The organism is Actinomycetospora sp. NBRC 106375 (assembly GCF_030269665.1).
In the GTDB taxonomy this organism is placed as follows: Bacteria; Actinomycetota; Actinomycetes; order Mycobacteriales; family Pseudonocardiaceae; genus Actinomycetospora.
Genome location: NZ_BSTS01000017.1, coordinates 1 through 114043, shown reverse-complemented (window position 1 = coordinate 114043; position 114043 = coordinate 1). Strand labels below are relative to the sequence as shown.

The 114043-nt window shown below is 74.7% G+C and carries 106 protein-coding genes and 3 pseudogenes (1 of these 109 cut by a window edge); 49 read left to right on the top strand and 60 right to left on the bottom strand.

Annotated features, from left to right (window positions below; genetic code table 11):
• On the bottom strand, positions 1-1078 hold the 5' portion of the coding sequence (locus tag QSK03_RS24950; protein ID WP_285657784.1) for an L-serine ammonia-lyase. 323 nt of this gene lie to the left of the window's left edge; the window shows 1078 of its 1401 coding nt (coding positions 1-1078); it begins with the start codon at positions 1076-1078; its stop codon lies off the left edge, out of view.
• A gap of 111 nt (positions 1079-1189) precedes the next feature.
• Here QSK03_RS24950 and QSK03_RS24945 point away from each other — a divergent pair, with 111 nt between their 5' ends.
• On the top strand, positions 1190-1858 hold the full coding sequence (locus QSK03_RS24945; protein ID WP_285657782.1) for a GntR family transcriptional regulator: 669 nt from the start codon (positions 1190-1192) through the stop codon (positions 1856-1858).
• 45 nt (positions 1859-1903) lie between these two features.
• Here the strand turns inward: QSK03_RS24945 and QSK03_RS24940 are convergent, their stop codons facing one another.
• The 7 genes from QSK03_RS24940 to glyA are packed head-to-tail and all read right to left on the bottom strand — an operon-like array spanning position 1904 to position 10979.
• Positions 1904-2353, bottom strand: a complete 450-nt coding sequence (locus QSK03_RS24940; RefSeq protein ID WP_285657780.1) for a hypothetical protein — start codon at positions 2351-2353, stop codon at positions 1904-1906.
• Positions 2354-2358: 5 nt separating this feature from the next.
• Positions 2359-4818, bottom strand: a complete 2460-nt coding sequence (locus QSK03_RS24935) for a GcvT family protein (RefSeq protein WP_285657778.1) — start codon at positions 4816-4818, stop codon at positions 2359-2361.
• 32 nt (positions 4819-4850) lie between these two features.
• A complete protein-coding gene (locus tag QSK03_RS24930; protein ID WP_285657775.1) occupies positions 4851-5432 on the bottom strand; it encodes a sarcosine oxidase subunit gamma in 582 nt (193 codons plus the stop codon).
• Positions 5425-8190 carry a 2Fe-2S iron-sulfur cluster-binding protein gene (locus QSK03_RS24925; protein ID WP_285657773.1) on the bottom strand — a complete coding sequence of 922 codons (2766 nt, stop codon included), beginning with the start codon at positions 8188-8190 and terminating at the stop codon, positions 5425-5427. The genes QSK03_RS24930 and QSK03_RS24925 overlap by 8 nt, the downstream gene beginning before the upstream one ends.
• The gene (locus QSK03_RS24920; protein WP_285657770.1) at positions 8187-8447 is read right to left on the bottom strand and encodes a sarcosine oxidase subunit delta; all 261 of its coding nucleotides are present in this window, start codon (positions 8445-8447) and stop codon (positions 8187-8189) included. Before QSK03_RS24920 ends, QSK03_RS24925 begins: the two co-directional genes overlap by 4 nt.
• A 10-nt stretch (positions 8448-8457) precedes the next feature.
• A complete protein-coding gene (locus tag QSK03_RS24915) occupies positions 8458-9693 on the bottom strand; it encodes a sarcosine oxidase subunit beta family protein (RefSeq protein WP_285657768.1) in 1236 nt (411 codons plus the stop codon).
• Entirely contained in the window at positions 9690-10979 is a 1290-nt protein-coding gene (gene glyA / locus QSK03_RS24910; protein ID WP_285657766.1) for a serine hydroxymethyltransferase, read from the bottom strand. Before glyA ends, QSK03_RS24915 begins: the two co-directional genes overlap by 4 nt.
• Positions 10980-11097: 118 nt before the next feature.
• On the opposite strand from glyA, the gene QSK03_RS24905 reads away from it, so the two are divergent.
• The 5 genes from QSK03_RS24905 (at position 11098) to QSK03_RS24885 (ending at position 15819) form a co-directional block, all read left to right on the top strand.
• Positions 11098-11316 carry a hypothetical protein gene (locus QSK03_RS24905; RefSeq protein ID WP_285657764.1) on the top strand — a complete coding sequence of 73 codons (219 nt, stop codon included), beginning with the start codon at positions 11098-11100 and terminating at the stop codon, positions 11314-11316.
• A gap of 134 nt (positions 11317-11450) precedes the next feature.
• Complete coding sequence (locus tag QSK03_RS24900) at positions 11451-12356, top strand: endonuclease domain-containing protein (protein WP_285657762.1); 906 nt, start codon at positions 11451-11453, stop codon at positions 12354-12356.
• Between the two features lie 180 nt (positions 12357-12536).
• Positions 12537-12971: a helix-turn-helix transcriptional regulator gene (locus tag QSK03_RS24895; RefSeq protein ID WP_285657760.1), complete on the top strand. Its 435-nt coding sequence runs from the start codon at positions 12537-12539 to the stop codon at positions 12969-12971.
• Between the two features lie 5 nt (positions 12972-12976).
• On the top strand, positions 12977-13396 hold the full coding sequence (locus tag QSK03_RS24890; RefSeq protein WP_285657758.1) for a VOC family protein: 420 nt from the start codon (positions 12977-12979) through the stop codon (positions 13394-13396).
• 44 nt (positions 13397-13440) lie between these two features.
• Complete coding sequence (locus tag QSK03_RS24885) at positions 13441-15819, top strand: ATP-binding cassette domain-containing protein (protein ID WP_285657756.1); 2379 nt, start codon at positions 13441-13443, stop codon at positions 15817-15819.
• Here QSK03_RS24885 and QSK03_RS24880 read toward each other — a convergent pair.
• Positions 15816-16982, bottom strand: a complete 1167-nt coding sequence (locus tag QSK03_RS24880; RefSeq protein ID WP_285657755.1) for an alkaline phosphatase family protein — start codon at positions 16980-16982, stop codon at positions 15816-15818. The genes QSK03_RS24885 and QSK03_RS24880 overlap by 4 nt on opposite strands.
• Positions 16983-17123: 141 nt before the next feature.
• On the opposite strand from QSK03_RS24880, the gene QSK03_RS24875 reads away from it, so the two are divergent.
• Positions 17124-17270: a hypothetical protein gene (locus QSK03_RS24875; RefSeq protein ID WP_285657754.1), complete on the top strand. Its 147-nt coding sequence runs from the start codon at positions 17124-17126 to the stop codon at positions 17268-17270.
• Positions 17271-17296: 26 nt separating this feature from the next.
• Here QSK03_RS24875 and QSK03_RS24870 read toward each other — a convergent pair whose 3' ends face one another.
• Positions 17297-17848 (bottom strand): HdeD family acid-resistance protein, encoded by a 552-nt coding sequence (locus QSK03_RS24870; RefSeq protein WP_285657753.1) that lies wholly within the window; start codon positions 17846-17848, stop codon positions 17297-17299.
• Between the two features lie 103 nt (positions 17849-17951).
• On the opposite strand from QSK03_RS24870, the gene QSK03_RS24865 reads away from it, so the two are divergent.
• Genes QSK03_RS24865 through QSK03_RS24855 form a run of 3 tightly spaced genes read left to right on the top strand, consistent with a single transcriptional unit; the run spans position 17952 to position 19768 of the window.
• Entirely contained in the window at positions 17952-18422 is a 471-nt protein-coding gene (locus tag QSK03_RS24865; RefSeq protein WP_285657751.1) for a pyridoxamine 5'-phosphate oxidase family protein, read from the top strand.
• Positions 18419-19309 (top strand): class A beta-lactamase, encoded by an 891-nt coding sequence (gene bla, locus QSK03_RS24860; protein ID WP_285657750.1) that lies wholly within the window; start codon positions 18419-18421, stop codon positions 19307-19309. Before QSK03_RS24865 ends, bla begins: the two co-directional genes overlap by 4 nt.
• A gap of 42 nt (positions 19310-19351) precedes the next feature.
• Positions 19352-19768 (top strand): SRPBCC family protein, encoded by a 417-nt coding sequence (locus QSK03_RS24855; protein WP_285657748.1) that lies wholly within the window; start codon positions 19352-19354, stop codon positions 19766-19768.
• On the opposite strand, the gene QSK03_RS24850 is transcribed toward QSK03_RS24855, so the two are convergent.
• From QSK03_RS24850 to QSK03_RS24835, 4 genes are read right to left on the bottom strand one after another with little or no spacing between them, the layout of a single operon-like run.
• Positions 19765-20220, bottom strand: coding sequence for a GNAT family N-acetyltransferase (locus QSK03_RS24850; protein ID WP_285657747.1), 456 nt, complete (start codon positions 20218-20220; stop codon positions 19765-19767). The two genes, QSK03_RS24855 and QSK03_RS24850, sit on opposite strands and share 4 nt — an antisense overlap.
• A gap of 10 nt (positions 20221-20230) precedes the next feature.
• On the bottom strand, positions 20231-21037 hold the full coding sequence (locus tag QSK03_RS24845) for an SGNH/GDSL hydrolase family protein (protein WP_285657851.1): 807 nt from the start codon (positions 21035-21037) through the stop codon (positions 20231-20233).
• A gap of 57 nt (positions 21038-21094) precedes the next feature.
• On the bottom strand, positions 21095-21847 hold the full coding sequence (locus QSK03_RS24840) for an SDR family oxidoreductase (RefSeq protein ID WP_285657745.1): 753 nt from the start codon (positions 21845-21847) through the stop codon (positions 21095-21097).
• On the bottom strand, positions 21844-22512 hold the full coding sequence (locus QSK03_RS24835; protein ID WP_285657744.1) for an RraA family protein: 669 nt from the start codon (positions 22510-22512) through the stop codon (positions 21844-21846). The genes QSK03_RS24840 and QSK03_RS24835 overlap by 4 nt, the downstream gene beginning before the upstream one ends.
• A gap of 51 nt (positions 22513-22563) precedes the next feature.
• Between QSK03_RS24835 and QSK03_RS24830 the strand changes: the two genes are divergently transcribed.
• Both QSK03_RS24830 and QSK03_RS24825 read left to right on the top strand, forming a co-directional pair.
• Positions 22564-23445 carry a beta-keto acid cleavage family enzyme gene (locus QSK03_RS24830; RefSeq protein WP_285657743.1) on the top strand — a complete coding sequence of 294 codons (882 nt, stop codon included), beginning with the start codon at positions 22564-22566 and terminating at the stop codon, positions 23443-23445.
• Positions 23442-24215 carry a putative protein N(5)-glutamine methyltransferase gene (locus QSK03_RS24825; protein WP_285657742.1) on the top strand — a complete coding sequence of 258 codons (774 nt, stop codon included), beginning with the start codon at positions 23442-23444 and terminating at the stop codon, positions 24213-24215. The genes QSK03_RS24830 and QSK03_RS24825 overlap by 4 nt, the downstream gene beginning before the upstream one ends.
• 84 nt (positions 24216-24299) lie before the next feature.
• Here QSK03_RS24825 and ligD read toward each other — a convergent pair whose 3' ends face one another.
• Complete coding sequence (ligD, locus tag QSK03_RS24820; RefSeq protein WP_285657741.1) at positions 24300-25277, bottom strand: non-homologous end-joining DNA ligase; 978 nt, start codon at positions 25275-25277, stop codon at positions 24300-24302.
• A 242-nt stretch (positions 25278-25519) separates the two neighbouring features.
• On the opposite strand from ligD, the gene QSK03_RS24815 reads away from it, so the two are divergent.
• Positions 25520-26023 (top strand): L,D-transpeptidase, encoded by a 504-nt coding sequence (locus QSK03_RS24815; protein ID WP_285657740.1) that lies wholly within the window; start codon positions 25520-25522, stop codon positions 26021-26023.
• A gap of 40 nt (positions 26024-26063) precedes the next feature.
• Here QSK03_RS24815 and QSK03_RS24810 read toward each other — a convergent pair whose 3' ends face one another.
• A complete protein-coding gene (locus tag QSK03_RS24810; protein WP_285657738.1) occupies positions 26064-27719 on the bottom strand; it encodes an ABC-ATPase domain-containing protein in 1656 nt (551 codons plus the stop codon).
• A gap of 202 nt (positions 27720-27921) precedes the next feature.
• On the opposite strand from QSK03_RS24810, the gene QSK03_RS24805 reads away from it, so the two are divergent.
• From QSK03_RS24805 to QSK03_RS24775, 7 genes are read left to right on the top strand one after another with little or no spacing between them, the layout of a single operon-like run.
• A complete protein-coding gene (locus QSK03_RS24805; protein ID WP_285657736.1) occupies positions 27922-29673 on the top strand; it encodes a carbamoyltransferase family protein in 1752 nt (583 codons plus the stop codon).
• Entirely contained in the window at positions 29670-30683 is a 1014-nt protein-coding gene (locus QSK03_RS24800; RefSeq protein WP_285657735.1) for an LLM class flavin-dependent oxidoreductase, read from the top strand. Before QSK03_RS24805 ends, QSK03_RS24800 begins: the two co-directional genes overlap by 4 nt.
• Positions 30680-32272 (top strand): amino acid adenylation domain-containing protein, encoded by a 1593-nt coding sequence (locus tag QSK03_RS24795; protein WP_285657733.1) that lies wholly within the window; start codon positions 30680-30682, stop codon positions 32270-32272. Before QSK03_RS24800 ends, QSK03_RS24795 begins: the two co-directional genes overlap by 4 nt.
• A gap of 2 nt (positions 32273-32274) precedes the next feature.
• Entirely contained in the window at positions 32275-32532 is a 258-nt protein-coding gene (locus QSK03_RS24790; protein WP_285657731.1) for an acyl carrier protein, read from the top strand.
• Entirely contained in the window at positions 32529-32783 is a 255-nt protein-coding gene (locus QSK03_RS24785; RefSeq protein ID WP_285657729.1) for a hypothetical protein, read from the top strand. Before QSK03_RS24790 ends, QSK03_RS24785 begins: the two co-directional genes overlap by 4 nt.
• 31 nt (positions 32784-32814) lie before the next feature.
• Positions 32815-33186, top strand: coding sequence for a hypothetical protein (locus QSK03_RS24780; RefSeq protein WP_285657727.1), 372 nt, complete (start codon positions 32815-32817; stop codon positions 33184-33186).
• Positions 33179-33565, top strand: coding sequence for a hypothetical protein (locus QSK03_RS24775; protein WP_285657725.1), 387 nt, complete (start codon positions 33179-33181; stop codon positions 33563-33565). The genes QSK03_RS24780 and QSK03_RS24775 overlap by 8 nt, the downstream gene beginning before the upstream one ends.
• Here QSK03_RS24775 and QSK03_RS24770 read toward each other — a convergent pair.
• Complete coding sequence (locus tag QSK03_RS24770; protein WP_285657723.1) at positions 33496-34353, bottom strand: alpha/beta fold hydrolase; 858 nt, start codon at positions 34351-34353, stop codon at positions 33496-33498. The genes QSK03_RS24775 and QSK03_RS24770 overlap by 70 nt on opposite strands.
• A gap of 46 nt (positions 34354-34399) precedes the next feature.
• Here QSK03_RS24770 and QSK03_RS24765 point away from each other — a divergent pair, with 46 nt between their 5' ends.
• Complete coding sequence (locus tag QSK03_RS24765) at positions 34400-34834, top strand: MarR family winged helix-turn-helix transcriptional regulator (RefSeq protein WP_285657719.1); 435 nt, start codon at positions 34400-34402, stop codon at positions 34832-34834.
• Positions 34835-34879: 45 nt separating this feature from the next.
• Here the strand turns inward: QSK03_RS24765 and QSK03_RS24760 are convergent, their stop codons facing one another.
• Positions 34880-35680, bottom strand: coding sequence for a siderophore-interacting protein (locus QSK03_RS24760; protein WP_285657718.1), 801 nt, complete (start codon positions 35678-35680; stop codon positions 34880-34882).
• A gap of 93 nt (positions 35681-35773) precedes the next feature.
• On the bottom strand, positions 35774-36913 hold the full coding sequence (locus QSK03_RS24755) for an FAD-dependent oxidoreductase (RefSeq protein WP_285657716.1): 1140 nt from the start codon (positions 36911-36913) through the stop codon (positions 35774-35776).
• Between the two features lie 73 nt (positions 36914-36986).
• On the opposite strand from QSK03_RS24755, the gene QSK03_RS24750 reads away from it, so the two are divergent.
• Entirely contained in the window at positions 36987-37646 is a 660-nt protein-coding gene (locus tag QSK03_RS24750; RefSeq protein ID WP_285657714.1) for a TetR/AcrR family transcriptional regulator, read from the top strand.
• Here the strand turns inward: QSK03_RS24750 and QSK03_RS24745 are convergent.
• Positions 37643-38200, bottom strand: coding sequence for a dihydrofolate reductase family protein (locus QSK03_RS24745; RefSeq protein WP_285657712.1), 558 nt, complete (start codon positions 38198-38200; stop codon positions 37643-37645). The genes QSK03_RS24750 and QSK03_RS24745 overlap by 4 nt on opposite strands.
• A 70-nt stretch (positions 38201-38270) precedes the next feature.
• On the opposite strand from QSK03_RS24745, the gene QSK03_RS24740 reads away from it, so the two are divergent.
• From QSK03_RS24740 to QSK03_RS24730, 3 genes are read left to right on the top strand one after another with little or no spacing between them, the layout of a single operon-like run.
• The gene (locus QSK03_RS24740) at positions 38271-39635 is read left to right on the top strand and encodes an FAD-binding oxidoreductase (protein WP_285657710.1); all 1365 of its coding nucleotides are present in this window, start codon (positions 38271-38273) and stop codon (positions 39633-39635) included.
• A 10-nt stretch (positions 39636-39645) separates the two neighbouring features.
• Positions 39646-40644 carry an ERCC4 domain-containing protein gene (locus QSK03_RS24735; RefSeq protein WP_285657707.1) on the top strand — a complete coding sequence of 333 codons (999 nt, stop codon included), beginning with the start codon at positions 39646-39648 and terminating at the stop codon, positions 40642-40644.
• 2 nt (positions 40645-40646) lie between these two features.
• The gene (locus tag QSK03_RS24730; protein ID WP_285657705.1) at positions 40647-42257 is read left to right on the top strand and encodes a flavin-containing monooxygenase; all 1611 of its coding nucleotides are present in this window, start codon (positions 40647-40649) and stop codon (positions 42255-42257) included.
• 525 nt (positions 42258-42782) lie between these two features.
• Here the strand turns inward: QSK03_RS24730 and QSK03_RS24725 are convergent.
• From QSK03_RS24725 to QSK03_RS24700, 6 genes are all read right to left on the bottom strand, one after another.
• Positions 42783-43406, bottom strand: a complete 624-nt coding sequence (locus QSK03_RS24725) for a nucleoside/nucleotide kinase family protein (protein WP_285657703.1) — start codon at positions 43404-43406, stop codon at positions 42783-42785.
• Positions 43407-43422: 16 nt separating this feature from the next.
• On the bottom strand, positions 43423-44763 hold the full coding sequence (locus tag QSK03_RS24720; protein ID WP_285657702.1) for an MFS transporter: 1341 nt from the start codon (positions 44761-44763) through the stop codon (positions 43423-43425).
• Between the two features lie 72 nt (positions 44764-44835).
• Complete coding sequence (locus QSK03_RS24715; RefSeq protein ID WP_285657701.1) at positions 44836-45339, bottom strand: hypothetical protein; 504 nt, start codon at positions 45337-45339, stop codon at positions 44836-44838.
• A 62-nt stretch (positions 45340-45401) separates the two neighbouring features.
• Positions 45402-45953, bottom strand: a complete 552-nt coding sequence (locus QSK03_RS24710) for a hypothetical protein (protein ID WP_285657699.1) — start codon at positions 45951-45953, stop codon at positions 45402-45404.
• A 189-nt stretch (positions 45954-46142) separates the two neighbouring features.
• Complete coding sequence (locus tag QSK03_RS24705; RefSeq protein WP_285657697.1) at positions 46143-47798, bottom strand: acyl--CoA ligase family protein; 1656 nt, start codon at positions 47796-47798, stop codon at positions 46143-46145.
• A 19-nt stretch (positions 47799-47817) separates the two neighbouring features.
• Entirely contained in the window at positions 47818-48432 is a 615-nt protein-coding gene (locus QSK03_RS24700) for a TetR/AcrR family transcriptional regulator (protein WP_285657695.1), read from the bottom strand.
• 59 nt (positions 48433-48491) lie between these two features.
• Between QSK03_RS24700 and QSK03_RS33210 the strand changes: the two are divergent.
• Together QSK03_RS33210 and QSK03_RS24690 are read left to right on the top strand one after the other, a co-directional pair.
• Positions 48492-48746, top strand: a pseudogene (locus QSK03_RS33210) (FAD-dependent oxidoreductase); the annotation flags it as partial.
• Between the two features lie 106 nt (positions 48747-48852).
• The gene (locus tag QSK03_RS24690) at positions 48853-50013 is read left to right on the top strand and encodes an FAD-dependent monooxygenase (protein WP_285657691.1); all 1161 of its coding nucleotides are present in this window, start codon (positions 48853-48855) and stop codon (positions 50011-50013) included.
• On the opposite strand, the gene QSK03_RS24685 is transcribed toward QSK03_RS24690, so the two are convergent.
• Both QSK03_RS24685 and QSK03_RS24680 read right to left on the bottom strand, forming a co-directional pair.
• Positions 49986-50408 carry a rhodanese-like domain-containing protein gene (locus QSK03_RS24685; RefSeq protein WP_285657690.1) on the bottom strand — a complete coding sequence of 141 codons (423 nt, stop codon included), beginning with the start codon at positions 50406-50408 and terminating at the stop codon, positions 49986-49988. The two genes, QSK03_RS24690 and QSK03_RS24685, sit on opposite strands and share 28 nt — an antisense overlap.
• 12 nt (positions 50409-50420) lie before the next feature.
• The gene (locus QSK03_RS24680) at positions 50421-51068 is read right to left on the bottom strand and encodes a cysteine dioxygenase (protein WP_285657688.1); all 648 of its coding nucleotides are present in this window, start codon (positions 51066-51068) and stop codon (positions 50421-50423) included.
• 426 nt (positions 51069-51494) lie between these two features.
• Between QSK03_RS24680 and QSK03_RS24675 the strand changes: the two genes are divergently transcribed.
• The 3 genes from QSK03_RS24675 (at position 51495) to QSK03_RS24665 (ending at position 59730) form a co-directional block, all read left to right on the top strand.
• A complete protein-coding gene (locus tag QSK03_RS24675) occupies positions 51495-55265 on the top strand; it encodes an ABC transporter ATP-binding protein (RefSeq protein ID WP_285657687.1) in 3771 nt (1256 codons plus the stop codon).
• A gap of 485 nt (positions 55266-55750) precedes the next feature.
• Positions 55751-59551: a multifunctional oxoglutarate decarboxylase/oxoglutarate dehydrogenase thiamine pyrophosphate-binding subunit/dihydrolipoyllysine-residue succinyltransferase subunit gene (locus QSK03_RS24670; protein ID WP_502872215.1), complete on the top strand. Its 3801-nt coding sequence runs from the start codon at positions 55751-55753 to the stop codon at positions 59549-59551.
• 2 nt (positions 59552-59553) lie between these two features.
• Positions 59554-59730: a DUF6104 family protein gene (locus QSK03_RS24665; RefSeq protein WP_285657684.1), complete on the top strand. Its 177-nt coding sequence runs from the start codon at positions 59554-59556 to the stop codon at positions 59728-59730.
• A gap of 249 nt (positions 59731-59979) precedes the next feature.
• On the opposite strand, the gene QSK03_RS24660 is transcribed toward QSK03_RS24665, so the two are convergent.
• A complete protein-coding gene (locus QSK03_RS24660; protein WP_285657682.1) occupies positions 59980-61740 on the bottom strand; it encodes a sigma-54-dependent Fis family transcriptional regulator in 1761 nt (586 codons plus the stop codon).
• Between the two features lie 184 nt (positions 61741-61924).
• On the opposite strand from QSK03_RS24660, the gene QSK03_RS24655 reads away from it, so the two are divergent.
• Complete coding sequence (locus QSK03_RS24655) at positions 61925-62860, top strand: alpha/beta hydrolase (protein ID WP_285657679.1); 936 nt, start codon at positions 61925-61927, stop codon at positions 62858-62860.
• Positions 62861-62880: 20 nt separating this feature from the next.
• Complete coding sequence (locus tag QSK03_RS24650) at positions 62881-64506, top strand: flavin-containing monooxygenase (RefSeq protein WP_285657677.1); 1626 nt, start codon at positions 62881-62883, stop codon at positions 64504-64506.
• A 10-nt stretch (positions 64507-64516) separates the two neighbouring features.
• Here the strand turns inward: QSK03_RS24650 and QSK03_RS24645 are convergent, their stop codons facing one another.
• From QSK03_RS24645 to QSK03_RS24615, 7 genes are all read right to left on the bottom strand, one after another.
• Positions 64517-65512 carry a CobW family GTP-binding protein gene (locus QSK03_RS24645; protein ID WP_285657675.1) on the bottom strand — a complete coding sequence of 332 codons (996 nt, stop codon included), beginning with the start codon at positions 65510-65512 and terminating at the stop codon, positions 64517-64519.
• A gap of 38 nt (positions 65513-65550) precedes the next feature.
• A complete protein-coding gene (locus tag QSK03_RS24640; RefSeq protein WP_285657673.1) occupies positions 65551-66456 on the bottom strand; it encodes an ABC transporter substrate-binding protein in 906 nt (301 codons plus the stop codon).
• A gap of 35 nt (positions 66457-66491) precedes the next feature.
• Positions 66492-67205 (bottom strand): ABC transporter permease, encoded by a 714-nt coding sequence (locus QSK03_RS24635; RefSeq protein WP_285657672.1) that lies wholly within the window; start codon positions 67203-67205, stop codon positions 66492-66494.
• A gap of 3 nt (positions 67206-67208) precedes the next feature.
• The gene (locus QSK03_RS24630; RefSeq protein WP_285657669.1) at positions 67209-67844 is read right to left on the bottom strand and encodes an ABC transporter permease; all 636 of its coding nucleotides are present in this window, start codon (positions 67842-67844) and stop codon (positions 67209-67211) included.
• A complete protein-coding gene (locus tag QSK03_RS24625) occupies positions 67841-68920 on the bottom strand; it encodes an ABC transporter ATP-binding protein (protein WP_285657668.1) in 1080 nt (359 codons plus the stop codon). The genes QSK03_RS24630 and QSK03_RS24625 overlap by 4 nt, the downstream gene beginning before the upstream one ends.
• A gap of 157 nt (positions 68921-69077) precedes the next feature.
• The gene (locus QSK03_RS24620; RefSeq protein ID WP_285657666.1) at positions 69078-71813 is read right to left on the bottom strand and encodes a putative bifunctional diguanylate cyclase/phosphodiesterase; all 2736 of its coding nucleotides are present in this window, start codon (positions 71811-71813) and stop codon (positions 69078-69080) included.
• Positions 71814-72304: 491 nt separating this feature from the next.
• A complete protein-coding gene (locus tag QSK03_RS24615) occupies positions 72305-73549 on the bottom strand; it encodes an NAD(P)-dependent malic enzyme (protein ID WP_285657665.1) in 1245 nt (414 codons plus the stop codon).
• 324 nt (positions 73550-73873) lie between these two features.
• On the opposite strand from QSK03_RS24615, the pseudogene QSK03_RS24610 reads away from it, so the two are divergent.
• Positions 73874-74260: pseudogene (locus QSK03_RS24610) on the top strand (dTDP-4-dehydrorhamnose 3,5-epimerase family protein); the annotation flags it as partial.
• On the opposite strand, the gene QSK03_RS24605 reads toward QSK03_RS24610, so the two are convergent.
• On the bottom strand, positions 74246-74587 hold the full coding sequence (locus tag QSK03_RS24605) for a S24 family peptidase (RefSeq protein ID WP_285657663.1): 342 nt from the start codon (positions 74585-74587) through the stop codon (positions 74246-74248). The pseudogene QSK03_RS24610 and the gene QSK03_RS24605 sit on opposite strands and share 15 nt — an antisense overlap.
• Positions 74588-74679: 92 nt before the next feature.
• Between QSK03_RS24605 and sodN the strand changes: the two genes are divergently transcribed.
• Both sodN and QSK03_RS24595 read left to right on the top strand, forming a co-directional pair.
• Complete coding sequence (gene sodN, locus QSK03_RS24600; protein WP_285657661.1) at positions 74680-75093, top strand: superoxide dismutase, Ni; 414 nt, start codon at positions 74680-74682, stop codon at positions 75091-75093.
• A 115-nt stretch (positions 75094-75208) separates the two neighbouring features.
• The gene (locus tag QSK03_RS24595; RefSeq protein WP_285657659.1) at positions 75209-75844 is read left to right on the top strand and encodes a histidine phosphatase family protein; all 636 of its coding nucleotides are present in this window, start codon (positions 75209-75211) and stop codon (positions 75842-75844) included.
• 21 nt (positions 75845-75865) lie between these two features.
• Here QSK03_RS24595 and QSK03_RS24590 read toward each other — a convergent pair whose 3' ends face one another.
• Together QSK03_RS24590 and QSK03_RS24585 are read right to left on the bottom strand one after the other, a co-directional pair.
• On the bottom strand, positions 75866-76423 hold the full coding sequence (locus tag QSK03_RS24590) for a class I SAM-dependent methyltransferase (RefSeq protein ID WP_285657850.1): 558 nt from the start codon (positions 76421-76423) through the stop codon (positions 75866-75868).
• A gap of 21 nt (positions 76424-76444) precedes the next feature.
• Positions 76445-76831 carry a hypothetical protein gene (locus tag QSK03_RS24585; RefSeq protein ID WP_285657658.1) on the bottom strand — a complete coding sequence of 129 codons (387 nt, stop codon included), beginning with the start codon at positions 76829-76831 and terminating at the stop codon, positions 76445-76447.
• 90 nt (positions 76832-76921) lie between these two features.
• Between QSK03_RS24585 and QSK03_RS24580 the strand changes: the two genes are divergently transcribed.
• Positions 76922-77842, top strand: a complete 921-nt coding sequence (locus QSK03_RS24580; RefSeq protein ID WP_285657847.1) for a diacylglycerol/lipid kinase family protein — start codon at positions 76922-76924, stop codon at positions 77840-77842.
• 524 nt (positions 77843-78366) lie between these two features.
• A complete protein-coding gene (locus tag QSK03_RS24575; RefSeq protein ID WP_285657657.1) occupies positions 78367-78621 on the top strand; it encodes a WhiB family transcriptional regulator in 255 nt (84 codons plus the stop codon).
• A gap of 217 nt (positions 78622-78838) precedes the next feature.
• On the opposite strand, the gene QSK03_RS24570 is transcribed toward QSK03_RS24575, so the two are convergent.
• A complete protein-coding gene (locus QSK03_RS24570; RefSeq protein WP_285657655.1) occupies positions 78839-80383 on the bottom strand; it encodes a sensor histidine kinase in 1545 nt (514 codons plus the stop codon).
• Positions 80384-80444: 61 nt separating this feature from the next.
• Between QSK03_RS24570 and QSK03_RS33455 the strand changes: the two genes are divergently transcribed.
• Positions 80445-80519: a 50S ribosomal protein bL37 gene (locus tag QSK03_RS33455; protein ID WP_378022413.1), complete on the top strand. Its 75-nt coding sequence runs from the start codon at positions 80445-80447 to the stop codon at positions 80517-80519.
• 91 nt (positions 80520-80610) lie between these two features.
• Here the strand turns inward: QSK03_RS33455 and rsrA are convergent, their stop codons facing one another.
• Together rsrA and QSK03_RS24560 are read right to left on the bottom strand one after the other, a co-directional pair.
• Positions 80611-80949, bottom strand: coding sequence for a mycothiol system anti-sigma-R factor (rsrA, locus tag QSK03_RS24565; RefSeq protein ID WP_285657653.1), 339 nt, complete (start codon positions 80947-80949; stop codon positions 80611-80613).
• Positions 80946-81743 (bottom strand): sigma-70 family RNA polymerase sigma factor, encoded by a 798-nt coding sequence (locus QSK03_RS24560; RefSeq protein ID WP_352232035.1) that lies wholly within the window; start codon positions 81741-81743, stop codon positions 80946-80948. The genes rsrA and QSK03_RS24560 overlap by 4 nt, the downstream gene beginning before the upstream one ends.
• Positions 81744-81973: 230 nt before the next feature.
• On the opposite strand from QSK03_RS24560, the gene QSK03_RS24555 reads away from it, so the two are divergent.
• Positions 81974-82480 (top strand): aminoacyl-tRNA deacylase, encoded by a 507-nt coding sequence (locus QSK03_RS24555; protein ID WP_285657651.1) that lies wholly within the window; start codon positions 81974-81976, stop codon positions 82478-82480.
• Here the strand turns inward: QSK03_RS24555 and QSK03_RS24550 are convergent.
• Positions 82477-83511 (bottom strand): NAD(P)-dependent alcohol dehydrogenase, encoded by a 1035-nt coding sequence (locus tag QSK03_RS24550; protein WP_285657650.1) that lies wholly within the window; start codon positions 83509-83511, stop codon positions 82477-82479. The two genes, QSK03_RS24555 and QSK03_RS24550, sit on opposite strands and share 4 nt — an antisense overlap.
• 82 nt (positions 83512-83593) lie before the next feature.
• On the opposite strand from QSK03_RS24550, the gene QSK03_RS24545 reads away from it, so the two are divergent.
• Positions 83594-84169 (top strand): TetR family transcriptional regulator, encoded by a 576-nt coding sequence (locus QSK03_RS24545; protein ID WP_285657648.1) that lies wholly within the window; start codon positions 83594-83596, stop codon positions 84167-84169.
• Positions 84170-84172: 3 nt separating this feature from the next.
• Here QSK03_RS24545 and QSK03_RS24540 read toward each other — a convergent pair whose 3' ends face one another.
• The gene (locus tag QSK03_RS24540) at positions 84173-84823 is read right to left on the bottom strand and encodes an alpha/beta family hydrolase (protein ID WP_285657646.1); all 651 of its coding nucleotides are present in this window, start codon (positions 84821-84823) and stop codon (positions 84173-84175) included.
• Positions 84824-84830: 7 nt separating this feature from the next.
• Positions 84831-85619 (bottom strand): SOS response-associated peptidase, encoded by a 789-nt coding sequence (locus QSK03_RS24535; RefSeq protein WP_285657644.1) that lies wholly within the window; start codon positions 85617-85619, stop codon positions 84831-84833.
• A gap of 59 nt (positions 85620-85678) precedes the next feature.
• Here QSK03_RS24535 and aroA point away from each other — a divergent pair, with 59 nt between their 5' ends.
• The 4 genes from aroA to QSK03_RS24515 are packed head-to-tail and all read left to right on the top strand — an operon-like array spanning position 85679 to position 90107.
• A complete protein-coding gene (aroA, locus tag QSK03_RS24530; RefSeq protein ID WP_285657643.1) occupies positions 85679-86992 on the top strand; it encodes a 3-phosphoshikimate 1-carboxyvinyltransferase in 1314 nt (437 codons plus the stop codon).
• A 12-nt stretch (positions 86993-87004) separates the two neighbouring features.
• Positions 87005-88039, top strand: a complete 1035-nt coding sequence (gene rsgA / locus QSK03_RS24525; protein ID WP_285657641.1) for a ribosome small subunit-dependent GTPase A — start codon at positions 87005-87007, stop codon at positions 88037-88039.
• Between the two features lie 37 nt (positions 88040-88076).
• A complete protein-coding gene (locus QSK03_RS24520) occupies positions 88077-88988 on the top strand; it encodes a cation diffusion facilitator family transporter (protein ID WP_285657639.1) in 912 nt (303 codons plus the stop codon).
• A 51-nt stretch (positions 88989-89039) separates the two neighbouring features.
• Positions 89040-90107, top strand: a complete 1068-nt coding sequence (locus QSK03_RS24515; protein WP_285657637.1) for a cation diffusion facilitator family transporter — start codon at positions 89040-89042, stop codon at positions 90105-90107.
• Here QSK03_RS24515 and QSK03_RS24510 read toward each other — a convergent pair.
• From QSK03_RS24510 to QSK03_RS24500, 3 genes are read right to left on the bottom strand one after another with little or no spacing between them, the layout of a single operon-like run.
• Positions 90071-90277 (bottom strand): helix-turn-helix domain-containing protein, encoded by a 207-nt coding sequence (locus tag QSK03_RS24510; protein ID WP_285657635.1) that lies wholly within the window; start codon positions 90275-90277, stop codon positions 90071-90073. The two genes, QSK03_RS24515 and QSK03_RS24510, sit on opposite strands and share 37 nt — an antisense overlap.
• Entirely contained in the window at positions 90277-90762 is a 486-nt protein-coding gene (locus QSK03_RS24505) for a DUF2975 domain-containing protein (RefSeq protein ID WP_285657633.1), read from the bottom strand. Before QSK03_RS24505 ends, QSK03_RS24510 begins: the two co-directional genes overlap by 1 nt.
• 32 nt (positions 90763-90794) lie before the next feature.
• Positions 90795-91394, bottom strand: coding sequence for a nucleoside/nucleotide kinase family protein (locus QSK03_RS24500; RefSeq protein WP_285657631.1), 600 nt, complete (start codon positions 91392-91394; stop codon positions 90795-90797).
• On the opposite strand from QSK03_RS24500, the gene QSK03_RS24495 reads away from it, so the two are divergent.
• From QSK03_RS24495 to QSK03_RS24485, 3 genes are all read left to right on the top strand, one after another.
• The gene (locus QSK03_RS24495) at positions 91378-92712 is read left to right on the top strand and encodes an FAD-binding domain-containing protein (RefSeq protein ID WP_285657630.1); all 1335 of its coding nucleotides are present in this window, start codon (positions 91378-91380) and stop codon (positions 92710-92712) included. The genes QSK03_RS24500 and QSK03_RS24495 overlap by 17 nt on opposite strands.
• A 57-nt stretch (positions 92713-92769) precedes the next feature.
• On the top strand, positions 92770-93537 hold the full coding sequence (locus tag QSK03_RS24490; protein WP_285657628.1) for a DUF5710 domain-containing protein: 768 nt from the start codon (positions 92770-92772) through the stop codon (positions 93535-93537).
• An 82-nt stretch (positions 93538-93619) separates the two neighbouring features.
• Positions 93620-95314, top strand: a complete 1695-nt coding sequence (locus tag QSK03_RS24485) for a flavin-containing monooxygenase (RefSeq protein WP_285657626.1) — start codon at positions 93620-93622, stop codon at positions 95312-95314.
• 2115 nt (positions 95315-97429) lie between these two features.
• Here the strand turns inward: QSK03_RS24485 and QSK03_RS24480 are convergent.
• From QSK03_RS24480 to QSK03_RS24465, 4 genes are all read right to left on the bottom strand, one after another.
• Positions 97430-97981 (bottom strand): hypothetical protein, encoded by a 552-nt coding sequence (locus tag QSK03_RS24480; protein WP_285657625.1) that lies wholly within the window; start codon positions 97979-97981, stop codon positions 97430-97432.
• 266 nt (positions 97982-98247) lie between these two features.
• Positions 98248-98751 (bottom strand): DUF6912 family protein, encoded by a 504-nt coding sequence (locus QSK03_RS24475; RefSeq protein ID WP_285657623.1) that lies wholly within the window; start codon positions 98749-98751, stop codon positions 98248-98250.
• A complete protein-coding gene (locus QSK03_RS24470) occupies positions 98748-99704 on the bottom strand; it encodes a patatin-like phospholipase family protein (protein ID WP_285657622.1) in 957 nt (318 codons plus the stop codon). Before QSK03_RS24470 ends, QSK03_RS24475 begins: the two co-directional genes overlap by 4 nt.
• A 19-nt stretch (positions 99705-99723) precedes the next feature.
• The gene (locus QSK03_RS24465) at positions 99724-101139 is read right to left on the bottom strand and encodes a WS/DGAT/MGAT family O-acyltransferase (RefSeq protein WP_285657620.1); all 1416 of its coding nucleotides are present in this window, start codon (positions 101137-101139) and stop codon (positions 99724-99726) included.
• A 66-nt stretch (positions 101140-101205) separates the two neighbouring features.
• On the opposite strand from QSK03_RS24465, the gene QSK03_RS24460 reads away from it, so the two are divergent.
• Both QSK03_RS24460 and QSK03_RS24455 read left to right on the top strand, forming a co-directional pair.
• Positions 101206-101982, top strand: coding sequence for a TrmH family RNA methyltransferase (locus QSK03_RS24460; RefSeq protein ID WP_285657619.1), 777 nt, complete (start codon positions 101206-101208; stop codon positions 101980-101982).
• A gap of 130 nt (positions 101983-102112) precedes the next feature.
• Positions 102113-102667 (top strand): Rv3235 family protein, encoded by a 555-nt coding sequence (locus QSK03_RS24455; RefSeq protein WP_285657617.1) that lies wholly within the window; start codon positions 102113-102115, stop codon positions 102665-102667.
• A 112-nt stretch (positions 102668-102779) separates the two neighbouring features.
• Here QSK03_RS24455 and secA read toward each other — a convergent pair whose 3' ends face one another.
• The 8 genes and pseudogenes from secA to QSK03_RS24415 all read right to left on the bottom strand — a co-directional run.
• On the bottom strand, positions 102780-106100 hold the full coding sequence (secA, locus tag QSK03_RS24450) for a preprotein translocase subunit SecA (protein WP_285657616.1): 3321 nt from the start codon (positions 106098-106100) through the stop codon (positions 102780-102782).
• A 149-nt stretch (positions 106101-106249) separates the two neighbouring features.
• A complete protein-coding gene (gene hpf, locus QSK03_RS24445; RefSeq protein ID WP_285657615.1) occupies positions 106250-106915 on the bottom strand; it encodes a ribosome hibernation-promoting factor, HPF/YfiA family in 666 nt (221 codons plus the stop codon).
• A 217-nt stretch (positions 106916-107132) separates the two neighbouring features.
• Positions 107133-107915, bottom strand: coding sequence for a ComF family protein (locus tag QSK03_RS24440; protein ID WP_285657613.1), 783 nt, complete (start codon positions 107913-107915; stop codon positions 107133-107135).
• Positions 107916-108088: 173 nt separating this feature from the next.
• Positions 108089-109921: an LpqB family beta-propeller domain-containing protein gene (locus QSK03_RS24435; RefSeq protein WP_285657611.1), complete on the bottom strand. Its 1833-nt coding sequence runs from the start codon at positions 109919-109921 to the stop codon at positions 108089-108091.
• Positions 109922-110463: 542 nt separating this feature from the next.
• A pseudogene (mtrB, locus tag QSK03_RS24430) lies at positions 110464-112026 on the bottom strand (MtrAB system histidine kinase MtrB); the annotation flags it as partial.
• Between the two features lie 106 nt (positions 112027-112132).
• Positions 112133-112810 (bottom strand): MtrAB system response regulator MtrA, encoded by a 678-nt coding sequence (gene mtrA / locus QSK03_RS24425; RefSeq protein WP_285657607.1) that lies wholly within the window; start codon positions 112808-112810, stop codon positions 112133-112135.
• Entirely contained in the window at positions 112807-113523 is a 717-nt protein-coding gene (locus QSK03_RS24420) for a dTMP kinase (protein WP_285657605.1), read from the bottom strand. The genes mtrA and QSK03_RS24420 overlap by 4 nt, the downstream gene beginning before the upstream one ends.
• A gap of 374 nt (positions 113524-113897) precedes the next feature.
• On the bottom strand, positions 113898-114043 hold a 146-nt coding region (locus tag QSK03_RS24415; RefSeq protein WP_285657842.1), incomplete at its 5' end, for an adenosylhomocysteinase.

Here is a 114043-nt window from a genome sequence, read left to right as displayed (position 1 = left end):
AGCAGGCCGAGCCGACCTCGCCCTGGCAGCCGACCTCGGCGCCCGAGATCGAGGCGTTGCGCTTGAACAACTGCCCGATCGCCGCGGCGGTGAGCAGGAAGCGGGCGACGGCGTCGTCGTCGAAGCCCGGCACGGTGCGGGAGGCGTGGTGCAGGACCGCGGGCACGATGCCCGCCGCGCCGTTGGTGGGCGCCGTGACGACCCGGCCGCCGGCGGCGTTCTCCTCGTTGACGGCGAGCGCGTCGAGCGTCACGCGGTCCATGTCCGTCGCGCCGGCGCCCTCGGCCTCGAGGTGGCCCCGCAGCTCGGCGGCGCGGCGGCGTACCCGCAAGCCGCCCGGGAGCACGCCGGACGTCGTCGTGCCGCGCTCGACGCACTCACGCATCACCGACCACAGGTGCAGCAGCCCGGCGCGGGTCTCGGTCTCGGGGCGCCACGCCGACTCGTTGGCGAGCACCACGTCGCTGATCCGCAGGCCGTGCGTGCGGGCGAGCGCGACCAGCTCGTCGCCGGAGGCGAACGGGTACGGCACGGGCGTCGTGTCCTCGCGGATCACGCTCTCGCTGCTCACCTGGGTCGAGCTCCGCTCCGCTTCGTCTCCCGTCTCCGACTCGTCCAGCACGAACCCGCCGCCGACGGAGTAGTACGCGCGGCGCTCGACGACGTCGCCGGCGGTGTCGCGCGCGGTGAACACCATGCCGTTGCTGTGGAACGCGAGCCGCCGGGTGCGGTGCAGCACCACGTCGCGGTCGACCGAGAACGCGATCCGGTGCTTGCCCGCGAGCGCGATGCCGCGGGCCTCCCGGACGGCGGCGACCACCGGCTGCGCCTCCACCGGGTCGACGAGGTGGGGCTGCCGGCCGGTGAGCCCGAGGACGACGGCGGGGACGCTGCCGTGCCCGTGGCCGGTGGCGCCGAGCGAGCCGAAGAGCTCGCAGCGCACCGACACGACGCGCGGCAGGAGGTCGGTGTCGTGCAGGCGCGAGCCGAACAGGTACGCCGCCCGCATCGGGCCCACGGTGTGGGAGCTGGACGGGCCGATACCCACCTTGAACAGGTCGAACACCGAGATGGCCACGGACACCCCCAGGGTCGGGAACGGGGCGCTGCGGTGCGCAGGAGATCGTCTTAATATATCAGTTGTCGCCGCACAGGAGAAGTATTGCTCCGTCTGTTGTAGGCTCCGGCTGTGAGTGTGCTTCCCGACGAGCAGGAGACGAGCCCTCCGCTGTCGCTGTCCGAGCGCGCCTACGCGGCGATCCAGGACAAGCTGATCATGCTGGAGATCCCCCCGATGGCACCGATCGACGAGGTCGCGCTCGTCGAGTCGCTGGAGGTCGGGCGCACGCCCGTCCGCGAGGCGCTCAAGCGGCTCGAGAGCGACCGGCTGGTGATCTCGTACCCCCGCCGCGGCACCTTCGCGACGGCCGTGGACATCACCGACCTCGCCTACATCTCCGACATCCGGGTGCAGCTCGAGCCCCTCGCCGCCCGTCGCGCCGCGGAGGACGCGGGGGACGCCGCGCGGGCGGACCTCGAGGAGCTGGCCGAGGCCACCGAGGGCCTGGACGTGCGCTCGCTCTCGCGCGAGGAGCTGATGCGCTGGGACATGCGGGTGCACCGGGCGATCTACCACGCCGCCGGCAACCCGCACCTGGAGGACACCCTCGTGCGCTACGACAACCTGGCGACGCGGATCTTCTGCCTCTTCCTCGACCGGATGTCGGACTTCGTCTCCCACGTCGAGGAGCACGCCGGGCTGCTGCGCACGATCGCCGCCGGCGAGGCGGACGTGGCCGCCCGCAAGGCACGCCAGCACGTCCAGGGGTTCGAGAAGGCGATCCGCGCGGTCATCTGACGTCCGTACGTGAGCGAACTTCGGGGCTATGGCACCAAAGTTCGCTCACATACGGAGGGACTGCTCCCGGACGACGGCGGTGAGCTTGGCGGCGCGCAGGACGAGGTCGTCGACGGGCTCGATCGCGGCCAGCAGCTCCGCGCGCACCGCGGGGTCGGTGACGAGGTCGGCCTCGACGTCGACGCGCGCCGTGCCCACCGCGGCGCGCAGGGCCTCGGCCGCCGCCGCGATCCTCGGGACGGCCGCCCGGGGCGCCGCCGGCCGCACGGCCTCGGCGAGCCTCAGCGTGCGGTCGGCGAGCTCGATCACCCGCCCCGGCGACGCCCCGGCCAGGGCCTCGACCCGCACCGCGTCCGCCTCCGTCGCCCGGTCCCCCGCGCCCGCGCGCGCCACCCGCGCCACGAGCGCCGCACCGAGGGCGACGTGCAGCGCCGCCCCCGCCCGGGGATCGCTCTCGGGATCCCCGGACGCGAGCGACGCCAGGAACTGCTCCACCGTGCTCAGCGCCGGATCCGCGCCATCTCGGGGTCGACGAGCGGCTCGCTCGCCACCGTGGCCCGGACCGGCTGACCGAAGTACCGGATGTCGACCGCCGTGCCGACCTCCAGCCCGGCCGGTAGCCAGGCGTACGCGATCGGCCGGCCCACCGTGTGCCCGAACGCCGCCGAGGTGACGTAGCCGGCCGTCTCGCCGTCGACGAGGACGGGCTCGTGGCCGAGCACCACGCTGCGGCCGTCGTCGACCGTCAGGCAGGTCAGCCGGCGGGTGGGCTCCGGGCGGTCCTCCAGGGCGGCCCGTCCGACGAAGTCGCCCTTCGTGTGCGGCCGCACCGCGAAGCCGAGGCCGGCCTCGTCCGGGGTGTGCTCGCTGGTCATGTCCGCGCCCCAGCTGCGGTAGCCCTTCTCCAGGCGCAGGCTGTCGAACGCGGCCCGCCCGCCGGCCACCACACCGAGCGACTGCCCGGCGCGCCACAGGACGTCCCAGAGCCGCAGCCCGTGCTCGGCGCTGGTGTAGATCTCCCACCCGAGCTCGCCGACGTAGGACACCCGCATCGCGAGGACCGGGACACCGCCGATCTCGGCGCGCACGCAGCGGAAGTACTTCAGGCCCTCGTGCGACAGGTCCGTCGAGGTCAGCGGCTGGACCAGGTCGCGGGCCAGCGGGCCCCACACGCCGACGCAGCACGTGCCGCCGGTGACGTCCCGGACGCTCACGTCCAGGCCGGCCGCCTCCTGCTGCAGGTGGTGCACGTCGAGGGGGCCGTTGGCGCCGACCTGGAACAGGTCCTCGCCGAGCCGGGCGACGGTGAGGTCGCTGCGGATGCCGCCCGCCTCGTCGAGGACGAGGGTGTAGGTCACCGATCCGGCGCTCTTGTCCATCTTCCCGGTCGTGAGCCGGTCGAGGAACGCGAGCGCACCCCGTCCCGCGACCTCGATCCGGGTCAGCGGGGTCATGTCGTACATCGCGACCGCGGTGCGCGTCTTCCACGCCTCCACCGCCGCGATCGGCGAGTGGAACCGCGCCGACCACGGGTCCCGCGACGGTGGCGCCCACTCCGGTGGCAGCTCGGCCGCCAGGGGCGCGTTCGCCTCGAACCACTGCGGCCGCTCCCAGCCGCGGGCCTCGGAGAACACCGCCCCCAGCTCGCTCTGGCGGGCGTGGAACGGGCTCACGCGCACGTCGCGGGGCGAGAGCCGCGGCTGCTGCGGGTGCACGACGTCGTAGATCTCGACGAAGTTCTGCTGCGCGGTCTCCGAGACGTACGCCTCGGCCGTCTGGAACTCCTCGAAGCGGTGCACCGAGCAGCCGTGCAGGTCGATCTCGCTGCGTCCGTCGACGAGCAGCTGGGCGACGCTGCGCGCGACACCCGCCGAGTGGGTCACCCAGACCGCCTCCGCGACCCAGAACCCGGCGACCTCCGTCGACTCCCCGATCAGCGGCCCGCCGTCCGGGGTGAACGAGAAGACGCCGTTGAAGCCCTCCTCGACCTTGGTGTCGGCGAGACCGGGCAGCAGCGCGACGCTCTGCTCCCACTGCGGCGCGAAGTCCTCGTCGGTGAACGGCAGCATCGAGGGCTGGCGCGCCTCGCTGACGTCGTCGACCTCGGGCAGCTCGGCGAGCGACACCGGCATCGGCCGGTGGGCGTACGAGCCGATGCCGAGGCGGTCGTGGTGCTCGCGGTAGTACAGGTCCTGGTCCTGGTGGCGCAGGATCGGCAGCCGGGCCTCGATCTGCTCGTCGCCCTGCCCGACGAGCTGGGGCACCTGGCCGGTGAACGCGTACTGGTGCGCGAGCGGGAGCAGCGGCACGCGCATCCCGACCATCTCGCCGATCGCGGGGCCCCAGAAGCCGGCGCACGACACCACGATGTCGGCGGGCACCGGGCCGCCGTCGGTCTCCACCCCGGTCACGCGCCCGCCCTGCTGCGCGATGCCCGTGACCCGCGTCGACCCCCGGAACTCCGCGCCTCGGCCCTGCGCCCGCCGCATCAGCGCCGTCACGGCTCGCGACGCCTTCGCCAGGCCGTCCGTCGGCGTGTACAGCCCGCCGAGGATGCGCGACGGGTCGATCAGCGGGTGCCGCCGCACGCACTCGTCGACGTCCACCACCTCGGCGGGGATGCCGCGCGAGAGCGCCCAGCCCTGCTTGCGGTGCAGGTCGGCGAGGCGCTCGACGGTGGTGGCCACCTCGAGCCCGCCCACCTGGTTGAAGCACCAGGCCCCGTCGACATCCAGGTCCAGGAACTTCTCGACGGTGTACGACGCGAACGCGCTCATCGTGCGCGAGGCGTTGGTCTGGAACACCAGGCCGGGCGCGTGGGAGGTCGACCCGCCGGTCAGCGGCAGCGGGCCCTGGTCGAGGACGGTGACGTCGGTCCAGCCGCGCCCGGTGAGCTCGTCGGCGAGGTTCGCGCCGACGATCCCGGCTCCGATGACGACGACGCGGGGGGTGGTGCTCATGAGCGTCTCTTCTCGAGGGGGTGGGGTCGTGGTCAGAAGTCGTGCGCCGCGTCGACGAGCAGGTCAGCGACGTACCCGGCGAAGGAGGTGCGGACGAACAGCTGCAGGTCGTCGGTGTCGTGGGCGACGAGCAGCACGGCGGACTGGCCGAGCAGGGTCTGGGCGCAGCGGCCCCGCGGGAACGACGCGGGTCGCAGGTCGAGCGCACAGCAGGACGCGAGCAGGTCGCGCGCCCGCTGACCCCGCAGGCGCAGGCTCGTGCGCTGGGCGGACACGTCGACGGCCGAGCCGCCGTGCGCGAGCGCGGCCTCGTCGACGCCGAACTCCCAGTCCTCCGGGCGGGCCCGCGACGACGTCAGCAGCCACTCGTCGGGGCCGAGACGCAGCGCGAGACCCGCGGGCAGCGCGGTCCAGGTGTCGGGCCGCTCGGGCAGCGGCCCGCCGACCACCGCGGCCACCGCGGCCGGCCCGGCGCCGGCCGGGTCGAGGCGCAGGTCCACGGCGGCGACGGGAGCGGAGAGCTCCTGCCGCACGGCCGACACGTCCTCGAGCCGGGCCCGGCGGCTCTCGAGCGGATGGGCCCACGGGAGCGTCGGCACAGGAAGATCAGCCATCGCGACGGGCTCCTTCGGGGTCGACGAGGACGGAGGACCCGATGAGGGCGGGCACCAGCTCGCCCTCGACGGGGACGTGGACGACCTCGCCGACGCGGTCGCGGCCGCCCTTCACCAGGGCCAGCGCGAACGGACGGGCGAGCTCGGCGCTGTGGTAGCTCGAGGTGACGTGCCCGAGCATCGGCACCGGCGGGGCGGGCAGCCGGCCGTCGGCGCAGAAGCCGACGATCTGCGAGCCCTCGGGCAGCTTCGTGGCCGCGTCGGTGGGCAGCAGCGAGACCAGCTGCTTGCGCAGCGGGTTGCGGTTCTCCGGCCGGGTGTAGGAGCGCTTGCCGACGAAGTCGTCCTTCTTCGCCGACACCGCCCAGCTCATGCCGAGGTCGTGCGGCGAGACGGTGCCGTCGGTGTCCTGGCCGATGATCGGGTAGCCCTTCTCGGCCCGCAGGACGTGCATCGTCTCGGTGCCGTAGGGCGTGATGCCGTACGCCTGCCCGGCCGCGAGCAGGCGCGCCCACACCGCCGACGCGTACCCGGACGCGACGCTGACCTCGAAGGCCAGCTCGCCCGAGAAGGAAATGCGGGCGACGCGGACGGGCGTCCCGTCGAGGACCGTGTCCTGCCAGGTCATGAACCCGAACGCGTCGTTCGAGACGTCGAGGTCTCCGAACACCGCGCCGATCACGTCCCGCGACCGCGGGCCGGCCACCGCCGCGATCGACCAGTGGTCGGTGACCGAGGTCAGCCGCACCCGCAGGTCGGTCCACTCGGTCTGGAGCCACTCCTCCATGGAGTCCAGCACGGCGGCGGCGTTGCCGGTGGTGGTCGTGACGAGGTAGCGGTTCTCGGCCAGGCGCAGCACAGTGCCGTCGTCGCGGACCATGCCGTCGTTGCCGCACATGACGCCGTAGCGCACGCGGCCGACCTTCAGGCTCGACATCATGTTCGTGTAGAGCCGGTCGAGCAGCACCGGCGCGTCGGGCCCCCGGACGTCGATCGTGCCGAGCGTCGAGGCGTCCATGATCCCGACCGACGTCCGCACCGCCGCGCACTCGCGCAGCACCGCGGCCGTCATGTCCTCGCCGGCGCGCGGGTAGTGCCGCGCGCGCTTCCACTGCCCGACGTCCTCGAACTCGGCCCCGGCGGCGACGTGCCACGCGTGCAGCGGCGTGGTGCGCACCGGGTCGAAGAGGTCGCCGCGCTCGCGCCCGGCGAGCGCCGCGAATGCCACCGGGACGAACGGCGGGCGGAACGTCGTGGGTCTCATGGCCGCGACGGGGCGTCCGGTGAGCTCGGCGAGGATCCCGATCGCGAGCATCCCCGACGTCCGGCCCTGGTCGTGCGCGGTCCCGATGGTCGTGTAGCGCTTGACGTGCTCGGGGTGCGTCAGCCCGGCGCCGACGGCCCGGGCGATGTCGGCGACCGTCGCGTCGCGGGCGACGTCGACGAACTGCCGGGCCGGGTCGCCCTCGGTGCGCCAGAGCACCCGCGGCGGTGCCCCGTCGTCCTCCGCGGGCGCGTGCGGCGCGCCGGCCCCGCCCGCCTCGCGCAGGACGTCCGCGAGAGCGAGCGTCCCGTTCGCCGCACCGATCACCTCGACGCCGGCCACGGGCTCGCCGAAGACGAACGCGCCGAGGGTCTCGTCGTAGGTCAGGGCGCCGCCGACGTGGCTGACCAGGTGCGCCGCGGGCGTCCAGCCGCCGGACAGGAGCAGGAGGTCGCAGGGGATCTCCGTCCCGTCCCCCGTGACCGCCGCCGTGATCCGCTCCTCGCCCCGGGTGCCACGCACCGTGGCCGCGGGCGTGACCGCGACGCCGCGCTCGGCGCACGCCCGCGCCCACCCCCGCGGGGCCTCGTCGCGGGCGTCGAGCACCCGCACGCCGGCCCCGGCCTCGTGCAGGTCGAGCGCCGCGGCGTAGGCGGAGTCGTTCGTCGTGAACACCACGACCTCGCGCCCCACGAGCACGCCGTGGCGGTGCAGCAGGTCCCGCGCCGCGGACGCGAGCACGACCCCGGGCCGGTCGCCGTCCTCGATGACCACCGGACGCTCGATCGCGCCGGCCGCGACGACGACGCGGGAGGCCCGGATGCGGTGCACGCGCTGGCGGGTGCGGAGCCCATACCCGTCGACACTGTCGCCCCGGCGCTCGAGCGCGAGCACGAAGCCGTCGTCGTAGTGCCCGAAGGCGGTGGTGCGCTGGAGGTGGGTGACCTCGGGCTGGTCCGCGAGCTCGGCGACGACGTCGGCGACGAAGGCCGGCGACGGCTCCCCGTCGATCGTCTCCGTGCCGGTCAGCGTGCCGCCGGGATCGGCCCGGTCGTCGACGAGGACGACGCTCTCCCCGCGCCGCGCGGCGGCCCGCGCCGCGACGAGCCCGGCGGGACCCGCACCGACGACGAGGACGTCGCAGTGGTGGTGGCGGCGGTCGTAGCGGGCGGTGTCGGCGACCTCGGCGAGGCGGCCCTGGCCGTTGACCCCGCGCACGACGAGCCCGTCGGTGGCCTCGACCGTGGTCGCGAGCAGCATCGGCTCGGGGAAAGGCTCCTCGACCTGGATCAGGCCGGTCGGGTCCTCGGTCCACGCCCCGGTGATGCCGCGGGGGCGTCCGTACTTGACGCTGGTGGTGCGGGGGTGCACGTCGTGGGCGAGCAGCACCGAGGCGACGGTGTCGCCGGGGTGCCCGGTGTAGGGCACGCCGTCGACGGTGATCGTGACCGTGCGGCTGCGGTCGATGCGGCCGAAGCCGGGAACGCGGCTCACGAGGTCACCTCCGACGGGGACACGAAGCGGTGCGTCCGGGTGTCGCGGACGGCGGTGAACCAGCGACGGCAGCCCGCGGCGTGCACCCAGCGCTCGGCGAAGGGACCCTTCGGGTTGTCGCGGAAGAACACGAAGCGCGCCCATTGCTCGTCGGTCAGCGCGGCGGGGTGCTCGGGGTAGGCGACGGCGGCCTGGCCGCCGTAGGAGAACTCGACCTCCTCGCGGGGGCCGCACCAGGGACAACTGATCAGTTGCACGACGGACCTCCTAGTGGGCCACGGCGGCGGCGCCGTGCTCGTCGACGAGGGCACCGGTGACGAACCGGTCGAGGCCGAAGGGCGCGACCAGGGGGTGCGGGCGGCCGTGCGCGACGGTGTCGGCGAACGCCCAGCCCAGGCCCGGGGTCGCCTTGAACCCGCCGGTGCCCCAGCCGCAGTTGAGGAAGACGTTGTCGTAGGGCGTCGCGCCGACGATCGGGCTCGCGTCGGGGGTGACGTCGACGATGCCGGCCCAGCTGCGCAGGAGGTGGGCGCGCGCGAACACGGGGAAGAGCTCGACCGCCGCCGCCATCTGGCGCTCGATGACGTGGAACGCGCCGCGCTGGCCGTACCCGACGGGCGCGTCCACGCCCGCGCCCATCACCAGCTCGCCCTTGTGGGCCTGTGAGACGTACACGTGCACCGCGTTGGACATGACGATCGTCGGGTGCACGGGCTCGAGGAGCTCGGAGACCAGCGCCTGCAGCGGGTGCGACTGCAGCGGTGCGGGCACGCCGAGCATGTCGAGCAGCACCGAGGTGTGCCCGGCGGCGCAGAGCGCGACCGTGCCGGCGGCGATGTCCCCGCGGGTGGTGCGCACGCCGGTCACGCGGTCGCCGTCGGTGGCGAACCCGGTGACCTCGCAGTGCTCGATGATGTCGATCCCGGCTTCGTCGGCCCGGCGGGCGAAGCCCCAGGCGACGTAGTCGTGCTTGGCGATGCCCGCGCGCGGCTGGAACGTCGCGCCCTGCACCGGGTAGCGGATGTCGGCGGAGACGTTGACGATCGGGCAGACCTTCGCGACCTCGTCGGGCCCGAGCCACTCGGCGTCGATGCCGTTGAGCTTGTTGGCCTCGACGCGGCGCATCGAGTCGCGGACGTCCTGCTCGGTGTGGGCGAGGTTGAGCACGCCGCGCTGGCTGAAGAGGATCGGGTAGCCGAGGTCGTCCTCGAGCCCCTCCCAGAGCCGCAGCGCGTGCTCGTAGATGCCCGCCGACTCGTCCCAGAGGTAGTTCGAGCGGATGAGCGTGGTGTTGCGGGCCATGTTCCCGCCCGCGAGCCAGCCCTTCTCGAGCACCGCGACGTTCGTGATGCCGTGGTTCTTCGCGAGGTAGTGGGCCGTGGCGAGCCCGTGGCCGCCGCCGCCGACGATCACGACGTCGTACGACTTCCTCGGCTCGGCCGTCGTCCAGAGGTGGTCGGGGTGCTCGGGCAGGTGGGCGCCCGGCGGGGTCGGAGTCGTCATACCGGCAGCTCCGGGTAGAGGGGGTGGCGGTCGGCGAGGGCGGCCGTGCGGTCGGCCAGGGCGTCGAGCTCGGCGTCGGTCACGTCGGGGCGCAGGGCGCGGGCGACGACGTCGGCGACCTCGGCGAAGTCGTCGGTGCCGAACCCGCGGGCGGCGAGCGCCGCGGTGCCGACCCGGACCCCGGAGCTGACCATCGGCGGCCGGGGGTCGAACGGGACGGCGTTGCGGTTGACGGTGATGCCGACGCGGTGCAGGCGGTCCTCGGCCTGCTGCCCGTCGAGGGCGGAGTCCCGCAGGTCGACCAGCACGAGGTGGACGTCGGTGCCGCCGGAGACGACGCCGAGGTCCGGCTCGGCCAGCAGGCGCTCGGCGAGCAGGCGGGCGCCGGCCAGCGTGCGCTCCTGGCGCTCGCGGAACGCGGGCTCACCGGCGAGCTTGAACGCGACGGCCTTGGCGGCGATCACGTGCTCGAGCGGGCCGCCCTGCTGACCGGGGAAGACCGCCGAGTTGACCTTCTTGGCGATCGCCGCGTCCGATGTCAGGACGAACCCGCCGCGCGGGCCGCCGAGCGTCTTGTGCGTCGTCGAGGTGACGACGTGGGCGTGCGGCACCGGCGAGGGGTGCCGGCCCGCGGCGACGAGGCCGGCGAAGTGCGCCATGTCGACCATGAACCAGGCCCCGACCTCGTCGGCGATCGCGCGGAACGCCGCGAAGTCGAGCTGCCGCGGGTAGGCCGACCAGCCGGCGATGATCAGCTTCGGTCGGCGCTCGCGGGCCAGGCGGGCGACCTCGTCCATGTCGACGCGGTGGTCGTCGGCCCGCACGTGGTAGGCCGCGACGTCGTAGAGACGGCCGGAGAAGTTGAGCTTCATGCCGTGCGTGAGGTGGCCGCCGTGCGCGAGGTCGAGGCCGAGGATCGTGTCGCCGGGCGTCAGCAGCGCCGCCATCACCGCGGCGTTGGCCTGGGCGCCCGAGTGCGGCTGGACGTTGGCGTGGGCGGCGCCGAAGAGCTCCGTCAGCCTGTCGATCGCGAGCTGCTCGACGACGTCGACGTGCTCGCAGCCGCCGTAGTAGCGCCGGCCCGGGTAGCCCTCGGCGTACTTATTGGTGAGCACCGAGCCCTGGGCGGCCATCACCGCGAGCGGCGCGAGGTTCTCGCTCGCGATCATCTCGAGCGTGCGGCGCTGCCGGCCGAGCTCGCGGCCGACCGCGGCGTGCACCTCGGGGTCGGCGTCGGCGAGCGCCCGGTCGGGGGCCGTGAGGGCGAGCGGGACTGCGAGGGACATTCGCGATCCACTTCGTAGCCAATTGATATATCTGGCGGCGATGACTGTAGACACGGGCGTTCGCCAGGGTCAACACTCGTCTCCGGACGGAATCCGGGCGACGAGGGAGGTCGCGGAGATGACGACGACGGACACGGACCCGCGGGTCGCCGCCGAGGCGATGCGCCGGCTCGACGGGTGGCTCGGGGCGCGGCCCGTGCCGGAGAAGGTCGGGCTGACGATCCTCGACAACGATCGCGAGGAGGCCGCGGCGATCGCCCGGCGTCGCGGGTACGAGCTCCATCTCACCGACGTCGAGGAGCCGGGCTGCGTGTGGGCGGAGTTCTGGCCCGCTTGAGGAGGCGCACCGACGGAGCAAGATCGCTCCCGGTGCTCCTCTGACCCGATGTCATGGGGTGAGAGGAGCACCGGGGCGGATCATGAGGACGAGACGCACGGATCCGTCGGGCCCGGCGCTGCGTCGAACCCGGTATGGACTCGGAGAACGACCTCGCCGCCCTCCTGCGCCGCCAGGACGGCGTGATCTCGCGTGCCCAGGCGCTGGCCTGCGGTCTCTCGCACGCTGCCGTCGACCACCTGCTCGCGCGTGGGTTGTGGACCCTGCTCTGGCCGTGCGTCTACCTCTCGGCCGCGCACGCCCGGGGACCGCGTGTGCGGGTGCGGGCGGCCTCGCTGTGGCTGGGGTCGACCGCCACCCTGATCGGCGCCGGCGCGGCATGGTGGCTGCGTCTGCTCGACGAACCGCCGGACGTGCTGCGGTTCGCGGTGCCGCCCGACCGACGCGTGCGCTCCCGCGCGCAAGTGCGGGTCGTGCGCCGCTTGCTGCCGGGGCGTCGCAGCATCGTGGACGGCGTGCCGGTCGTGGCGCGCGCGTACGCCGTGGTCGACGCCGCCGCCGAGCTGGGCCTGCGGAAGGGCGCCGAGCTCATGGATCGCGCGCTGCTCTCGGGGCGGGTCACCCTCGAGGGCCTGCAGCGTGCGCACCGCTCGCGGCTGGGTCGTCCGGGATCGGTCATCGTGGCGCAGCTGCTCGTCCTCGCCGCGGGTGGCGCCCGGTCCGAGGCCGAGCGGCGGATGCACCGGCTCCTGCGCGACGCCGGCGTCGGCGGCTGGTTCGCCGATCACCCCGTCGACGTGCCGCGCTACGGGCGCGCACTCCTCGACCTCGCGTTCCCTGCCGCCCGGGTGCTCGTCGAGATCGACGGCTGGGCCTACCACCGCGACCTGCCCGCCTTCCGCCGCGACATCGCTCGACAGAACGCCCTCGTCCTCGCGGGGTGGACGGTCCTGCGCGTCACCTGGCACGACCTCGAAGTCGACCCCGACGCCGTGCTGGCGACGGTCACGGCCGCGATCACGCCGTCGGTCGGAGCATGATCCGTCCCGCTGCTCCTCTCACCCCATGACATCGGGTCAGAGGAGCACCGGGAGCGATCATGCCCGCGGCAGGACCGGCCGGGGCCCCTCTCCCGGCCGGCGACGGTGATGGACGGGCCGGGGCCGTGCGGGCAGGATGCCGAAACGGACACCGAGATCCCGTGATCCCGTGGGGAGGCCGTGGACACCCAGCGCCTGGAGGACCTGGCCCGGCTGCGGCGTGTCCGCGACCGGATCGACCGGGACTACACCGAGCCGCTGGACGTCGAGGCGCTCGCCCGCGGGGTGCACTGGTCGGCCGGGCACCTGTCCCGCGAGTTCCGCCGTGCCTACGGCGAATCGCCCTACAGCTACCTCATGACCCGGCGCATCGAGCGGGCGATGGCGCTCCTGCGCCGCGGGGACATGAGCGTCACCGAGGTCTGCTTCGCGGTCGGGTCGTCCTCGCTGGGCACCTTCACGACGCGGTTCACCGAACTGGTCGGCATGTCCCCGGGCGCGTACCGCAAGCAGGCGCCCGGTCCCGGCGCGGGCATGCCGCCGTGCGTCGCCAAGCAGGTGACCCGACCGGTCAGGAATCGAGAAGTCCGGGCGGCCGGCCCGCCCCTAGCGTGACCGGCATGAGCACACCGGACCTCACCATCCACAACGCCTTCCTCCCCCACACCGACAACGACGCCTCCCTCGCCTTCTACCGCGACACCCTCGGCTTCGAGGTGCGCAACGACGTCGAGTGGAACGGGCTGCACTGGCTCACCGTCGGCCCGGTCGACCAGCCCGGCACGTCGATCGTGCTCTACCCGCCGTCGGCGCAGCCCGGCATGACCGACGAGGAGCGGAAGACCGTCGGCGAGATGATGGCCAAGGGCACCTACGCCTCGATCAACCTCGCCACGAAGGACCTCGACGGCACCTTCGAGCGCCTCCAGGCCGGAGACGCCGAGGTCGTGCAGGAGCCCACCGACCAGCCCTGGGGGATCCGCGACGCGGCCTTCCGCGACCCCGCGGGCAGCATGATCCGCATCTTCGAGGTCAAGTGACCGCACGACCCGCCGGAACTTCAGCCCCGAGGAGCTCGGCCACGATGCCGGACACGACTGCGCCCGACACCGCCCACGCGGCCGACGGGCACGACCTGATCCGCGTGCACGGCGCCCGCGAGAACAACCTCAAGGACATCGACGTCGCGCTGCCCAAGCGGCGTCTGACCGTGTTCACCGGCGTGTCCGGCTCGGGCAAGAGCTCCCTGGTCTTCTCGACGATCGCGGCCGAGTCGCAGCGGATGATCAACGAGACCTACAGCACCTTCGTCCAGGGCTTCATGCCCACGCTCAACCGGCCGGACGTCGACGTCCTCGACGGCCTGACGACCGCGATCATCGTCGGCCAGGAGCGGATGGGCGGTGACGTCCGCTCGACGGTCGGCACCGCCACCGACACGGGCGCGATGCTGCGCATCCTGTTCAGCCGGGTCGGCGTGCCGCACGTCGGCGGGCCGCAGGCCTTCTCGTTCAACGTCGCCTCGCTGTCGGGCGCCGGCGCGGTGACGTTCGAGAAGGGCGGGCGCGAGATCAAGGAGCGCCGCGAGTTCAGCATCACCGGCGGCATGTGCCCGCGGTGCGAGGGCCGGGGCACGGCGTCCGACTTCGACCTCACCGCGCTCTACGACGACAGCAAGTCGATCAACGAGGGCGCGATCACGATCCCCGGCATGAGCATGGACGGCTGGTTCGGCCGCATCCTGCGCGGCTGCGGGTTCTTCGACCCGGACCGGCCGATCAGGGAGTTCACGAAGAAGCAGCTGAACGACCTGCTCTACAAGGAGCCGACCAAGCTCAAGATCGACGGCATCAACCTGACCTACACCGGGCTGATCCTCCAGATCCAGAAGTCCATGCTGAGCAAGGACCCGGAGGCGATGCAGCCGCACATCCGGGCGTTCGTCGAGCGCGCCGTCGTCTTCGCCGCGTGCCCCGAGTGCGGCGGCACCCGCCTGTCCGAGGCGGCGCGATCCTCGAAGATCGACGGTCAGCACATCGGCGAGGTCTGCGCGATGCAGATCAGCGACCTGGCGGACTGGGTGCGAGGGCTGGAAGCGCCCTCGGTGGGTCCGCTGCTCGCGTCGCTCTCGGAGACCCTCGACTCGTTCGTCGAGATCGGGCTGGGCTACCTCTCGCTCGACCGTCCGGCCAGCACGCTCTCGGGCGGCGAGGCGCAGCGCACCAAGATGATCCGCCACCTCGGATCCGCGCTGACCGATGTCACCTACGTCTTCGACGAGCCGACGATCGGGCTGCACCCGCACGACATCGACCGCATGAACAACCTGCTCCGGCGCCTGCGGGACAAGGGCAACACCGTGCTCGTCGTCGAGCACAAGCCGGAGACGATCGCGATCGCCGACCACGTCGTCGACCTCGGACCGCGGGCGGGCACCGCCGGCGGCGAGATCGTCTACGAGGGCTCGCTCGCCGGGCTGCGGACCAGCGGCACGCTCACCGGGCGCCACCTCGACGACCGGGCGGCGCTGAAGGCGTCGGTGCGCACCCCGTCGGGGGCGATGGAGGTCCGCGGCGCCGACGCGCACAACCTGCGCTCGGTGGACGTCGACATCCCGCTCGGCGTGCTCGTGGCGGTCACCGGCGTCGCCGGCTCGGGCAAGAGCTCGCTGATCACCGGCTCGGTGGCCCCGCGCGACGGGGTCGTCGTGGTCGACCAGGCCCCCATCAAGGGCTCGCGCCGGAGCAACCCGGCCACCTACACCGGGCTGCTCGAGCCGATCCGCAAGGCCTTCGCCAAGGCCAACGGCGTGAAGCCGGCCCTGTTCAGCGCGAACTCCGAGGGCGCCTGCCCGAACTGCAACGGCGCCGGGGTGATCTTCACCGACCTCGGGATCATGGCCGGGATGTCGACGGTCTGCGAGGTCTGCGAGGGCCGTCGGTTCGACGCGGCGGTGCTCGAGTACCGGCTCGGCGGCGCCGACATCAGCGAGGTGCTCGCGATGCCCGTCGACGAGGCGGTGGCGTTCTTCGGTGCCGGCGCGGCGCGCACCCCGGCGGCGCACAGGATCCTCGAGCGGCTCGCCGACGTCGGGCTCGGCTACCTCACCCTCGGCCAGCCGCTCACGACGCTGTCCGGTGGCGAGCGTCAGCGGCTCAAGCTCGCGACGCAGATGGGCGAGGCCGGCGGGGTGTACGTCCTCGACGAGCCGACCACCGGCCTGCACCTCGCGGACGTCGAGCAGCTGCTCGGCCTGCTCGACCGGCTCGTCGACGCCGGGAAGTCGGTGATCGTCATCGAGCACCACCAGGCGGTCATGGCGCACGCGGACTGGATCGTCGACCTCGGCCCGGGCGCGGGCCACGACGGCGGGCGCGTCGTGTTCGAGGGCACGCCCGCCGACCTCGTCGCGGCGCGCTCGACCCTCACCGGCGAGCACCTGGCGCGCTATGTCGGGGCCTAGACGGCGGGCGCGGCCACCAGCAGCGGCACGCGCTGCTCCTCGGCGCTGACCGACCCGTGCTGGCCCGGCAGGCGCGACAGCAGCGGCTCGGCCTCGGTGCAGACGACCGCCGCGGTGCCGCGCAGGGCGACGACGACGTCGGGCAGCCGGTCGGCGGGCGGGCCGGACGGTCCGAACCAGCCGCCCTCGACGGCCTCGGCGCCCGGGAGCACCCAGGCGTCGTCGCCGAGCACCCCGCGCCAGGTGGCGAGCACGTCGCCGGCGGCCCCGGGCTCGGCGTAGACCAGGCGCGCCCGGGGGTCGCCGCCGACGAGGGCGACGCCGGCGCGCAGGTCGGGGTCGGTGTCGGCGTCGTGACGCCGGTCGATCGTGACCATGCCGTGGTCGGCGGTGACCGCGAGCAGCGCGCCGCTCGGCAGCTCGGACACGAGCCCCTCGACGAGCCGGTCGATCTGGCGCAGCTGCCAGCGCCAGGCCGGCGAACCGGGACCCCGCAGGTGCCCGAGCTGGTCGAGGTCGGCGTGGTAGCCGTAGACCAGCTGCGGTCCGGGCTGCCCCAGCGCGTCGAGCAGTTCGGCGGCGAGGTCGCCGAGCGCGCCGACCCCGCGGTACCGCGCGCCGCGCAGGGCCGAGCGGGTCAGGCCGGACTCGCGGAACGCGCGGTCGGAGACCACCGTCGCGCCCACCCCGGCGGCCACGGCGCCCTCGAACACCGTCGGGCGCGGCTGGACGGCCTCGGGGACGAGGCTCTCGCGCACGTCGGTGCCGCCGCTGGTCCAGGTCAGGGAGTCGAGCAGGGTGCCGTCGACGCGGAAGCGGACGCCGATCGTGCCGTGCGCGCCGGGTGGGAGCCCCGTGCCGAGGGAGGTCACGCTGATCGGGGTGCTGCTCGGGAAGCCGACGGTCAGGGGTCCGTGGTCGGCCATGGCGGCCAGGAACGGGGCGTCGTCGGCGTGCTCGTGCAGCAGCGCGTGCCCGAGCCCGTCGACGAGCAGGAGACCGACGGCGCGGGCCGGCGGGAGACCGAAGGCGGGCTCCCCGCCACTGATCATCGACGGTCCGGCTCCGCTGCGCTCCGCGTCCGGGAGACAGGCCAGCAACGACGGCAGGACGTCGGGGAGACCGGGTCGGGCGGGATCGGGCAGAACGGGGTCCGCGGCCACGTACGCATTCTGGCGGACGGGACGGGCTGTGACCGTTCGTCGTCACACTGACGATACGTACAGCCGAACGAGTGAGAGGAGCTGGCGTTCTTGGGCACTCACTGTCACCGTCGAAGCTCTGCGTGACCGAAGGAGGCCACCATGTCCGTCGAGGCACCCGCCCGGCCCACCACCGCCCGGCGCGGGCACGTCCACGACCGGTCCTGCTACTGGGACGTCATGGAGTGCCGCTGGGCCGGGCCCGCCCACCCGGTCGCCCGTGACCCGCGCGTGCCCGCTCCGCGGTAGGCGCCGGAGGCCCGATCCGCGCCGCGTCAGCGCGCCTCGCGACGCATGCTCAGCGCGAGACCGATGTCCATCGCGCCGCGGAACAGGAAGCCCAGCGCGATGAAGATCGCGATGAGCCCGACCGCGGTGCCGGGCGAGAAGATCAGGATCAGCGCGACGATCAGCGTCAGGACACCGAGGACGATGTTCCACAGCCGGTGCTCGCTCTGGGAGAAGCCCACGAGGAGGTCGTTGATCCCGGCGATCACGAACCACAGGATGATCCCCCAGGCCAGGACGAGGATGCCGCCGCCGGGCTGGAACAGCACGAGGATGCCGGCGAGCAGCGCCAGCACCCCGAACGCCGCGAGCCAGCCGCGTCCCGTCGATCCGGTCTCGGCCCGCCAGGCGACGCCGATCTCCAGGGCCCCCTGCACGATGAGCCCGATCCCGAGCACGAACGCCGCGGTCAGGATGGCGAGGCCCGGGAAGAACAACGCGATCACCCCGACCAGGATGCCGAGGATCCCGGACGCCAGGACCCAGCCCCACCCGCTCGACGCCCGGCGGACGCTCATCCCACTCGCCGCGCTGGTCATCCCTTGCTCCCCTCTCGTCACCCTCCCCCGTCGTCGAACATCGAATCGCCGTGTGCGCTCCGTGTCGAGAGGGCGCGCTTGACCGGTCTGCTGCGATGACCTGGTGGGTGATCCATTGCTCGATCCCGCCGTCGGTCTCGACGCCCATGTGGCCGAGCGGCTCGGCGCGGAGCCCGTGCTCTGGCTCGGCACGGTCGACCCCGCGGGCCGGCCGCACACCGTCCCCGTGTGGTTCGCCTTCGACGACCCGGTGGTCACGGTGTTCAGCCGCCCCGACACCGCGAAGATCGGCCACCTGCGCGCCCACACCGAGGTCAGCGTCGCGCTCGACGACACCCACGGCGGCGGCGACGTCGTCACCGGCGGCGGCCGGGCCGCGCTCTCCGAGCTCGGGAAGGTGGAGCCGGCGCTCGACGCGTTCGGCCGCAAGTACGCGCCGTTGCTCGGCGACCAGCCCCTCGACGCCTGGCTCATGACGTTCTCGCTGCCGATCGTGATGACGCTCGAGCGGCTCGTGGTCTGGCGCGGGACGGCCGCCGGCCTCGAGTACCGCTCGCTACCCTCCCGCGGGTGATCACCCCGACCCGTCGCGCGGTGCTCCTCGGCGGGGTCGCGGCGCTCGCCGCAGGGTGCACGCGACCGACCGTGTCACCCGCCCCCGCACCCGTGCCCCCGCCCGACCCCGGGACGCTCCTCGCCGACCTCGAGCGGCGTTCGGGCCGCCGGATCGGGCTGGTCGCGCTGGACACCGCCACCGGACGGGCCGTGCGCCACCGCGCGGGCGAGCGCGTGCTGATGTGCTCGACGGCGAAGGTCCTCGTCGTCGGCGCGGTGCTGCGCCGGCGTCTCGACGACCCGGGCCTGCTCGACCGCAGGATCCGCTACACCCCCGCCGACCTCCTGGAGTACGCGCCGACGACCTCGCGGTCCGTCGCCACCGGCATGACCGTCGCCGCGCTGTGCGAGGCGGCGATCGTCGTCAGCGACAACACCGCGGCGAACCTGCTCACCGGCGTGCTCGGCGGCCCGACCGCGAGCACGGCGTTCGTCCGCTCCCTGGGCGACACCGTGACGCGCCTCGACCGCGTGGAGCCGGATCTCAACGAGACCGCACCCGGCGACGAGCGCGACACGAGCACGCCCGACGCCGTGGCGGCGGACGTGCGGGCGCTGGTGCTCGGCGACGGCCTCGATCCCGCGGGACGCGACCTGCTGACCGCGTGGATGGTCGCCACCACCACCGGGACGCAGCAGATCCGTGCCGGGCTCCCGCCGGGGTGGCGCGCCGGCGACAAGACGGGTTCCGGCGCGCAGGGCGAGAGCCACGACGTCGCGGTCGCCTGGCCGCCGGACCGGGCGCCTCTGGTGATCGCCGTGTACACGACCCCCGCCGACCCGGCGAGCACGAACGGGAAGGCGACGATCGCGGAGGCCACGCGGATCGCTCTCGGCGAACGCTGACGGGGCTCCCGCCGTCGCGTCCGACGCGGTAGGACGGGACGCGTGGAGTACACGGTCAGCCGGCACGTCGAGGCCGGGGCGGACGCGGTCTGGGCGGTGATCGCCGACGTCGAGCGGATGCCGCAGTGGACGCCGACGGTCCGGCGGGTGCGGATCGTCGAGGGCACGACGCTGGCGGTGGGCGCCCGGTTCCGCGTGGAGCAGCCCCGGCTGCCGCCCGCGACGTGGGAGGTCACCGAGGTCGTCCCCGGGCGGTCGTTCACGTGGTCGTCGCCGGCGCCCGGCCTGCAGAGCGTCGCGTGGCACGCGGTGGAGCCGACCGGCGAGGGCCGCAGCCGGATCACGCTGGGGATCCGCCAGACCGGGCCGCTGTCGTTCGTCGCCGACCTCCTCGGCGGGATGACGCGGCGCTACGTCGACACCGAGATCGCGGGGCTCGCCGACGCGGCGACGCGTTAGAGCTCCCGGGTGAGGTGGACGCTGTGCCGGTCGGCGCGGTACTCGCCGAACGGCGCGCACGGCACGAAGCCGTGGCGCGCGTAGAGCCGCCGGGCCGGGGCGAAGTGGTCCGCCGCGCCGGTCTCCAGGCTCAGCCGCCGGTAGCTGCGGCGACGGGCCTCGGCGACGACGTGCTCGACGAGCCGCGCGCCGACACCTCGCCCCTGGTGGGCCGCCGCCGTGCGCATCGACTTGATCTCGCCGTGGGTGGGGTCGAGCTCGCGCAGCGCGCCGCAGCCCAGCAGCGTCGCGCCGTCCCACACCGTCCAGACCGTCATGTCGGGGGCCCGCAGCCCCTCGAGGTCGAGCGCGTGCTTGCTCTCCGGCGGGGACACCGCGCGCATCTCGGCGAGGTGCTCGTCGAGCAGGGCGGCGATCTCGGGGCCGGCGAGGTCGTCGGTCCGGATCCTCACGGGACGATCCTCACGGGACGGGGGCGAGCTCCGGGCGCTTCGCCGTGCGCTCGTCGCCGGTGCTGCGGCCCTGCGCCCGTCGCTGGACCCAGGGCAGGAGGTGCTCGCGCGCCCACCGGACGTCCTCGGCGCGCCGGTGACCCCAGCTCGTGGGCTCGACGGGCGGCCACGGCGCGTGCCAGTCGATCTCCGGCGGCAGGCCGAGGACCTCGCTGACGCGGGCGGCGACGCGGGCGTGCCCGCTCGGGTTGAGGTGCAGGCGGTCGTCGGTGCGGGCGCGCATGTCCGACAGCGGCGGCATCACCCAGAGGTCGACGAGGTACGCGCCCTGCCGGTGCGCGATCTCGCGGATGTGGTCGTTCATCGCGGCGAGGCGCTTGCCGATGAGGTTGAGCAGCGGGCTCTCGCGGGTGTCGAAGCCGGTGAAGACCAGCACGTCGGCGCCCGTGGCGCGCAGCGTCGCGACCGCGCCCTCGAGACGCTCGGCCAGCGCGGCCGGGTCCGCGCTCGGGCGCAGCAGGTCGTTGCCGGCGGCGCAGACGCTCACGAGGTCGGGCCCCATGCGGACGGCCTCGGGCACCTGCGTCCGGATGATCGGGTCCAGCAGCAGCCCGCGGATCGCGAGGTTGGCGTACCGGAACCCCGGGTCCTCGCGGGCCAGACGGGCGGCGACGCGGTCGGCCCACCCCCGCTCCCGGCCGGTCGCCGGATCCGGGTCGCCGACGCCCTCGGTGAAGCTGTCGCCCAGGGCGACGTAGCTGCGCCAGCGGGTGGCGACGGTGTCGGTGTCGGCGGTGGTGTCCTGCTCCCCCTTCATGACCACGCCGGCGATTCTGCTCCCCGCCGGGACGGCCGCGGGAGGCGACTCCCGTTTCTAGCGACCGCCGGCCACGTCGAGGACGCTGCCCGTGCAGTACGACGCCTCGTCGCCGAGCAGCCACACGACGGCCGCGGCGACCTCGTCGGCGGCGCCTGCCCGGCCCACCGGCACCGCCGGCCCGATCCGGGCGACGCGGTCGGGCTGCCCGCCGGATGCGTGCAGCTCGGTGTCGATGATCCCGGGACGCACGACGTTGACGCGGACGCCCTCGTCGGCGACCTCCTTCGCCAGCCCGAGCCCCAGGGTGTCGACCGCGGCCTTCGAGGCGGCGTAGTCGACGTACTCCCCCGCGGAGCCCAGCCGGGACGCGGCCGAGGACACGAGCACGATCGACCCGCCCGGCCCGCCGTGCGCGGTCGAGAGGCGCCGGACGGCCTCGCGGCAGGAGACGACGGCGCCGACGACGTTGACGGCGAGCATCTCGCTCACGCGCCGGGCCGACATCGCGTCCACGCGGGACTTCGGGACGACGACGCCGGCGTTGACGACGACCCCGCCGAGCGGGCCCATCGCGTCGGCCGCGGCGAAGGCGGTCTCGACGTCGGCCTCGACGGCGACGTCGGCGCGGACCGCCGTCGCCTCGACACCGGCCCTCCGCGCCGCGGCGACCACCGTGTCGGCCGCCGGGGCGTCCCCGCGGTAGGTCAGGCACACCGACCAGCCCGCGGCCGCCGCCCGCGTCACGACCGCGGCGCCGATGCCCCGGCTGCCTCCGGTGACCAGGAGGACGGGGCTCGTGCGGCTCATACGGTGAACGCCAGCGACGAGTCGCGGCCGGCGGCCCGGGCCGCGCGGTGCTCGACGATCGTGGTGTGGTCGGCGAGCGAGCGGCCCTCGCCCATGCCGGCGAGTACCGCCGCCTCGGCGCGCTCGACCTCCTCGGCGCCCGCGAGCGCCGCGCGCAGCTGGTCGGGCGTCGCCACCGCGAGCCCGTCGTCGTCACCCAGCACGACGTCCCCCGGCCGCACCGGCACCCCGCCGAGCGCGACCGGGCCCTCGTCGACCCCGCGCGGATCGCGGGCGCTCCCGGACGCCGGCGTCGAGCCCCGCGCGTAGACGGGCAGCCCCAGCCGGCGCAGACCGGCGACGTCGCGGCAGTACCCGTCGATGACGACCCCGGCGAGACCGCGGCGCTTCGCCTCGGCGGCCACCAGCTCGCCGGCGACGGCGCGGGCGCCGCGCAGCGTGGTGACCACCAGGACCGACCCGGGCGGCGCCTCACCCGCGGCGAGCAGCACCGGGAGGTGGTCGTCGGGGGCGACGACGGTGACCGCGGGCCCGGCCATCCGCACGTCGGGCACCATCGCCCGGATCGCGGGGTCGGGCAGGAGGAAGGTCTTGTCGGCGTCGCACAGCGAGGACGTCGCGAGGGCACGGACGCGGCCGAGCTCGGCGGCGGTCAGGGGTTCCACGGCCCGCATGATGCTCGACGCGGACCCCGCGGGCGACCATGCTCGTCGCCTGTGCCGTCCCCCGTGATCCTCGAGGTGGCCGTCAACGGGGCCACCCCGCGCTCGGCGAACCCGCACGTGCCCGTGACTCCGGCCGAGGTCGCCGACGAGATGCTCGCCTGCGTCGCCCGCGGTGCGAGCATCGCGCACGACCACCACGAGGCGATGTTCGTGGACGACGGGGTGCACCCCGTGGAGCCGTATCTCGAGGCATGGTCGCCGGTGCTCGAGCGGTACCCGGATCTGCTGCTCTACGCGACGATGGCCGCCGGCGCCCGCGGCATCCCGATCGAGACGCGCTGGGCCCACCACGAGGAGCTCGCGCGCCGTGGTCTCGGGGGTCTGAGCCTCGTCGACCCCGGCTCGGTGAACCTCGGCCTGACCAGCGACGGGGCCGTCGCCCCGGCCGCCGCGCCCGGGCCGTACCAGAACAGCCTCGCCGACACCGAGCACATGTTCGCCCGCTGCGCCGCGCACGGCACCGGTCCGTCGATCTCGATCTTCGACCCGAGCTTCCTGCGCGTCGCGCTGACGATGCACCGGCACGGCCGGGTGCCGCCGGGCGCGATGGTCAAGCTGTACTTCGGCGGCGAGCTGGAGTTCGGGCTGCCGCCCACCGAGACCGCGCTCGAGGCCTACCTCGAGATGCTCGAACCCAGCGGGCTGCCGTGGTCGGTCGCGGTGCTCGGCGGCGACGTCGTCGCGTCCGGGCTCGCCGAGGCGGCGGTCCGCCGGGGCGGGCACCTGCGGGTCGGGCTGGAGGACTTCGCGGGTCCGTCCACGCCGACGAACACCGAGCTCGTCGACGGCGTCGTGGCCCTGCTCGCCGATCTCGACCGGCGACCGGCGACCATCGCCGAGACCCGCGCGATCCTCGGGGTGCCGGCGCGGTGAACGACGCCCTCGTCGACCGCCTCCGCGCCGCCGGGTGCGTGTTCGCCGAGGACGAGGCCGCGCTGCTGCGGATGGCGTACCACGAGGGGCGCGGCGACCTCGAGGAGCTGGTCGCCCGCCGGATCGGCGGGGAGCCGCTGGAGCAGGTCGTCGGCTGGGCGGAGTTCGCGGGGCTGCGGGTGGCCGTCGCGCCCGGGGTGTTCGTGCCGCGGCGGCGCAGCGAGTTCCTGGTGTCGTGCGCGCTGGCGGTGATCGGGCCGGGAGCGGTCGTCGTCGACGTGTGCTGCGGGACCGGGGCGATCGGCGCCGCCCTGCTCGCCGCCCGTCCCGATCTGGTGCTGCACGCCGCCGACGTCGACCCCGCGGCCGTCGCCTGCGCGCGCGCCAACCTGCCCGGCGCCGCGGGGATCCACACCGGCGATCTGCTCGACGCCCTCCCACCGGAGCTCGCGGGCGGCGTGGACGTGGTCGTCGCGAGCACGCCGTACGTCCCGACCGGCGCCGTCGCCGCCATGCCGCCGGAGGCCCGGGAGCACGAGCCGCTCGTCGCCCTCGACGGCGGGGGCGACGGCATCGACGTCGTCCGCAGGCTCGCGGCGACGGCGACGCGGTGGCTGCGGCCGGACGGTGGCCTGCTCGTCGAGTGCGCGACCCACCAGGCCACGGCGGCCCGTGACGCCCTGGAAGGCGTCGGTCTCCTGGCGATCGTCGCGCACGACGACGACCGCGACGCCACCGTCGTCGCCGGGGTCCCCGCTGACCCTGCGTGACCACGGGGTTGGTCAGCGACGTGCCGTCACGGACGCTGAGCGTCCGCAACAGCACGTCGCTGACACAAGGCGCCCGGCAGACGGTCACTCCCCGCGTTCGGCGGCGCGTTTGCGGCGCTTGCCCTCGTGCATCGCCTGGACGCGCGCGACGGGGATGGTCCGGCCCTCGGCGACGAGCTCGTCGGGCAGCGGCTGGGGCGCCGGACGGGCGGCCGGGTCGGCCCACGGGTCGGGGCGATCCGGCGCCGTGCGGACCGTGATCTCGGACGGGACGACGGTGGCGAGCTCGTCCCAGGACACCGGGAACGACACCGGCAGGCCGGGACGCACGCGGGGGCTGTAGACCGCGGCGATCGTGGAGCCGCCGGCGCGCGTGGGGTCGACGAACACCTTGCCGCCGCGGTCGGCGCGGATGAACGCCGTCGTCGCGACGTCCGGGTCGAGGCGCTCGACCCGGACGGCGAGCGCCCGGGTGGCGCCGGCGACGTCCTCGTGGGTCGGGCCCGGCGCGAGCGGGACCAGGACGTGGACGCCCTTGGCGCCCGTGGTCTTCACGACGCCCGCGAGGCCGGCCTCGTCGAGCGCGCGGCGCACGAGGTGGGCGGCCGCGACGACGGCGCCGAACCCGGCGTCCTCGGGCGGGTCGAGGTCGAGCACGAGGTGCTCGGGTGTGCCCATCGTCGCGGCGCGGACGAGGGTCGGGTGGTACTCGACGGCGCGCTGGTTGGCGAACCACAGCAGGGTGCGGCGGTCGTCGCACAGCGCGTAGGCCACCTCGCGGTGCGAGGTCTCGGCCCAGAACGACACCGTGCGCACGAAGTCCGGCGCGTACTTCGGGACGTTCTTCTGCATGAACGGCTTCTGCCCGCGCAGCGCGCGCACCACGGACAGGGGCCGGCCCTCGAGCGCGGGCAGCAGGCGCGGCGACATCACGTCGAGGTAGTCGACGAGCTCGCGCTTGGTCACCCCCGCGCCGGAGAACAGCTCCTGATCGAGGTTCGTGAGGGCGACGCCGTCCCGCTCCTCGGCGGGTCCGCGTCCGGGGGATCCCGTTCCGGCCACCGCGTCACCTTCCTGCTCAGGGGCACATCGGGCAAGGATCCGTGACACGGCGGGGGGTCCCGGTCGCGCGCCACCGCAGTGAGAGAGTCCCGGCCCGGCAGCGCGGGAGACCACGGAGCGCATCCGGAGCGTCACCCCGAGGGACCACCCGGACAGACCACTCGTCCGTGGGAGCCGCGGTGCCGTTGAGAGGGATGCGCCGCCGACACCCGTCGCGGCGCGAACCGTCCGAGAGGAGCACGGTGGGTCAGCACACGTGGATGGGCATCGCGGCTCGCGCGGAGGGGACGCGCCACCGCCTGGGCGGGCGCGTCGTCGCGATCGTCCTCGGCCTGGTCGCGATCGCGGGTCTCGGCGGCGGTGCCGTCGCGATGGCCGCGCCCCGGGCGGCCATGCCGTGCGAGGACAACATCAAGGCCTGCGCCCGCCTGTCGACGAACGAGGCGTGGCTCTCCGACGGCAAGGGCAACATCATCCGCGGCCCGGTCCGGATGAACCACGGCTCGCCCGGCAACGAGACGCCCACGGGCTTCTTCGCCGTGCAGCGCAAGGAAGAGGTCCACCTCTCCAAGGAGTACAACAACGCGCGCATGCCGTGGGCGGTCTTCTTCGACGGCAACGGCCGCGCGTTCCACGGCGGTGACCCGGCCCGCCAGTCCGCGGGCTGCGTCCGCATGGCCGACCCCGACGCCCAGGCCTTCTTCAACAGCCTGAACGTCTACGACCGCGTCCAGATCGTCCCGTAGCCATGTGAGCGGAATTCCCGGCTATAGCCGGGAATTCCGCTCACGTACGCAGGCGCAGGGAGCGCAGGCGGTTCAGGGCGGCGGCGACCTCGTGGCGGCGGGGGCGGGCGAGGTCCTCGGAGCGGCCGTCGAGCAGCGCCTCCAGCCCCCGCCGGCCGAGCTCCGCGTCGAGCAGGTCGAGGCCCTCGGCCAGCGTGATCGTCCCGTCGAGGACGCCGTCGCCCAGCAGCGCCAGCGCCCGCCCGATGCCGGCGACCTGCGAGCGATCGGTGATCTGCTCGACCGCGGTCAGGTCGATGTCGTCCTCGCCGAACGTCAGCCGGTCGCGGCCGCGGGCGGTGACGCGCCGCTTGCCCTTGGCCGTCGGGTCCAGCGATGCCGGGTCGACGACGCGCGGGGCCACCGCGGGGAAACCCGTGTGCTCCACGGTGCGCGACGGGCCGGCCGCGGCGATCTCGTGGGCGCGCGCGGTGACGTCCGAGGCCCGGTAGGCGTCCATCATGACCACGGTGTCGGCGACGCCGAGGTAGTCGCCCGACCCGCCCATGACCAGCACCGTCGACACCCCCCGCTCGGCGTGCAGCGGGCGCACCCGCTCCACGAACGGCACGAGCGGCTCGGTGGCGATCAGCTGCTGCATCCGCCCGTCGCGGATCATCATGTTCGTCGCCGAGGTGTCCTCGTCGATGAGCAGCACGTCCGCGCCCGCCTCCACCGCCTCGACCGTCGACGCGGCCTGGCTGGTCGACCCGGACGCGTTGGTCGTCGAGAAGTCGTCGGTGGGCTCACCGGAGGGCAGGTGCGCGACGAACGCCGAGACGTCGTCGTGGATCACCGCGCGCCCGTCCTCCGCCCGCAGCTTCACCGCGTCCGGCCGGGTGACCACCTGCTCGCGGCCGTCGCCGGGCACGTGGTCGTAGACGCCGGCCTCCAGCGCGCGCAGCAGCGTCGACTTGCCGTGGTAGCCGCCGCCGACGATCAGGGTGACGCCGTCGGGCACGCCCATCCCGGTCACGCGGCCGGCGTTCGGCGTCTCGAGCGTCACCGCCAACGACGACGGCCCACCGAACGGCGTCGCGGCCTCCATCGGCCGGTCGTCCACGCCGCTGCGCCGGGGCAGCACCGCGCCGTCGGCGACGAACGCGACGAGCCCGCGATCGGCCAGCGCGCCGCGCAGCGCGACCGCGTCCTCGACGGTCTCGACGAAGGCCCGCGCCGCGTCCTGGTCGACCGACGACCACGACAGCGCGGTGCGCGCCGCGTCCGGGAGGGTCGCGCCGAGCAGCGTCGCCGCCTCCTTGCCGAGGACACGCCGCTTCGGCCCGGGGAACGGCACGCCGACCTCGACGGTGACGGCGCCCCCGGCGTCGACGACGCCCGCGCTGCGCTCGAGCACCTCGGGCCCGCCCGCGTCGACGTGCACCGGGGTGCCCCGCAGCGCCCGGCGCAGCCCGCGCAGCAGGAAGCCCGCGAGCGCGCGGCGCCGGTCGGGGGTGGCGACGAGGTCGGCGGGGATGCCGGTGTCGTCGACCGTCAGGCGGACCCGGCTCGGTGGCGCGAACGGGTCGGCCTGGACACGGAGGACCTCCAGGTCGATACCGGACACGTCCCAGCGGCCGGACAGCGACTTGTAGCGCCCGTAGCTCGCACCATCGAGGGAACGCAGGGCGGCGGCGAGATCGTCACGGCGGGACATCGACGGCCGGAGTGCCCATCACGGACACGTGGCAACCCGCCGCGACCTGGGACGTCCTACGGAGAAACCGATCACCTTCCACGACCCGACCCCGATGCGCAGCAGCGAAGTTGCGCCCGCCATAGTGGAAAGAGACCCGACACAGACGTCGTGCACCGTCGGCGCGGAGCCGCTGCGCCGCCCACCTCCGGGGGGAGCACCCGTGATCGTCCTCGGCCTCTCAGGCCTCCCGCACTCGCAGGACCACCTTCGCCGTACGCACCCGGGCATCTCGAAGCTCGACGAGCGCATCTGCCAGGGGCTGGACAGCGCGGCGGCGATCATCGTCGACGGCCGGCTCGTCGCCGCGGCCGCCGAGGAGCGGTTCACCGGCGACAAGGGCACCGGCGCGCTGCCGCTGTCCGCCATCGACTACTGCCTGCGCGAGGCCGGCGTCACCCGCGACGACGTCGACCTCATCGCCCACGGCTTCGACTACGAGCGCCACCGCCGGGCCTTCGAGATCACCGGCGCACCGTTCGACGAGGTCTACGCCGGCGCGACGGTGATCGACGGACTCACCGAGGCCGGCTGGACCCGTGTCGCCGAGCGCTTCCGCCCCGTGCGCCACCACGTCTCCCACGCCGAGTCGGCCCTGGCGCCCAGCGGCTTCGACTCCGCGCTGGTGGTGGTCAGCGACGGCATGGGCGAGGCCGAGTCGATGACCATCTACCGGGCCGCCGGCGGCGAGCTGGAGAGCCTGCACACCCAGTCGATCGCGACGTCGCTGGGCATCCTCTACGGCATCGCGACGCGGTTCCTGGGCTTCCAGTTCAACTCCGACGAGTACAAGGTCATGGGCCTCGCGCCCTACGGCGACCCGGAGCGCTTCCGGCCGGTGTTCGAGAAGCTCGCGCGCTTCGACGCCGACCGCGGCGCCGTGGTCGTCGACTGGCCGGCCGGCGCCCTCGCCGAGCCCGAGAACGGCTACCCGCACGCCCGGGCGCTCCTCGCCGAGGCGGCGTTCACCCCCTCCGAGCCCGACGGGTCGATCCAGCGCGACGAGGCCGACTTCGCCGCGTCGCTGCAGGCCCGGCTCACCGACCTGCTGGTCGACCTCGTCTCGTACTGGCTCGAGCGCACCGGCGAGCGGCACCTCTGCCTGGCCGGCGGCACGTTCCTCAACTGCAAGTCCAACCAGTCGATCGCCGACCTGCCCCTCGACGGGATGTTCGTGCAGCCCGCCTCGGGCGACGACGGGTCGGCGCTGGGCGCCGCGTACCACGTCGCCCGCACCGAGGGCGGCGGGCTCGCCCCCGTGACCGGGCCGTTCGACCCGTACCTCGGCCCGCAGTACACCGAGGACGACGTCCGCGCCGCGCTCGAGGCCCGCCCCGACCTGACCTGGCGCTACGTCGGGCAGACCGACGAGTACTTCGCGGCCGCCGCCGACGACATCGCCGCCGACCGGATCATCGCCTGGTTCTCGGGCCGGATGGAGTTCGGCCCGCGCGCGCTGGGCAACCGCTCGATCCTGGCCCGCCCCGACGGCGAGCGGATCAAGGACCGGATCAACGGCGCGGTGAAGTTCCGCGAGGCGTTCCGGCCGTTCGCGCCCGCGGTGCTCGACGCGGACGTCGACCGCCTGTTCGTGACGCGGAACTTCGAGCCCGACCGCTACATGCTCTGCACCGCGCACGTCCGCCCCGAGGCCCGCGGGACGGTCGACGGGATCGTCCACGCCGACGACTCGGCGCGCATCCAGACCGTGCGCCCGGACCTGGCGCCCGGGTTCCACCGCCTGCTGACCGGCGTGCGGGAGCGCACCGGCGCCGGCGTCACGGTGAACACCTCGTTCAACGTCAAGGGCCAGCCGCTGATCATGGACCCGGCGACGGCGATCGACACGTTCGCCGGGATCGCACTCGACCGGCTCTACATCGAGGGCTTCGTCGTGGAGGGGAAGACCCAGTGACCCTGACCGTCTACTCGACCTGCCCGCAGTCCAAGGACGTCGCGCCCGGCGAGTACCTCGACGCCGTGGCCGCGACGGCCCGCTGGAGCGAGGAGGCGGGCTGCGCAGGGATGCTCGTCTACACCGACAACTCGATCGCCGACCCGTGGCTGGTCTCCCAGACCGCGATCGCGGCGACCGAGCGGCTCGCCCCGCTCGTCGCGGTGCAGCCGGTGTACATGCACCCGTACACCGCGGCGTCGATGGTGTCGTCGCTGGCGTACCTGCACGGCCGGTCGGTGCACCTGAACATGCTCGCGGGCGGGTTCAAGAACGACCTGGTCGCGCTCGGCGACCGCACCGAGCACGACGACCGCTACGCGCGCACCGTCGAGTACACCCAGATCCTCACCGGCCTGCTGCGCGGCGAAACCGTGACGCGTGACGGTCGTTGGCACCAGGTGGAGAACCTCAAGCTCGCGCCGGCGTGCCCGCCGGAGCTGATGCCCGAGGTGCTCATCTCGGGGTCGTCGCCGGCCGGGCGCGCTGCGGCCGAGGAGATCGGCGCGACGCCGATCCGCTACCCGGAGCCGCTGGCCGAGACCGACCCGGCCGACGCCCCGAGCGGCGGCGGGGTGCGGATGGGGATCATCGCCCGCGACGACGCCGACGAGGCCTGGCGCGTGGCGCACGAGCGCTTCCCGGCCGACCGCACCGGTCAGGTCGCCCACGCGATGGCCATGCGCGTCTCGGACTCGCACTGGCACCACCAGCTCGCGCGCCGCACGAAGACCGCGACCCCGCCGGCCGAGCTGGGCAGCGAGCCCGAGCCGTACTGGCTCGGCCCGTTCGAGAACTACCAGTCCTTCTGCCCGTACCTGGTCGGCTCGCACGACCGCGTCGCCGCCGAGGTCGCCCGCTACCTCGAGCGCGGCGTCGAGGTGTTCGTGCTCGACATCCCGCCGGACCCCGAGGACCTCGGGCACGCCGGCGAGGTGTTCTCCCGGGCGGGCGCGGCGGTGGGCGCGTGACCGCGTTCGACGGGGCGACCCACCTGCAGGACCTCCTCGCGTCGTCCGCCGAGCGCCACGCCGACCGCACCGCGATCGTCGGCGCCGACGAGACCATGACCTACGCCGAGCTCGACGGCGCGGTCAACCGGATCGCCCACGTGCTCCTCGCGCACGGCCTGCGGCCCGGCGGCCGGGTGGGCGTGCTCGCGGAGAAGGCGCCGTGGACGATCGCGGCGCTCATCGGGACGCTGCGCGCTGCCGGTGCCTACGTGCCGATCGACCCGGCAGGACCGGCGTCGCGGGTCGCGCGCATCGTCGCGGCCGCCGAGCCGGAGATCGTGCTCGTCGACGCGGGCTCGCGCCCGCTGCTCGACGAGGTCCTCGCCGAGCTGCCGCCCGACGCTGCGCCGGTGATCGGCGCGCTCGACACGCAGGACGGGGTCGCGTTCACGCGCGCCGACCTCTTCGGGGCCTCCGCCGACGCGCCGGGCGTCGCCCCGGTCGACCTCGCCCACCTGCTGTTCACCTCGGGCTCCACCGGTGTGCCCAAGGGCGTGATGATCACCCACGACACGGTGCTCGCGTTCGTCGACTGGGCGGTGCGCCACTACGGCACGAAGCCCGGCGACCGCGTCTCCGGGCACCCGCCGCTGCACTTCGACCTGTCGACCTTCGACATCTACGGGACGCTGTCCGCCGGCGCCGAGCTGCACCTCGTGCCGGCGTCCCTGGGCGTCGACCCGCGCGCCACCGCGGGCTTCATCCGCGACCGGGCGCTCACGCAGTGGTTCTCGGTGCCCAGCGTGCTGACCTACCTGGCCCGCTTCGAGGCCGTCGCGCAGGACGACTTCCCCGCGCTCGAGCGGCTCCTGTGGTGCGGCGAGGTGCTGCCGACCCCGGTGCTCGCGCACTGGATGCGCCGGCTGCCCCACGTGCGCTTCTCCAACCTCTACGGGCCGACCGAGGCCACGATCGCGTCGAGCTTCTACGACGTGCCGGAGGTCCCCGCCGACGAGACGGTGCCGGTCCCGATCGGGCGGGCCTGCGACGGCGAGGAGCTCCGCGTGCTCGACGAGACCATGGCGCCGGTGCCCCCGGGCGAGATCGGCGACCTGTGGATCGGCGGCGCCGGGCTCTCGCCGGGCTACTGGCGCGACCCGGAGAAGACCGCGGCGGCGTTCCGCCCGGACCCCTCCGGTGAGCGGCTCTACCGCACCGGCGACCTCGCGCGGGTGGACGACCGGGGCGTGACGCACTTCCTGGGACGCGCCGACTCGCAGATCAAGAGCCGGGGCTACCGCATCGAGCTCGGCGAGATCGAAGCGGCTCTCGCCACGGTGCCGGGGATCCGCGAGCTGGCCGTGGTCGGCGTCGACACCGGCGGCTTCGAGGGCACGACGATCTGCTGCGCGTACTCGGTGGCCGAGGGGCACGTGCTGCCCGCCACCGACGTGCGCCGCCAGGTCGGCGAGCTCGTCCCGAAGTACATGGTCCCGGCGCGGTGGGCCGAGATGGACGACCTGCCCCACAACGTCAACGGGAAGATCGACCGGCCGGCGCTGCGGGAGCACTTCGCGCCCGTGGGTGCCGCGACAGGAGGACGCTGACGATGCCCGACGCCACCACCGGTGCGTTGACCGACCAGCTCACCGACCTCGTCCGAGACCGGCTCGGTGTCGAGGTGCCGTCCTCGGACACCGACCTCGTCGCCGACGGCCTGCTGGACTCCCTGGCCCTGGTCACGCTCATCGTGGGGATCGAGGACACGTTCGGCTGCCGGCTGCCGCTCGACGACTTCGACATCGACCGCTTCCGCAGCGTCGACGCGATGGCCGCGTTCCTCACCGAGAGCGGGGTGACCGCGTGAGCGCGCCCACGGCGGACCAGGCCGACCTCGGCGAGATCGACGGGCACCTCTCGGCGGTGCTGGAGGCGCTCAGCGCGCCCCCGGCCGACCGCGATCCCCTGCTGTGGGCGGCGCACGAGGCCGCGCTGTGCGCCCGGGAGCTGCTCGCGATGCGCACCGGCGGCGACGAGGCCGACTGGGCCTCGGTGCTCGCGTCGGCGCGGGCCTCGATGGCCGCGGTGTCGTACGCCCGCCGGGAGGCCGGTTCCTAGAGCCGCCGCGGGCCGCTCGTAGGCTCGCGCCGTGATCGTCGGCCTGACCTTCGCGGTCCTCGCGCTCGCGCTGGCGTGGGCGCTGTGGTGCGCGGTCTCCGCGATCGTCGGTCAGGCCCCCACGATCCGGCACCGCATCGGGCTGCTGGTGCTCGAGGCGGTCGCGCTGGTGCAGGCGCTGGTGCTCGTCGTCGGCCTCGTCGTGGTGGGTGGGCGCACGACCGGCGCCGTCGTCGAGATCGTCGGCTACCTGATCGCGACCCTGGTGGTCCTGCCGATCGGGGCGGCGCTGGCCCACGGCGAGCGGACCCGGTACGGCTCGGTGGTGCTCGCGGTCGCGGGGGTCACGCTCGCCGTGCTCTCCCTGCGGACCGGGCAGGTCTGGACGGTGACGGGTGCCTGAGCGTCGTCTGAGTGCCGGCCCGGGCCGCGTGCTGCTCGTCGTCTACGTCGTCTTCGCGATCTCGGCGGGCGCGCGGGCGCTCTACCAGATCGCGGTGCAGTTCGAGCGCGCGCCGGAGGCCTACCTGCTCTCGGCGTTCGCCGCCGCCGTGTACCTCGTCGCCGCGGTCGCGCTCGGGCGCGGCGCCCGGCGGGTCGCGCTGGTCGCGGTGATCGTGGAGCTCGTCGGCGTGCTCGGGATCGGGACGCTGTCGCTGCTGCGTCCCGAGGACTTCCCCGACCCGACGGTGTGGTCGGACTTCGGCATCGGCTACGGCTTCGTCCCCGTCGTCCTGCCGATCCTGGGCCTGCTCTGGATCCGCCGCGTCTCCCGTACGTGAGCAGTTGGCGCCCCTATGAGGGCGGCCAACTGCTCACGGAGGAGCGCGATGAAGGCCTCGGGCTGCTCCAGGTTCGGATAGTGGGCGGCGCCGGGGATCGCGACGACGCCGCCGTCTGGCGCCTCCGCGGCCAGCTCCCGGGCCAGGCGCCGGTGGTCGGGCCAGTCGAGCTCGCCGACCACCGCGAGGACCGGCACCGCCAGCGCCGACGCCTGCTCCCGGGCGTCCGCCACCGGCGTCGGCGGCACCGGCGGGCCGTCGGGGACGTGGCGCCGCAGCGTCGTCCGGGCCATCTCGCGGACGGGGTCGACCACGGCGGGGTCGATGTCGGCGAGCGCGCGGTCCGGGCCGAAGCCCAGCCGCAGGAAGATCTCCACCCACGCGTCGGGGTCGCGCTCCTGCTCGGCGCGGGCCCAGCGGGTGAACAGGTCGAGGATCCCGGGGTCGCGGAAGTCGGGCTCCCCGGCGCCCGCGCCGCTGACGACGAGCCGGTCGACCAGCTCCGGCGCCTCGAGGGCGACGTCGACGGCGGTGCGCGCCCCGAGCGAGATGCCCACGAGCGTGGCCGGGCCCGTGTCGAGAGCGCGCAGGAGGGCGACGACGTCGTCGACGTGGCGGAAGGGCACGTCGGGGGTCGGCGACCAGCCGTGCCCGCGCAGGTCGAGGGCGACGACGCGGCGGCTCCGCGCGAGCTCGGCGACCTGGGGCGTCCAGAGCCGGTGGTCGAGCGCGCCGGCGTGCAGGAGGACGACGGGCGGGCCGTGGCCGTGGTCGAGGTGGTGGAGCATGACACCCAAGGTGTCATGTCTCGGACCATGTGACAACATGGGTGTCATGACCGACCCCGGGGCCCGGCTGGCCGAGGTGTTCGACGTGCTCGGCCCGCTCTACCGCCGCGGCGTACGGGCCGTGGAGCGCGAGGGGGGCATGCCGGTCGGCGTGCGCGCGGTGCTCGACGCCCTCGCCGGGTGCGGGGCGACGACGGTGCCGGCGCTCGGGCGCACGTTCGCGCTGAGCCGCCAGTTCGTCCAGCGCTCGGTCGACGACGCGACCGGCCGGGGCTGGGTGCGCACGCGGGAGAACCCGGCGCACCGCCGCTCGGTGCTCGTGGAGCTGACCGCCTCCGGGGAGCAGGTGCTCGCCGACGTGCGCGACGGCGAGCGCCGGGAGCTCGCGGCCGCCGGCGCCGACCTCGACCCCGCCGACCTCGACGCCTGCCTGCGCGTGCTCCGGACCCTCAGCGCGCGCCTGCTCGACCACCCCTTGTGAGCGGAATTCCCGGCCCTGGCCGGGAATTCCGCTCACGTACTCCGGTCAGCCCAGACCCGTGCCCGCGACGCCGCGGCGCCAGTAGCCGTCGAGGTCCACGGCGGCGGTGGGGAGCAGCGCGCGCAGGCGCCGGCGCACGGGGCGCAGCGCGCCGGCCTCGGCACCCATCCACGCGAACCCCTCCCCCGCCGGCGCGACGAACGCGGCGACGGCGTCGTCGAGCAGGGTCGTCGTGCCCGGCGCGGCCCCGTCGCGGTGGCGCCGGTCGACCGTCACGTGCTCCGGCAGGTCGCCGAGGTAGGCCTCCTCGGCGGCGTCGGCGACCTCCACGACGACGTGCACGGGCACCGTCGGCAGCTGGTCGATCCAGCGCGCGAGTGCCGGCAGCGCGGTCTCGTCGCCGCCGAGCAGGTACCAGTCCCGCGGCGCGACGACGGCGCTCGACCGCGGGCCGTAGAGCCACAGGGCGCCCCGCGGGTCCTCGGCCCAGGTCCCGGCGAGCCCGCCGCCGTGGCGCACGAGGTCGACGTCGACCGTCCCGGCGGCGGGGTCGAGCCGGCGCAGGGTGTACTCGCGGTAGGGCCGGGGCGCGCCTGCCGGCGGGGCGACCAGTCCGCGCGCGGAGAAGTGTGGCTCGGGCGGCTCCTCGCCCGGGGCCGGCGGGAAGAAGAGCTTCGCGTGGTCGGTCGGGCCGGCGACGGGCAGGTCGTGCAGGTCACCGGCCAGGCGCACGCGCCGGATGCGCGGGGTCACGTCGAGCGTCTCGACGACCTGGACACGCCGCGGCCGCCGGGCGTGCTCAGAGTGCTCGACGTGCGAGACGACCGGGGCGTCGCGGACCACCATGGCCACCAAGCTAACGAGCGCGCCCCGCCGACCTCGCCCGTACCCGTCACCGGGCGGGCGAGGGCGACCGCCGACCACGGCGCGGCGGGCCCGTCACACCCCCTGCTCCTGCGACGCGGTGAACATCGCGACCAGACCGCGCGGGGCGTCGTCGCCGAACATCAGCTCGTAGAGCTCCGAGCCGTCGGCTGCGGCCGCCTCGCCGCGGACGAACATCGCCTCCTCGTACGCGGCGAGCGCGGCCTCGACGTCGTCGGGGTGCGCGGCGAGGGCCTGCCCGAGCTCGGCGCCGTCCTCCATCGCGATGTTCGCGCCCTCGCCGTTCGGGGGTGCGAGGTGGGCGGCGTCGCCGACGAGCGTCACGCCGGACACGCGATCCCACCGGTGCCCGATCGGCAAGGTGTGCAGCGGGCGCAGCACGGGATCGGTGTCGCTGTCGGTGATCAGCGCCGTGAGCTCGGGCGCCCAGCCCTCGAACTCCCGCGCGACGGCCGCCGTGGCCGCCGCCGGGTCGTCGAAGTCGATCCCGCCGAACCACTCCCGCGGCCGGGACAGCGCGACGTAGGTGTGCAGGGTCCCGCCCGTCTCCCGGTGGGCCTGGATGCCCTGGCCCGGCGCGAGCGCCATGAGCGAGCCGCCGCCGACGACCGCCGCCGCCGCGGGGTGGCGGGTGTCGCCGTCGTGCAGCCAGGTCTCGACGAAGGAGCGCCCGCTGTACTCCGGGGTCGCGTCGGAGAGCAGCGGCCGGACCCGCGACCACGCCCCGTCGGCGCCGACGAGCAGCTCCGTGGTGACGCTCGTGCCGTCGGCGAAGACGATCTCGTGACGGCCTCCGCCGAGCGGGCGCACCGCGCTGACCTTGTGGTCCCAGCGGACGACACCCGCCGGCAGGGAGTCGAGCAGGAGGCGGCGCAGCTCGGCGCGCTGCACCTCCGGGCGCCCGCCCTCCCCCTCGTCGGCGACGTCGAGCAGCACGGTGCCGTCCGGCTCCAGGACGCGCATGGCCTCGCGGCCCTCGAGGACGAGCGCGCGGAACGGCTCGGTGAGGCCGGCGGCCTCGAGGGCGGGCTGGCCGTTCTCGGCGTGGATGTCGAGCATCCCGCCCTGGGCGCGGGACGTCGGCGAGGGTTCGGCCTCGTAGACCGTGACCCCGACGCCGTGGACGTGCAGGACGCGGGCCAGGACGAGCCCGCCGAGGCCGGCGCCGATGATCGTGACGTGGGTGGTGGTCATGGTGATTACCCTCTCTGGAATATCGTTCCAGAACTAAGATTGGAACGCCGCTCCAGAGATGTCAAGATGAGGCATGGCACGACGATCGGAGGCGCTGACCCGCGCACGCATCGTGGACGCGGCGGTGGAGCTGCTGGACGCCGCCGGCGAGGGCGGGCTGACGTTCCGGGCCCTCTCGCAGCGGCTCGCGACCGGCCCCGGCGCGATCTACTGGCACGTCGCGAACAAGGACGAACTGCTGGCCGCCGCGACGGACGCGGTGGTGGACGCCGCGCTGACCGACGAGCCCTCGGCGGCGTCCCCGCAGGACGCCGTCCGCGCGGTCGCCCTCGGCCTGTTCGACGCGATCGACGAGCATCCCTGGGTCGCCGGGCAGCTCTCCGCCAGCTCCTGGCAGGCGACCACGCCGCGCATCTTCGAGAGCGTCGGCCGGCAGGTCCGCGCCCTGGGCGTGCCGCAGCGGGAGTGGTTCACGGTGGCGTCGGTGATCGTGCAGTACATCCTCGGCGCCGCCGCGCAGAACGCCGCGAACGCCCGGATCCTCGGCCCCGACGTCGACCGCGAGGCGTTCCTCGGCACGGTGTCGACCACGTGGGAGGAGCTCGACCCCGAGGACTACGCGTTCACCCGCACCGTCGCCGACCAGATGCGCGAGCACGACGACCGCGAGCAGTTCCTCGCGGGGATCGACCTCGTGCTCACCGGCGTGACGACGACCCACCCGCCGCGCTAGTCGCGCACCCGGTAGCGCAGGTGCACCGCGCCGCTCGCGAACCGGCGCTCGCCGATGAGGTCGAGGGACAGGCGCAGGCCGTCGGGGACGAAGCGCGTCCCGCCGCCGACGACGACCGGGAGCACCACCGGCGCGATCTCGTCGACCAGGCCGGCCGCGAGCGCCGCCGACGCGAGCCCCGGGCCGTCGACGGTGACGTCGCCGGCCTCCTTGAGCACCTTCACGGCGTCGGCGTCGAACTCCCGCTCGATCCGCGTCCGCGCGCTCGAGACGGCCTCGAGCGTCCGGGAGTAGACGATCTTGTCGGCTGCCTGCCAGGTGCGGGCGAACTCCGCCATCTCCGGCGGCTCGTCCGGCAGCTCGTGGGCGGTCTCCCAGAAGACCATCGTCTCGTACATCCGCCGCCCGTAGAGGAAGGTGCCGACGTCGCGGACGGACTCCTCCATGGCCCGGTGGAGCTCCAGGTCCTCGGTGATGCCCCAGCCGAACTCGCCCTCGGCGTCGGCGGTGTAGCCGTCGAGCGTGGTCATCATCGAGTAGATCAGCCGACCCATCGCCGCACCTCTTTCTGATTGCATTCTGCAAGTGGTCCGGAGCGTAGCGGTTCGTGCTACATCTCTCCGAATGCTTCACGACCTCGTCGACGCGGTCGGCGCCGAGCACGTGGTGGCGGGCGACGACCCGAGGGTCGCGGACCTCTGCCGCGACGAGGCGCTCGGCGTCCCCGCCGGCAAGCCCGCGTACGTGGTGTGGCCCGCGGGCCGCGACGAGGTCGCGGCCGTCGTCCGGGTCGCGCGGGCGGCCGGGGCGAGCGTGACCGCGCGCGGGGCCGGCACGGGCCTGTCCGGCGCCGCGACGCCCGACGACGGTGCCGTGCTCGTGTCGTTCGCGCGGATGGACCGCGTCATCCAGCTCGACCCGGTCGACGCCGTGGCCGTCGTCCAGCCCGGCGTCACGCTCGGAGACCTCGACGCGGCCGCGGGCGAGCACGGGCTGACCTACCCCGTGCACCCCGGCGAGCTCTCCGCGTCGGTCGGCGGCACGGTCGCGACGAACGCGGGCGGGATGCGCGCCGTGCGCTACGGCGTCACCCGCGCGCACGTGCTCGGGCTGGAGGCGGTGCTCGCCGACGGGTCGGTCGCCCGCACCGGGGGGCGGCTGGTGAAGGTCTCGTCGGGCTACGACCTCACCCAGCTGCTGATCGGCTCGGAGGGCACGCTGGCGCTGGTCACCGAGGTCGTCGTCCGGCTCCACCCGCAGCTGCCCGCACGGCGCACGGTGCTGGCCCCGTTCCGCTCGGCCGAGGCGGTGACCGCCGCCGTCGGGCAGGTGCTGGCGTCCGGGCTCGCGCCCTCGGTGTGCGAGTACCTCGACGGCCCGACGATGCGGGCGGTCTGCGACGCCGCCGACCTCACGCTGGGCCTGCCCGACGGGCTCGTCGACGCCGACCACCTCCTGATCGAGCTCGCCGGCCGGCGCCAGGAGCGGGTCGACGAGGACGCCGAGGAGCTCGCGGAGCTGCTCGGCGTGGCCGGCGCCGCCGACGTCTTCGACCTGGCCGCCGGGTCGGCGCGGCGGCTCGTCGAGGCGCGGGAGCGGGCGTTCTGGGCGGTCAAGGCCGCGGGCGCCGACGAGATCGTCGACCTGGTCGTGCCGCGCTCGGCCATGGCGACGTTCCTGGCCCGCGCCCGCGCCGCCGGCGACGCGCACGGCGCCCGGGTGCTGGGCTGCGGCCACGCGGGCGACGGCAACGTGCACCTCGCCGTGTTCCAGCCCGACCCCGCGCGCCTGGCCGCGACGCTGCACGACGTCCTCGCCGCCGGCGTCGCACTGGGTGGCGCGATCTCCGGCGAGCACGGCGTCGGACGCGCCAAGGCCGGACACCTCGCCGACCTCGGCGACCCCGTTGCGCTCGACGTCGTCCGGCGGGTCCGGGCGGCCCTCGACCCGGAGGGCACGCTCAACCCCGGCTGCGGGCTGCGCCGCTAGGGTGGCCGCCGTGGCGGAGCTGGTCATCGCCCGGAACCCCGATCCGGGGTCGTCGCTGGGGTATCTGCTCTGGCTGCCGCTCGGCGACGGCCTGGTGTTCCGCACCTCGGACACGTGGCCGCGCACCAAGGCGCTGTACTGCCACCCGGCCGACCCCGAGGAGTGGCCGGCCGACCCCGACGTGGTCGAACGGACCCCGTTGCGCTCCTGCGCCCGGCGCGGCGCCGCCATCGACGTCGTGCTCGACCGCACCCGCGAGAACCGGTCCCAGATCGTCTACACGCGCGGTCGCGGGCGCGACATGGTGTTCTGGCAGTCCCCGCGCACGCGCAAGCAGGCGCGGCCGCAGGTCCGGACGCCGACGGCGCGCGCGTCGGGCACGGACGACCTCGAGATCGTCGTCGACGCCCACGAGCGCTACCCGTACAGGTTCTCCTCCCAGCAGACCCGCGTCGTCCGGCGCACCCTCCCGGCCGGCGACTACGGGGTCGTCCTCGACGGGACGCTCGTGGCGTCCGTCGAGCGCAAGTCGCTGTCGGACCTCGTCTCCAGCGTCGCGAACGGGCGGCTGCGCTTCGCCCTGGGCGAGCTCGCGGCGCTCCCCCGCGCGGCCGTCGTCGTCGAGGACCGGTGGTCGCAGGTGTTCGCGCAGCGGCACGTCCGGCCCGCGCAGGTCGCCGACTCCCTGGCGGAGCTGCAGGTGCGGTGGCCCACCGTCCCGATCGTCTTCGCCGAGACGCGGCCGCTGGCCGAGGAGTGGACCTACCGCTATCTCGCCGCCGCGCTGGCGTGGGCCCGCGACGAGCACGCCATCGGTGCCCGCCTCCCCGGCGCGGACCCGGAGCTCCCGGCGGGGACGGCACCCGAGCCGTCCACCGCCGAGGTCCGCGCGTGGGCGCGCGACCAGGGCATCGACGTGCCGGACCGGGGTCGGCTGCGACCCGAGGTGTGGGCGCGCTACCGGGAGGCACACGGTTGCCCCGACGCGGCCGCCGACCGAGACTCGTGAGCATGGGCAACGATCCCGAGGTCCTCGTCATCGGGGCCGGCTTCGCCGGGCTCTACACGATCCACCGGCTGCGCGGGCTCGGGATCTCCGTTCACGGGCTCGAGGCGGCCGACGACGTCGGCGGCACCTGGTACTGGAACCGGTATCCCGGCGCGCGGTGCGACTCCGAGAGCTACTACTACTGCTACTCCTTCTCCCGGGAGCTGGAGCAGGAGTGGGAGTGGTCCGAGCGCTACCCGGGGCAGGCGGAGATCCTCTCCTATCTCGAGCACGTGGCCGACCGGTTCGACCTGCGGCGGTCCTTCTCGTTCTCGACCCGCGTCGTCGCGGCGGAGTGGGACGGCGACCGGTGGGTGGTCGACACCGCGGACGGCACGCGGTGGACGTGCCGGTGGCTGGTCACCGCGGTCGGCTGCCTGTCGTCGGCGAACGTCCCGGACATCCCGGGGCTGGAGTCATTCGCCGGGACCTGGCACCACACCGGGCAGTGGCCGCACGAGGGTGTCGACGTCACGGGGCAGCGGGTCGGCGTCCTCGGCACCGGGTCGACCGGTATCCAGGCGATCCCCGTGCTCGCGGCGTCGGCCGGGCACCTGACGGTGTTCCAGCGGACGGCGAACTTCTCGATCCCCGCGCGCAACGCGCCGCTGTCGGCCTCCGAGGCGGCGGGGTACAAGGCCGACTACCCGGCGATCCGCGCGGTCCAGCAGGCCTCGACGAACGGGCACCCGTTCGTCGTCAGCGACGTCGACACGCTGGCCCTGCCCGCCGGCGAACGCCGCGACCTGTTCGAGCGGGCCTGGGAGCGCGGCGGGCTGCGCTTCCGTGCCGCGGTGCGCGAGGTGCTCACCGACCCCGCCGTCAACGACCAGGCCTCCGAGTTCATCCGTTCGAAGATCCGATCGACGGTGCGCGATCCCGAGGTCGCCGAGACGCTGCTCCCGCGCGACCACCCCTTCGCGACCAAGCGCCCGCCGATCGACACCGAGTACTTCGAGACCTACAACCGGTCGAACGTGACGCTGGTCGACGTGCGGGCCGACCCCGTCGCGGAGATCACGCCGGACGGGGTGCGCCTCGCGTCCGGTGCGGAGCACGGGCTCGACGTGCTGGTCTTCGCCACCGGCTTCGACGCGCTGTCCGGGCCGTTGCTGCGGCTCGGGATCCGCGGGCGCGACGGGGTCGCGCTCACCGACGCGTGGGCCGAGGGCGCCGCGACGTACCTCGGGCTCGGTGTTGCCGGGTTCCCGAACCTGTTCACGATCACGGGACCGGGCAGCCCGTCGGTGCTGACGAACATGCCGACCTCCATCGAGCAGCACGTCGACTGGATCGCCGACCTCGTCGCGCACCTGCGGGCGCGAGACCTCGACGCCGAGCCGACGCCGCAGGCCCAGGAGCGGTGGGCCGAGCACGTGCGCGAGGCGGCGGACGCGACGCTGCTCCCGCAGGCGGCGAGCTCCTGGTACCTGGGCGCGAACGTGCCGGGCAAGCCGCGCGTCTTCCTGCCCTACGCCGGTGGCTTCGCGCGGTACCGGGAGATGTGCGACGCCGAAGCGGACGCGGGGTATCCGGGGTTCGCGCTCCGGGAGCGGCGGCGGGCGAGCGCCTGAGTGGGTGGGTGCTCGGCGGCGCCGTCCCCGGTGATCAGGAGCGCGTGGTGCACGGCCGTGCGCGGATCGGCGTCGATGACGCGCCCGTGATCTTTCGTGGGGGCCTGCGGGCCAGTGCGCCGGTCGCGAGAAGCACGTGGAACATGATCGAGAGGTTTCGCGACCTGCCGAACGTGCCACTCGCGTCGTCCGGCGAGGCCCGCGGCTCGCCGGCCCCGGACAGCCGGCCGCGAGAAGCATGGTGCACATGATCGAGAGGGTTCGCGACCTGCCGAACGTGCTTCTCGCGCGTCGTGCGGCGATGCTCGCTCCCCGTCGACCCCGTCTCGGCGTGTCGCGCCGGCGAGCGTGTGGCGATCCTGGCGTCACGTGCCAGGAAAGCCGCATTGCTCGTACACCCCGGGCGTCGCACACCCCCGGCGCCGGTGCACGCCCCGGTCCACCGAGGACCCGGTGATCCGGGGGGTTTCCTGACGGTGGTCGTCAGCGTGGACGCCACGCTCACGCCCACCCCGGACCTCGGCCTCAGGCGGTCTGGAGGGCCGGGCGGTCGGGGTGGTCGGCGCGGACGACGAGGTCGGCGACGGCGACGGGGTCGACCTCGTCCTCGTAGCGGGCGTAGGCGGGCAGGGTCCAGGCCTCGTCGGCCGGGGTGCGGCGCTGCAGCACGGTGGCCGAGAGCGCGAGGTGCACGGTCAGGTCGGCCGGCAGGCCCCGCCCGAGGAGCAGCGGGCCGTCGACCACGACGACACCGGACTCCGGCAGCGCGATCCGCTCGGCGCGCACGGCGCGATCGACGTCGACGTCCCAGAAGCGGGGCAGCACCTGCCCGCTGCCGCCGGGTTCGACCGGTGCGAGGACCTCCCGCACGAGCGCGCCGGCGTCGAGCCAGTCGTCGTAGAACGCGTCCGGGTCGGTGCGCCCCCGCTCGAGGCGCACCGACGCCGGGCGCAGGTAGTCCCACGCCGAGACCCGCACGACGGGCCGCGAGCGCAGCCGCAGCGGATCGACCAGCGCGTCGGCGAGCACGTCGGGACGTGCCGGCGGCGCGCCGTCGACGAGCACCCGGACGCGGCCCGTCGCGGCACGGTCGATCGCCGCGACGAGCTCGTCGGCGAGGGCCTCGGGGGTCAGCGGACGGATCGGCACCCGTCCCAGGATGCCCTCACGCCTGGGAGGCGTTGCGGATGGTGTCCTGGCCCGCGTGCTCCTCGGAGGCCTCGTCGGCCTCGTCGGCCTCGGGCGGGCGGGGATGCATCATCGACAGGGCCACCAGCGTGATCACCGCGCAGATGATGATGTAGATGGAGATCCACGTGGTGGAGCCGGTCCCGGCCAGGATCGCGGTCGCGATCAGGGGCGCCGGGCCGCCCGCGGTGATGGACGCGAGCTGGTATCCCAGGCCCGCGCCCGTGTAACGGATGCCGGTACCGAAGCTCTCCGAGATCAGCGCGGCCTGCGGCCCGTACATCATGTCGTGGAAGACCAGGCCCAGGATGATCCCGAGCAGGATCAGGCCGCCCACGGCCGTGTTGAGCAGCGCGAAGTACGGGAAGGCATAGAGGCCCGTCAGCACGGCCCCGACGCCGTAGACCAACCGTCTGCCGAGGACATCGGAGAGCCACCCGAAGAACGGGACGCTGATGATGCCGATACACGCCGCGACGATGAGGTACAGCAGGAGTTGCTGGCGGTCGAGGTCCAGCTGGCGCGTGCCGTAGGCCAACACGAACGACGTGAAGATGTAGAAGGGCGCCTGCTCCGCCGTGCGCACGAACATCGCCTTGAGCACATCGCGCCACTGGGTGCGCAGCGTCTCCGCCAAGGGCAGCTTGGCCACCTTGCCCGACGTCTTGATCTGCGCGAACGCCGGGGACTCGAGCACACTCAGCCGGACCCAGAGCCCGACGCCGATGAGGATGATGCTGGCGATGAAGGGCACGCGCCAGCCGCCGTCGAGGAAGCCGGGGCCGGCGAAGAAGTAGACCACCGCGGTGCCCGACGCGAGACCGAGAGGGACCCCGACCTGTGGCCACGAGGCCATGAGGCCCCGCTGGCGGCGGTGGCCCCACTCCATGGCCATGAGCACCGAGCCGCCCCACTCACCACCGACGCCGATGCCCTGCAGCACCCGCAGCAGGGTGAGCAGGATGGGGGCCCAGACGCCGATGGACGCGTAGGTCGGCAGACAGCCGATGAGCACCGTCGCGCCACCCATCAGGAGCAGGGTCGCCACGAGGCTGTACTTGCGTCCGATCCGGTCGCCGTAGTGGCCGAAGATCGCGGCGCCGATCGGCCGGGCCGCGAACCCGACGAACTGGGTGGAGAACGCGGCGAGGACACCGCCCGCTCCGGCGCTGTCGAAGAACAGCGGCCCGAACACCAGCGCGGCGGCGGTGTTGTACAGGAAGAAGTCGTACCACTCGATCGTGGTGCCGACGGTGCTCGCGACGACCGCACGGCGCTTGAGCGCCCGACGGTCGGCTCCGGCCGGGAGTGTGCTCATGCCGGACTATGTTCGCGATCACACTCACACAGGGCAATACCTCAGGTGCCCCGAGTGACTGGTCCGTTCAGGTCAGATCACCGAGAAGCGATCGGTCAGTTGCTCTCCGTCGTCACGCGAGATGACGCAACTGACCTGCCGTCCTCCGGACGTGCCACCGGCCGACCGCGGGTCGGCGAACGCGGCCCGGCTCGGGATGACGGCCGTCATGTGGAGGTCGCCGCGGTCGACGCCGCTGGCGGTGGGCACCAGCAGGTCGGAGTCCTGGTAGAGCGCGCAGTACGAGCGCCCGAAGTCGGCCAGGGCGGCCTCGCCCGGGTAGGACACCGGGCGGCCCTCCCCGACCGGTGAGGTCGCCGCGACCACCTCGACGTCGTGCGGGTTGCCGCACTGCGCGTCGGCGTCCGCGCCGAACCCGGGGCCTGCCGCGAGCCGGCCGCGCGCGCACTGGCCCTCGAACAGCGTGAACTGCCCGAGGTCGCCGTCGGGCCCGTAGCTCAGGACGTCGGGCTCGGCCGTGAACGGGCGCCAGCCAGCGAGCAGCGCGCCGACCAGCAGCACCACGAGGACGGCCACCACCGCCCCCGCGGCCAGCGCCCCGGGCTGCGACGCGACCCGGCGCGCCGTCTCCGCGGCGCTCAGTTCTCCTGCTCCACGCGCAGCGCCTCCTCCTCGGCGGTCCCCGGCTCGCGATCGATGGCGGCGACCTCGCCGATCGCGTCGTCGGCCGGCAGGCCCGTGGGCTCGGCGTCGCCGTTCGCCGAGGACAGCCCGAGCTCGACCTCGCGACCGGCCTCGGCGAGCTGCTCGTCGGCGGCGACCCCGTCGCTGCCCTGCGCGTCGAGCACCGCCCCGCCCCCGACGCCGTCGACGGCGTTGGCCGGATCGTCGATCGACTCGTCGAGGTCGTCGATCGGGGTGGCGGCCACCGGCCGGCCGGGGGCCTCCTCCTCGCCGACGTCGGGCTCCTCCTGCGGGAGGCGCTCGTCGATCGTGGCGTCCTCGGTCTCCCACTCCTGCGTGCCGCCGAGACGGACGTCGCGGCTGTAGCCCTCGGGGGCGTCCATGCCGTCCTCGAGCGGGTCGGCGTCCAGACGGTCCTCGTCCAGGACGACCGACGGCTCGTCGCCCAGGTCCGTCGTGTCGTTCTCGACGGCGGCCTCGGTCGGGTCCACGAACTGCTCGCTCACGCGTCCTCGCTCCTCGTCACGGCAGCGGCGGACATCCTCCGCCGTCGGGGAGCGGTTCCCGTCACCGGGTCCCCTCATGCGCGCGGCGCGACCGCGTGACGAGCCCGCGCGACGAGCGGCGGCCCACCTCGGTGATCGAAGTACCGATACGGACGCTCAGCGTCTGTGACGGCACTTCGCTGACACACCTCAGCCGCGGATGCGCGTGGTGCCCTCGCCCCACTCCTTCGCGCGGAGCTCGAACTTCTGGATCTTCCCGGTCGAGGTCTTGGGGAGCTCGTCGACGATCTCGACGTCGCGGGGCGCCTTGTAGCGCGCGATGGCGCCCCTGACGTGCTCGATGATCTCGTCGGGCTCCGCCGACCGACCGGAGCGCAGGATGACGAAGGCCTTCGGGCGCTCGCCCCACTTCTCGTCGGGCACCCCGACCACGGCGGCCTCGAGCACCGCGGGGTGGGACAGCACGGCCTGCTCGACCTCGACCGTGGAGATGTTCTCGCCGCCGGAGATGACGACGTCCTTGGCGCGGTCGCGCAGCTCGACGTAGCCGTCGGGGTGCATCACGCCGAGGTCGCCGGAGTGGTACCAGCCGCCGGCGAACGCCTTGGCCGTCGCGTCCGGGTCGCGGAAGTAGCCGGACATGACGTTGTTGCCCTGCATGACGATCTCGCCCATCGTCTCGCCGTCCCGCGGCACGTCCACGAGCTGCACCGACGCCCAGTCGGTCACGTCCTCGCCCAGGACCTCGACCACCCGCAGCGGCTCGGTCTGCAGCATCCCGACGCCCTGGCGCGCCTGCAGCCTCGCCCGCTCGTGCTCCTCCAGCGCGCGCCAGTCCTCCTGCCACTGGCACACCGAGTACGGCCCGTAGGTCTCGGTGAGCCCGTAGACGTGCACGATCCGGAAGCCCATCTTCTCCATCTCGAGGATGGTCGTCGGGCTCGGCGGGGCGCCCGCGGTGGTGACCACGAGCGCGTAGTCGAGGGTGCGCGCCTCGGCCGCGTTCATGATCGTCGTGACGACGGTCGGAGCGCCGTTGAGGTGGGTGACCCGGTGCTCGCCGATCAGCTCCCAGATGCGGTCACCGCGCACCTCGCGCAGGCACACGTGCGTGCCGCCGATCGCCGTGACGGCCCACGGGGTGCACCAGCCGTTGCAGTGGAACATCGGCAACGTCCACAGGTAGACGCTCGACGGGTCGTGGTACGAGTGCACGATCTCGCCGAAGGAGTTCAGGTACGCGCCGCGGTGGTGGTACTGCACGCCCTTGGGGCGCCCGGTGGTGCCCGACGTGTAGTTGATGCTGATCGTCGAGCGCTCGTCGTCCACCGCCCACGGCAGGTCGTCGCCCTCGTCGCCCCGCGCCAGCAGGTCGTCCCACGTCGCGCCGTCGACCGACGTCCCGGCGTCCGGGCCCTGCGGGTCGACGAGGGTGACGATCTCGCGGACCGTCTCCAGCGAGTCGGCGATCGGCTCGACCGTGCCGCGCAGCGCCGAGTCGACGACCAGCACGGTCGCCTGCGCGTGGTCGAGGATGTACCGCACCTCCTCGCCGGACAGGCGCGTGTTCACCGCGACCAGCACCGCACCCGCCAGCGGCACCCCGAAGTGGGCGACGAGCATCGGGGGCACATTGGGGAGCAGGCAGGCGACCCGGTCCCCGGGCGCGACACCGCTCACCCGCAGCCCACGCGCGAGGCGCTGGGCCGCCGCGGCGAACTGCGCGTAGGAGATCCGCTCGGTGCCGTGGACGATCGCGGTCTTGTCCGGATAGACGTCCGCCGAGCGGCGCAGGAACGACAGCGGCGTCAGTTCGGTGATCCACGTCTGCGAGGAGTCCGCCATACCCCGATCCTGGCAGCACTCACCCCGGTTCGGCACCGAACGCCCGCGCCTCCGCCCGGTCCATCGCGGCCACGACGTGCTCGGTGTCCTCGCCCGCGAGCGTCCGGCGACGGGCCTCGAAGTAGAGCACCCGGACGATCCCGGACAGCCGCGCCGCCTCGATCCGGGCGGCCACCGCGGCGTCGGAGTCCCCGCCGGCCTCGGCCACCAGCACCGCGGCCAGGGCGTCCTCCTGCTCGGCGAACATCGCGCGCTCCCGGGTGCGCAGCGCCGGGCTCGCGTCGACGGTGCCGAAGAACTGCGGGCCCACGATGGCCAGCGCCGGCCACCGGGCGGCGAGCCGGGCGCGGTACTCGGCGCGGACGGCGTCCTGCGCCGCGGTGCCGGGCGCCCGGGCGGTCACGGCGTCGGCGAGCATGGCGATGATCTCGGGCGCGCGGTCGAAGAGCAGGTCCTCCTTGAGCGGGAAGTAGTTCGTCACCGTCATCTTCGCGACCTCGGCCGCCGCCGCGATCTGCGCGATCGTCGTCGCCTCGAACCCCTGGACGGCGAACAGCCGCGTCGCGACGGCGGCGATGTGGTCGCGCGTCGCCTTCTTCTTGCGCTCCCGCAGCCCGGGTCCCGGCGAGGTCACGGCGGCACGGTAACAGTTTTGGGCTTGACCTCTTCATAGGTGCGACCTAATTTAAGGTCGTGCCCTCCGAGACCCGCCCTGATCGCACCGCCATCCCGGCTCGTCGAGGCGACGGCACGACACGGCCGCAGCACGACGTCCTCGTCGCCGGGGGCGGCCCGGTCGGGCTCCTGGTCGCGGCGGAGCTCGCGCTCGCGGGCGTCGACGTGGCCGTCGTCGAACGCCGGACCGAGCCCGACACGACGATCAAGGCGGGGGCGATCGTGCGCTCCGCCGTGCACGCCCTGGACCGCCGGGGCCTGCTCGACGCGGCGCTCGCGGTCCAGGAGCGGGCGATGGCGCAGTTCGTGCGCCTGCCGCGCCGGCCCGGCCCCGCCCACCGGCGGCCACATCGCCGCGTTCCCGCTGCGGCTCGACCTCATGGACGTCCCCGACGGGTCCGATGGGCCCGACACGGGCCCGCTCCCGTTCATGGTCGCGATCCCCCAGCACGAGCTGGAGACGATCCTGCGCGACCGGGCGGCCGAGCTCGGTGTGCCGGTGCGCCGCGGGGTCGCCGTGACCGGGGTCGACGCCGACGACGAGGGCGTCACGGTGCACGACGACGCCGGGGGCACCGTGCGGGCGCGCTGGCTCGTGGGGGCCGACGGCGGGCGCAGCGTCGTGCGGAGGGCTGCCGGGATCGGCTTCCCCGGCACCGACCCGGAGATCACCGGGCGCCAGGCGCTGGTCGACCTCGCCGAGGCGGACGACCTGGAGCCCGGCTGGCACCACGGCCCCGAGGGCGTCTGGTGCGTCGGCCCGGCGCCCGGACGGATCCTCACCGTCGAGTTCGACGGCCCGCCCCCGGACCGCGACGTCCCCGTCACGGCCGAGGAGCTGGAGAAGTCGCTGCGCCGGGTCACCGGCACCCGGGTCCGTGTCACCGCGGTGCACAGCGCCACCCGCTGGACCGACAACGCGCGGCAGGCGTCGGCCTACCGGGCCGGACGGGTGCTGCTCGCCGGCGACGCCGCCCACGTGCACCCGCCGTTCGGCGGGCAGGGGCTCGGGCTGGGCCTGTCCGACGCGATGAACCTGGGCTGGAAGCTCGCCGCGGTGGTGCACGAATGGTCCGGCGACGCGCTGCTCGACACCTACGACCCGGAGCGGCGACCGGCGGGCGCCGAGGTCCTGGAGCTCACCCTCGCCCAGGTCGCGCTGATGCGCCCCGACCCGAAGACGATCGCGCTCCGCCGGTTCGCGGGGCAGCTGCTTGACACCCGCGCCGGCGTCAACGCCGCCGCCGCGCTGCTCGCCGGGCCCGACGTCCACGCACCGCTCCCCGGTTGGGAGGACGACCCGCTGGTCGGGCGCCTCGCCCCCGAGGTACGGCTCGACGACGGCCGCCGGCTCGCCGAGGTCGCCCGCGACGGCCGGTTCACCCTGGTCACCGACGGGACGGTGCCGGTGCCCGACCCCGAGTCCGACCCCGACCGGACCACGACCGTGCCCGGACCCCGGCCGATGCTCGTGCGGCCCGACGGGGTGGTCGCGTGGTCCGGACGGGCTCCTCAGTGCCCGCGGGCGGACACCGCGTAGTCCGGGGGCGCGTCGGAGCCCGGCGCGGTGGGGAGCCCGACCGCGGCCCACGCCCGGAAGCCGCCGACGACGTCGGTGGCGCGGTGCAGGCCGATCTCCTGCAGGGCGGCGGCGGCCAGCGAGGACGTGTAGCCCTCGGAGCAGAGCACGATCCACCGCCGGTCGTGGTCGGTCGCCTCGGCGATGCGGGCCTCGCAGGTCGGGTCGAGGCGCCACTCGAGGTGGTTGCGCTCGATGACCAGCGCGCCGGGCACCGTGCCCTCGGCGAGACGCTGCCAACCCGGCCGGATGTCGACGAGCAGCGCGCCGTCCTCGACGGCCGCGGCGGCCTCGCTCGGGCCCAGCCGCGCGAGACGGTCCCGGGCCCGGGCGAGCAGCGTGTCGACGGCGCTCATGCGGAGATCATCTCACTCCGGCGACTGTCCGGGCGCGACCAGCTCGGAGCGCACGCGGCGCAGCACCCCGCCCTCGACGCCGTAGTACGACATCGCCGACAGCGGCGGCGAGTACGCGTGCACGCTGACCGCGGTGTCGGCGGCGCGGTTGCTGACGTCGTGCACGTGCCCGAGCCCGAAGGCGACGCTGCGGCCCGGGTCGAGCACCCGGCGGCGCAGGCCCGGGCCGCGGGCGGGCACCTCCTCGGCGGGGCAGGTGCCGTCGTCCTCGCTGCCCGCGCTCCAGCGCCACTCGGTCAGCGCGCCGCGCACGACGGTCAGCGCGCCGAGCGACCCGCCGTGGTCGTGCAGCTCCGCGGCCTGGTCGGTGGCCCAGGAGATGAGCCACACGTCGAGGTGCTCGTCGGCGTGCAGGCGCCGCGACCACCGGTGCACGGGGTCGACCTCGACGGTGTGGCCGCCGGCGTCGACCTCGGCGGCGACCTCGCGGGTGAGGGCGACCAGGTCGGCGAGGCTCGCGGACGTCGGGCCGTCCTGCCAGCGGCGGCGGTCGGCGCGTCGGGATCGGGGGCGGGTGAAGGGGGACCGCGGCGCGCTGTCGGGGGTGGCGCGGTCGGGAATGGCTCGGTCGTGCGTGAGGTGGTCGACCAGGGCGGTCACGGGATTCGTCCTCCGGAACGGGCGTCCGCGCACGCACGCGGCAGGCCTCGGGGCCGGTTCCTGGGAGGGGTGCGGTGCGCGGGCGAGGGGACGTCACGGCCGGGCGGCCGCGACGGTCGTCTCGTCAGACCCGGGGACACCACTGGTCGAACAGGTGCGCACGACGGCTCTCCCAGAGGGGGCCGAGGAAGAAGTGCCGCACGCCGACATCTCACCACGGCCGCGCGGGGACGTCACGCCCGGGCCCGGCGACATGTCGATCACCACCTCCGGCGTGATCCGGCGGGCTGTCGGGGAGCCGTCCTAGATTGGAGTGGACGCGGCCCCGGCTCACGCCGCCGTCACCCCCACCACCACACCCCGGAGGGCACCACGGAGCGCGATCAGCCCGACCGCACCGACCGCACCGACCCGACCCGTCGCTGGATGCGCCGCCTCGCGCGGGACTGCTGGCGCCACCGCGCGCTCACCGTCGCGGCGCTCACGGCCTCGGTGCTCGGCGTCAGCCTCGAGGCCGTCGGCCCGCTGCTCATCGGCACGGCGGTCGACCGTGCCGTCGCCGGGTCCACCGCGGGGCTCACCGGGCTCGTCGCCGCCATGGCCGCGATCGCGGTGGTCCGGTTCGGCGCCGCGTTCCTGCGCCGCTACCTCGGCGGACGGCTCTCGCTCGGGGTCCAGCACGACCTGCGGCGGCGCGTGTTCGGCTCGGTGTCGCGCCTGGACGGGCCGAAGCAGGACGCGCTGCGCACCGGGCAGGTGGTCTCGCGCGCGAACTCCGACCTGCAGCAGGTCCAGGGCCTGCTCGGCATGGTGCCGCTGGTGGCGGGCACGCTCGGCCAGCTCGTGGTCTCGGTGGCGATCATGCTGTGGCTCTCGCCGCTGCTCACGGTCGTGGCGATGATCGTGCTCCCGGTCGGCGTCGTCTTCACCGGCCGGATGCGCCGGCGGCTGTTCCCCGCGACGTGGTCGGCCAGCCAGCGCGCCGCCGAGGTCGCCCAGCACGTCGAGGAGACCGTCACCGGCGTCCGGGTGGTCAAGGGCTTCGGGCAGGAGGCCCGGGAGGTCTCCCGGCTGCGCGAGGCGGCGCGGCGGCTCTACGCCGAGCGCCTGCGCGCCGCGTGGCTCAACGCCCGCCTGACGCCGACGCTCTCGGCGCTGCCCACGCTCGGGCAGCTCGGGGTGTTCGCGCTCGGCGGGGCGATGGCGCTCAGCGGGCAGATCTCGCTGGGCACGTTCATCGCGTTCACGTCCTACATCGCCGCCCTCGTCGGCCCGGCGCGCCTCGTCGCCGGTCTCGTCGTCATGGGGCAGCTCGCCCGCGCCGGTGTCGAGCGCGTCTACGAGCTCATCGACTCCCAGCCCGAGATCGTGGACGCGCCCGGCGCCCGCGCCGTCCCGGACGGCCCGCTGGGCGTCGAGCTCGACGACGTGCGCTTCGGCTACGCGCGCAGCGAGCCGGTGCTCGACGGGCTGTCGCTGACCATCGCGCCCGGCGAGACGGTCGCGCTCGTCGGCACGGCGGGGTCGGGCAAGTCGACCGTGGCGCTGCTCGCGCCGCGGTTCTACGACGTGCAGGGCGGCGCGCTGCGCCTCGGCCCGCCCGGCGAGGCGGTCGACGTGCGCGACGTGCGGCTGGAGTCGCTGCGGCACGCGGTCGGCGTCGTGTTCGAGGAGGCGTTCCTCTTCTCCGACACGGTCCGGGCCAACATCGCCTACGGCTGTCCCGACGCCAGCGAGGAGCAGATCCGCGCCGCCGCCGTCGCCGCGCAGGCCGACGGCTTCATCGCCGAGCTGCCCGACGGCTACGACACCCGCGTCGGCGAGCGTGGGCTGACGCTGTCCGGCGGCCAGCGCCAGCGCGTCGCCCTGGCCCGGGCCCTGCTCTACGACCCCCGGGTGCTCGTCCTCGACGACGCCACCTCCGCGGTCGACGCCACCACCGAGGCCGCGATCGGCGAGACGCTGCGCGCGGTCACGGCGGTGCGCACGACGCTGGTCATCGCCCACCGGCGCTCCACACTGACGCTCGCGGACCGGATCGCCGTGCTCGACGGCGGCCGCGTCGTCGACGTCGGCACGCGCGCGGAGCTCGAGGGCCGCTGCCGGCTGTTCAACGAGCTCCTCGCCGGGCCGAGCGAGGAGATCGACGAGCAGGGCCGGGTGCCCGAGCCGGACGACGAGGCGCGCCACGAGAGCGGCATCACGACGGCCCTCTGGCCCGACGCCCCCGATCCGGACCGGCCCGCGCCCCCGCCCGCGCCCACCACGGTCGCCCCGGGCTCGGCGGCGCTCGGCGGCGGGCTCGACGGCACGGCGCCCGCCGACATGCGCGAGGCGCTCGACCGGCTGCCGCCGGCGACCGAGGAGCCCGACCTCCACGGCGAGGACCCGACAGCCCCCGACCCGCGCTTCCGCCTCGCGGGCCTGCTGCGTCCCGTGCGCTGGGCGCTCGCGCTGGTGGTGCTGTTCGTGGCGCTCGACGCGGCCGCCACCGTCGCGTTCCCGTCGCTCGCGCGCCTGGCCGTCGACGGCGGCATCCAGGGTGGTTCGCTGGACGTCCTGTGGCTCGCCGTCGGGCTCGGCCTCGTCGTCGTGGCCGTCGACTGGCTGGTGGTCGCCGCGCAGACGGTGCTCACCGCGCGGGTCGGCGAGGGCCGGCTGTTCCTGCTGCGCACGCGCAGCTTCGCCCACCTCCAGCGCCTCGGGCTCGACTTCTACGAGCGCGAGCTGGGCGGCCGGATCATGACCCGGATGACCACGGACGTCGACGCGCTGTCGTCGTTCCTGCAGACCGGGCTCGCGCAGGCCGTGGTCGCGGTCCTGACGATCGTCGGCGTCGCCGTGGCGCTGCTGGTCACCGACCTCGAGCTGGCGCTGGTCTCGCTCGCCGTCATGCCCGTGCTGATCGTGGCGACGGTGATCTTCCGGCGGATGTCGTCGATCGCCTACGCAGAGGCCCGCGAGCGCGTCAGCGTCGTCAACGCCGACCTGCAGGAGAACGTCGCAGGGCTGCGGGTCGCGCAGGCGCACACCCACGAGGCGATCTCGGCCGCGACGTTCGCCGACAACAGCGACGCCTACCGCCGCGCCCGCCTCCGCGCCCAGCGCATGATCGCGACGTACTTCCCGTTCGCCGCGATGCTCTCCGACCTCGCGCAGGCCGCGGTGCTCGGCGTCGGCGCCGCGCGGGTCGCCACGGGCGGCCTGTCCCCCGGCGTCCTCGCCGCCTTCCTGCTCTACCTCGCGATGTTCTTCGGCCCGGTGCAGCAGCTCTCGCAGGTGTTCGACGGCTACCAGCAGGCGCGCATCGGGCTCACCCGCATCGGCGAGCTGCTGCGCACGCCGACGTCGGTGCCGGCGCCCGAGCACCCGGTGGTGCTCGACGACCTGCGCGGCGAGGTCGAGCTGCGCGACGTCGGCTTCTCCTACGCGGGCGCCACCACCCCGGCCCTGTCGGACTTCTCCCTGAAGGTCCCGGCCGGGCGCACCGTCGCGCTGGTCGGCGCCACCGGCGCGGGCAAGTCGACGGTGGTCAAGCTCGTCGCCCGGTTCTACGACGCCACCGACGGCAGCGTCCTGATCGACGGCGTGGACATCCGCGAGCACGACCTCCCCACGCTGCACCGGCGCCTCGGCGTCGTGCCGCAGGAGGCGCACCTGTTCGTCGGCGACGTCGCCTCGAACATCGCCTACGGCGCCCCCGACGCCACCCCGGCGCGCATCGAGCAGGCGGCGCGCGACGTCGGCGCGCTGGAGATGATCGCGTCGCTGCCCGCGGCGTTCCGCCAGCCGATCGGCGAGCGCGGCGGCGGCCTGTCCGCGGGGCAGCGCCAGCTCGTCGCCCTGGCCCGCGCCGAGCTCGTCGACCCGCGCCTGCTGCTGCTCGACGAGGCCACGGCGGCGCTCGACCCGTCCACGGAGAGCGCGGTCCTCGCGGCCGGGGAGAAGCTGTCGGCGCCGCGCACCACGTTCGTCGTGGCCCACCGGCTGGCCACCGCGTCACGCGCCGACCACATCGTCGTCATCGACGGCGGGCGGATCCTCGAGGAGGGCGGCCACGGCGAGCTGCTGGCGCGCGACGGGGCCTACGCGCGGCTCTGGCGCGCCGGCGCGGGCACGGTCGACGACGCCGTGGGCGACGGCGGTCTCGCCGACCCGGACACGGACGCGGACGACGACCTCGCCCGGGCCGGCTGACGGCGCCGCCCGACCGCGCCGCCCGACCGCGCCGCCCAGCCGCGCCGCCACACCGCCGACCGCGCGCTCCGGCCGTCGGCCGCCGCGGGGTCCTCGGCGCGCCACCGCCGACCGCGCCGGGGCCCGCCCTCGTCGCCGCACCGCCCCCGGTTACTGGCTGGTATCCCTCGCCAGGCGAGGGATACCAGCCAGTAACCCCCACGCCCGTCCGGTCCCGCGACGGCGGCCGAGCGGCGGACGCGGCGCCGCGTCGACGTCCACGTGACGCACCGCGCACCCGTGAATGCCGTAGGTCACAGCACTCCGGGCGGACCTGGGTCATGGACCGGTGCAGTACACGACACGGCATCAACCCTGCGCCCTGTCAAGCGCTAATCTGGACACGCTTCCGACGCCACCGCGACGACTGATTGAGGCGATTTCGAGTCGTGTCGAGTAGTAGCCCGACCGCCCAGTTCGGACCCAACGAGTGGCTGGTCGACGAGATGTACCAGCGCTACCTCGCCGATCCCTCCTCCGTCGACACGGCGTGGCACGACTTCTTCGCCGACTACAGCCCGGACACCGCGGCGCCCGACGAGGCCGGTGCGCACGCGAGCGCCGGCAACGCCGTCAACGGCACCGCCGGGCTCTCGGCCGAGGCCGCGACGCCACGGAGCCAGGGCACGTCCGCCGGCAACGGCGAGGCGCAGGCCGCGCGCGCCACCACCGACGCACCGGCCGAGAAGGCCCCGGAGAAGCCCGCGCCGACCGGGTCGACGCCGTCCACCAGCACGTCCGCGTCCACGAGCACGTCGGCCCCGGCGGGCACGCCCTCGTCGGCGGCGTCCGGGCAGTCCGGCGACGGCGCCGGCAAGCCGGCCGCGGGCACCACGAGCCCGGCGAAGTCCGCGCAGCCCGGCTCGGGCGCGGAGAGCGCCGAGACCACGAAGCCGCTGCGCGGGGCGCAGAACGCGATCGCCAAGAACATGACGGCGTCGCTGCAGCTGCCGACGGCGACGAGCGTGCGTGCGGTGCCCGCCAAGCTCCTGGCGGACAACCGCATCGTGATCAACAACCACCTGCGGCGTACGCGCGGCGGGAAGGTGTCGTTCACCCACCTGCTCGGCTACGCGATGGTGCGCGCCCTCGCGGACTTCCCGAACATGAACCGGCACTTCGGCGAGGACTCCAACGGCAAGCCCGCCGTCGTCGACCCCGGTCACGTCAACCTCGGCCTGGCGATGGACCTGCCGGGCAAGGACGGCTCCCGCTCGCTCGTCGTCGTGGCCCTCAAGGGCACCGAGAACATGAGCTTCGCGCAGTTCTGGGCCGCCTACGAGGACATGGTGCGCAAGGCCCGCACGGGCTCGCTGACCAGCGAGGACTTCGCCGGCGTCACGATCTCGCTGACCAACCCGGGCACGATCGGCACCAACCACTCGGTGCCGCGCCTGACGGTGGGCCAGGGCACGATCGTGGGCGTCGGGGCCATGGAGTACCCCGCGGAGTTCCAGGGGGCGAGCGAGGAGAAGCTCGCCGACATGGGCATCAGCAAGATCATCACGCTGACGTCCACGTACGACCACCGGATCATCCAGGGCGCCGAGTCCGGCGACTTCCTGCGCCGCATCCACCACCTGGTGCTCGGCGAGGACGGCTTCTACGACGAGATCTTCGCGTCGCTGCGGATCCCGTACGAGCCGATCCGCTGGCGCCAGGACCTGCCGTCCTCGACGATCGACCGCACCGCGCGGATCATCGAGCTGATCGACGCGTACCGCACGCGCGGCCACCTCATGGCCGACACCGACCCGTTGTCGCACCCCCAGCGCAAGCACCCCGACCTGGACATCGCGTCGCACGGGCTCACGCTGTGGGACCTCGACCGCGAGTTCCCGGTCGACGGGTTCGCCGGGTCCCGGACCATGAAGCTGCGCGACGTCCTCGGCGTCCTGCGCGACTCGTACTGCCGCACGGTCGGCGTCGAGTACATGCACATCCTCGACCCGGACAGGCGCGACTGGCTGCAGGAGCGCATCGAGCGCCCGCACGAGAAGGTGCCGGTCGCCGAGCAGAAGTACATCCTGTCCAAGCTCAACGCCGCCGAGGCGTTCGAGGCGTTCCTGCAGACCAAGTACGTCGGGCAGAAGCGCTTCTCGCTCGAGGGCGCCGAGACCGTCATCCCGCTGCTCGACGCGGTGCTCGACACCGCGGCGGCGCACGAGCTGGACGAGGTCGTCATCGGCATGCCCCACCGCGGGCGGCTCAACGTGCTCGCGAACATCGTCGGCAAGCCGGTCTCGCAGATCTTCCGCGAGTTCGAGGGCAACCTCGACCCCGGCCAGGCGCACGGCTCCGGCGACGTGAAGTACCACCTCGGCGCCGAGGGCAAGTTCTTCCGGATGTTCGGCGACGGCGAGACCACGGTGTCGCTGACGTCGAACCCCTCGCACCTCGAGGCCGTCAACCCGGTGCTGCAGGGCATCGTGCGCGCCAAGCAGGACATCCTGGACAAGGGCCCCGACGGCTTCACGGTCCTGCCGGTGACCATGCACGGCGACGCCGCGTTCGCGGGTCAGGGCGTGGTCGCCGAGACGCTGAACCTCGCGCTGCTGCGCGGCTACCGCACCGGCGGCACCGTGCACGTCGTCGTCAACAACCAGGTCGGCTTCACCACCGCCCCGGAGCACACGCGCTCGTCGCAGTACTGCACCGACGTCGCGAAGATGATCGACGCACCGGTCTTCCACGTGAACGGCGACGACCCCGAGGCCTGCGTCTGGGTCGCGCGGCTGGCGGTGGAGTTCCGCGAGCGCTGGAACTCCGACGTCGTGATCGACATGATCTGCTACCGGCGCCGGGGCCACAACGAGGGCGACGACCCCTCGATGACCCAGCCCGAGATGTACGACGTCATCGACGCCAAGCGGTCGGTGCGCAAGACCTACACCGAGTCGCTCATCGGGCGCGGCGACATCTCGCTCGAGGAGGCCGAGCACGCGCTGCGCGACTACGGCAGCCAGCTCGAGCACGTCTTCAACGAGGTCCGCGAGCTCGAGAAGGCCGACCCCGGGCCCAGCCCGTCGGTCGAGTACGAGCAGGCGGTGCCGAACTCCCTGCAGACGTCGGTGCCGCTCGACGTCATCCAGCGGATCGCGCACGCCTACAGCGAGCTGCCCGAGGGCTTCGCGGTGCACCCGCGCGTCAAGCCGGTGCTCGAGCGGCGCGGCAAGGCCGCGGCGATCGACACCGAGGAGGGCATCGACTGGGCCTACGCGGAGCTGCTGGCGTGGGGGTCGCTGCTCATCGACGGCAAGCTGGTGCGCCTGTCGGGGCAGGACTCCCGGCGCGGCACGTTCGTGCAGCGCCACTCGGTGATCATCGACCGGCACGACGGCACCGAGTACGTGCCGCTGCGCCACCTGACCTCCGACCAGGGCAAGTTCATGCCCTACGACTCGGCGCTCTCGGAGTTCGCCGCGGTCGGGTTCGAGTACGGCTACTCGGTGGCCAACCAGAACGCGCTGGTCATGTGGGAGGCGCAGTTCGGCGACTTCGTCAACGGCGCCCAGTCGATCATCGACGAGTTCATCTCGTCCGGTGAGGCGAAGTGGGGCCAGACCTCGGACGTCGTGCTCATGCTGCCGCACGGCCACGAGGGTCAGGGGCCTGACCACACCTCGGGGCGCATCGAGCGCTTCCTGCAGCTGTGCGCCGAGGGGTCGATGACGGTGGCCCTGCCGTCGAGCCCGTCGAACTACTTCCACCTGCTGCGCCGGCACGCCACCGACGGCGTGCGCCGCCCGCTGGTCGTCTTCACCCCGAAGTCGATGCTGCGCAACAAGGCCGCGGTCAGCCCGGTGGAGGAGTTCACGTCGGGCGGCTACCGGCCGATCCTCGACGACCCGACGTTCGCCGAGCACGGCGCCGACGGCGTGCGGCGCGTGCTCCTCTGCGCCGGCAAGATCTACTACGAGCTGGTCGCCGCGCGCGACAAGGCGGGCCGCACCCACGACACCGCGATCGTGCGGATGGAGCAGCTCTACCCGCTGGCCACCGACGAGCTCACGGCCGTCCTCGACCGGTACCCCAACGCGACCAACGACGTCCGCTGGGTGCAAGAGGAGCCGGCGAACCAGGGCGCCTGGCCGTTCCTGGGTCTGTGGCTGCCGGAGCGGATGAACGGCCGGCTGCCGAGCCTCACGCGCATCTCCCGGCGCCGCATGGCCGCCCCGGCCGCGGGCGTCGCGAAGGTGCACGAGGTGGAGCAGAAGGCGCTCATCGCCGAGGCGCTCGCCGACTAGCGATGTACTTCACCGACCGCGGGATCGAGGAGCTCGAGGACCGACGGGGCGAGGAGGAGGTCAGCCTGTCCTGGCTGGCCGACCGCCTCCGCGCCTTCGTCGACGCCCACCCCGAGCACGCCGGCGCCGCCGACCGGTTCGCGACGTTCCTCGCCCGCGACGACGCCGACGAGGAGTAGGGACCGGCGAGCGGGGGTGCTCGCCGGGTTCCTGACCGGGCCCTGTCGGTGATCACGAGCGCGTCGTGCACCTCGCCGGCGCGCCGGGGGTGCACGACGTGCCCCTGATCTCGCGTGTCCGGGCGAGCTGGTTCGTCCGGGCGGGCGCGCTGCTCCATCTACGCCGCCCCCCGACGAATGACCGGCGCTCTCGCTGCCTCGGAAGCAGCGAGAGCGCCGTTCGTTCCGCGAAGCCCGGGCGCGCGCCGGTCACGCGAGTCCGAACTCGCGCATCTTGCGGTAGAGGGTGGTGCGCCCGATCCCGAGCGCGCGGGCGGCGTGGCTGCGGTTGCCACCGGCGTCGCGCAGGGCTCCGACGACGGCGTCCCGCTCGGCGCGCTCCAGCAGGCCCGGCGTACGGCCGCGCGCCCGGATCTCCGCGGGCAGGTCGTCGGGCTCCACCACGCCGCCGCGGGCCCGTCGCGCGAGGGCGACCACGGTGGTGCGCAGCTCGGCGACGTCGCCGGGCCAGGGCCAGGCCGCGAGCACGTCCCAGCTCGCCGGGGCCAGGCGGGTCGAGCGCTCGGGCTCGTCGAGCCCGGCCAGCATCGACCGCACGAGCGCCGGGAGGTGCGCACGGCTCCCCGCGAGCGACGGGAGCCGGACGACCGTGGCGAGCCGGCGGACCACGCCCAGGACCGCGTCGCTCGCCCGGTCGGCGTCCAGGGTGAGCGCGAGCGGCCCGCCTGCCTCGCCGATCGCGGTGAGCAGGCCGAGGTCGTCGTCGGCGACGGCGTGCACGCGCCGCACGACCACACCGCGCCCGGCGACCGCCGCCGCCTGGGCGCCCATCCACCAGGCCGGGTCGTGGGCGGGGTCGACGACGGCGGGATCCCCGGCGCCGTCGACGCCCAGGACGCCCCGGGCCGTGTGCGCCTTCCCCGACCCCGCGGGGCCGGCGACCGCGATCCGCTCGCCGTGGCGCAGCGCCGCGCGCAGCTCACGGTCCACGTCCGGAACGTGGTGCAACGACACCGGCGACGGTGGCGCGGGGAGGGCTGCGGGAAGGGCTGCGGGAAGGGCTGCGGGCCCCGCCGGACGCTCCGGCAGCAGCCGCACGCTGAACGCGACCCGCCCGCGGTCGTGGATCGGCTCGACGAGCGCGTCCCGGACCCCGTCGGGCAGCGGGACCGCCATCCGGCAGGGGCGTCCCGGAGCCCGCTCGAGGAGGAACCGCCACAGCAGCGGGTGCAGGTCCGGGCCGGTGTGGACGAGACCGCGGCGGTTGGCCAGCAACGTCTCCTCGTCGACCACGAACGCCCCGTCGGCGGCGCCGTCGACCGTGAGGTAGGAGCGCACGAGGCGGCGGCGCCGCTCGCCGGCCTCGTCGACGAGGCGCTGCTCGATCTGGCGCCCGATGTCGGAGGTCATCGCGGTTATGAGAGGGTGCACGTCGCGCACCGCGCAGGCCAGCGAGAACCCGCCGAGCATCCGGCCGGTCCAGGGCTCGATGATCGGGGTGCCGGCGCACGTGAGGTCGTCGAGCCGCGGGTTGTAGTGCTCCGGGCCGCGCACGAGGACCGCGCGGCGCTCGACGAGCACCGTACCGAGGCCGTTGGTGCCGACCGCGTGCTCGGAGAAGTCGGAGCCCTCGACGGCGCTCGCGCGGTCCATGGCCGTGCGCTGGCGGCGCTCCTCGGCGTGCCGGACCACGATCCGGCCCGTCTCGTCGGAGAGCACCATCGCGACGGGCACGTCGGCGAAGCTGTGCCGCAGCCGCTCCAGGACGGGCGCGGCGGCGCGGGACAGCGCGTCGGCGGCCTCGTCCGGCTCGCGGTAGGGGATGTGCGCCGGGTCCACCGGCACGCCCTCGCCCACGCACCGCCGCCAGCTCGTCTCGATCACCGACGGCACGCCGGCCCGGCCCGGGGGCGCGACGAGGACGCCGTGGTCGAGCAGCGCCTCGCGGCTGCGCCGCGTGCGCACCATCTCGGCCGACGACATCGTCGGCCGGCCCTCGTCCCGATGCATCGTCCCGCCCGTCGGTCGGCCCCCCGCGGCACAGACCCGCTCCCACAGTGCCCCACGTCACAGAACGGCGCCAGATCGTCGCGCCGAGTTCCGCGCGCCGGGGCTGTTCCGGATCGGAACAGCCGCACGCCCCGCGCCCGGGGGAAGGGTCCGGTGTCGAGGTGCGAGTGCGAGGAGGCACGCCATGACGGAGACGAGCACACCGACCCCGACCGCCGGCCCCGGGTCGGCCGGGGCGGACACCCTGCGGACGCTCTACGCCGACTGGACCGAGATCATCACGTCGACGCCCGACCTGACGACGCGCCTGTTCCGCAGCGTCTTCGACGAGTGGCACCAGGCCACCCGCGAGCCCGAGGACGTGACCTACGCGGAGGAGACGATCGGCGGGGTCCCCGGTATCTGGACCCTCCCGCTCGGCGCGGACCGCACCCAGGTCCTGCTCTACACGCACGGCGGCGGGTTCGCCGTCGGCTCGGCGTCGAGCCACCGCAAGCTCGCCGGCCACGTCGCCAAGGCGCTCGGCGTGACGGCATTCGTGCTCGACTACCGGCGCGCCCCGGAGCACCCGCACCCGGCACAGGTCGAGGACGGCGTCGCCGTCTTCCGCGCGCTCGTCGACCGGGGTGTCCGCCCCGAGGACATCACGACCATCGGCGACTCCGCGGGGGGCAATCTCGCCATCGCGATCCCGCTCGCGCTGCGCGAGCAGGGCGCCCCGCTGCCCGGGCGGGTGATCGCGTTCTCCCCCTGGCTGGACATGGAGAACACCGGCGAGAGCCTGGTGACGAACGCGGCCACCGACGCGCTGGTCACGGTGCCCCTGCTCGAGAGCATGATCGCGGGCGTCCTCGCCGAGGGCCGGATCCACCCGCGCACGCCGCTCGCCAACCCGCTGCACGCCGACCTCGCCGGGCTCCCGCCGCTGTACCTCAACGCGGGGAACGCCGAGACGCTGCGCGACGACGCGGTGCGGTGCGCCGCGCGCGCCGAGGCGGCCGGTGTCGACGTGACGCTCTCCGTGGTCGACGACATGCAGCACGTCTTCCCGTTCATGGCCGGCGTCGCGTCCGAGGCCGACGACGAGATCGCCGCCATCGCCGCCTGGTACCGCCGCTGACCCCCGGAAGGGATCCCGCCATGAGCACCACCGTCACCCCGGACCTCGACGCGATCGTCATCGGCGCCGGATTCGGCGGCATCTACATGCTGCACACGCTGCGCGACCGGCTCGGCCTGCGCACCCGCGTCCTCGAGAAGGGCGGCGGCGTCGGGGGCACCTGGTACTTCAACCGGTATCCGGGCGCGAAATCCGACACCGAGGGCTTCGTCTACCGCTACTCCTTCGACACCGACCTCCTGCAGGAGTGGGACTGGAGCACGCGCTACCTCGACCAGCCCGACGTCCTCGCCTACCTCGAGCACGTCGTCGAGCGCTTCGACCTCGCCCGCGACATCCAGCTCTCTACGGAGGTCACCGGCGCGGCGTTCGACGAGGAGGACGACCTCTGGCACGTGACGACCGCCGCCGGCGAGCGGCTCACGTGCCGCTACCTCGTGACGGCGCTCGGGCTGCTCGCGAAGAGCAACGTCCCCGACATCCCCGGGCTCGACGAGTTCGCCGGGCGCCTCGTGCACACCAACGCCTGGCCCGACGACCTCGACATCCGCGGCCGGCGGGTCGGCGTGATCGGCACCGGCTCGACCGGGACCCAGTTCATCGTGGCCGCCGCCCCGATGGCCGAGCACCTGACCGTGTTCCAGCGCTCGGCGCAGTACGTCGTCCCGTCGGGCAACGGTCCGGTCGGTGCCGACGAGGTCGCGCGGACCAAGGAGGACTTCCACGCCATCTGGGAGCAGGTGCGCGGCTCGATCGTGGCGTTCGGGTTCGAGGAGAGCACCGTCCACGCGATGGACGTCTCGGCCGAGGAGCGCGAGCGGGTGTTCCAGGAGAACTGGGACAAGGGCAACGGCTTCCGGTTCATGTTCGGGACGTTCTGCGACATCGCCAGCGACCCGGACGCCAACGCCGCGGCCGCCGCGTTCATCCGCTCGAAGATCGCCGAGACGGTCGACGACCCGGAGACGGCCCGCAAGCTCACGCCCAGCGACCTCTACGCCAAGCGCCCGTTGTGCAACGAGGGCTACTACGAGATCTTCAACCGGGACGACGTCACGCTGGTCTCGCTCCAGGAGAACCCGATCGAGCGGATCACGCCGCACGGCGTGCGCACCGCGGACGGGGTCGAGCACGAGCTCGACGTCCTCGTGCTCGCCACCGGGTTCGACGCCGTCGACGGCAACTACCGCGCGATGGACCTGCGCGGGCGCGGCGGGCGGCACATCGACGAGCACTGGACCGAGGGGCCGACCAGCTTCCTGGGCGTCTCGGTGGCCGACTTCCCGAACATGTTCATGATCCTCGGGCCGAACGGGCCGTTCACCAACCTGCCGCCGAGCATCGAGGCCCAGGTCGAGTGGATCGGCGACCTGGTCCGGCGGACCGAGGAGTCGGGGTCCGCGACGGTCGAGCCCACCCAGGACGCCGAGGACCGGTGGACGCAGACGTGCCGGGAGATCGCCGACATGACGCTGTTCCCGCAGGCCGAGTCGTGGATCTTCGGGGCGAACATCCCGGGCAAGAAGAACGCCGTGATGTTCTACATGGCCGGGCACGCCGCGTACCGGGAGCAGCTCGCCGGGGTCGCGGACGCCGACTACGAGGGGTTCGTGCTGACCCCGCGCGACGAGGCCCGGGCGTCCTGAGCGCCGACCCTCAGCCCGCGTCGACCCGGTCCGACTCCTCGTAGCGCAGCACCGGCAGCAGCGACGGTTCGGGCGCCGCGGGGTCGGCGGCACAGGCGTCGAGCGCCGCGTGCAGCGCTCCGGCGTCCAGGCCGACGCCGAGGAACACCAGGCGGGCGCCCGCGACGGCGGCGGAGCGGGGCGCCGGCCGCACCCGGATCGCCGTCCCGACCGTCTGCACGACGAACGGGGCGGCGCCGGGGAACCGGACCACGCCCTTGCTCCGGAACACGCCGGCCGGGCCCGCCTCGAGGAACGCGGCGAACCGCGCCGGGTCCAGGGGGGCGTCCCGGTCGACCGCGACGCTGTCCCAGTTCGCGTGGGTGTGGGCGCCCGCCGCGTCCTCCCGCAGCAGCACGTCGAACGACAGCTGGCCGGTCCGCCGCGGGGCGCGACGGGCCGGCGGGTCGACGAGCAGCGCCGGGTCGACGGCACCGCGGACCACCGGGAGCGCCGGGCCCGCGGCGACCGCGCGCACCGACGTCAGCAGCGCCGTGGGGTCGTCGACGCGGTCGACCTGGTTGACCACCACGAGGTCGGCGAGGCGGACCGCGTCGTCGGTCCGGCCGTCGGCGGCGTCCACGACCGCCACCAGCCCGCCGTACTCCGCGTGCCGCGCGTCGCCCGCGATCGCGTCGAGCAGGAGGCGCACCAGCTCGCGGGGCTCCGCGATCCCGCTGGCCTCCACCACGACGAGGTCGAGGCGGGCCGCGGGTGCGGTGAGCTCGGCGAGCAGCGCGGCGAGGCCGTTCGCGTCCGTGGTGCAGCACAGGCAGCCGTCGGCCAGCGAGGTCACCGCGCTGGCCTGGCCGGCCACGAGCATCGCGTCGATCCCGATGGCGCCGAAGTCATTGACGACGACGCCGATCCGGACCCCGTCGGCGTGGCGCAGCAGGTGGTTGACCAGCGTCGACTTCCCGGCACCGAGGTGACCGGCGACCAGCACCACGGGGACGCGACGGGGCACGCCGACCACCCTGGCACAGGGTCGGCGTGCCCCCGCGGCTACCGGACCCCGGCCGAGTTCAGCCAGTCGCGGGCGACCTGGGCCGGGTCCGGACGGTCCGGGCCGGCGAGGCGGGCGTTGAGCGCGGTGAGCTGGGCCGTGTCGAGCTTCGCCGAGATCTGGTTCAGCGTCTCGGTGACGCGCGGGTCGCCCGCCTTGCCGCGGTTGATCAGCGGCACGACGTTCTGCGCCGCGAAGTTCGAGCGCGGGTCGGCGAGGACGACGAAGTCGTTCTCCGGGATCGAGGCGTCGGTGGTGAACAGGTCGGCGGCCTGGACGGTGCCGTCGCGCAGGGCGGCGACGGTCAGGGGCCCGCCGGCGTCGAGGGCGCGGAACTCGCGGAACGTGCAGCCGTAGAGGCGCTGGAGGCCGGGGATGCCGTAGGCGCGCTGCTGGAACTCCGGCGGCCCCCCGAACGCGACCGTCGGGCAGAGCCGGGTGAGGTCCTCGATCGACGCGAGGTTGTTCTGCGTCGCGAACGCGCGGGTGACGACGACGGCGTCCTTGTCCTCCGCGGCGCTCTGCGGGAGCAGCTGGAGCTGGGGCGGCAGCTTGGTGGTGAGCTGCTGGTAGACCTGGTCCGACGCGGTGGCCGTGGTCTGCGGGTCGAGGAACTGCAGCAGGTTGCCCGTGTAGTCGGGCACGAGGTCGATCTCGCCGCGCTCGACGGCCGGGTAGTAGGTCTCGCGGCTGCCGATGCCGAAGCGGCGCTCGACGGCGACGCCCTTCGCCTCGAGCGCGGTCGCGTAGATCTCCGCGATGAGGCGGTTCTCGGTGAAGTTCGCCGACCCGATGCGGACCGTGCCCGGCGCCGACGGCGCGGCGGGCTGGGTGGCCAGGGGGTCGGAGCCCCCGCCGCACCCGGCGAGGAGGACACCCACGGCGGCGATCGCCGCCAGGAGCAACGCACGCGAAGATCGGATCATCGGTCGGGCCTCTCTCAGGACGGGACGGGGCGGGAGGTCGGGGGGTCGGCGGGCGCGAAGGGGCTCGTGATCCGGACGCGGCCGGGGCCGGGCGTGACGAGCCGCCCCAGGCCCTGCAGGACGAGCTCGACGACGATCGACAGCACGGCAACGACGAGGGCGCCGCCGAGCACCTGCGGGTAGTCGCGCACCGAGAAGCCGTCGATGATGTAGCGCCCGAGCCCGCCCAGGCCGACGTAGGCGGCGATGGTCGCGGTGGCCACCACCTGCAGCGTCGCGAAGCGCACCCCGCCGAGCACCAGCGGCACGGCGGCGGGCACCTCGACCTGCAGCAGGATCTGGTGCTCGCGCATGCCCATGCCGCGCGCGGCGTCGACCGCGCCGGCGTCGGCCCCGGCGACCCCGGAGTACGCGCCGGCGAGCATCGGCGGGACCGCGAGCAGGACGAGCGCGAGCGTCGGCGGCAGCAGGCCCAGCCCGAGCAGGAGGACGAACAGCACGAGCACGCCGATCTCGGGGACCGCGCGCAGGCCGTTGGCCACGCCGACGACGGCGAGCCCGCCGCGGCGGGTGTGCCCGATGAGCGCGCCGAGCGGCAGGGCGATCACCGCGGCGATGACGACGGCCAGCAGGGTGTAGCCGAGGTGCTCGAGCACGCGGGTCGGGATGCCGGTGCCGCTGCTCCACTGCGCGGGAGCGGTGAACCAGTCCAGGAGACGTCCGAGCACCGCCTACACCCCCGCCCGGGCGCGCGACCACGGCGTGAGGGACCGTCCGAGCCCGAGCCACAGGGCGTCGAAGACGAACGCGAGCGCGATCGAGCCGACGATGCCGGTGACGACCATGGCCGTGTAGTCCTGCTGGAACCCGTCGGTCATCAGCGTGCCCAGGGACTGCACCCCGACGAGGGCGCCCACCGTGACCATCGAGAACGTCGTGACCGACGCGACCCGCACCCCGGCGGTGAGCACCGGCACCGCGAGCGGGAGCTGCACACCGAGCAGGAGGCCCGTCGGGCGGTACCCGACGGCGACCGCCGCCGTGGTGACCGTGTCGGACACGGAGTCGAGCGCCTCGGCGACGCTGCGCACGAGCAGCGCCACCGCGTAGATCGTCAGCGTCACCAGAACGTTGAGGGGGCTGAGGATCGGCGTGGCCAGCAGCACCGGGATGAACACGATGAGGGCGAGGGACGGGATCGTGTAAAGCGCGCCGGACAACGGCACGAGCACCCGGCGCGCGCCCCGCGATCGGTGGGCCCACCAGCCCAGCGGCAGCGCGATCACCAGCCCGAGCAGCACCGGGACGACGGCCAGCAGCACGTGGTCCACGACGAGCTCGTCGATCTCGTACCCGAAGGCCCTCACGGGGCGCCCCGGTCGAGCAGCGCCAGCACGTCGTCGGTGTCGACCCCGCCCCGGTAGCGGCCCGCGCCGTCGACGGCGACCCCCCGGCCCGCCGGCGAACTCAGCGCCGCGTCGAGCGCGCCGCGCAGCGTGCCCGCGCCGTCGGACGCGGCGTCGGCGCCGTCGGTGACGTACACCGAGCCGAGGTCGTGGCGCGCGCCGTCGGGGCCCAGCCAGGCGGCCGGGCGCTCGGCGCCGTCGAGCAGCACCGTCCACTCCCCCGGCACCCCGGAGGAGCCGTTCTCGTCGGCGCGCGTGGGCAGGTCGACCAGCCGCAGCGCCGTGGCCGGCACGAACCCGAGGCGGCGGTAGCCGCGGTCGCGGCCCACGAAGCCGGACACGAAGTCGTCCACCGGGGCCGCGAGCAGCTCGTCGGGCGGCGCGAACTGCGCGAGGCGCCCGCCCACGCGCAGCACCGCGACGCGGTCGCCCAGGCGGATGGCCTCGTCGATGTCGTGGGTGACGAACAGGATGGTCTTGCCGAGGTCGGCCTGCAGGCGCAGCAGCTCGTCCTGCAGCTCCACGCGCACCACGGGGTCGACCGCCGAGAACGGCTCGTCCATCAGCAGCACGGGCGCGTCGCCGGCCAGCGCCCGCGCGACGCCGACGCGCTGCTGCTGGCCCCCCGAGAGCTGCGCGGGCCACCGCTGGGCCATGGCGCCGTCGAGCCCGACGCGCTCGAGCACCTCCGCCGCCCGGGCCCTGGCCTCGCGGCGCGGGAGCCCCTGCAGGACCGGCACCGTCGCCACGTTGTCGATCACGCGGCGGTGCGGGAACAGGCCCGCCTGCTGGATGACGTAGCCGATGCCGCGGCGCAGCAGCGCCGGGTCGGCCTCGGCGACGTCCTGGCCCGCGAGGTGCACGGAGCCCGACGTCGGCTCCACCATGCGGTTGACGGTGCGCAGCGACGTCGTCTTGCCGCAGCCCGACGGACCCACCAGCACGGTGATCTCGCCCTCGCGGGCGGTCAGCGACAGCGACTCCAGGCCGACGGTGCCGTCGGCGAACCGCTTGCCCACGTCCCGGAACTCGATCACGTGGCGCCCCCGGATCCGCCGGTGGCACAGGCGTGGCCACCGAGTCGTCGCGAGAATCTAGCCGCACCCCCCGACAGCCGCGACCGATCACCGTCGAGCGTGTGGCGTTGCGGACACTCGATGTCCGCGGTGGCCCACCGCTGACACGTCCGGGAGATCAGCCGGCCGCGCGGTCCTCGGGGGTCAGCGGGCCGCGGCGCAGGAGCTCGGTGAACTTCTCCGCCGGCATGGCGCGGGCGAACAGCCAGCCCTGGTAGGCGTGGACGCCGAGGTCGCGCAGGACCGCGAACTGGTCGGCGTCCTCGACCCCCTCGGCCACGCACACCTGCCCGATCGCGGCGGTGAGGTCGACGACGGCGCGGGCGACGGCGCGGTCCGACTCGCCGGTGGCCACCCCGCGCACGAACCCGCGGTCGAGCTTGACGATCTGCGCGGGCAGGCCGGTCAGGCGCGAGAGCGACGAGTAGCCGGTACCGAAGTCGTCGACCGCGAAGCGCACGCCCGCCGCGATGAGCTCGTTCATCTCGCGCAGCGTGGTCGCGGGCAGGTCGGCCAGGCAGGTCTCGACGAGCTCGAGGACCAGGCGGTCCCACGGCAGCCCGGCGTCGGCGACGGCCTCGCGCACGGTGTCGAGGAAGTCCGGGTCACCGGGCAGCAGGCCCGCGAGGTTGACCGCCACCGAGGGCACGATCCCGTCGGGACCCGACGCCGGCCACACCGCCGCCTCGCGCACCGCGGTGCGCAGGACCCAGCGGTCGAGGTCGCCCATCAGCTCGGCGGCCTCGGCGACCGGCAGGAACTTGTCCGGGAAGATCAGGCCCTGCTCGGGGTGCTGCCAGCGCACGAGCGCCTCGGCGGTCTGCACCCGGCCGTCGGGGCCGACGACGGGCTGGAAGTGCAGCACCAGCTCGTCGTTGACCATGGCCTCGCGCAGCTGGGTCTCCATCCGCAGCGCCTCGTCGGCGCCCTTCATGATCGCCTCGTCGGCGAGGGCGAACCGGCCGCTGCCGCCGCTCTTGGCCTCGAACAGCGCCGCGTCGGCGAAGCGCATGAGGTCGCCGGTGCCCGGGTGCGACGGGGCGGGCTCGAGGCCGGCGAGCTCGGTGGCGCGCTCCTGGCGCAGCACCTGGGCGACCGGGTCGCCGACCGGGTCGACGTCGACGTGCGACGGGTCGGGGAGGTCGCCCGCGGCCCCCACCCCGATCGTCGCGCCGACCGCCGCCCCGACCGTCGCCGAGATCCGCACGAGCTGGCCGTGCACCGGGATGGCCGTGCGCAGGATGCCGGCGACCGTCGCGGACAGCGCGTCCAGCCCGCCGTGCAGGTCGACGTCGGCGCACACGACGACGAACTCGTCGCCCGCGCTGCGCGACGCCGCGCACCCGTCCGGGAGGCGCTCGCGCAGCCGCGCGGCCAGCTCGACGAGCAGCTCGTCGCCCGCGTCGTGGCCGAGCGAGTCGTTGACGCGCTTGAAGTTGTCGAGGTCGCAGAACAGGACCCCGACGCGCCGGGCCGTCGGGCCCGAGAGCAGCCGCGACACGGTGGTCGTCAGCGCGCGGCGGTTGGGCAGGCCGGTCAGCTCGTCGTGCATGGCCTGGTGGCGCAGGCTCGCCTCGACCCGGCGCGCGTCGGTGACGTCGGTGAACACCACGAGGTGGGTGACGCCGCCGTCGTCGTGCACCGACACCGAGACGTGCAGCTCGCACCACACCGCCGCCGCGTCCGCGCCGTCCGCGCCGCGCTCGCGGGTGCGCAGGGCCCGCGGCGAGCACGACCAGCTCACCGAGCCCGCCGACCCCGCCGGGCGCGCGAGCAGCGGCGTCGCGGGCCCCACGCCGGCGGCCGCCTCGGCGTCGAGGTCGAGCAGCTCGTCGGCGCGTCGCCGGCGCAACGACTCGAGCCCGTGGCCGAGCAGCCGGCACAGCGACTGGTTCGCGTCGACCAGCCGCTCGTCGTCGTCGAACATCGCGATCCCGACCGGCGCGACGGCGAGCAGATCGGTGAAGCGCTGGGTGGAGGCGCGCAGCCGCTCCTCGGCCTGCCGGCGGGCGGTCACGTCGGCGGCGGTGCCGAGCACCGAGCCCCCGGCGCGCAGCGCGGCGTGCAGCTGCAGGATGCGCCCGCTGCCGTCGCCGAGGCGCACCTCGTCGTCGAGCGGGGCGCCGTCGCTGACCAGGGCTTTCCACCCGCTCAGCAGGCTGCCGCGGTCGTCGGGGTGCAGCGCGGCCACGAGGCCGTCGGCGCGCCGGGTGGCGTGCGGGTCGACCCCGAGCAGGTCCGCGAGCGCCGGCGAGAGCCAGGCGGAGCCGGTGGCGAGGTCGACCTCCCAGTGGCCCAGACCCGCGATCCGCTCGACGTCGGCGGCCGTCGGGGACGACGCCGCGGGGCCCGCCGGCGCGGACGGCGCGGACGGTGCGGTCGGCGCCGACGGCACCGCCGCCGTCTCGGGGGCGTCCGGCACCAGGACGAGCACCGCGCCGCCGACGGCGTCCGGCCACGCGACGACCCGCACCGGCAGCGGCGCGGCGGCCACCCGGCGCAGCCGGGCCGCGAGGAGCCCGTCCGGCCCGGCGGCCGGCTCGACGGGCCCGAGGCCGACGAGCAGCTCGCCCAGGGGCCTGCCGAGCATGCTGCGCGGGTCGAGGCCGCCGGTCGGGTCGACCATCCGGGCCACGGGCTCGCGCACCTCGACGATGCGCCCGCGGCCGTCGTGGCGCAGTGCCGCGCCGGCCGGGAGCGGCGGGCCTCCCGGGGTGCCGGGCGCGGTGGGCGGCACGTCGGTGCCGGTGTCGCCCGTGGGCAACGTCGTGCGCGCCTCGGCCCGGCGGGACGCCGTCGTCGCCCGGACGACGGCGAGGCCCCGCGAGCCCGGCACCGGCACGGCACTGCTCACGTATCTCCCCCTCGCCCTCGGATCCGCACGTTCCTCCGATCGGGAACGCGGTGTCCGTCTCTGTCTCAGGCAACGAAGAAGAACCGATGGGGGTCCGGGGGGATCACCCCGTGGGGGGACCCGGCGCGGCGACCGCGTCCTCGGACGCGGTCGCCTGCACGACACGGACGATGGACCTTGAGGTCACCGACCGGTCGACGCGCCGAAGCGGACGGAGTCCACGACGAACGGCGACCGGCCCAGAACCACTCGGCCGATGGGCCGCCTCGTCACCCACGTGCGGATCAGCGCCCTACCGTCGGTGGGATCTCTGCGCCACGAGCGGTCCCCCAGCGACCATGAACGCTCCGCCACCGCCGAACGGAGGATCCGTGATCCTCCGGGCGAGCGACACGACCCGCGGACGAGGGTGCTGCCACCGGTCGGTACCCGTCCCGAGGGGCCGGGGAACCCGATCGTGGACGACCGGATCGTGTCGCGCGCGGGGCCGCTCAGTGACCGTGTCCCTCGGCTGCCACCTCGGCCACGTGGCGGCGGACCACGCCCTCCTCGGACGCCGCCCGCGCCACGGCCGCGGCCACCGCGGACGCCACCCGGTCGTCGAGGGCGGACGGGACGATGTGGTCGACGCCGAACTCCTCGTCGCCGGCGGCGATGTCCGCGATCGCCTCGGCGGCGGCGAGCTTCATGGCCTCGGTGATCCGCCGCGCGGCGGCGTCGAGGGCGCCCGCGAACACCCCGGGGAAGGCGAGCACGTTGTTGATCTGGTTCGGGTAGTCGCTGCGCCCGGTGGCGACGACCGCCGCGTGCTTGCGCGCGACCGAGGGGTCGATCTCCGGGTCGGGGTTGGAGAGCGCGAAGACGATCCCGCCCTCGGCCATCGAGGCGATGACCGACTCGGGGACGGTGGAGCCGGAGAGCCCGAGGAACACGTCGGCGCCGGCCGTCGCGGCCGCGAGGTCGCCGCGCACGCCGCGCGGGTTGGTCTGCTCGGCCAGGGACATCTTCTCGACGTTCATCCCCTCGCGGCCGGAGTGGATGACCCCGCGGGAGTCGAGGACGACGACGTCCGAGGCACCCGCCGAGAGCAGGATCTTGGCGCAGGCGACGCCGGAGGCGCCGGCGCCGCTGACGACGACCTTCAGCGCGGCGAGGTCGCGGCCGAGCACCCGGGCGGCGTTGCGCAACGCGGCGAGCACGACGATCGCGGTGCCGTGCTGGTCGTCGTGCATCACCGGGCAGTCGAGCGCCTCGACGAGCCGGCGCTCGATCTCGAAGCAGCGCGGCGCGGCGATGTCCTCGAGGTTGACCGCGCCGAAGCTCGGACGCAGGTGCACGAGGGTCTCGACGATCTCGTCGACGTCGGTGGTCTCGAGCACCAGCGGGATCGAGTCGAGGTCGGCGAACGCCTTGAACAGCGCCGACTTGCCCTCCATCACCGGCAGCGAGGCCCGGGGGCCGATGTCGCCGAGCCCGAGGACGGCGGTGCCGTCGGACACGACCGCGACGAGGCGGTGGGTCCACGTGTAGCGGGCAGTCAGCGCCTTGTCGTCGGCGATCGCCCGGCTGACCTTGGCCACGCCCGGCGTGTACGCGATGGCGAGGTCGCGGCGGCCGGCGAGCCCGACCGTCGGCGCGATCGAGAGCTTGCCCCCCTCGTGCGCGGTGAAGACCTCCTCCTCGGAGATGTCACGACCGTCGAGGGAGGGCTGGGTGGGATCGGGGACGTCGCTCACGGGGACTCCAAGCGGATCGGGCAGGGGACGAGTGGGGTACCCGGGGCGGGACGTCTCGACCGGCCTCCCGCGGTCGGCGGGGGCCGGAGGGCCGTCGGCGCGGATGGTGGGCGCGCGGCCCGGGTCGAGGGTCACCTGCGCCCGGTCTACCGGCGAATCCTCGCGCGCCACCCCGTCCCGTGTCTGCGGCAGGTGGGGTCGCGCCCGTCACCGGGCCGGTCGCGGGTCGGGTCACGCGTCCGGGAGGTCTAGGGTCGGCCGCCGTGCAGGTGCGGGAACTGGGCGTGCCGGGCTCGTGGCTCTTCGACCCGCCGGTGTTCCCCCGTCGTCGACCTGCGCGTCGGGTCGCCGACGTTCGGCACGTGGGACGCGGTGCGCCTCGACGGCGAGGCGCAGCAGGCGGTCTACGTCGCCGAGGGCCTCGGGCACGCCTTCCTCGCCCTCGCCGACGGCACCGTCGCCACCTACCTCTGCTCGCGGGAGTACGAGCCGGCCGCCGAGCACGGCGTCGCGGCCCTCGACCCGGACCTCGACCTGCCCTGGACGCGCGGGTGCGCCCGCGAGGACCTGGTGCTCTCCGAGAAGGACGCGGCCGCGCCGACGCTCGCGCAGGCCCGCGCCGCGGGCGCGCTGCCCACCTGGGAGGCGTGCGTGGCCCGTCGCGAGGCCCTGGCGGGCACCGCGGGCTCGGCGCCCTCAGCGGGCCCGTAGACGCCCCGGACGGGGCCACAGGCGCCACCGCACCGGGCCGAGGACCTCGGCGGGCCCGAGCGTCCGTGAATCCGTCGACGCCGCCGGGGCGTCCCCGACGGCGAACCAGCCCTCGTCGGTCTCCAGGGCCGCCCGCTTCACCGAGAGCTGCCCGGGCCGCGACGGCCACCGCACCAGCGCCGGCTCCCCCGGGCGCACCGCCGCCCCGGGGCGGGCCACGACGACGTCGCCGTCCCGCAGCGTCGGCGCCATCGACCCGCCCCGGACGAGCACGCGGCGTGGGCGCTGCCGCCAGAGGGTGACCAGCAGCTCACGAGGGGTCCTCACGGGCAGCGCCTCACGTGTCGTGGGCCGGTGACAGGGGTACGTTCCCTGACGTCGGAACGATCACCATTCCCCATGAGGAAGAGGGAGGCGAGATGGGACTGCTCTCCAGCGTCCTCCGTCCGCGTCTGGAGGCCACCGCACACTGCGACCTCCCCTGTGGCGTCTACGACCCGGCTCAGGCCCGGATCGAGGCCGAGTCGGTCAAGGCGATCCAGGAGAAGTACCAGGGCAACGAGGACCCGGCGTTCCGCGCCCGCGCGATCCAGATCAAGGAGGAGCGCGCCGACCTCGTCAAGCACCACCTGTGGGTGCTCTGGACCGACTACTTCAAGCCGCCGCACTTCGAGAAGTACCCGCAGCTCCACGAGCTGTTCAACAAGGCCACCAAGGCCGCGGGCGGCGGTGAGGGCGGCGCGAAGTCGTCCATGGACCCGAAGTCCGGTCAGCAGGTGCTCGACTACATCGCCGAGATCTCGGACATCTTCTGGGAGACCAAGAAGGGCTGAGCGCCCGCTCGGTCGGTCCGCGAGACCCCGACGCGCCCGTCCCCGCCACGCGGGGGCGGGCGCGTCGTCGTGCGGGAGCCGGTGTTCCGGGTCGGGAGCGGGTAGGGAGGACGCCGTGAGCGCCACACCCCGCGGACGCATCTACGTCCTGCGTCACGGCGAGACCGAGTGGTCCCGCGACGGACGCCACACGAGCCGCACCGACCTGCCGCTGACGCCGACGGGCGAGGACGCGGCCCGGATCGCCGGCCGGCTGCTCGTCACCCTGCGCGGGGACGTGCCGCCCCCCGTCGTGTGGACGAGCCCCCGCCGCCGCGCGCAGGACACGGCGCGGCTGGCCGGTCTCGCGCCGGACGCCGTCCGCGACGACCTGGTCGAGTGGGACTACGGCGACTACGAGGGCCGCACCACCCCGGAGATCCGCGAGGACGTGCCGGGCTGGACCGTGTGGAGCCACCCCTGCCCGGGCGGCGAGACCGGCGCGCAGGTGGCCGCCCGCCTCGACCGCGTGCTCGCCGACGCCGAGCGGGTCATCGCCGAGCGCGACCTCGTGCTCGTGGGCCACGGCCACGCCGGTCGGGTGCTCATCGCCCGCTACCTTTCCCTCGAGCCCTCGGCCGGGGTCGGGTTCGCGTTCGACGCCGCATCGGTGACGGTGCTGGGCCACGAGCGCGGCGTGCCGCGCATCGACCTGCTCAACGCCCCCGGCGGGCTGGTGGAACCGCCCCCGCCACCGGCGGACCGGCACTAGCGCAGCGGCACCAGAGGACTGCTACCGGCGGGCGCGGAACCGGAACGAGCGCTCGCCGGCGTCGGTGGTGGCGTCGCCGAACCCGGCGCCGTGCAGGCGGTCGGGCAACGTCCGAGGATCGACGACGACCATCGTGTCGCCGACGTGCAGGAGCCGGAACCGCAGGCTGCGGCGGCTGTCCGACCCGGCGAACGTGCCGCCGGGGCGCAGCACGCGGGCGGCCTCGGCGAACAGCCGGTCCTGGTGGTCGGGCGAGGGCACGTGGTGGAGCACCGTGAAGCAGACGACGGTGTCGAAGCTGGCGTCGGCGAACGGCAGGGCCGCGCCGTCGGCCGCGCGCACCTCGACCCGGTGCCCCATCTCGGCGCCGAGGTCCTTCGCGAGCCGCCGGTCCACCTCGGCCGCGGTCAGCGAGCCCGCGCGCTCGACGAGCCAGCGCGTGGTGACCCCGTAGCCGGGACCGATCTCGAGGACGTCGCCGCCGAGGTCGACGTCCTCGAGGGCCCACGGCAGGACCTGCTGGTGCATCCGCTCGGCCCACCCGGCCGACCGGCAGAGCCTGCGGTGCAGGACGTTCATCGGCACGCCCGCCACCGTAGTTCAGTGGCGCACGCCGTCGCCGTCCTCGGCGTCCTCCCCGTCCTCCGCGTCCGCCCACGCGCGGGTGGGCGCGCAGAGCAGTCCGTAGAGCACCACGGCGGCGAGGACCATCACCGGCACGCCCCAGTCCGGGCGATGGGAGGGCACGGCGGCGTAGAACCCGCATCCGAGCACGAACAGCTGGGCGACCAGCGACGGCCCGCGGGCCCCGCGCGTCCCGGTGACCAGGGCGACGCCCGCGGCGCCGACCGCGAGACCCAGGAGGGCCACGAACCCCCACACGGAGAACGTCACGCCGCCGAGGGCGAGGAGCACCGCGACGACGACGCCGACGACGCCCTCGGCGATCACACCGAGTGCGGCCAGGCGCACGGAACGGGGCATCACGACACCCAGCGTAGGCACGGCGGAGAGATCGGCGACATCCCGACCCCGCACCCCCCGGACGGAGGGGACGTGCCGTCTACGGTGAGCGCCGTGCGTGCGCTGCTCGTGGCCAACCCCTCGGCCACCACGACGACGGCGGCCGGTCAGGACGTCATCGCGCACGCGCTCGCGAGCGAGATCAAGCTCGACGTCGTCGCGACCCGCTACCGCGGCCACGCCGCCGAGCTCGCCGCCCGCGCGCGGTCCGAGGCCGTCGACCTCGTCGTCGTGCTCGGCGGCGACGGCACGGTGAACGAGGCCCTCAACGGGCTGCTCGCCGACGGGCCCGGGGAGCACGTCCCCGCGCTCGGCGTGGTGCCCGGCGGGTCGGCCAACGTGTTCGCCCGCGCCCTCGGCGTCCCGCGCGAGCCGCTCGAGGCCACCCACACGCTGCTGGGCGCGCTGCACGAGGGCCGCTCGCGCACGGTGGGCCTCGGCCGCGCCGACGAGCGGTGGTTCAGCTTCAACGCGGGGCTGGGCTGGGACGCCGACGTCATCGCCTCGATGGAGCGCGCCCGGGGCCGCGGTCACGACGCCACCCCGGCCCGCTACGTGGCCACGTCGATCCGCCGCTGGTCGCGCGCCCGGGTCGACCCGCCGGACCTCACCGTCGAGCTCGCGGGCGAGGAGCCGGTCGAGGGCGTCCGGCTCGCGATCGTGTCGAACACCGACCCGTGGACCTACCTCGGCGCGCGGCCGGTGCGCACCAACCCCGGCTGCTCGTTCGACGGCGGCCTCGGCGTCTTCGCCCTGCGCTCGCTGGGGCTGCCGACGATCCTGCGCCTCGTGCACCAGGTGCTGCGCCGCGACGGCGCCGCCGGCCTGAAGTCCGTCGTGCGGCGCGACGACGTCCCCGCCCTGCGGATCACGAGCAACGAGCCGGTGAACCTCCAGGTCGACGGCGACCACCTCGGACAGCGCAGCGACGTCGAGTTCGTGTCGGTCCCGGAGGCGTTGCGGGTGGTCGTGTAGGACGTGTCCCGACGGTGCGCGCGAGGTTCCGTGTGAAGTCGGCGTGAAACCCGACCGGCGGGACATGCGACGGGCGGGCATCTGAATCGAGCCCACGTGCCGACCGCTCGTCGTGGCCCCTCGGACGGGTGGACGGTTCGTCGTGCGTGAATCGTCGCTCGTCGCAGCCGGGCGGTCATGACGGTGCGCGCCATTCCACTCACCGACCGAGTTCGCCCGTCGAGCCGCTTGGCACTCGATCTCGTCGGTCGTGTCCTGCAGATTGAGTCGCATCCCCCGCGAATACCGGGAAGGACGCACGGGCCCCCGGGCCGGTGTTCCGGACCGGACGGGTCCGTTGTTCTCGAAATGGAGAACAACGGGCGGGAGTCGGGGGACAGCGACACCACCACGCGGTGCGGGTCGCCGTCCCCGGTCTCCGTGCCAGGTCGCGGGCCCCGACGGTGGGGCCCGGGACACGTCGAGAAGACGACGACCACGACCGGTGCGCGCCCCGAAGCGCACCCACCGAGGAGATCAGAACGATGGACTGGCGGAACGACGCTGCTTGCCGCGACGAGGACCCGGAACTGTTCTTCCCCGTCGGCACGAGCGGCCCCGCGCTCTCCCAGATCGCTCGCGCGAAAAGCGTCTGCCGGCGCTGCCCGGCCATGACCGAGTGCCTGAAGTGGGCGCTCGAGTCGGGCCAGGACGCGGGCGTCTGGGGCGGTGCGAGCGAGGACGAGCGCCGCGCGCTCAAGCGCCACGGCATCCGGCCCGAGGTGCACACCGCGCTCTGAGGGCCCCTACCCGGCGCCGCGCTCCCACGCTCCCCCAAGGCGCCGACCCGGTCCGCAGCACCCCGCCGGACGCTCGCTCCCCACGCGTCCGACCCGGTGGGTGCGGATCGACCACCCGCGAGACCCGAGGGCCCCGGTCCCGTCCCCCGAAGACGGTGCCGGGGCCCTCGTGCGTCCGGGGCTCCCCGGCGCGCCCGGCGGCCCGCGGGGGGGGCGCTCAGCGGCCGCGGTGCTGCAGCGGCACCCGCAGGACGGCCCGGGTGCCCTCGGACTCCGCCGGGCGCATGCTCAGGCTGCCGTCCAGCTCCGAGTCGACGAGCGTCCGCACGATCTGCAGACCCAGGCCCGTGGCCCGCTCCAGCGAGAACGTCTCGGGCAGTCCGCGACCGTCGTCGCGGACCTCCACCTCGAGCACCGCGGCGGTGCGCTTCGCGGCGATCACCACCGAGCCCGACGCCCGCTCGGCGAACCCGTGCTCGAGGGCGTTCGCGACGAGCTCGGTGAGCACCATGACCAGCGGTGTCGCCATCACCGCCGGCAGCACGCCGACCTCGCCCTGACGGCTCATGGCGACGCGGGCCCCGGGCCGCGCGAGGTCGTTCATCATCGGCAGCACGCGGTCGAGGACCTCGTCGATGTCCACCTTCTCGTCCACCGACGCCGCCAGCGCCTCGTGCACCAGGGCGATCGACGCGACGCGGCGCACCGACTCCGTGAGCGCCTCCTGCGCCTCGTTGTGGGGCGTGCGGCGGGCCTGCAGGCGCAGGAGCGCCGCGACCGTCTGCAGGTTGTTCTTCACGCGGTGGTGGATCTCGCGGATCGTGGCGTCCTTGCTCAGCAGCGCCCGGTCGCGGCGGCGGACGTCGGTGACGTCCCGGACGAGCACCAGCGCGCCGGACGGCAGCCCGCGCGGGTGCAGCGGCAGCGCCCGCAGCACGGCCGTCGCGCCGTGGCCCTCCAGCTCGGCGCGCTGGGACGGCGTCCCCGCCAGCGCCCCGCGCACGTGCTCGGCGGCCTCGGTGCCCTCGAAGGCGTCGTCGGCGACGTCGCGCACGACCGTCGCGAGGTCGACGCCCACCAGCTCGTCGCTCCACCCCAGGCGGTGGAAGGCCGAGGCGGCGTTCGGGCTCGCGTAGAGCACCCGGCCGGTGGAGCTGATGCGCACCAGCCCGTCGCCCACCCGGGGCGACGAGCGGCCCTCGTCGCGGCCGGCGGCGGTGGGGAACGTCCCGTCCGCGACCATCTGGCACAGGTCGGAGGCCACCGCGAGGTACGAGATCTCCAGCGTGCTCGGCACCCGGGGCGCGGCGAGGTTCGTGTCGCGACCGAGGACGGCGATCACGTCGCCCGTGCCCGAGTCCTCCCGGCTGGTGGGCGCTCGCACCGGCACGACCTCGCGGCGCACCGACCGGCCCCGGTGCCAGCGCGGCTGGTCCTCGCGCCGCAGGGTCGAGTCCTGCAGCGCCCGGTCGAGCTGGGCGTGCTGGCTCGCCGCAGCCACGGTGCCGACCATGTCCTCGGGGTGGGCGGTCGCCGTCGTCGTCGGGCGGCTCTGCGCGACGCAGACGAACTTCCCGGCCAGGTCACCGCCCGTCACCGGGATCCAGAGCAGGAAGTCGGCGAACGAGAGGTCGGCCAGCAGCTGCCACTCGGCGACCACGCGCTGCAGGTGCGCCACCGCCGACCCGGAGAGCGTGGTGTGGGTGGCCAGGAGGTTCGACAGCGTCGAGGTCGGCCGGCCGCGGTTCCCCACGGGCCTCATCCAACCACTGTGATTCCACCACTGTGCCGGTCAGGCGCCCCCGACGTGCGACGATGGACGCATGTCGAAGCGCGCGCGCCAGAAGCGGGACCGCAAGAAGAAGAGCAGCAACCACGGCAAGCGCCCCCACGCCTGAGCGCCTGGGCGCCTGCCCCGGACACACGACGGGCCCGTCCGCACGCTGCGGACGGGCCCGTCGTCGTGGTGGGCGGCGCGTTGGGGCGCGCTCAGCGGCGCCAGGACTCCACGCGGGTCTGGTTGACCTCGACGACCGTGCCGGCGGGGCCGCGCTCGACGGTGACCTGCGCCTGCTCGAGCACCGTCGCGCGGATCTGCTCGCGGAGACGCTCGTGGAGCTCGGCCGGGGCGTGCTCGCCGCGGCAGCTGCGGCCCAGCAGGGTCTTGACCTTCTCCTCGAGCCCGTAGCGGGCCAGGCAGGGGCCGCACTCGTCGAGGTGGCGGCGCAGCTGGGCGTCGCGCTCGGGCTGGCACTCGTGGTCGAGCAGCAGCCAGACCTCGGCGAGGACCTCCGAGCAGTCGGTCTCGTGGGGCTCTCCGCAGCTCATCGCGCGGCCCCCTCTCCGGTCGTCACGCGGGTGTCCCCGTCGCGCAGGAACCCGCGGTCGCGGGCGGTGTCGGTGAGCGCCTCCCGCAGCTGGCGGCGGCCGCGGTGCAGCCGCGACATCACGGTGCCGATCGGCGTGCCCATGATGTCGGCGATCTCCTTGTAGGCGAAGCCCTCGACGTCGGCGAGGTACACCGCCATCCGGAAGTCGTCCGGCAGGCTCGACAGCGCGTCGCGGATGTCGTTGTCCGGCAGGTTCTCCAGCGCCTCGGCCTCGGCCGACGGGAGGCCCGACGAGCTGTGCTCACCGGCCTGGGCGAGCTGCCAGTCGGTGATCTCCTCGGTGGGCGACTGCTGGGGCTGCCGCTGCCGCTTGCGGTAGGTGTTGATGTAGGAGTTGGTGAGGATGCGGTACATCCACGCCTTGAGGTTCGTGCCGGGCGTGAACGAGGCGAACGACGAGTACGCCTTGAGCACCGTCTCCTGCACCAGGTCCTCGGCGTCGGCCGGGTTGCGCGTCATGCGCAGGGCCGCCGCGTACAGCTGGTCGACCAGCGGCATCGCGTCCCGCTCGAAGCGCGCGGCGCGCTCCTCCGGCGTCTCGGTCGCGAGGTCCACCGCACCGTCCGCCGGTGCCGGTCGCACCTCCTGGCGCTCTTCGGGCTGGTCGGCCCGATCGCTCGCCGCGCTCGCACCGTCGGCCACGAGGCTCCCTCCACGCCGCTCGCGCACCGCGAGCGCGACATCGTCGGATCCCGCGGAGACTACCCGGCCGCGCGGGGAGCCACCCCGCATCGCCGACGACGTCACCCGCGTCCCGGTGGCCGGGACGAGCGACGCCAGGTCGACCCCGGCCTCGATCCCGACGTCCCTGACGGGCTCCGTCACCATTGCTGGCATCGCACCTCTCCTCGTCCTGCCGCGCGAGGACGATCGTGATCGCGCGGCGTATCGAGGGAACGCCAGCGGGGGGTCCGGGATTCCCGGTTGCCGGCCGTGACGGGGTTCTGGTGGGCTCCCCACCCGTGGCCGGTCGCGCGACCCCGGCGACGGCCGCGCTGGACGCGGCCGGCGTCGCCTACAGCACCCACCCCTACACCGCCCCGGGCACCGCGGCCTCTCATGATCGAGCTCCGCTTCGCTCCGTCTCCTATGGCACCGAGGCGGCCGAGGCCCTGGGCCTCGACCCGCACCGGGTGCTGAAGACGCTGGTCGCGGAGGTGGACGGCGCGCCGGTGCTCGCGATGGTGCCGGTCGCCGGGACGCTCGACCTCAAGGCGCTGGCCGCCGCCCGCGGCGGGAAGCGCGCCGTCATGGCCGACGCCACCCGCGCCCAGCGGCTCACCGGCTACGTCGTCGGCGGCATCGCCCCGCTGGGCACCCGGCAGGCGCTGGACGTCGTGATCGACCTCTCGGTCGCCGAGCACGCGACGGTCTACTGCTCGGCCGGCCGCCGGGGGCTGCAGCTGGAACTGGCCCCCGACGACCTCGTCACCGTCACCCGCGGGGAACTCGCCGAGATCGGCGCTTAGGCCGTCTCCACGACGAACCGGAACCGCACGTCCCCGCGCCCGAGCCGGTCCAGCGCCGCACCGAGACGGTCGGGGGCCACCACCTCCACGTCGGCGACGATCCCGTGCTCGGCGGCGACGTCGAGCATCTCGCGGGTGGCGGGCACGCCGCCGCTGCCCGTGCCGACGATCTTCTTCTCGCCGACGACCAGGCTCATCGGGTCGATGTCGAGGCGGGCCGGCGGGATGCCCGCCAGCACGTAGGCGCCGTCGACCGCGAGCGCGTCCAGGTAGGGCGCGAGGTCGAGCGGGTGGCCGGTGGTGTCGAGGAGCAGGTCGAAGCGCCGCTTCTGGCGGGCCAGCGCGTCGGGGTCGCGGGTGACGACGATGTCGTCGGCGCCCAGGGCCTTCGCGGCGTCGGCCTTGGCCGCGCTGGTGGTGAGGGCGACCGTCTCGGCGCCCAGCGCGTGGGAGAACTTGATCGCGAGGTGCCCGAGGCCGCCGACCCCGACCACGCCGACCGTCGTCCCCGCGCCCGCGCCGAGGCGGCGCAGCGGGGACCAGGTGGTGATCCCGGCGCAGAGCAGCGGCGCCGCGCCGGCGGGGTCGAGCCCGGCGGGCAGGGGGTAGACGAAGTAGCGGTCGACGACGATCTCGGTGGAGAAGCCGCCCTGGGTGACGCCGCCGGAGACCCGGTCCTCGCCGCCGTAGGTCAGCGTCGGGAACGCCTCGCAGTCGTTCTCCCGCCCGGCGCGGCAGGCGGTGCACGTGCGGCACGAGTCGATGATGTTCCCGACGGCGACCCGGTCGCCCGCGGAGAGGTCGTCGACGTCGTCGCCCACCGCCGCGACGACCCCCGTCATCTCGTGCCCCGCGACCAGCGGGAAGGCGGCGGGGTCACCGTTCGCGAGGGCGTGCCGGTCGGTCGCGCACACCCCGCAGTGCGTGATGCGGACGACGACGTCCTGCGGCCGCGGGTCGCGCCGGTCGATGGTCCACGGCTGCGGGGCGGCGCCCGGCGTCGCGGCGGCCCATCCGGTCACCTGGTGCACGATCGGACCTCCTCGGTCAGAACCAACTGGTTGGTTACCTCTGACCGTAACACGTAACCGACCAGTTGGTTATGATGCGCCGGTGCCCAAGGACGGTGCGGCGACCCGGCGCCGCCTGCTCGACGCCGCGACCGCGGAGTTCTCGCGGTACGGGATCGCGGGGGCGCGCGTCGACCGCATCGCCGATGCCGCCGAGGCCAACAAGGCGCAGATCTACGCGTGGTTCACGTCGAAGGACGGCCTGTTCGACGCCGTGTTCGCCGAGCACCTGTCGCTGATCGTCGACCTCGTGCCGTTCGACGCGACCGACCTGGCCGGCTACGCGGTCCGGCTCTACGACGCCTACCTCGAGCGGCCCTCGGTGGTCCTCCTCGCGACCTGGGCGCGGCTGGAGCGGGTGCCCACGGGCGACCTGCTCACCACGGCCGCGGAGGACGTCGCCGCGAAGCTCGACGCGGTCCGCGCCGCCCAGGCCGACGGGCTGGTCGACCCCGAGCTCGCGCCGCGCGACGTCTACTCGATGGTGATCTCGCTGTCGATGAGCTGGTCACCGGCGGCGACGGTGATCGCGGCGTCGACGGCCGACCCGGACGACGAGCACGCGCGGCGCCGGACCGCCCTGCACGCCGTCGCGACCCGGGCGTTCCGTCCGGGCTGAGGGTCACGCGACGGGGCCGGGCCGGTCCCGGCGCGCGGGGAGGAGCATGTCCAGCCAGGGCCCGACGGCCTCGCGGATCGGTCCCCTCGCCCTCAGCGAGTGGTCGCCCCGCACCGTGACGACCTCGCGGTGCCGCCCCGGGGTCGGGACGCCGAAGCGGTCGTTCTCCCCCGACACCGCGAGCACCGGGATGCCCGCGGCGTCGACGGCGTCGATCTCCGGGCCGCGGTCGGGGCGCGTGCCGTCCCTCCGGGCCGGCGCGAGCAGCGGGAACGCCAGCGTCAGCACGCCGATCGGCGCCGGGTCGGCGACGACCGCGCCGCGGCACGCGACGCGCGCCCCGGACGACCGACCGCCGTGGATCTGCGGGGTGTCCGGGAAGCGCTCGGTGAGCGCGGCGAGCACGGACGCCCAGGCCTCGTCGAGCTGGGCGGCGGGCGCCGGCGCCTTGCGGCCGGCGACCCGGTAGGGCTGCAGGACGCGGGCCACCGCGAGGAGCCCGGCCGCCTCCGCGGCGGCGAGCAGGTCCGGTGCCTCGATGCCCCCGCCGGCGCCGTGGCCGAGCACGAGCAGCCCGAGGCAGCGGGCCGGCGTCCGCAGCGCCACCCGGGCGGGCCCGTGCGGCGTCGGGACCTCGAGCTCGTCGGTGGTCACCGGGTGGTCACTGGGTGGCGGGGACGTCGGCCTCGAGGTCGAGGTCGAGACCCTGCTGCTCGGGCTCGTCGTGGGTCTCCTCGATCAGCTCGGGCCCGTGGTTCTTCACGTTGTTGACCTTGGTGGACACCTGGCGCAGCTCGAACGCCGTCAGCAGCTCGGGCGGCGGGGGCTCGAGCAGGTCGGTCGGGTCGTCGTTGTCCGGGTCGAGCCAGGCCTGCCACCGCTCGGCGGGCAGCACCAGCGGCATGCGGTGGTGGATCGCCGTGAGCGGCCCGGCGGCGTCGACGGTGACGACCGTGGTGCTGATCAGGGGCGACGCGCCCTTCGCGGCGTCCTTCGGCCGCCAGGTCTCCCACAGGCCGGCGAAGGCGAGCGACTTCCCGCCGGGCAGCGTGATGAAGTACGGCACCTTGCGCCCGCCGGGCCCGTCGCGCTGCCACTCGAACCAGCCGTCGGCCGGGAGCAGGCAGCGGCGGCCCTTCACCGCGCGGCGGAAGGCGGGCTTGCTGGTCAGCGAGTCGGACCGCGCGTTGATCATGCGGTTGCCGACCTTCGGGTCGTCGGCCCAGCCCGGCACGAGGCCCCACCGCATGGCCCGCAGGCTGCGCTCGAGGCGCTGGGGGTCGGCCTTCCCGTCGTCGTCGCGCGGATGCCGGTCGACCACGCCGATCACGGTCTCGGTGGGCGCGACGTTGTACTCGGGCCCGGGCCACGCGCCGTCGGTGGCGTCGACGGCGTCGAACTCCTCGGCGAGGGTGGCCGGATCCTTGGCCTGGCTGTAGCGGCCGCACATGGCGCCATCATCCCACCGGGCACCGACACACCCGGGGCCGAGCGCGAGAAGATGGCCCCATGAGCGATCAGCCCTGGGCGGCACCGACGGCCGACGGGCCCGTGCGCGGCACGGTGTCGGTGCCCGGCTCCAAGTCGGTGACGAACCGCGCGCTGGTCCTCGCCGCGCTGGGCGCCGACGGCGTCACCCGCCACGTCCGCGGCGCGGCCCGGTCGCGGGACACGACGCTGATGGCCGGCGCCCTGGCGTCCCTCGGGGCGACGGTGACGACGGCCGACGGCCGTGCCGGCACGGTCGACCTGGAGATCACCGCCCCGGCGACCTTCCGCGGCGGGCACGTCGACTGCGGGCTCGCGGGCACCGTGATGCGCTTCGTCCCGCCGATGGCCGCGCTGGCCGACGGCGAGGTCGTCCTCGACGGCGACCCGCGGGCCCGCGAGCGCCCCATGGGCGGGATCGTCGCCGGCCTGCGCGGGCTCGGCGTCGACGTCACCGGCGAGGCGCTGCCGCTGACCGTCGCCGGCGGGCCGCACCCGCGCGGCGGGGAGGTCACCGTCGACGCGTCCGCGTCCAGCCAGTTCGTCAGCGGCCTGCTGCTCTCCGGCGCCCGCTACGCCGAGGGCGTCACCGTCACCCACGCCGGCGAGCGCGGCGTCCCGTCGCTGCCGCACGTCGCGATGACCGTGGCGATGCTCCGGGCGGCCGGGGTCCCCGTCGTCGAGGCGCCGGATCGCTGGCACGTCGCCCCGGGCCCCGTCACGGCGCCGACCGTGCTCGACGTCGAGCCCGACCTGTCGGGTGCGGCGGTCTACCTGGCCGCGGCGCTCGCCACCGGCGGGTCGGTGACGGTCGCGGGCTGGCCGGACACCGACCTCCAGCCCGGCGCCGCGGTCCGGCGCGTGCTGGAGGCCTTCGGCGCGCGGGTGACCCTCGATGCGGAGGGGCTCACGGTCGACGGGCCCGAGCGGCTCGACGGCGTGGACGTCGACCTCGGCGAGATCAGCGAGCTCACCCCGACCGTCGCCGCGCTCGCCGCCGTCGCGGCGCGGGACGGGGCGACGTCGCGGCTGCGCGGCGTCGCCCACATCCGCGGCCACGAGACCGACCGCCTGGCCGCCCTCGCCGCCGAGCTCGGCACCGTCGGGGCGCGCGTCACCGAGACCGCGGACGGGCTGGAGATCGCGCCGGCGCCCCTCACCGCGCCGACCCGGCCGTGGGGTGCGTACGCCGACCACCGGATGGCGACGGCCGGCGCGATCGTCGGTCTCGTCGTGCCCGGCGTCGCCGTCGACGACGTCGCCGCCACCACCAAGACCCTCCCCGACTTCGCGACCGACTGGCCCGCCCTCGTGCGCGCCGGGGTCGGGGTCTAGGGAGCCGGCGGGGTGCCGAGCGGAGCGCGCGGCGGCGGCCGCGGGGAGACCTCGCGGCTCGACGAGTCCGACGTCCGCGTCCGCCCGGGCAAGGGGACGCGCCCGCGCAGCAAGCGCCGCCCCGAGCACGCCGACGCCACCGCGGCGATGGTCGTCGGCGTCGACCGCGGCCGGTGGACCTGCGCGCCCGACGACGACCCCGCGCGCCGCATCGTCGCCATGCGGGCGCGGGAGCTGGGGCGCACGCCGGTCGTCGTGGGCGACCGGGTGGGGCTGGTCGGCGACGTCTCCGGCGGCGAGGACGCCCTCGCGCGGATCGTGCGGGTCGACGAGCGGACCAGCGTCCTACGCCGCACCGCCGACGACACGGACCCCTACGAGCGGGTGGTCGTCGCCAACGCGTCGCACCTCGTGATCGTCACCGCGGTCGCCGACCCGACCCCGCGCACCGGCTTCGTCGACCGGGCGCTCGTGGCCGCCTACGCCGGCGGGCTCGACCCCGTGCTGTGCCTGACGAAGGCCGACCTCGCCGACCCGGCGGAGTTCGCCGCGAACTACGCCGACCTCGACCTGCCCGTCGTCGTCACCCGCGCCGACGAGGACCCGACGGGGCTGCGCGAGGTCGTCGAGGGGCGGGTCACGGCGCTCGTCGGGCACTCCGGGGTCGGGAAGTCGACGCTGGTCAACGTGCTCGTGCCGGACGCCGACCGGGCCGTCGGCGAGGTGTCGGGGGTCGGGAAGGGCCGGCACACCTCCACGTCGGCGGTGGCGCTGGCGCTGCCGGACCACACGGGATGGGTCGTGGACACGCCGGGCATCCGCTCGTTCGGGCTCGCGCACATCGCCGCCGACGACGTCGTCGCCGCCTTCGGCGACCTGGCCGCCGCTATCGAGGACTGCCCGCGCGGCTGCACCCACCTCGGCCCCCCGGCCGACCCGGAGTGCGCGCTCGACGCGGAGGTCGCCGCGGGCCGGCTGTCGCACGGCCGATTGGACGCACTGCGGCGGGTCCTGACGGCGCTGCGCGTTCCGTCGTGGGAGAGCTGACATCGGGTCGACCTAAGGTGCGCTGTCCTGTCCTGCGGTGCGAGCCCACTCGGCCGCGGACTGCACGACCGAGGGATTCCTGTTCACCGCGCTGCGGCGCTCGGCCAAGAGGCCCGACCGCCGCCACCCCTTCGGCTACGGCAAGGAGCGCTTCTTCTGGTCGATGCTCGCGGCGGTCTCGGTCTTCGTCACCGGCGCCGCGTACTCGGTGTACGAGGGCGTCGCCACGATCGTCGAGCAGGCGCCGGACCCCGCCGAGGAGCAGTACGCCTGGGTCGCCTACGCGGTGCTCGGTCTCTCCGCGGTCATCGAGGGCGTCTCGTGGCAGCAGGCCGTCCGGCAGGTGTGGTGTGAGAAGCGGGCGCTGGACCTGTCGCTGCGGCAGTACGTGCGCCTGTCCGACGACCCCACGTCGCTGAGCGTGCTGTTCGAGGACACCGCCGCCCTGCTGGGCCTGCTCCTCGCCGCGGTCGGCGTCGTCCTGCACCAGCTCACCGGTTCGTCGCTCTGGGACGGGATCGCGTCGGTGCTGATCGGTCTCCTGCTCGCCGGTGTCGCCTACGTGCTCGGGCGCACGAACAAGCACCTCCTGGTCGGCCGCTCGGCCGAACCGCGGGTGATGCGCGCGGTGTTCGACCACCTCGCGGACGCCCCCGAGGTCGTCGCCGTCGTCGACCTGAAGTCGATGCTCACCGGCGCCGACAGCATCCTCGTGTGCGCCCGCGTCGACTTCGTGGACGAGCTCGGCGCCGACGACGTCGAGCGGACCTGCGTCCGGCTCGACGAGGAGCTGCGGTCGCGCTTCAGCGACGTCCACGAGGTGTTCGTCGAACCGGTGCCCCGCGGCGACCCGGCGGTGCGCCGCGCGGTGCTGGAGCGCTACGGGGACCTGCTCACCAACTGGCAGCGGGAGCACGACGCCGCCGCGGGGTCGTCGACCTCCGCGTGATCACACCGGGCCCGTGCTGTGGTCCGGAGCGTTCTCGGGTAGGACCGGTGTGTGGCGAACGGGTCGGGCGACGGGGACGTCTCCGGTGGCGGCGAGTCGACGCTCACCGTCCTGCTCGCGCTGGCCTCGAACGTGCTGGTGGGCGTCCTCAAGCTGATCGCGGGGCTGCTCACCGGCTCGTCGGCGATGCTCGCCGAGGCGGCGCACTCGGTGGCGGACACGACCACCGAGGTCTTCCTCTTCACGGCCCTGCGCCGCTCGGGTCGCCGGCCCGACCGCACGCACCCGTTCGGATACGGCAAGGAGCGCTTCTTCTGGGCAATGATCGCCGCGGTCTCGGTGTTCATCACCGGCGCCGCCTACTCGATCCTCGAGGGCATCGAGACGATCGTCGAGCGGGCGCCCGACCCGGCGGAGGAGCAGTACGCGTGGGTCGCGTACGCCGTGCTGGCGCTGTCGTTCGTCATCGAGGGCACGTCGTGGCAGCAGGCCGTGCGCCAGGTGTGGCGGGAGAAGCGCGAGCTGCGGCTCCCGCTGTACCGCTACCTGCGGCTCTCCGACGACCCGACGGTCAAGAGCGTCCTGTTCGAGGACTCCGCGGCGCTGGTCGGCCTCGTGTTCGCCGCGCTCGGCGTGGGCCTGCACCAGCTCACCGGATCGTCGGTCTGGGACGGCATCGCCTCGGTGATGATCGGTGTGCTGCTGGTCTTCGTCGCCTACGCCCTCGGCCGCACCAACAAGAACCTGCTGATCGGCCGGTCCGCCGAGCCCCGCGTCATGCACGCGGTGTTCGACCACCTCGCCGACGCGCCCGAGATCGAGGCCGTCGTCGACCTGCAGTCGATGCTCACCGGCACCGACAGCGTCCTGCTCTGCGCGCGGGTCGACTTCGTCGACGCCCTGTCCGCCGCCGACCTCGAGCGTGCCTGCGTCCGGCTCGACGACGAGCTGCGCGAGCGCTTCACCGACCTCGACCAGATCTTCATCGAGCCCGTGCCGCGGACCGATCCGGACATGCGCGCGGCCGTGCTCGAGCGCTACGGCACCCTGCTGACCACCTGGCAGCGCGAGCACGACGCCCGTCAGTCCTCGGTCCACTCCAGGAGGTCGCCGGGCTGACAGTCGAGCACCCGGCACATCGCCTCGAGGGTGCTGAAGCGCACCGCCTTCGCCCGCCCGTTCTTGAGCACGGCGACGTTCGCGGGCGTGAGCCCGACGCGCTCGGCGAACTCCCCCACGCTCATCTTGTGCCGGGCGAGCTGCACGTCGATCCGCACGACGATCGGCATCAGATGACCGCGTCCATGTCCGTGCGCAGGGTGGTCGCGGCCCGCAGCAGCGCGCGCATCACCACCATGAGCAGCCCGACCACGGCGACCACGAGCGTCGGCACCAGGAGCAGCAGCATCACCGGGCCCCGCTCCTCGTCGGCGACGGACCCCACCCACGCGACCACGCCCACGAGCACGACCCACGCCGCCGCGATCGCGCCGACGATCACGTCGACCCACACCAGGGACGAGGTCGTGAAGATGCGGTCGGCCCGGACGCGGGAGAGCAGCGCCCAGGTCGCGACGATGACCACCTCGGCGCAGAGCAGCCAGAACGCCGCGAGCGCGGTCGCCGGCCACCGCAGGGGCGCGAACTGCGGGGACTCCGCCGCCCTCGCCGCGAACTGGCCCGGGAACGACAGCGTCTGGAAGACGACCAGGACCGCGAACAGCACGACCAGGCAGATCCGGAGCGGGATCACCACGCGCTCGACTCGAGGCATGCGATCGAGGATCGCGCGTTTTCTATCGACAATCAATAGCTGATGATCCGGTCGGCGCGATGGGCGGTAGCGGCGATCATCCGGGCGTTGGCGGCGTCGCTGCCGTCGGCGCGGGCGACGGCCTCGGCGTGGCTGCGGCCGTGGCGCTCGTGGCGGGCGACGAGGCGCGCGCGGCGCTCGTCCTCGTCGGGGGCGAGGAACCACACCTCGTCGAGCAGCGCCCGGACGCCGTCCCACGGGGCCTCGTCCATGAGCAGGTAGTTGCCCTCGGTCACCAGGACGAGCGCGTCCGGCGGGACCTCGAGCGCGCCCGCGATCGGCTCCTCGATCTCGCGGCGGAACTCCGGGGCCCACACGGTCGCCGCGCGGGACCGGGCGCGCTCGAGGAAGGCGACGTAGCCCGCGGCGTCGAACGTGTCCGGGGCGCCCTTGCGGTCACGGCGCCCGAGCCGGTCGAGCACGGCGTTCGCGAGGTGCCAGCCGTCCATCCCGACGACGGCCACCTCCGGCCCGGCGAGCGCCGCGACGAGGGTGGACTTGCCCGCTCCGGGGCCGCCGACGATCCCCAGGAGCCGCCGGCGCCCGTCGGCACGGGCGGCGTCGAGGAGGTGCGCGATGTCGGGTCCGGTCATGTGCGCACTATTGCCCACGAGCGGGTACGCCCGGTCGGTGGAGCTCCCCGTGCCCGGTCCGGGCCCCGACGCCGCGGTCGCGTTCGTGCGGGAGCACCTCGCCGACCTCGTCTGCGACACCCCGGCCGCGTCCCCGTCCTTCCGCGGCGGCCAGACCGCCGCCGACGCCGCGCTCGCCGCGCTCGACGTCACGCGCTACGCGGGCCGGCGCAACGAGGTCTGGCCGGTCGAGCGCCGCGGGGCGTCGCGGATGTCGCCCTACGTCCGCTACAACCTCGTGGACCTGCCCACGCTCTGGGCGCACGTCGCGGACGCACCGTCGAACGACCGTCGCAAGTACCGCGACGAGCTGACCTGGCAGGAGTTCACCCGCCACCTCTACGCCCGCTTCGGCCGCGACGGGCACCCGGCCCTGCGCGACGAGCTGCGGGCGACGCCGCCGCAGCCGTCCGAGCCGTGGGACGAGCCCTGGCCGCGGGACATGCGCTGCATGGACGCGACGGTGGGCGAGCTGCACACCGACGGGTGGCTGGTGAACCAGACGCGGATGTGGCTGGCGAGCCAGTGGACCGTCCGGGCCGGGGCCCGGTGGCGGGACGGCGAGGAGGAATTCTTCACCCACCTCCTCGACGGCTCCCGCGCCGCCAACCGCCTCAACTGGCAGTGGACGACCGGTGCCGGCTCGGGGAAGGCGTACGGTTTCTCGCGCTGGCAGGTCCAGAAGCGGGCGCCCCAGCTCTGCCGCGAGTGCGCGCTGCGCGACGCCTGCCCGGTGCAGGGCTGGCCGCCCGACCAGCGCACCACCCGCGTCACGGTCTCCGACCTGCTGCGCGGGGACCCCGACCCCGACGTGACGGCGGGGCCGTCCTCGCCGCTGGTCGGCTCCGGCTCCGAAGCTGTCGAGGAGGTCGTCGACGCCGTCTGGCTGACCGCGGAGTCGCTGGGCGACGCGGACCCCGCCCTGGCGGCGCACCCGGACGTGCCCGCGGTCTTCTGCTTCGACGAGCCGCTGCTGCGCCGGCTGATGCTCTCCGGCAAGCGCCTGGTGTTCCTCGCCGAGACCCTCGCCGACCTCGCGACCCGCCGCCCCGTGGAGATCCGTCGCGGGCGCGTCGTCGAGGAGCTCACCGGGCGCCGCCTCGCGGTGACGTTCGCGCCGGTGCCGGGGTTCCGGCGGCTCCGGGAGGAGCTCGCGCCCGCGGTCGTCCATCCGTGGCCCTGGCTCTTCCGCCCGCGCGCCGGGCGGATGCAGTCGTGGACGGCGTGGCGCAAGGGCATGCCCGCCCAGCCCGACGGGCCGGTGCCGGTCGCGAGCTGACCCTCGTCGGTGTCGGGGGGACGTGCGAGGCTGCCGGCGGGTCCGGAGGGGGTCGCCATGGTGCGCGAGCAGCAGCCGTGGCTCGACGTGCCGTACGCGGAGAAGGACGACGCCAAGGCCGCGGGCGCGCTGTGGGACCGGCGGGCCCGACGCTGGTACGCGCCGCGGCCGGGCGTGCCCGAGCTCGCGCGCTGGCTCCCGGTGGTACGGACGCCGCCGGAGGGCGTGCCGGTGGCCGACGGAGCGGCCGACGACTCGGCGGCCCGTCCCGCGGCCGGGGACACCGGCACCGCAGAGATCGGGGGCGCGGCCGAGGTCCGACTCGCCGAGGCTCTGCGCGGCCTCACCGAGCCCGGCCCGTGGGAGCGGCTCACCCGGCGCCGCCCGCCGTGGCGCGTCCTGCACGGCGTCCCGGCGAGCCCGCGCCGCGATCTCGACCACGTCCTGGTCGGGCCGCCGGGGGTGGTCACCGTCGAGGTCCTGCAGCACGCCGGCGTCGTGTCCGTCGAGGACGACCGGCTGGCCGTCGACGGCAAGGTCGTCGACGTCGTGTCGCGCGCCCGGGCGGAGGCCGAGCGGGTCGGTCGTCTGCTCGCCGCCGCGCGGGACGGCGGCGGGGTCCCACCCGTCACCGCGGCGCTCGCCGTGGTCGCCGCGTCCGTGGCCGTCGCGCCGGGCCGGGAGCGGCCGCAGGGTGTGCTCGTCGCGACGCCCGCGAACCTGCCCCGCCGGATCACCGGGCTGCCCACCGAGCTCGCCGACGACGAGATCGACGAGCTCTACGCCGTCGCCCGTCGACTGGGCACGTGGACGCGGGACCTCTGACCGGCGCCTTTCCGTCCCGGGCGGCCATGGTGCGGTGCCGCGGGCGTTCCTACATTGGGCGTGGCGACAGGAGGTCCGCGCCATGGGCGACGGGAGCAGGAGCGAGGCCGGGCACGTCGACGTCCTGATCGTCGGAGCCGGCGTGTCCGGGATCGGGGCGGCGCACCACCTGCGGGAACACTTCGGAGACCACAGCGTCGTCGTGCTCGACGCCCAGGAGCGGCACGGCGGCACCTGGTGGACCCAGCGCTTCCCGGGTGTGCGCTCCGACAGCGACCTCTACACCTACGCCTACCGGTTCAAGCCGTGGCACGGTCCGTCGATCGCGTCCGGCGACAAGATCCTCCGCTATCTCGACGAGGTCGTCGCCGAGGACGGTCTCGGTCCGCACCTGCGCCCGCGGCACCGCGTGACCGCGGCCCACTGGTCGAGCGCGGACCGGTGCTGGACCGTCGACGTCACCCGGGACGACACGGGCGAGGACCTGCGCTTCACCACCGGCTTCCTCTGGATGTGCGCGGGCTACTACCGCCACGGCGACCCCTACCGGCCCGAGTGGCCGGGCACCGAGCGCTTCGCCGGCCGGATCGTCCACCCGATGAGCTGGCCCGAGGACCTCGACCTCACCGGCCGGCGGGTCGTGGTCATCGGCTCGGGGTCGACCGCCGCGACGCTGATCCCGGCGATCGCCGAGCAGGCCGCGCACGTGACGATGCTGCAGCGCTCGCCGTCGTACTACATCGCGAAGCCGACGGTCACCGAGCTCGGGACGACGCTCGAGGCCCTCGACATCCCCCGCGCGTGGACCTCGGAGATCCTGCGCCGCCAGTTCGTCAGCCAGACCCAGTGGCTGGCGCGCACGGCGCTGGAGGACCCGCAGCTCGTGCACGACTACCTGCTGGAGAACGTGCGGCCCCTGCTCCCGGAGGACTTCGACGTCGAGCAGCACCTCACGCCGCGCTACCGGCCGTGGCAGCAACGGGTCTGCATCGTCCCGGACGGCGACCTCTTCGCCGCCCTGCGCGAGAAGAAGGCCTCCATCGTCACCGACACCGTCGAGACCTTCACCGAGCACGGCATCCGGCTGCGCTCCGGCGAGGAGCTGCCGGCCGACGTCGTCGTGAGCGCCACCGGCTTCAACCTCGCGGTGTTCGGCGACGTCGCCCTGAGCGTGGACGGCGAGCCGGTCGACGTCGCCGACCGCGTCACCTGGCGCGGGCTGATGCTCTCCGGGGTGCCGAACATGGCCTACGTGTTCGGCTACCTGCGCCACAGCTGGACGCTGCGGGTGGATCTCGTCGCCGACGTCGTCTGTCGCCTGCTCGCCCACCTGCGCGAGCGCGGTGCGACCACGGTGACCCCGACCCTGCGCGCGCAGGACGCCGACATGGCGCTGCTGCCGTGGTCGGACCCGGCGAACTTCAACCCGGCTACATCACGCGCTCCCTGCACCTGCTCTACCGCCAGGGCGACCGCCCGCCGTGGAACCACATGCTCGAGCACGACGAGGAACAGCACGTCCTCCCCGACGTCGATCTGGAGGACGGCTCGCTGCGGTACTCGTGAGGCGCGGGGCTCGCCGGGGGCTCGCGCGGGCCGGAGATCCGGGTCACCCGCCATCGGCGCGCTCGGCCGGTACCGGGCCGAGAGCGAGTGTCAGAACGGTGGCGGGTCCGGGTCGTCCGGCGGCGGCCGGCCCGGTGCCTCTCCCGCCGTGCCGGCGCGCGAGACCCTCGCGGTCCCGGTGGGCGAGGCTGTGCCCGGCGGCCTTCGGTGACGCCGGTGTTCGGTGGCCCAGACCGGGCCGTCGGTCGCGTACTCGTCCGGCTCCGCGCTCGAGCGCACGGCGGGCGGGGCGCAGTCGGGGAGATCGTCCAGGACGGGTCGGGGTGGTCGTTCGTACGTGTGCCCGCTCGGGCTGAGCCAGAGGAACCAGCCGGGTCGCGGTTGGGTCAGCGTCCAGCCCTGGTCCTTGAGGTCGTGGTCATGACCGCACGCGGGGCCGAGGTTCCTGTCGACCGTGAGCCCGCGATCCACGACCGCGAGGGTGTGGTCGATCTCCGCCTCGAGGGCCGAGGTCCCGCAGGTGGGGAACACGCACGACCGGTCGCGCGACGTGATCCATCGCCGCAGCGCGGCGGACGGGAAGCGGGCGAGCGCCTCCCGCGCCCGGGCCCGCCGGCGCACCGCCTTCTGCGACCACCGGAGGGCATCCAGCGGTCCTGCGAACGGGTCCGGCCGCGCGTCGTCGCGGGCCGTACGCCCGTGCCGCGCGCGTCCCTCGGCCTCACGGGCGGCGCGTTCCTCGGCATCGCGGGCGGCGTCGTCCTCCGCGCGGGCGGTGCGCCACTGGGCGAGCTGGTGCTCCAGGTCGACGAGCAGTCGCGCCCACTCCGGGTGATCGGCGGGATGGAGGGAGTCGAGGAAGGCCTCGGTGACGTGGAGCTCGACCACGGGTCGCGGAGCGCCCGGGACGGCGGGCTCCTGCGGCGTCGTGCCCGTAGACGAGGGACGGCGGCGGGTCACCAGAGCGGCGACGAGCACGCCCTCGTCGTCGCTCACCACGACCCGCCACTCGGCGTCGGCGTACGCCGCGGCGAGCTCGCGGGCCACCCCGGCGGTGATCACACCCCACCCCGGCATGCGCGCGGGCCGCTCGTCGAGCTCGAGCAGCGTGCCCAGCCCCACCCGCAGCTCGAACCGCGACTGCCGCGTCGGCCGCCGCTGCCCCGCACCACCGGGGTCGCGGGCACCGGTCTCGTCAGGACCCGTGCCCTGCGTCGCGGCCGGCTCGTCGTCGACGGGCTCGTCACCCACCGCGCCGTCGCCGGCGGCCTCGTCACCATCCCCACCACCGGCTGCGTCGTCATCCCCACCACCGGCTGCGTCGTCACCGACCGAGCCGCCACCGGCCGCGCCGCCACCCGCCGCGCCGCCACCCGCCGCGTCGTCTGCAGGCGCGCTCTCGCCGGGCGCGTCCTCCGGGGGCGCGTCGGCGGGCTCGGGCGTGCGACGGGGCTGGGGGTCGTCGTCCTCGGCCATCGCGACGACGGCCGCCACGATCTCGGCGTCGGAGGCACCCTCGTTGTCGGGGTGGAACGCGGCGAGGATGACGTCGGCGCGGATGGTGTCGATCAGTCCCGTCCGTCCGGACGCCTGGGCCCGGGCGGCGAGGGCGTTGAGCCGCCGCGCGGAACGCACCCCGCCCTCGAACGGCAGGTCGAGCGCGGAGAGGTTGACGGTGCCGGCGTCGGTACAGCGGGCCACGACCCGACGCTGGCGACGGTGCGCCCGGTAGATCTTCTCCGCCCACTCCGTGTCGAGGTGCTTGGCCAGCGTCTGGATGCGGTCGATCAGGCGGGACGGCGTGAGCCCGGCGGCCTCGCCGACCAGGCGATCGATCACCGCGGCGGCGTGCTCCGCGGAGAGGGCCGCGGTCCAGCGCACCAGGATCGCCACCCGTTGCTCGTCGATCTCCCCGGCTTCCCATGCCGCGCCCAGCCTCGGGTGACGGGCCGCGGCGTCGGCGAGGTCGAGGATCCGGGACACCGCGGTGCGCGAGGCCGTCAGCACGAGCCGCAGCTCGTCGCCTTCCTGGTCGTCCCGCTCGGCGCGGCCGCCGGGCTCCGACGGGTCGGCGAGCGCGGCCTCGCGGGCGCAGACGTGGAACCGGGCCTGCTGGTGGGCCAGCTGGCGGCGCTGCGCGGCCAGCACGCGCATCGTGTCGTAGGGGCTGACGCGCTCGGGATCGAGCCGCTCGAGAACAGCACTCAGCGCGGCGCCTGCGGGGGTCTCCTCGAGCCCCGCCGGCACCTCCTGGAACGCTGTGTCGAACACGTGTTCGACTCTAGCGCCGCCCCCCGACAACCCGGTGCCGTTCCCGAGAACCCCCTCAGATCTGCTGCACCCACGCCGCGACGAGCAGCCCGAAACCCAGGACCACCGGCACCGTCACCGGCACGACCCAGGGGCGGCGGCGACCACCGAGCAGGTGCTCGGTGAGACGGATCTGCAGCGCGCCCAGCGCCCACCAGACCACCGCGAGCACCACCAGCGTCCCGACCCACACCCACGCGTGCGCGGCCCACGCGCCCACGAGGTTCGGGCCGCCCCAGGCATCGTCGTACGGCCCCGCGACGACGAACCCGTAGAACGGGCCGCGCGCGGTGGCCAGCAGCGCCATCCACGCCAGCCACCAGAACAGCCCGCCCAGGACGGCGCTGAGCACGCCGTGGAGCAGGACCCGCGGGCCGGGCGCACGATCGTCGAGATCGGACGTGACACCCCCGCACGCGAGATGTCGCCGCGCGGTGTCGACCCCGCCCAGCGGGCCGCTCACCGCGACCCCCACCAGCTCGCCGGCCGCGGCCGGGAGCAGCCCGAGGCCGTACGCCAGACGGCGCCCGGCACCCTGCCGCACGCGACGGCCCCGGGCCCCGCTCACCGCTGCGCGATCGGAGGCTTCGGCCCGACCGCCGGAGTGCGGCCGCCGCGCCGCGGGGACGGAAGGGGCCGCACCGGACCCCGCCGTGGAGGCCACCCCCGGCTCCCTGCCGGTGGGCCGGACGGAGGGCGCCTCGGGCGTCGCACCGGCGGACGCGGGAACGGAGATCGGCGCGTGGCTCATGTCCGACGACGCTAGGGACCCCGTCCGACATCCGAATCGGTCCGAGGGACCGGATCCGTCTCCCCCTCAGGTATGAGACGCGACTACAGGAGCTCCAGCACGAACGGCAGTTCCTGGACGCCGTACCAGGCGAGCTCGTGGTCCTCGGCCTCGCCGAGCGTGAACTCGGCGTCGGGGTCGCCGAGATCGGCCGCGTCCACCACGGCCGCGGCCGCCCGCACCGCGTCCCCCGCCTCCTCCAGGTCGAGGTGGACGGCGGCGAGCCGCGAGATCGGCACCGGGCCGCCGACGCGCACGACGGCGTCGTCGAGGTCGGGACGCAGCGTCACGTCGTCGACGTCCGCGCTGACGACCGCGCGACGCGGCGGGGCCCCGGGATCGTCGGCGAGCTCGGTCGCGAGCAGGCGCAGCGACGCGCGGGCCGCCTCGGACATCGCCACGTACTCGAGCTCCTCGTCGTCGCCCGCGACGTACGCCTCGCGCAACCGCGGGGTGAGCGCGAACGCGGTGCCCGACAGGGGCTGCAGCTGCTCGGTGTCGAGCAGCCTGCGCAGACCGGCCACGGTGGCCGGGACGTAGATCCTCACCGCTCTCCCGTTCTCTCCCGCCGCCAGCGGGCCGCCGTCGTCCGCAGCGCGACCTCGGCGACCTCGGCCTGCTTGCGGGGGTCCATGACGTTCCAGCCGGTCACGGCCCGGTCCTCGGGGTCCGGGGCGTGCTCGGTGACGGCGACGCCCGCCTCGCGCACGCGCGTGACCTCGTAGCCGGAGCGCCCTCCGATCAGCCCGCGCAGCCACCCGTCGGTGGCCGCGACGGGATCCGACCACACCGCCGGTGTCGGCCCCGTCCGGGCCAGGGGGACGAGGACGAGCGCCTCGTCCACGGGGGGCATGTCGGGGTCGAGCAGCAGGTCGGCCGACGTCGCCGAGCAGACCCCGCCGTCGACGTAGCGGTGCCCGCCGATCTCCACCGGCGAGAACCACCCCGGCACCGCGCACGACGCCGTCGCCGCCTCGGCCATCGACGCGGTCGGCGCGCCGGGGCGACCGAAGGGCACGCGGGCGCCGGTGTCGTAGTCCATCGCGACGATCCGCACCTGCGGGTACTCGGGCCAGGTCTCGCTCGCCCACTTCGTCGCCCACCGCCGCAGGCCGGTGGTGTCGCCGCGCCCGGTCGGCAGCAGCGCCGCCCCGAACGCCAGCGGGGGGAAGCGGCGGGGACGCCGGGCGATCTCACCCAGCAGCCGCAACGACCCCGGACCGACCCGCGGCACCGGCGGCAGCCCGCGACGGGCGGTCGAGCGCGGCGCACCCCGCGGGCGGGACGGCGCCGGCGGGGGATCGAGCAGCTGGGCGAGCATGTCGGAGGCCGGGACCCCGCTGGCCAGCGCCGCCGCGACGACCGAGCCCGCCGACGTCCCGACCAGCGCGTCGGCCTCCCGCGCGTCCCTTCCCGTCGCCTGCTCCCAGGTGGTCAGCGCCGCGACGGTCCAGGCGTAGCCCAGCTGCCCGCCCGTCCCGAGGACGAGACCGAAGCTCACGGGGCCGCCACGGGAGCGCTCACCGCGGCACCGTCGCGCGCAGCTCCGCCAGCGACTCCGCGATCAGCTCGCCGAGCTCGTCGACGTCGGCCATCGAGTCGCGGTCGGCGTTGAACCCGTAGAACACCCCGCCGTCGTACGACGTCAGACCCACGGCCAGCGACTGCCCCTTCGCCAGCGGCACGACGGGGTACATCTCGAGCATCTTCGCGCCGGCCGCGTAGAGGGCGTGCTGCGGGCCGGGGACGTTGGAGACGACGAGGTTGAACAGCCGGCGGGCGAACCCGTTCGCCGCCCGGGCGCCCAGCGCGTGCAGCGTCGGGGGCGCGAACCCGCCGACCCGCACCAGCGCGTTCGCCCCCACCGACTGGCCCGACTCCTTGTGCTCCCGCATCGCGTGCGCCACGTGGTGCATCCGCAGGACGGGGTTCGGCTCGCCGACGGGCAGGTCGACGAGGAACGACGCGATCTGGTTGCCGAGCAGCCCGGCGCCGGCGAGCGAGCCCGTCGTCTCGGCGTCCCCGCGCACCGACAGCGGCACCATCGCGCGCATCGTCGTCGTCGGGGACACCGACGCCCCGCGGGAGAGCAGCCAGTTGCGCAGCGCCCCGGCGATGACGGCCAGCACGACGTCGTTGATCGTCCCGCCGTGGGCGCGCCGCACCGCGCGGTAGTCCTCGAGGTCGGTGCGGGCCATCGAGAAGCGCCGCTGGGTGGAGATCGGCACGTTCAGCGGGCTCACCGGGGCGGGCCGCACCGCGGTGCGCACGGCGGAGAACAGCCCGCCGGCCACGCCCGCGACCTTGGTGACGGTGTCGGCCGCGTCGCGCACGGCGTCACGGGCCGCCTCGACGGCGTTGCCGGGCCGCGCCACCGCCTCGCCGACGGCGTCGTAGACCAGACGCCAGGCCGACGGCTCCTGGCGGGCGATCCACTCCTCCTCGTTGGCCGGGGCGCCGGAGGCGGTGTCGTCGAGCACGACCTGGCCGATGTCGATCGACGCGACCCCGTCGACCATCGCCTGGTGGGTCTTCGTGACGAGGGCGACCCGCCCGCCGGACAGCCCGTCGACCAGGTACATCTCCCACAACGGACGGGTGTGGTCGAGCGGGCGGGACATCAGCCGGGCGACGAGCTCGCACAGCGCCCGCTCGGTGCCCGGCGCGGGCAGCGCGGAACGGCGCACGTGGTAGGTGACGTCGAAGTCGACGTCGTCGATCCACACCGGCCGGGCCATGCGGCCGGGTACCTCGCGGATCTTCTGGCGGTAGCGGGGCACCAGGCCGATGCGGCTGGAGATGAGGTCGACGAGGCCGTCGTAGTCGAAGCCGTTCCGCGGCTTGCGGAAGACGGACACGCTCCCCACGTGCATCGGGGTCGTCGGCTGGTCCATGTAGAGGAAGGAGGCGTCCAGCGCCGACAGGCGGTCCGGCATGGGCGCGATCGTCGCACAGGGCCGGGTGCCGGGCCGGGCGTCGGGGCGTCTGCCAGGCTGGTCGTGATGTCGCCCTCACCCAGCTCACGGCCGGTGTCACCCAAGGACGCCTTCGTGACGGTGTACGGGCGCAAGCCGGTGCTCGAGGCGCTCGGCGACCCGGAGCTGACCGTCGACAAGGTCGTGCTCGCCGACGGCGTCGACCGCGACGCGGTGCGGACCTTCACCGAGGCCGCGCGGGCCCGCGGGCTGACGCTGCAGCGGGCGTCGGCGCAGCGGGTCAAGGTGCTGGCGGGCAACGGGCGGCAGGACCAGGGGGTGCTCGCCGACGTCGTCGCCCCGCGGATGCGCACCGTGGAGCACTTCCTCGAGGAGCTGCCCGATGCCGCCGACGCCCGGGTGCTCGTGCTCGACGGCCTGACCAACCCCGCGAACGTCGGCATGATCCTGCGCTCGGCGACCGGCGCCGGGCTCGAGGGCGTCCTGCTGCCCCGCCGCGGGGCGCCGTCGATCGACCCGCTCGTGGTGAAGGCCTCGGCCGGCATCGCCTTCCACGCCCCCGTGCTGCGCGCCCGCACGGCCGCCGACGGCCTGGCGGCCCTGGCCGAGGCGGGGTTCGTGCTGCTGGGGCTGGACGGCTCCGGTGGGACCACGTTGTTCGACGCCGAGCTGCCCGGGCGGGTCGCGCTCGTGGTCGGCGGTGAGACCGACGGGATCACCGACGACGTGCGCGCCGAGCTCCACGGCACGGTGACGATCCCCCTGGCCGACGGGGTGGAGTCGCTCAACGCCGCCTGCGCGGCCACGGTCGCCTGCTTCGAGCTGGCCCGCCGGCAGCAGTAGCGCGGAACGCCCCACGGCTGTCGGACGGCTCGCCTACGCTCGGCGCCGTCCCCGCGGACCGGTCCTCCCCCGGCTCCCGCTCGCAGGACGCGTCGCGTGCGCGTCCGCAGCCTGCCCGGGAGGTCACGTCGTGAGCACCACCGCCACGGCCACCGCCACCGCGCCGTCCCCTGTGCCCGCCCGGGCCCGCCGGGTCGGCGACGTCCCCGCGCCGCGGGTGCGTCCGCTGGCCGAGGTCCTGCCCGCTGCCCCGCCGGCCGCCGTCACCGCGGCGGCGCCGGACCTCGACCCCCACCGGGACCAGGAGGACCTCGACCGGCTCGCCGCCGCGCTGCGTCCGGTCGCGGCCCGGCTGCTCGGCGCCGTCGCGGACGTGCTCGCCGGCCGCCGCCCGCCCGGGCACCTGGACGCCCTGCTCAGCGGGCCGGCGTTGCAGACGCTGGCCCGGGCCGCCCGCCCGCCGGGCGCCCGGGGCCGGGCGACCGCGCGGACGCCGTCCTCGGGACCCGCCGCGGCGAACCTCCGCGGCCTGCGGGTCTGCGCGCTGGGCCCGCGCGCGGTGGAGGTGTCCGCCGTCGTCCACGGACGCGATCGCGTGCGGGCGCTGGCCGCCCGACTCGAACGCGCCGACGACGGCCCGGCCGACCCCGGGCGGTGGCGCGTGGTGGCGCTGTGCCCGGGGTGACGCGGGCGGTGGTGCAGGTGGTGCAGGTGGTGCAGGCGGTGCAGCCGGAGCAGGCGGTGCAGCCGGAGCCGGCGGCGCAGTCGGAGCCGGCGGCGCAGCCGGAGCAGGCGGGTCAGGCGGGTCCGCGGGGCGGCGCCCCGTGGCACTGCTTGTACTTGCGTCCCGAGCCGCACGGGCAGGGCGAGTTGCGCGACGGGGTGTCGGAGCGACGGGCCTGCTGCGGGTTGGCCCGGGCGGCGCGGCCGCCACCGGCGCCGTTGCCCGAGCCGTTGCCGTCGGCGGCGTGCCGCGCGGCGTGGCCGTCCTCGTCCGGACCGCTGTAGTTCAGCTCCTGCGGGCGCCGGCCGCCGAGGCCCGCGCCGCGGAACGCGTCGGGCAGCGCGTCCTTGCCCAGCTGGGAGAGCGCGGGGCCGGCGGCGGTGGTGGGGCCGAGGTCGGGCTCCTGCGCGTGCGCCGCCCCCCGCTGGCCGTCACGGCCGGTCCGCTGACCGTCCCGCTGACCGGCGCGGCCGTCCCGGCCACCGCGGGGGCGCTGTGAGCCGGGCGCCGGTCCGCGGCCGGGCCGTCCCCGGCCGCTGCGGCCCGTCGGCACCTGGGGCGCCTGCGGTGCCTGGCCCCCCGGGGCGGCCTGGGCGGCCTGGGCAGCGGCCGCCGCGGGCGGCGTGGCGGCGGGCGGCACCGATCCGGGCGGGCCCGCCGGGGCCCCGGGAGCGCCCGGAGCCGGGGATCCCGGGCCGGCCGGCGGGGCGCCGGCCGCGCGTCGTCCGACCGGGATCGCCCCGGTGGGCGCGCTCGCGAGGCGCGGGTCGACCGGCAGCGGCGCGGCGCCCGAGGTGCTCGGGGTCTGGCGCGGGTCCGGGGTGTCCGGGCGGATGGCCGCCTGGACGCTGGTGTCCGTGGTCGGGTTGGCGCCCGGCACGGCGTCGACAGGGGCCTGCTCCTCGACCTGGATGGTGAGGTTGAACAGGAACGCGACGGACTCCTCGCGGATGCCCTCCATCATGGAGGTGAACATCTCGTAGCCCTCGCGCTTGTACTCGATCTTGGGATCGCGCTGGGCCATCGCACGCAGGCCGATGCCCTGCTTGAGGTAGTCCATCTCGTAGAGGTGCTCGCGCCACTTGCGGTCGAGCACCGAGAGGACGACCTGCCGCTCGAGCTCGCGCATCCCGCCCTCGGGCGCGATGCGGTCGATCTCGTCCTCGCGGCGGGCGTAGGACTCGAGGGCGTCCTCGGTGAGCACCTCGACCAGGTAGTCGCGGTCGACGTCGTCGTGCTCCTCGAGGATCTCCTCCCACGAGACCCCGACGGGGTAGAGCTGCCCCAGCCCGGTCCAGAGCTTGTCGAGGTCCCAGTCCTCGCTGTAGCCCTCGCTCGTGGCGCCGTCGACGTAGGCGGTGACCACGTCGACGATCATGTTCTGGACCTGCTCGGAGAGGTTCTCGCCCTCGAGGACGCGGTGGCGCTCGGCGTAGATCACCGTGCGCTGCTGGTTCATCACCTCGTCGTACTCGAGGATGTCCTTGCGGGCCTCGAAGTTCTGCTGCTCGACCTGCGTCTGGGCGCTGCGGATGGCCCGGGAGACCATCTTGGCCTCGATGGGCATGTCCTCGGGGAGGTTGAACCGGGTCATGATCGACTCGACCATGGCGCCGTTGAACCGCCGCATGAGCTCGTCGCCCAGAGAGAGGTAGAACCGCGACTCGCCCGGGTCGCCCTGGCGGCCGGAGCGGCCGCGCAGCTGGTTGTCGATGCGGCGCGACTCGTGGCGCTCGGTGCCGAGGACGTAGAGGCCGCCGGCCTTCTTGACCTCCTCGGCCTCCCGCTCGACCTCGCTCTTGACCTCGGCGAGCGTGTCGTCCCACGCCGCCTCGTAGTCCTCGCGCGACTCCACCGGGTCGAGACCCTGGGCGCGCAGGCGCTGGTCGGCGATGAAGTCGGGGTTGCCGCCGAGCACGATGTCGGTGCCGCGGCCGGCCATGTTGGTGGCCACCGTGATCGCGCCGCGCCGGCCGGCCTCGGCGATGATCTGCGCCTCCTGCTCGTGGAACTTGGCGTTGAGCACCGAGTGCGTCACGCCCCGTTCGGTGAGCAGCTTCGCGAGGTACTCGGAGCGCTCGACGCTCGTGGTGCCGATCAGCACCGGCTGGCCGCGCTCGAAGTGCTCGGCGACGTCGTCGGCCACGGCCTCGAACTTGGCCGGCTCGGTCTTGTAGACGAGGTCGGGCTGGTCGAGGCGCTGGGGATCCTTGTTGGTGGGGATCGTGACCACGCCGAGCTTGTAGGTCTTCGACAGCTCCGCCGCCTCGGTCTGGGCGGTACCGGTCATCCCGGCGAGCTTCTCGTAGAGGCGGAAGTAGTTCTGGAGCGTGATCGTGGCCAGCGTCTGGTTCTCGGCCTTGATCTCGACGCCTTCCTTGGCCTCGATCGCCTGGTGCAGGCCCTCGTTGTAGCGGCGCCCGACGAGCACACGGCCGGTGAACTCGTCGACGATGAGGACCTCGCCGTCACGGACGATGTAGTCCTTGTCGCGGAGGAAGAGCTCCTTGACCTTGACGGCGTTGTTCAGGTAGCCCACGAGCGGGGTGTTCGCGGCCTCGTAGAGGTTCTCGATGCCGAGCTGGTCCTCGATGAAGGAGACGCCCTCCTCGGTGACACCGATGGTCTTCTTGCGCTCGTCGACCTCGTAGTGGACGTCGCGCGTCATCTTCGGGGCGAGGCGGGCGAACTCGGTGTACCAGCGGGCGCTCTGCTCGGCGGGACCCGAGATGATCAGCGGCGTGCGGGCCTCGTCGATGAGGATCGAGTCGACCTCGTCGACGATCGCGAACGAGTGCCCGCGCTGCACGCACTCGGCCTTCGACCAGGCCATGTTGTCGCGCAGGAAGTCGAACCCGAACTCGTTGTTCGTGCCGTAGGTGATGTCCGCCTGGTACGCCGCCCGGCGCTCCTCCTGCGGCATCCCCGAGTAGATGGCGCCGACCTCGAGGCCGAGGAAGCGGTGCACACGACCCATCCACTGCGAGTCGCGCTGCGCCAGGTAGTCGTTCACCGTGACGACGTGGACGCCCTCCTGGGCGATCGCGTTGAGGTAGGCCGGCAGCGTCGAGACCAGGGTCTTGCCCTCGCCGGTGCGCATCTCGGCGACGTTGCCCTCGTGCAGCGCCGCACCGCCCATGAGCTGCACCGGGTAGTGGAACTGGCCCAGGGTGCGGTTGGCGGCCTCGCGCACGACGGCGAACGCCTCGGGCAGGAGGTCGTCGAGCGACTCGCCGTCGGCGTAGCGCTCGCGGAACTCGTCGGTCTTGGCCTGCAGCTCGGCGTCGCTGAGCTCCGCGGTCTCGTCGGCGAACGTGTCGACGTAGTCCGCGATCTTGCCGAGGCGCTTGACCGTGCGCGTCTCGCCGGCGCGCAACAGTCGGTTCAGGACCACGGTGGTGACCTCGCTCGTGCTTCGTCGGCGCCACGGATGGGCCGTCCGGCGTCGCGCACCGGCACGGGCCCGCCCCCATCGTAGGTGCTCGGGGGACGGGCCCTGTGCGCGCGTGCGTGCCCCTCCCGCGAGGGAGGCACGAGAACGGATCAGACCAGGGCGATGACGCCGTACGCGTAGCCGTGGCGGCGGTACACGACGCTCGGGCGCCCGGTGGCCTTGTCGGAGAACAGGAAGAAGTCGTGGCCGACGAGCTCCATCTGGGAGAGGGCGTCGTCCACCGTCATCGGGATCGCGTCGTGCTCCTTGTGCCGCACGATCTGGCCCGGGAGGTACTCGTCGGTGTCCTCGGCGGGTTCGCGGGCCGCGGGGACGTCCACCGACCACGGCTGCTCGGCGAGCTCCCGCTCGAGCAGATCGGTCGCGGCGGCGGCCGCGGACTCGGTCGGCGTCTCCGGGGACGCGATCCCCCCGAGTGCCCGCGCCACCGACACCGGCACGCGCCGGCCGTGGCTCACGCGACGACGGTCGTGCGCGCGGCGCAGACGGGCCTCGAGACGGGCCACGGCCTGGTCGAGCGCGCAGTAGAAGTCGGCGGAACAGCCCTCGCCGCGGACGACGGGGCCGCGTCCACGGCCCGTGATCTCGACGCGCTGACAGTTCTTCGACCGGCGGGGGTTCGGCTCGTGGGAGAGCTGGACCTCCAGCCTCATGATCTTGTAGTCGTAGCGCTCGAGCCGGGCCAGCTTGTCGGCCGTGTGCTCGCGGAAGTGATCGGGGACCTCGACGTTGCGTCCACAGAGAACGATCTCCATTGACGACCTCCCGGTTGGGGGACACGTTGCGCGGCCCGGTGCACCGGTGGAGGGCGTCCATGTCCTCGCCGGGAGCCAGACCGCGTGAACTGCGACGTTCGCGCCTCCTGTCGTTCACCGACTCAGGATGTGGGCGTCACCGTAGTGACTCCGACCGTTCCCGCGGTAGGTCCGATCTGCCCGATGGCGTCCCTCGGACGACACCCGACCGGATCGGTCACCGGCCGTCACGGACTCCGCGCGGGTGAGACCCACCCGGCAGGCGACTCCCCACCCGGACGAGTGAGGTGCGCGCCCGGGGGTCGGCCACGGTGAGCACCACGACCACGTCCACCGGCCGGCCCGCGGCGGCGAGCAGCGCGGTCGCGGCCCGCGCGGTCGCCCCGGTCGTCAGGACGTCGTCGAGCAGCGCCACCGCGCAGCCGGGCGGCGGCAGGCCCCGGGGACGCAGGCGCAGGTGGCGCGCGAGGTTGTCCGCCCGGGCCGCGGCGTCGAGGCCCACGGCGTCCGCGGCGCGCCGACCCAGTGCGAGCGCGCGGGACACGCACGGGAGACGCGGCGCCGCGGGGCTCGACCCGTCGGCGGGCACCTCGGCGCCCGAGGTCCCGGACCTCGCCACCACCGCCCGCGCGAGGCGCAGCACGTGGTCGCCCCCGCGTGCCCGGGCCGCCGCCGGCCGGGAGGGTGCGGGCACGAGCGCGGCCGGCGGGACCTCGCCCTCGCGCAGCGCCGCGGCGACCAGACCCGCGAGCGGACGGGCGAGCTCGCGGCGCCCGCGCTCCTTGTAGGACAGGAGCACCGCGCGCGCGCTGCCCGCGTAGGGCGCGAGCGCCAGGACCGGCGGGAGCCCCGGCAGGTCGAGGAGCCCCGGGCTCCGCCAGCGGTCGCGACAGCGTCCGCACCAGCGCTCGCCCGCCTCGCCGCACCCCGCGCACGGGGCGGGCAGGAGCAGGTCGGCCAGGGCGAGGAACGCGGGACCGAGACGGTGACGCGGGTGCACGCGCCCAGCCTCACGCCGCGGACCTCGGCGGGGCCAGGACCGGCCCCGGACCCTGGGGACGCATCCGGCGGATGGGGACGGCGGACGGCCCAGCGGGTCGGGCCGGGTCGGGGGTTTCGGGCCAGCGGGTCGGGCCAGCGGGTCGGGTCAGCGGGTCGGGTCGGCGGGTCGGGTCAGCCGGGGTACGCCGGCACCGTCCCGGAGCCGAAACCGGACACGGCCTGCCACACGTCGCCGCCGGAGGCGCTCCCCCCACCGAGGGGCAGGGTCCAGGTGCCGCCCTGGTCGGCCACCACCAGCGGGCGGCCCGGGCGGGCGGCGACGGCGGTCACCGGAGGGGTCAGGTTGGTGGTCGGGAGCGACTCGAGGTCGAGGCCGTCGACCGACACGAGCGTCACCGGGCGGTCGGCCCGGTTGCCGACCGCGACGAGCTGGTCGGTGCGCGTCCAGCCGACGTCGAGGACCTGGTCGAGGGCCCCGGGACGCAGCTCCGTGACCGAGCCCAGGCGCGCCCCGCCGACACCGTCGCGGGCGATCGCGGCCACCAGGACCCGACCCCCGGCGACGATCGCGGCCCGCGCCCCGTCCGGCGAGACGCGCAGCGCGGACAGCGTCCCCGGCGACCCCGGCGGCGCGGCGACCCCGGCGGCGGCGAGCCCGGAGGCGTCCACGGCCTGGGGACGCACCGGGCTCCCGGGACGCTCGCGGACGGCGCGGACGACGGTCGTCGAGTCGACCACCGACCAGACCTCGGTGCCGTCCGGGGTCCACGACGGACGCGCGATCGAGCGTCCCTCGATCCCGCTCGGCGTGAGCTCCGAGCCGCCGGGGCCGGTGAGCAGGCGGGCCCGCCGCGCGGACGGGTCGGTGGCGCCCCCGTCCTCGGCCACCACCGCCACCTCGCCCTCGTCGCTCGCCGACGCGGAGACCGCGCGGTAGGTGCCGCGTCCGGCCGGCCCGCCCGCGGGCTCGCCCGAGAGCAGCCGCAGGGCCCCGTCGTCGGCGACGAGCACGGGGACGTCGGACTCCTCCGGCCCGCCCACGACCGGGTCGAGCGGCAGGTCGGGGCGCGTCGCGACCTCCGGCGGGAGCCCCGCCAGCGCGTCGGTGACGTTGACCTCGGGCGTCGCGGGCAGCAACGGCGCGCCGTCGACGAGCAGGCGCACCCGCGAGACGCCGATCCCGGCCAGGGTCAGCGTCACCTGCTGGGCGATCTCGCGGCGTCGCGGGTCGTCGAGGGCCCCGGTCCGGGACAGGTCGACCACCGCGGCGCCCTCCGCGGTGGTCGTGACGTCGGAGCGCAGCGTGGTGCCGACCGGCAGGGCGCTGACCGCGGCGCCGGCCAGCGACTCCGACGGCCCCGCGAACAGGTACTGCAGCGCGCGCGTGGGCACCGACCGCGCCGGGCTGGTCGCGAGGTAGCGGGGGTCGGAGACGGGGGCGTCGTGCTGGGGGTCGAGGAACCAGGTGCGCACCGGACGGGTGCTGGCCCGCAGGTCGGAGCGCCGCACGATCGTCCCGGTCGGCAGCGACGAGATGCGCCACTGGCCGTTCTGCTCGGTGAGGCCCACGTCGATCTCGACCTGACGGACGCCGGCCACGAAGACGCCCTCCGGGGTGAGCACGCCGAGCGCGGTCGCGCGGATCCGCACGGTCGACTCGCCGGCAGGGACCGGGCGGTCCGTGAACACCGTGTCCACCTGGTCGTTGACGACGATCGGGGCCGCGCCGTCGTCCCACGTGCCGGCCGCGGCGGGCGTGAGGAAGGCGCGGGCGGCCTGGTGGCGCTCGGCCGTCGCGCCGGACGCCAGGACCCACCCGCGCACGGTCTCCAGCGGGCCCGCGTTGCGCGCCGGACCGGGCGGGGCGGTCGGCTCGGCGGCGTCGCCGACCCGGCGCAGCACGGTGACGTCCGACGACCCGGGCACCGACGCGCACCCGGCGCCCAGCACGAGCGCCAGCAGCAGTGCCGGCAGCAGCCGCCCGATCGTCCGGGGGCGCGTCACCGGACCACCGACGAGCCGGGATCGGACGGCGGCGACGGCGCCGGGACGTCCGTGCCGGAGCGGCGGCCGGACGCACCGGCGGTGTCGCGCTCGTCGGTCGCGTCGTCGCCGCCGGCGGTGTCGCGGACATCGGTCGTGGCGCGGCCGTCGGTCGTGTCGAGGTCGTCGGCCGTCGCGCGTTCGCCGGGCGTGGCGCGGCCGTCCGCCGTGTCGCGGTCGGCTCCGCGGTGGGCGTCGACACCGTCCACGTCGTCCACCGCGTCGAGATCGTCCACCGCGTCGAGATCGTCCACCGCGTCGAGATCGTCCACCGCGTCGAGATCGTCCACCGCGTCGAGATCGTCCAGACCCTCGAGGTCGTCGAGACCCTCGAGGTCCTCGAGGTCGTGGACCCGGTCCAGGTCGTCGATCTCGTCGGCTCTCGTGGCTCCCTCCGCCTCGTCGGTCTCGTCGGCGTCCTCGGCCAGGGGCGGCATCGCGGTCCCGGCGGTGGCCGCGCCGTCGCGGATGCCGGGTTCCGCGGCCGCGGGCGCCGCGGCGACGGGCAGCAGGGGCAGGGGGCTGGTGCGCAGGCGCTCGCCGTGGCGCAGCGGGAGGGTCAGGCGGAACACCGCGCCGCGGTCGACCTCGCCCCAGGCCTGCAGCCAGCCGCCGTGCAGCCGGGCGTCCTCGAGGCTGATCGCCAGGCCGAGCCCGGTGCCGCCGCTGCGACGCTGGCGCGACGGGTCGGCACGCCAGAACCGGTTGAACACGAGCCCGGCCTCGCCGGGCTTGAGGCCGACGCCGTGGTCGCGCACGACGACCGCCAGCGCGCCGTCGTCCGCGGCCAGGCGCACCTCGATCGGCCGGCCCTCGCCGTGGTCGATGGCGTTCGCGAGCAGGTTGCGCAGGATGCGCTCGACCCGCCGCGGGTCGACCTCGGCGAGCACCTGCTCGCCGTCCTGGTCACCCAGGTCGAGCAGCAGCGGCGTCCCGGTCTCCTCGACGAGGTGGCGCACGGTCTCCGCGGCCCGGCGCACGACCGCGCCGACGTCGACGAGGTCGAGGCCCAGCTCCGCCATGCCGGCGTCGAGACGGCTGATCTCCAGGAGGTCGCCGAGCAGGCCCTCGAAGCGGTCGAGCTCGTCGACCAGCAGCTGCGCCGACCGCGTCGCCATCGCGTCGCCGGGGTCGACCTGGGCGTGCAGCACCTCGGCGGCCATCCGCACGGTGGTCAGCGGCGTGCGCAGCTCGTGGCTGACGTCGGAGGTGAACCGACGCTGCAGCGCCCCGAACTCCTCGAGCTGGCGGATCTGCGACTGGATGCTCGCCGCCATCTCGTTGTACGACTCCGCGAGGCGTGCGACCTCGTCGTCGCCGTGCACCGGCATCCGTTCGTCGAGGTGGCCGTCGGCGAAGCGTTCGGCGACGTCGGCGGCCTGGCGCACCGGCCGCACGACCTGGCGCGTCACCACCGACGAGATGCCCGCCAGCAGCACGAGCAGCACTCCGGCCGCGAGGGCGAGCGTGCTCTGGACCAGAGCGAGGGTGCGCTGCTCGGCCGACAGCGGGAAGAGCAGGTAGAGCTGCAGGTTCCGCCCGGCGGTGCGCACCGGCTGGCCGACGACGAGCGTCGGGACCGGCGCCGCCTGGCCCGACGACGCCACGGTCAGGTACTTCGTGGCGAGGAAGCCCTGCAGCACCGGGGCGCGCAGCTGGGGCGGGATGACCTGGGCCGGCCCGGCGCTGACCTCGACGTTGCGCCCGTCCGGCACGGTCGGCAGGGCACCGGGGACCGCGCCGACGGTGTCCGAGCCCGCGATGAGCACGGCGTCGAACGCGCCGGCGTCGCTGGCCGGGTCGTTGCCGCGCGCCTCGGCGTCCTGCCCGCTCGTGGACAGGCGGTCGAGGACGTCGTCGAGCACGGCCTGGGCGCCGTCGCGGTCGGGGTCGATGCGGGCGAGGTCGCGCTCGAGGGCCTGGCGGGAGATGTCGGCCTGGATGAGTGCCGCCTGCTCCTTGCCCTGGACGAGCCGGTCGGCGATCTGGGTCTGCAGCACGAGCCCGAGCACCGCCACCACGACGATCGACATCGCGAGCGTCGAGAGCACCACGCGCAACTGCATGGAGCGTCGCCACAGCACGCGGACCTGGCCGGTCCGCTCGGCGACGAACCGGTCGAGGCGAAGGCGCAGGCCCGTGACCAGGCCCGTCACGGCGGGCTCCTCCGGATCAGGGTGGGCCGGCCTTGTACCCCACCCCGCGGACGGTCAGCACGACCTCGGGGTGCTCCGGGTCGACCTCCACCTTCGAGCGCAGCCGCTGGACGTGCACGTTGACCAGCCGCGTGTCCGCCGCGTGGCGGTAGCCCCACACCTGCTCGAGCAGCACCTCGCGGGTGAACACCTGCCGCGGCTTGCGGGCGAGCGCCACCAGCAGGTCGAACTCCAGCGGCGTGAGCGGGATCGTGCGCCCGTCGCGACGCACCTGGTGCGCCGGGACGTCGATCGTCACGTCGCCGACCTGCATCTGCTCGGCGGGCTCGGACGGGAACTGGCGCAGCCGCGCCCGGATGCGCGCCACCAGCTCCTTGGGCTTGAACGGCTTGACCACGTAGTCGTCGGCGCCGGACTCCAGCCCCAGCACCACGTCGACCGTGTCGGTCTTGGCGGTCAGCATGACCACCGGCACCCCGGACTCCGCCCGGATCGCCCGGCACACGTCGATGCCGTTCATCCCCGGGAGCATGAGATCCAGCAGGACGAGGTCCGGCGAGTTCTCGCGCAGGGCGGGCAGCGCGGAGGAGCCGTCGCCGACGACCGTCGTCTCGAAGCCCTCGCCCTCGAGGACGATCGTCAGCATCTCCGCCAGCGAGGCATCGTCGTCGACCACGAGGATTCGCGAGCTCATGTCTCAATGGTGTCACTTCTCACCGACGATCCGGGGGCAATGTCGCCGGACAGGCCGCTGATCAGGCGTTCCGCCACCAGCGACTCCGCCGTCCGGGTGAGTGCTTCGTGCCCCTCGCCCGCGTCGACGACCGCCCAGGGCGCCAGCCATGTCCGATCGACGAGCTGGTCGTACAGATCCGCACATCGCGCCTGCAGCGCCGCGTCGGACTCGTACCCGTCCGGAGTACGCGTCGGGTCGGCCGCGGCGCGGTCGCGGACACGCCGCGCGGCGAGCTCCCCCGGGACCCGCACGAGCACCTGCGCGTCCGGCGCCGGCACCCCGAACCGCTCCACCTCCAGCGCGCGGACCCAGGCCACGAACGCGCCGTCGACGTCCTCGCCGCACCGGGCGGCGCCGTAGGCCGCGTTGGAGGCGACGTAGCGGTCGACGAGCACGAGGTCGTGGGTGGCGCGCGCGGTGCGCAGGTCCTCGGCGGCGCCCGCACGGTCGAGGGCGAACAGGACCGCCATGGCGTGCACCGAATCGCGGAGGTCGCCGTGCCGACCGTGCAGCGCCTCGCCGGCCAGGCCGGCGTGCACGTCGGCGTCGTAGCGCGGGAACGCGTGCGTCGCGACCGTCGCGCCCCGGCGGCGGGCAGCGTCCGCGAGCGCCGCGACCAGCGTCGCCTTCCCCGCCCCGTCGAGCCCCTCGACGGCCACCATCGCGCCCACGACGGAACCCTATGCGGCGGCCCCGTGCGGTCCGAGCGAAGGGCACCTTCGCTCGACGAGACGGGCGTGGGGCGCCGTCGCCGGAACGGGCCTCGGTCGTGGGGACGGCGTCCGCGCGCGACCGCTCGCGCTCGCGGAGATCAGGAGCGCACCACGCACCTCGGGGCGCCGAGGAGGTGCACAGAGCGCTCCTGATCTCCACCGGGCCGGGCGGACCACGCCGCCCGGAACGAGCGAAAGGCACCCTCGCTCGACGGGATCGAGCGAAGGTGCCCTTCGGTCAGTACGTCACGCGACCATCGGCGCGCGGCGCGGATCGGTGGGCAGCGGCGACGAAGGAGCCGCTGACGACCGCATCCGCTTGCCGCGGCTGACTAGTAGCGGTAGTGCTCCGGCTTGTACGGGCCCTCGACGTCCACGCCGATGTACTCGGCCTGGTCCTTCGTGAGCTTGGTCAGCTCGGCGCCCAGCGCCTCGACGTGGACCTTCGCGACCTTCTCGTCGAGGTGCTTCGGCAGGC

Excerpts from the sequence above, each read along its gene's own strand:
- QSK03_RS24935 (WP_285657778.1), bottom strand. The coding sequence starts at position 4,818 with ATGAGCACCACCCCCCGCGTCGTCGTCATCGGAGCCGGGATCGTCGGC.
- QSK03_RS24930 (WP_285657775.1), bottom strand. The coding sequence starts at position 5,432 with ATGGCTGATCTTCCTGTGCCGACGCTCCCGTGGGCCCATCCGCTCGAG.
- QSK03_RS24915 (WP_285657768.1), bottom strand. The coding sequence starts at position 9,693 with ATGACGACTCCGACCCCGCCGGGCGCCCACCTGCCCGAGCACCCCGAC.
- glyA (WP_285657766.1), bottom strand. The coding sequence starts at position 10,979 with ATGTCCCTCGCAGTCCCGCTCGCCCTCACGGCCCCCGACCGGGCGCTC.
- QSK03_RS24905 (WP_285657764.1), top strand. The coding sequence starts at position 11,098 with ATGACGACGACGGACACGGACCCGCGGGTCGCCGCCGAGGCGATGCGC.
- QSK03_RS24900 (WP_285657762.1), top strand. The coding sequence starts at position 11,451 with ATGGACTCGGAGAACGACCTCGCCGCCCTCCTGCGCCGCCAGGACGGC.
- QSK03_RS24890 (WP_285657758.1), top strand. The coding sequence starts at position 12,977 with ATGAGCACACCGGACCTCACCATCCACAACGCCTTCCTCCCCCACACC.
- QSK03_RS24885 (WP_285657756.1), top strand. The coding sequence starts at position 13,441 with ATGCCGGACACGACTGCGCCCGACACCGCCCACGCGGCCGACGGGCAC.
- QSK03_RS24875 (WP_285657754.1), top strand. The coding sequence starts at position 17,124 with ATGTCCGTCGAGGCACCCGCCCGGCCCACCACCGCCCGGCGCGGGCAC.
- QSK03_RS24870 (WP_285657753.1), bottom strand. The coding sequence starts at position 17,848 with ATGACCAGCGCGGCGAGTGGGATGAGCGTCCGCCGGGCGTCGAGCGGG.
- QSK03_RS24845 (WP_285657851.1), bottom strand. The coding sequence starts at position 21,037 with ATGAAGGGGGAGCAGGACACCACCGCCGACACCGACACCGTCGCCACC.
- QSK03_RS24840 (WP_285657745.1), bottom strand. The coding sequence starts at position 21,847 with ATGAGCCGCACGAGCCCCGTCCTCCTGGTCACCGGAGGCAGCCGGGGC.
- QSK03_RS24810 (WP_285657738.1), bottom strand. The coding sequence starts at position 27,719 with ATGTCCCGCCGTGACGATCTCGCCGCCGCCCTGCGTTCCCTCGATGGT.
- QSK03_RS24790 (WP_285657731.1), top strand. The coding sequence starts at position 32,275 with ATGCCCGACGCCACCACCGGTGCGTTGACCGACCAGCTCACCGACCTC.
- QSK03_RS24770 (WP_285657723.1), bottom strand. The coding sequence starts at position 34,353 with ATGCTCCACCACCTCGACCACGGCCACGGCCCGCCCGTCGTCCTCCTG.
- QSK03_RS24765 (WP_285657719.1), top strand. The coding sequence starts at position 34,400 with ATGACCGACCCCGGGGCCCGGCTGGCCGAGGTGTTCGACGTGCTCGGC.
- QSK03_RS24760 (WP_285657718.1), bottom strand. The coding sequence starts at position 35,680 with ATGGTGGTCCGCGACGCCCCGGTCGTCTCGCACGTCGAGCACTCTGAG.
- QSK03_RS24755 (WP_285657716.1), bottom strand. The coding sequence starts at position 36,913 with ATGACCACCACCCACGTCACGATCATCGGCGCCGGCCTCGGCGGGCTC.
- QSK03_RS24750 (WP_285657714.1), top strand. The coding sequence starts at position 36,987 with ATGGCACGACGATCGGAGGCGCTGACCCGCGCACGCATCGTGGACGCG.
- QSK03_RS24745 (WP_285657712.1), bottom strand. The coding sequence starts at position 38,200 with ATGGGTCGGCTGATCTACTCGATGATGACCACGCTCGACGGCTACACC.
- QSK03_RS24740 (WP_285657710.1), top strand. The coding sequence starts at position 38,271 with ATGCTTCACGACCTCGTCGACGCGGTCGGCGCCGAGCACGTGGTGGCG.
- QSK03_RS24730 (WP_285657705.1), top strand. The coding sequence starts at position 40,647 with ATGGGCAACGATCCCGAGGTCCTCGTCATCGGGGCCGGCTTCGCCGGG.
- QSK03_RS24720 (WP_285657702.1), bottom strand. The coding sequence starts at position 44,763 with ATGAGCACACTCCCGGCCGGAGCCGACCGTCGGGCGCTCAAGCGCCGT.
- QSK03_RS24705 (WP_285657697.1), bottom strand. The coding sequence starts at position 47,798 with ATGGCGGACTCCTCGCAGACGTGGATCACCGAACTGACGCCGCTGTCG.
- QSK03_RS24690 (WP_285657691.1), top strand. The coding sequence starts at position 48,853 with ATGGACGTCCCCGACGGGTCCGATGGGCCCGACACGGGCCCGCTCCCG.
- QSK03_RS24685 (WP_285657690.1), bottom strand. The coding sequence starts at position 50,408 with ATGAGCGCCGTCGACACGCTGCTCGCCCGGGCCCGGGACCGTCTCGCG.
- QSK03_RS24675 (WP_285657687.1), top strand. The coding sequence starts at position 51,495 with ATGCGCCGCCTCGCGCGGGACTGCTGGCGCCACCGCGCGCTCACCGTC.
- QSK03_RS24670 (WP_502872215.1), top strand. The coding sequence starts at position 55,751 with ATGTACCAGCGCTACCTCGCCGATCCCTCCTCCGTCGACACGGCGTGG.
- QSK03_RS24665 (WP_285657684.1), top strand. The coding sequence starts at position 59,554 with ATGTACTTCACCGACCGCGGGATCGAGGAGCTCGAGGACCGACGGGGC.
- QSK03_RS24660 (WP_285657682.1), bottom strand. The coding sequence starts at position 61,740 with ATGCATCGGGACGAGGGCCGGCCGACGATGTCGTCGGCCGAGATGGTG.
- QSK03_RS24655 (WP_285657679.1), top strand. The coding sequence starts at position 61,925 with ATGACGGAGACGAGCACACCGACCCCGACCGCCGGCCCCGGGTCGGCC.
- QSK03_RS24650 (WP_285657677.1), top strand. The coding sequence starts at position 62,881 with ATGAGCACCACCGTCACCCCGGACCTCGACGCGATCGTCATCGGCGCC.
- sodN (WP_285657661.1), top strand. The coding sequence starts at position 74,680 with ATGGGACTGCTCTCCAGCGTCCTCCGTCCGCGTCTGGAGGCCACCGCA.
- QSK03_RS24590 (WP_285657850.1), bottom strand. The coding sequence starts at position 76,423 with ATGAACGTCCTGCACCGCAGGCTCTGCCGGTCGGCCGGGTGGGCCGAG.
- QSK03_RS24575 (WP_285657657.1), top strand. The coding sequence starts at position 78,367 with ATGGACTGGCGGAACGACGCTGCTTGCCGCGACGAGGACCCGGAACTG.
- QSK03_RS24570 (WP_285657655.1), bottom strand. The coding sequence starts at position 80,383 with ATGAGGCCCGTGGGGAACCGCGGCCGGCCGACCTCGACGCTGTCGAAC.
- rsrA (WP_285657653.1), bottom strand. The coding sequence starts at position 80,949 with ATGAGCTGCGGAGAGCCCCACGAGACCGACTGCTCGGAGGTCCTCGCC.
- QSK03_RS24560 (WP_352232035.1), bottom strand. The coding sequence starts at position 81,743 with ATGCGGGGTGGCTCCCCGCGCGGCCGGGTAGTCTCCGCGGGATCCGAC.
- QSK03_RS24535 (WP_285657644.1), bottom strand. The coding sequence starts at position 85,619 with ATGTGCGGCCGCTACAGCCAGGCCAAGGATCCGGCCACCCTCGCCGAG.
- aroA (WP_285657643.1), top strand. The coding sequence starts at position 85,679 with ATGAGCGATCAGCCCTGGGCGGCACCGACGGCCGACGGGCCCGTGCGC.
- QSK03_RS24510 (WP_285657635.1), bottom strand. The coding sequence starts at position 90,277 with ATGCCGATCGTCGTGCGGATCGACGTGCAGCTCGCCCGGCACAAGATG.
- QSK03_RS24505 (WP_285657633.1), bottom strand. The coding sequence starts at position 90,762 with ATGCCTCGAGTCGAGCGCGTGGTGATCCCGCTCCGGATCTGCCTGGTC.
- QSK03_RS24495 (WP_285657630.1), top strand. The coding sequence starts at position 91,378 with ATGTCGGGTCCGGTCATGTGCGCACTATTGCCCACGAGCGGGTACGCC.
- QSK03_RS24500 (WP_285657631.1), bottom strand. The coding sequence starts at position 91,394 with ATGACCGGACCCGACATCGCGCACCTCCTCGACGCCGCCCGTGCCGAC.
- QSK03_RS24490 (WP_285657628.1), top strand. The coding sequence starts at position 92,770 with ATGGTGCGCGAGCAGCAGCCGTGGCTCGACGTGCCGTACGCGGAGAAG.
- QSK03_RS24485 (WP_285657626.1), top strand. The coding sequence starts at position 93,620 with ATGGGCGACGGGAGCAGGAGCGAGGCCGGGCACGTCGACGTCCTGATC.
- QSK03_RS24465 (WP_285657620.1), bottom strand. The coding sequence starts at position 101,139 with ATGCCGGACCGCCTGTCGGCGCTGGACGCCTCCTTCCTCTACATGGAC.
- QSK03_RS24460 (WP_285657619.1), top strand. The coding sequence starts at position 101,206 with ATGTCGCCCTCACCCAGCTCACGGCCGGTGTCACCCAAGGACGCCTTC.
- hpf (WP_285657615.1), bottom strand. The coding sequence starts at position 106,915 with ATGGAGATCGTTCTCTGTGGACGCAACGTCGAGGTCCCCGATCACTTC.
- mtrA (WP_285657607.1), bottom strand. The coding sequence starts at position 112,810 with ATGAGCTCGCGAATCCTCGTGGTCGACGACGATGCCTCGCTGGCGGAG.